This is a genomic window from Candidatus Microbacterium colombiense (assembly GCA_029203165.1).
Lineage (GTDB): Bacteria > Actinomycetota > Actinomycetes > Actinomycetales > Microbacteriaceae > Microbacterium > Microbacterium colombiense.
The window spans coordinates 795,900-911,242 of sequence record CP119308.1 but is presented as its reverse complement, the minus strand read 5'-3'; the positions used below and the strand labels follow the sequence as shown (position 1 = coordinate 911,242).

Sequence of the window (115,343 nt, the reverse complement as noted above, 5' to 3'; positions counted from 1 at the left end):
GCGCAGATCGCGCCTCGCTGACCACTGCAGCGCTCTTGTGCGCCCACGCACAGATTTCTCTGGATTTTCTGCGCCCGACCCGCTACCCTGATGAAATCTGGGGAAAGAGTGTCATAGGGGTATGACACCGTTCGGCGGTTTCCGTACAAGGATTCCGACGGCTTCCCCCATTGGGGAAAACTGGGGAATGGCAATCGTGGGGATTGTTCGAGCGTACGCATGCGTCGCATCATTGGTACTCTGCGCGGCTCTTGTCGCGTGTTCAAGCGTGGGCGAGCCGCAAGGCGATGCCACACCGAGCGCGTCTTCGAGCGCCTCGTCGACTTCGTCGGCTGAACCGTCGGCGACGCCGACGCCCTCATCGACGTCCGCCGGAAGCGATCCTGATCAGCCGGTCGACAAGGTGTCCCGCGACGGGAAGGCGCCGAAGCCGACGCAGAGCGCAGAACCGGCCTCGACGTCGGGCGCTGTGTCGTACAAGGACAGTGTCGAAGTCGAGATCACCTCGATCTCCTTCGATGAAGAGACCTCGAAGGGTCCGGGCAGTTTCCCCGGCCGCGAGTTCGCGCGCCTGACGATCACGATCACGAACGGATCGGACAAGCCCATCGATCTGGGCACCGCTGTTCTGACGCTCCTCGACGCCACCGGCGCTCCGCAGACGAAGGTGTACGCGGCCGACGCCGAGGCCACCGACTTCGCCGGCGTCCTGAAGCCCGGCAAGACCGCGACCGCGGACTATGCGTTCGCCGTCGCCTCCGACGCGCGCTCGAAGATCACTCTGGTGGTCGACTTCGACACCGTGCACACCTCCGCCGTCTTCCGTGGCGATCTGAGCTGATCATGCGCAGACACCGCGACTCCGACTTCACGACATCGACCGAAGGAACCGTCATGACCCGAACGACCGGCGCGCAGCGCCTCCGTCGGACACTGGCCGCCGTCACGACCACAGCGACGATGCTGGCGGCACTGCTGGTGGTCACCGGACCGGCGCCCGCCGCGACCGCGGCCGAGACTCCCGCGCTGCCCGAGACCGTCACCACCGACGTGCTGCCCACGTGGCAGGTCAACGGCGTGGTGTGGAGTCAGGCCGTCGCCGGCAACACGGTCTACGTGACCGGCAGCTTCACGAAGGCCCGCCCGCCGGGGGTCGCCGCGGGTGGAGCCGGGGAGATCGACGCCAACAACATCTTCGCGTTCGACATCCGCACCGGCAACCCGATCCCCAACTTCAGCCACACCATGGATGCGCAGGGCCTCGTCGTGCGCGCCACTCCCGACGGCAAGACCGTCTACTTCGGCGGCGACTTCACGACCGTCGACGGCCAGGCACGGGCGCACGTCGCCGCGTTCGACGTCGCGAGCGGCGCTCTCATCGACTGGGCGCCGCGGGCTGACGGTCAGGTGCGCGGCTTCGCCTTCGCGAACGACATCGTCTATGTGGGTGGGAACTTCCGCTCGAGCGGCGGCAAGCCTCGCAGCGAGCTCGCCGCATGGAACATGACCACGAAGGCGATCACCGACTGGGCGCCGTCCGCGGCCGGCGACGGCTTCGTCTGGGACATGCTGATGAGCCCCGACAACTCGCGCGTGATCATCGGCGGATCCTTCACGCAGCTGAACGGTGCCACCGCCTACGGCATGGCCTCCCTCGACACCACGGCGGGCGCAGCCCTGCCCTGGGCCGCGACAGACCGCATCAAGACCGCGGGCCTCAACGGCGCGATCTCGAGCCTCAGCACCGACGGCGTGCAGGTCTACGGAACCGGCTACGCGTTCGGCGCGGGCGCATCCTTCGAGGGCACCTTCGCCGCCGATCCGTACACGGGTCAGATCAACTGGGTCAACGACTGCCTCGGCGACTCGTACGCGAGCTTCCCGCAGGGACAGGTGCTGTACTCCGTGAGCCATCGTCACGACTGCTCGGTGGTCGGCGGGTTCCCCGACACGAACCCCCGCGCGCGCTGGCAGAAGGCGACGGCCGAGCCCACTTTCCCGACCGGGATCACCTCCAAGAAGGACGCCTACGGCTGGGACTTCACAGGTATCCCCTACACGGGACTGCTGCACTGGTACCCCGACTTGGAGTTCGGTACGTACACCTCGGCACGCCAGGCGGCGTGGACGGTGACCGGCAACTCCGACTACATCGTGCTCGGCGGCGAGTTCCCGAAGGTGAACAACGTGGCCCAGCAGGGCCTGGTGCGCTTCGCCAAGCGCACCACCTCTCCTCACGCGGTCGGACCGATCAACGCAGCGGCATTCACACCTGCGCCGTACTCGGATGAGGCGGGCATCGTCCGCATCCCGTTCAGCAGCGTCTGGGATCGCGACAGCACCGCCATCACCTACGACGTGTTCCGCAGCCCGGCGACCAAGATCGCCACCTTCACCCGCACGGACAGCGAGTTCTGGAAGCTGCCGAGCCTGAGCGCCACCGACACCGGTCAGACCCCGGGGAGCCAGGTGCGCTACCAGGTGCGCGCCAAGGACTCCGACGGCAACGTACAGTGGAGCGCCTGGTCGCCCTACATCACGGTGTCGTCGACACCGGCCTCGGCCTACCGCACCGCGGTGCGGGCCAGCGGTGCGACCCACTACTGGCGCCTCGGAGAGGCGACCGGACCGCGCTTCGCGGATGATGTCGGCGACGTTCCCGGCAGCTCGACGACGCTCACCCTCGGTGCGAACGGCGCGCTGACGAACGACGGCGACAAGGCCGTGACATCGGCCGGCGGAAGCACGCCGAAGATGACGACGCAGGATCCCGCCGCGGCAGACGCATCCGTGTCGGTCGAGGCATGGGTGAAGACCACCAGCACGCGCGGAGGCCGCATCGTCGGCTTCGGCGACTCGGCGGCAGGCACCTCGACCTCGGGCAACACGGATCGGGTGCTCTACCTCGACACCTCGGGACGCGCCAACTTCGCGATCAACGACGGCTCGTACCGCACCGTGTTCAGCCGCGCGAGCATCAATGACGGCCAGTGGCACCACGTGGTGGGAACCGTCGGCAGCACGGGCATGCAGCTCTTCGTCGACGGCGACCGAGTGGGACGCGATCAGTCGTTCACCACACCCAAGTCGTATGTCGGTTACTGGCGCATCGGCGCGGATCAGACCACCGGATTCGCCAACAAGCCGACCGATGCCGCCCTGTCGGGCACGATCGACGACGTCGCCGTGTACGACAAGGCGCTGGCCAAGAGCGACGTGCAGGCGCATTACCTCGCCAGCGGTCGCACGGCCAACTGGACGGCGGCTCCTGCCGACGCCTACGGCACCTCCGTGTCGACGGACAACCCCGATCTCTACTGGCGACTCAACGAGACCGCGGCAGGTACGATCCGCGACTCCGCGGTCGGCGGCACCACCGGCAACCTCGCCGGTACCGTGACCCGCAACGTATCGGGGGCGATCACCGGAGACTCGGCGACCACCTTCAACGGCACCAACGCGCAGATCGTCGCCCAGGACGCCTGGAACGCGCCGAGCGCCTACAGCGCGGAGCTGTGGTTCAAGTCGACGTCGACGAAGGGCGGCACCCTCATCGGGTTCGGCAACACGACGAGCGGCCTGAGCAGCAACACCGGCAGCATCGACCGCCAGGTCGTCATGCAGTCGAACGGCAAGCTGGTCTTCGGCGCCAACAACGGCACGCAGACGACCATCACCTCGACGGCAGCGTTCAACGATGGCCAGTGGCACCATGTCGTCGCGACGCAGGGAACCGCCGGCATGAAGCTCTGGGTCGACACGCAGCTGATCGGGAGTAACGGCATGAGCGCCGCCCTCAACCAGCGTGGCTACTGGCGCGTCGGCGGCGACCGCACGTGGGGCGGCACGACGAGCAATTATCTCGCCGGAACGCTCGACGAGGTCGCCGTGTACCCGGTCGCGTTGAGCGGCGAGCGCATCCGTGCGCACTACACCGCGGCAGGCCGCACACCCGCGAACCAGACGCCCACTCCGGTGTTCACGCCGACGATCACCAACCTCGGACTGTCGGTCGACGCGTCGGCATCGACCGACTCCGACGGCACGATCACCTCGTACGCGTGGAAGTTCGGAGACGGTGAGACGGCGACGGGTGTGACGGCGACGCACACCTACGCCTCCGCGGGCACCTACTCGGTGACCCTCACGGTGACCGATGACAGCGGGGCCTCGATCAGCACGACACGCAGCGTCACCGCGACGGAGCCGGCCAACCAGCTCCCCGTGGCCTCGTTCACCGCGTCGAGCGATCAGCGCGACCTGAGCGTCGACGCCTCGACCTCGTCCGACCCCGATGGAACCATCGCGTCGTACGCCTGGGACTTCGGCGACAGCACCACCGGGACCGGGGCGACGGCGAGCCACACGTACGCGCAGATCGGCACGTACACCGTCCGGCTCACCGTGACCGACAACCGCGGAGGAACGCACACGGTCACCAAGGACGTGGTCATCACGCAGAACGTCGCACCCACGGCCGCCTTCACGGCCACCGCGACCGACCTCAACGCCGCATTCAACGGCGCGGGATCGTCCGACCCCGATGGAACCATCGCGTCGTACGCCTGGGACTTCGGAGACAGCACCACAGGAACCGGGGCGACCGCGACCCACGTCTACACATCGGCCGGCACCTACACGGTGACGCTCGAGGTGAAGGACAACAAGGGAGCGTCGGGCACGTCATCGCAGCAGGTGACCGTGACGGCGCCCGCCGTCTGGGCGACCGATGCCTTCGACCGCAGCGTCACCGGCGGCTGGGGCAACTCCGGCACCAGCGGCGCGTGGACGATGTTCCCCGGCACCGCCACCGCGCTGAGCAAGTTCTCGGTGGCTGACGGCGTCGGAAAGGTCGCACTCTCCGCCGGTAACAACTACACCGCGGTGCTCGCCGGCTCGACGCCGTCGACCAACACGGAGCAGCGCTTCACCGTCGCACTCAACCAGCCCTCGACCGGCGGAGGCTACTACTTCTCCGCGATCGGACGTCAGATCGACAGCGCGAACGACTACCGGGCGAAGTTCCGCGTGGCCTCCAACGGCGCCGTCGCGGTGTGGCTGACGAAGACGATCGCCGGCGCGGAGACCGTGATCGCCTCGACGACGATCTCGGGTCTGACCGTCACGGGCGCCGACTCCCTGAACGTCAGGTTCCAGGTGACCGGCACGAATGCGACGACGTTGAAGGCCAAGATCTGGCGCACCGGAACGACGGAGCCCGCAGCCTGGGCATCGACGGGAACCGATGGCACCGCGGTGCTGCAGGCCCCCGGGTACGTCGGGGTGAACAGCTACCTGTCGGCCAGCGCGACCACGGTTCCCCTGGTGTACAGCTACGACAACCTGTGGGCGGGACCGGCCCAGTAGGACATGTCGGGATCCGTCGATAGACCGACGGATCCCGACGAGGGACCGCGGACCGAGCTGGAGCGTCACCCGAAGACGTCTCCGCTCCCTCCCCCCGCAGACAGGACCGCGCGACACCCCTCCGGATGCCGCGCGGTTCTCTTTGTCGTCCACACAGGTTGCCTCCGCCGCGGACCCCGTCGCGAGACACCGTGCCGTCGGCGAGAAACCACGCCGTCAGCGAGACACCACGCCACACGTGATGTCTCGCTGACGGCGTGCTGTCTCACCGCAGACGTAGTGTCTCGCCGCGCACGTGACGCCTCACCGTGCGGGGAGGCGAGCGTCGATCAGGGGAAGATCGCTCCGAGTCGTGCCTGCGTGGTACCGAGCAGCCCCGTGACACTGGTCGGAGGCGCCACGGCAACGGCCTTCCATGCCGTCGCATCCGCCGGGAGGAGTGAACCGTTGGCGGCAGTGATCGGCCGCGCATCGACGCTCACGGACTTCTTGTCCTGTGCCGTCGCGGTCACGTAGGCGCTCAGGCTCGAGTAGATCGCAGGGTTGGGGTTCGCAGCCCCGCGAGACCAGACCACCAGCCAGGAAGGATTGGTGGCTGTCACGCGTTGGAACACGTTCCCGTTCGACACGATCTTCAGCTGTGCGGCCGAGTACTTCGCCGTGTAGTCCTCGACGCACAGGGTGCAGTTGCCCGAACTCTGAGCGATCACGTTGTTGCCGATCGTGATGTCCTTGATGAGCCACGGCATGCCCGGGTCGCCGAGCGGGCGGCGAGGGTCGTGACCGGGAACGGAGGGATCCAGCGCCGAGCGCGAGTCCTGCACGATGTTCACGGTGCGATTGCCGCCGACGATCGTGTTGTTCCAGAGCTGAACGCTGCCGGTGTTGTTGATCTTGACGCCATTGCCCTTGTTGTTGAGCACGAGGTTGTCGACGAAGTCCACACGATGCGAGAGCTCGAGGAACACGCCCGCCCCTGCGTTGTAGGAGAAGTCGTTGCCGATGATGTCGATGTCGGAGACGGACTGATCCGTCCACAGCCCCGGGCCGTTGTTGCGGAGGAACGCCGAGTCGGTGACGCTGAACGTCTGCGTCTTGGCGATCTTCAGCCCGCCGGACACCGGGGACTGGTTGAATCCCTCGGCGTTGTTCTCGACCGCGAGAAGCCCGGTGACCTTGAGGCGGTCCGCATAGTTCGCGCCGATTCCCATGAGCCCGTTGCGGGCGACGGTGACGTTCTTGAGCACCACGTCGGCGGAACCGATGAAGAGCCCGGTGCTGGCGTTGTCGTAGAGCGCGACGTTCTCGATCGTCGTCTTGGGCGCCTCGACCGTCACGGCGCCCATCATCCAGACGGATGTCGCGTACCCGCGCACACCGATCCCGCGGACGACCGTGCCTTCGGCGCGCAGTGACAGCGCCTTGGTCAGCGTCGATGCGCGCACCTCACCGCTGCCCGGATTGGTTCCGATGTACAGGCGATCAGCGGCCGTGTCTGCGAAGAACGTCCCTGCCTTCAGCTGGGCGAGCGAGCTGACCTCACGCAGTGCGGCACCGGCGACCCAGACCTGCTCCGGGTGCGCGGCCATCGGCTTGTCGGCACTGAGCCAACGCCACCCGGCAGCGGTTCCGTCGGCCTGCCCCTTGGTGAAGCTCGGCGTGGAGTCGAAGTCGTGCGTCCAACCCGTCACATACCAGGAGGAACCGCTGGCCTTCCATCCGCTGAGCTTCTCTGAGCCGTCGAGCCAGACGGCCTCTCCCGGGTAGGACTGGATCGTGACCCGCTTGCCGGCCGGCACGACCACGTTCTCGTGATACGTGCCGCCACGCACGACGATGGTGGACCCGGCAGGACTCGCCGAGACCGCGCGCTGCACGGTCGAGTACGGCGACGACGCCGCTCCTGTGCCGTTCACACCCGCTGCGGCGTTGACGAACACAGCGTTCGCCGGAACAGCATACGCAGTCGCTCCCGGAACAGCTGAGCCGGTCTTGATCCTCGAGCCGGTCGTGTCCCACGTGGGCATCGCTGACGACGATGTCGGCGTCGTCGGAGTCGTCGGCGTGGTCGGAGTCGTCGGAACGGTCGGAGTGGTCGGAACGGTCGGAACGGTCGGAGTCGTCGGAGTCGTCGGAGTCGTCGGAGTGGTCGGCGTCGTGGGGGTGGTCGGAGTAGTGGGCGTGCTGGGGACACCGATGTCTTCGGTGATGCGCAGATCATCGAACAGCACCGCCTGAGCGGGAGTCGAACGCGACACGTAGACCCGGGCTCCGGTGCGTCCCGGCGCGGTGATGCGGTTCGACGCCTTGTCAGCGACGGAGAGCTTCCACGCAGCATCCGCCGGCGCCGCCTTCGCGGTGACGCGCGCATCGATGCTGACGGCCGTCGACCCGAGAACACGTGTCTCCAGCGTGAACGGCACGCCGGCCTTCACCTTCAGCTCCGGCACGTACACGTGCCCGAGCGAGGTCTGCGTGCTTCCGTTCACCCGCAGCGCCTCGAGCAGCACGACGCCCCGCGGGTCGACGCGTACCTGCACCTGGTAGAAACCCGAGGAGGTGAGACGCGACTGCAGGCTCAGGTAGACGCCGGAACCCGACTTGGGAAGCGCGGGCAGCGTGAAGACGACCGACTGCGCGGAATCGGTCAGCGAGAGACCCGACGGTCGAAGGGTCGCAGTGACGCCGGGGGCGATGGCGGCGAGCTTGGCGACACCGCCTGCGACGGAGAAGGATGAGGCCGGCGCGACGTCGTAGGTGACGCCGTCTTCCGACGTTCCCAGACCACGACTGACCGTACGGTCCATGTCGTCGGTGATGGTGAGCGGATCGTCAGCCGCAGCGAGTGCGGGGGTTCCGATTATGAGGGGGACCAACAGGGCGCCGAGCACGACGGCAGTAGACATGGAACGAGTACGCATGGAGGGGGAGGCTTTCTCGGGTTCGCAGTTGTTCGCGCCATCCCGCACCCGAGGGCGGAGGGTGTAGGAAGCGCGCGAGTACCCGGCAACGTCGTCGGGATGCGTTGGACGGTATAAGGGCTTGCTGAGTAAGTGCTGGAGAGTCCATCGACTTGATTGACGAAGGCCGGCCCTCATGCTACTCAGCCAAGCGCCTTCATCTTGCGGTACCAGATGACCACAGCGGCCCCGAGGTACAGCAGTGCGGCGAGCGCGAGAAGCGTGTAGACGACCATGAATCCGGCGGTCCAGCCCCAGAGCGCGAACGCGAGGCACCATGTGCCGTAGTCGGTCGGGATGCCGAGGATCGCGCGCAGCGGAGAGGATCCTCCCGCCTGCGCCGCCTGCGGAACTCCCTGTCGAGCGCGCAGCAGATCGTTCAGGATCATGCCGAAGAAGGTGGTCGTCGCGACGATGCTGAAGACGAGCGGAACCAGGATCCAGAGATCGGAATCCAGGTCGAAGAAGCGGTACGCACCGATCGCGACGGCGATGTGGAGCGAGACGAGCTTCGCCGCATCGAAGATGTGGTCGAGCCACTCCCCTACTAGAGAACCGCCGCCGCGAAGACGGGCGACCTGCCCGTCGGCGCTGTCCCACGCGTAGCCGATCGCGAGAAGCAGCCAGACGGCGATGCCCAGACCGATCGACGGAGGAACGGTGGCCAGCAGCACGATGCCCGTGAACGTGAAGACGGCGCTCACGACGCTGACCTGGTTCGGGGTCATGCCCATCGTGTGCGCCAAGGCCGCGAGCACGCGGCCCGCCGGCCTGTTCACATAGAGAGAGTAGGCCGGCGCACCCTTCGCACGACCCTTCTGGGCCGTGCGAAGGCTGCGATACGACTCTGCGAAACTCAGGGGAGAACCTTCACTGCCTTGTAGTTGTCCACGTAGACACTGTAAGGCAGGGGGCCGTATCCGCTACTGGAATATGTCGATACTCCGGTGTACCCCGCCGCTTGGAGGGCTGCGGTGGAATCCGTCGTCGACAGCTGCCAGTTCTGCGGCTCGGTCTGACCGTCGGCCCAGATCTTGCTCCGAAGAGTGGTGGTACCCGTTCCGTACACCTGAAGACGCACGTTGTACGCGGTGCCGGGCGTGATCGTGATGCCCGTCATGTCGACCCAGCTCAGCACCGTGCCACCGCGCGACAGCTGAGCCTGCACCGAACCGTTCGGCGCGATCAGCCAGCGGGCCCGGTAGTCGTCCGCTCCGATGACCCGGCCGAGCGCCGAGACGTACATGCGTCCGCCGGTGACCGCGGCCGACGTCGTGAACGAGAACGTCAGGTCGGTGCTGTCCGAGGTGGTCGCGTTGAGCGACGCCGTGCGCGTCTGGCTCGACGCGGCCGTCGTCAGACGAGCACGGTTGTTGTCGATGCCGACGTTCGCCACACCGGCGGTCTGCGTCCACGCGCCGCCCAGCGGGGCGGCGCCGAGCAGTCCGTCGGCCCGGTTGAAGTCGTCCTGCACCAGCCCGGCGGCGGCCGGGGCCGTCACCGTGACCGTGTGCGTGACGGCGTTCGTCGCACCACCGTTGTCGGTCACGGTCAACTTCACCGTGTAGGTGCCCGCTGAGGCATACGCGTGACTGGCCGTGGCACCGGTGGCGGTGGCCCCGTCACCGAACTCCCAGGCGTACGACGCGATGGTGCCGTCGGCGTCGGTCGAGGTCGAGCCGTCGACGTTCGCGGTCAGGCCGGAGACGCTCGAGGTGAACGCCGCCGTCGGAGCCGTGTTTCCGGGAGCCGGAGCAGTCACCTGCACCGATCGGGTGACGGTACCGGTGGCGCCGTCGTCATCCGTGACGGTGAGCTTCACCGTGTACGTACCCGCTGCGGCATACGTGTGGTTCGCCGTCACGCCGGTGCCGGTGGTGTTGTCACCGAAGTCCCAGGCGTACGAGGCGATCGTTCCGTCGGAATCCGACGACGTCGATCCGTTGACCGCGATGCTCAGGCCGGTCGGAGTCGCCACGAACGCGGCCGTCGGGGCCTCGTTCGCCGGCGGCACCAGGGCGCCGTCGCTGGATCCTGCCCAGAAGTTGTCGAAGCTCGTCTGGAACGGCACGTTGGTGACGCCACCGCCGAGGTAGACGCCGAGGCCGACGTCGCCCGCGGTCTGCAGGCCGGCGGTCGAGTCCGTCGTGGTCGCCGTCCAGCCGGAAGGCTCGGCGGTGCCCACCTTCCACACCTTCGCGCGAAGGGTGGTCGGAGAGGTGCCTGTCGCCTCGGTGCGGATGTGCAGCTTGTCGCCCGCCGCGACCGTGATGGACGTGGGTACGTTCACCAGGATCGTCGTGGTGCGCTGCAGCTGCAACGTCACACCGCCGGTGGTCGCCACGACGACGCGTGCCCGGTAGTCATCGGCACCCACGCGACGCACGTGCGTCGTGTAATAGGCGCTACCACCGACGGGTCGCTGCGACAGCGCCACGTCGACGTCGATGGCCGTGTCGGTCGACGAGACCGAAGGCAGGTATGCGTATCGCTGCGCGCCTGCGGCCGACTGCACGAACACCGCAGACGAGCCGTCGACGCGGTAGTTGGAGGCCGTGTTGGTGAGCGACCAGGCGCCGCCCACGTTCGCCGTCCCCAGACCGGTCGCGAGCGTCCGGTTGAAGTCGTCCCTCGCGTAGGTCACCGCTCCGACGGGAGCCGCGACGATCACGGAGGCCGTCTTCGTCTCGGTCGCGCCGTCGTTGTCGGTCACGGTCAGCGTGATCGTGTACTGGCCGTCCGCCGCGTAGGCGTGGGTCGTCGTGCGGCCCGTGGTGGCCGGGGTGTTGTCGCCCCAGTTCCACGAGTAGCCGGCGATGGTGCCGTCGGTGTCGTTACTCGCCGAGGCGTCGACGGTCACGGAGAGATCGGTCACCGAGGTGGTGAAGGACGGAACAGGCAGCTGGTTGGGAACCGCCGTCACGAGCGCGGTCGTCGTCGCGACGCCGCCATCGTTGTCGGTGACCGTCAGCGTGACCGTGTACTGACCACCGGCCGCGTAGGTGTGCGTGCTCGTCGCACCTGTGGTGGCCGGCGTGTTGTCGCCCCAGTTCCACGAGTAGCCGGCGATCGTGCCGTCGGAGTCGGCGGATGCCGAACCGTCGACGCTGACCTTGAGCTTGTCGACCGTGTTGGTGAAGCTCGCGGTGGGCAGCACGTTCGCGGGAGCCCCGGTGGAGCCCAGCGAGTAGTGCATCGCCACGTCGGATGCCGAGAGCGGCGCCAGGTAGACGGCGACCTCGTCGAGCGAGCCGTCGAACTCCCAGTCGCCCGGGCCCCACGTCACGTCTCCACCCACGTGCCAGTAACCGGTGTAGTCCTGGGCGTCGGTGTTCGGGTTGGTGCCCTGCAGCTGACCGTCGACGTAGAGCTTCATGCCCTGCGCGCCCTGGGTCGCCACGACGTGGTGCCACGTGTTGTCGTTGAACGACGCATCCGTGCGGATCGTCTGCTCCTGACCGGTCCACACGCCGAACACCAGCTTGCCGGCATCCGTCATGTAGACGTGACGGTCGTAGTTGTTCGAGTTGCCGTCGGGGCTGTTGCCGAAGCCGATCAGTTTTCCACCGGTCGTGGTGTTCGTCTTGAACCAGGTCTCGAGCGAGTACGAACGCGGGTTAGAGAAGGAGTTCTGGCTGATCACCTGACCGCCGCTGAACGTCGCGGCCGTGTTCGACACGCCCTGCAGCGCACCGTTCGCGCCCTTGGTCACGGAGCCGAAGTACGTGCCCCGCTGCGAGTAGCCGGAGGAGTCGGCGGCCGTGCTGCCGGTGGACTCGCCCAGGCGCCAGTACAGCGCCGGCTCGAGCCCGTAGACCGCCGCGCCGTACGCGTCGGTCGGAGCCGTCGCGCCCTCGAGCGTGCGACCGGAAGCGGTGTAGTGCGACGCGACCTGCGTCTTGCTCAGCGGAGCCGCGTAGATCGCGACCTCGTCGATCTGACCGGCGAAGCGGTCGGATCCCGCCCACGGCGAGTCACCACCGATGCGCCAGAAGCCGTTGTAGCCCTGGGCGCCGGTGACGTCGCTGCGCTGAGCGACGCGGATGCCGTCGATGTAGAGCACCATGCCCTCGGAGCTCAGGCCGGCCGACACGTGGTGCCACTGACCGTCGTTGAGCGCCGCCGACGACTCGATCGTCTGCGAGGAGCCCGGGTACACACCGAACGTGATGCGCCCGTTCGGGAGCATGTAGACGTGCCGGTCGTAGCTGCCGGAGTTGCCGGTCGAGCTGTTGCCGAAGCCGACGATCTTGCCGCCGTTGGTCGTGGTGGTCTTGAACCAGGCCTCGATGCCGAACGTCTGCGGTCCGGCGATCGCGGTGGTGGTGGAGGCGAAGCCGTTGCTGCCGCCGTCGAAGTTCGCCGCGGTGCGGCTGTCGCCGAGAATGGCGCCGGAGACGCCGCGCGTCACGCCGCTGTTGACGTTCAGGTCGGAAGGACCTGCCCAGTCGTATGACACGGAGCCTGCCGTGTCATCCAGGGGCCAGAAGTCGAGCGGGCTGTCAGCGAGCACCGCGCTGCGGTACGTGCTGCTCGTCGCGGTCCCGGATGCGGTCGCCGTGACGGTGCCGCCGAGGATCGAGTGCCCCTCGTTGTCCGTCGCGCGGACGCGGTAGGTGTACGACGTTCCGCTCACGACCGCCGAGTCGACGTAGGTCATCGGAGGCAGACCCCAGTCCTTGGACTTGGATCGCACGTTCTCGAAGGTCTTGATCACGACGTTGTTGCGCAGCACCTCGTACTTGAGGAACTCGCTGTCGCGGTCGTAGTTGAGGGGCCACGTCACACGGATCGATCCGTCGAGCGGCAGAGCGCTGGCCGGCCAGTCGGTGTTCCACAGGATCGGGCCCTGCGCGTTCGTCGACTTCGACGGCACCGCGAAGCGCACGAGACCCTGCTGACCGACGTTGTTCACGCGGGTGAACTCGCCGCCGTAGACGAGGTACTCGGAGTTTCCGTTGACCGTCCACGGGCCCTGGTAGGCGCCGCTCACCGTGCCGGTGTTGAGGCTCGGGAACCAGTGCAGCATCTTCGGTGCGGGGTTGCCGCCGAAGTCGTAGTAGCCGAGGTTCAGGCCGTAGGGCGTGGTGCGCGCGGGCTCCTTGGTGACCGCGATCGCGCGGTAGAAGCTCCACGGGTCGCTCTGCGGGAAGCCGCCTTCGAGGCTGCCGCAGTAGTGCGAGTGACCGGCCGCGTAGACCGTGTCGCCCATCGGCTGCACGTCGTACTGGTCGCCGTGGCAGTCGTTCACCCAGTTGAGCGCGCCGGTGTTCCAGGAGGCGCGGAAGCTGCCTTCGAGGTTGCCGCCGGCGCCGAAGACGTATCCGGTTCCGTAGAAGGAGTCGGCATCGGACTTGAGCGACAGGATCGCGGCGTCGTTGCCGGCGTTGCGGATGATGTTGTTGGTCTGGAAGGGCACGATCAGCGAACCGTCGGTCGCCGACACCATGCCGAGCCCGTAGCCGGGGTTGGAGCTGCCGTTCAGCGTCGGGAAGTCGCCGCCGAGCACGACCTTGGTACCGTCGGGCGAGACCACGACGACGCGTCCGCGACGCTCACCGAGCACCGGAGCCCACGGGAGCAGCGTGCCGTCGCGGTTGACGGCGGCGGCACCGAAGCGGTCCTGGCCTGCCACGCGACCGAACGTGCCGGTGAAGTACACGGCGGAGTTCGTGGCGTCGACGCCGATCGTGGTGCCGTTGGAGTTCGGGTTGAACGACGACAGCGTGCCGCTGGGCAGGTCGAACGCCGCGATGCGGTTGCGCGTCTGTCCGTTCACCGTGGTGAAGTCACCGACGATGTAGAGGCGCGTGCCGTCGGGCGAGGCCTCGACCGAGCGCACCTGCGCGTTGATGGTCGGCGCGAACGACGTGATGAGCGCACCGGTCTGGATGTTGTACGCCAGCAGGTTCGAGCGGGCGGTCTCGTTGGTGCCCGCCGCGGCGCCCGCAGGACGAGCGCTCGAGAAGGAGCCGGCGGCGTAGACGACGTTGCCCACGACCTCCTGGTCCCACACGATGCCGTTGATCTGCACCGTCGGCAGCGCGTCGGCCGTCACCGTGGATGGATCACCCGCCGGCGGACTCACGTCGGCGGCAGCCGGCGTCATGGCCACGAACGACCCCGCGATGATCGCGAGCATCGTCACAAGAACAGTTGCAAGACGGCGTCCATAGCCGCGCTTGAATTCCCCAGAATTCATCAGACTCCCCAGTCCACATGATCGACCGAACCCGACGGCGTTCCCCTCAACGCCCGGGCCGGCGATATCCCCTCAACCGGCTGCTACGGTCGCGCTCCCACGAACACGACGTCTGATTCAGCAGCCAGTATATCGACCATGATACGGATATCGCCGTCCGACGCAACAGGTACAGCGAAATAAAACACGCCGTCGGCGCTGGCGCCCGGTGCGATCGACGCCGGCAGAACCGTCGCGTCATCGGCGCTGACGGCCGCCGCAGGGGTGCGATCGTCGCCGTCGTACGTGAGGTTCACGCTCGCTCCGGCCGTGTCGATCGCGGCATCCCCGTTGTTCGTGACACGGATCACGACCTTGACCGCAGGCCCGCTGCTCTCGCCGGGGATGTCGCGTCCGGCGGTCACGCCCTCGACCGAGACCAGCGAGATCGACGAGCCCTGCTCGAGCTCGGCGGACTCGCCGAACGGCACGTCAGCGCCGTCTTCGGGCTTCTCCACGGGGGCGGTCGCACCGGGCGTCGGCGTCTCGACCTCGGTGGGCTGGGGAGTCGGTGTGTCGGTCGCACCGCTGGTCGGCGCAGACGCCTGTTGCGACGCGGTGTACGCCCAGACGCCGACGGCGACACCCACGGCGACGACGGCGACCGCGACCCAGATCCAGATCCAGGTGCGACGTGTGCGCGGCGCGCTCTCCGACTCCGACATGACCGTGTCCCCTCGTTCTTCAGTTCCCTCGCGCACTGCCTGCGCGGGATGCCTTCTCATCGGTGATCGCGCTCCACTGCCAGTTCGACGATTCCGTGTCCCGATGCGCGCTCACGCTACCACCGTGCCGCGAGCGCCGAGTGAGCACCGAGGCGAGCACCATCAACGTGAGGAACGGCATCGCGCTGTCGACGAGACCGCTCTCGGTGGTCGAGCGGAAGATCACCAGGACCAGCAGCGGCAGCACCAGCCAGCGCCGGCTGCCTGAGATGCAGGCGGCGATCACACACCACAGCAGGAGCGAGGCCACGAGTGTGACGCCGATGAGCCCCGACTGGGCGAGGATCGACACCCAGCTGCTGTCGAGCACCTGCTCGTCGCGCCACTTGATGTCGACGGGCACGGTCTTGGCCGACAAGCCCAGACCGATCCACTTCTGCCACTCGTCCCACCCCCAGCCGAGCACGACCTTCCACGCGTCGAATCGCGAGTCGAGGGCCGACGTCGTGTCGGTCGAGCCGGCACGCGTCGCGAGACTACCGAAGACGTTCGTGAACGAGGCGATGCCGTAGCCGAGCGGCAGGCAGAACAGCAGGGCGTAGACGACGCTCCGGTCGCGGATGCCGTTCACCAGCACCGCGACGAGGATGCCGAAGACGATGGCCGCGAGGCCGGTGCGTGAGCCGGTGGCCACCGCGATCGCCAGCAGCACGATGGCCGCCGAGAGCGTCTGCAGCCGCACTCCGGTGCGGAGCATGATGATGACCAGACCGATCAGCGGCGCTCCGGCGAGACCGGCCAGCTCGTTGGGATGGATCTCCGGGATGCCGCCTCCCAGCCGCCCCGACGACAGCATCCCGGGAAGCCCGGTGACTGCCGCCAGCAGCCCGACGAGGGCCATGCCCTGCAGCAGGCTGCGGATGCTCACGATCCACGGCACCGTGGTGAGGAGGATCAGGATCGTCGCCATGACCAGGAACACCCGGAGCACGAGCACGATCGTGGCCGCACCGTTGCCCGCGACCACCGCGCCGATGGCGCTCACGAGCATGACGACCGTCATCACTGCGGCGGGGCCGACGCCGATCGAGATGCGATCCCGCGTGCGGAGGGAGAGCAGCGTCGCCGAGCCGAAGGCGATGACCGCGATCAGGGCCTTCGCGATGACGACGATGTCGATGCCGCCCGAGTAGATCGTCTGGCTGCGCCACGGGATCACACTCGCGATGAGCAGGATGTACAGCGTGCCGACCGCGACGAGCCGCGCACGGCTCGGCGAGTGCGCCGACCCGTGCAGGTGTGGTGTCAGGAAATCAGTCGTGGTGTGCACGAGTGGCTCCGCCGCCGTGCCCCTGATCGGCTGTTCCTCGGTCGGACACCCGCCAGGACTCGGCGATCGAGCCGAGCGCTCCGTGGCCGGTGTGGATCATGAGCACGCCGACCGGTCGGATGCCCATCACACGAAGACGGGTGGCCACCGCGACGAGATCCGGCGCGGAGGTGCTGTTGTGCTTGACGGTGACGATGATCCCGGCGCCGCTGTCGACGAGGGTCTCGAGCAGGGCGGAATCGGTGGGCTCGCTGATGAGGATGACGACGTCGAAGCTCTCATGCAGGCGCGCGATCGCGTCGGGAAGCTCACGCAGCAGCGTCTCCATGGCGATGGGCTCGTCGGCCACGATGACCGCACGGTCATCGGCGTCGTGCTCGTCAGCGGGAGTCGGGTCCTCCTCGTTGTCGAGCAGAGCATCGAGGCTGAACGACCCGCCGGCGACATGGTCCTTGCGTGTGTCGATCACGCACGCGGATCGACCGACCGCTTCCTGAGCCGCCAGCAGACCCAAGACCGTGCCGTCGTCGATCGCTCCGGCGGAGGCAGGAACCAGGAGCTGTGTGCGCAGACCGTCTCCGGCCAGCGCGGCCAGGTTACCCACGGTCTCCTCGTACGCCATGAGCGTCACGGATTCGGGTTCGGGGCGCACACGGCGTTTGCGCGGGATCTGGCCGACGACGGGGAGGCCCGTGGCTCGGCGCACATCGGAGATCGTCCGAAGACGACGGTTCGTCGTGGTGCGGTAGACCGCCACGATCGCGCCGATCGCGAGCCCGGCCACGCCGCCCAGGCCCGTGATCGCGGTCACCTGGGGCGAGATGGGCGACTGCGGCTCGACGGCCGGGAGCACCTGGTCGAGGTTGACGGTGTAGCGAGTGTCACCCGTCACGTTCTCGGTGGTCTTGATGAGGTCAGAGAGGTGCGATGCGGCGGAGTTCGCCACGTCGGCGGCGAGCGCGGCGGTCGGCGCATCGGCCTGCACCACGAGCAGCACCGTGTCGGCGGTGTTCTCGGCCGACAGCATCCGCCGGATGTCGCGGTCCGAGTAGTCGTCCTCGTCGAGCGAGAGATCGGAGCGCACGGCGTCGATCACCTCGGGGCTGTCGATCAGCGCCGGGTACGACTTGATGCGCGCGAGGCTGAACTGGTTGCGCTCGAACAGCGATGCCTCGGTCGAATCGACGCGCAGCAGCATCGTCGACGTCGCCGCATACGTCTCCGGCAGCGCCTTGGCGACCACCCATGCGGCGCTCGCTCCGAACACCGCGAGCACGACGATGACCAACCATCCCTCGCGCAGAATCCGTCCGTAAGGAACGTCCTCCATCGTCAACCCCTCCGCTGAACTGCGACCAAACCTATCATTGGGAACTCGGCGGTTCCTCAGGACTCCGGGGCACTCGGCCGCTCGGTCGAGACGACCAGCCATCGCAGCCCCAGCCCGCCCAGCATCGACGCCGCGGCGAGCCCGAAGGGCAGCGCCGACACCGACGCGCCGAGCGTCAACATCACGACGGCCACGAGAACCGCGAGCACGGTGTCGGAGAGCCGGATCAGGAACACGGCGATCTGCTTGCCCCCGACCGCGCCGAGCGCACCGTAGGGCGTGACGATCGCGACCGAGAGGCCATAGGCGAGCCACGCGATCACCGCGAGCGGATCGACCTGCACGCCGAAGGCGAGCGGGCTCGCCCACGGGATCAGCACGACGGCGATGACGCTCATGACGACCGTGCCGGCCAAGAGGAAGAGCACGGCTCTGTCGGCCTCGCGCACGGAGCTCGCGGCTCCCGCCTTGCGCTGATTCGCGAAACGCACGAACAGGAACGACGAGAGTCCGCCGATCACCAGGATCAGCGGAGACGTGTAGGTGCGAGCGGCTTCGAGCAGACCGACCGCGGTGATGCCGGCGGCGGCGAGGGAGAGCAGGCGCACCGAGGTGAAGAGGCTAGGGCGGAGCACCTGCTGGAGTCCCCGCCACACGCCGTAGCGCCAGACCGTTCTCACATCGGCGCCGCGCAGCGACACGAGGATCCGATCGGCCTTCGGCACGAGGAACCAGCCGACGCCGGAGGCGACGACCTGTCCGGCGGCGATGGCCCCGAGGAAGAAGCTGAGCGTGAGGGCACCCGAGAGGGCCGGGACGATGATGACGACCAGGGCGACCAGGAAGCCGCAGATGTCCGTGATCGCGACGCGCAGGAATGACATGTGAGCGATCAGCAGGCGCCGTACGATCTCCTCGATCGAGAAGGCGGCGAGCGCAATGGCGAACAGCAGCGCCTCGAGCGCGCTGCTGAAGCCCGTCGCCCACGCGATCAGGAATGCCGCGAGTCCGAGCACGGCGGATGCCGCGATCAGCATCAGCTCGAGCCCTGCCCGCACCGCCCGCTGCGAGCGGTCGAGCACGACGAGCGTGTCGCCGACCAATCCGGTCACCACCGCCGTCGCGAGGATCACCACGCCGTAGAGGATCGCGAAGCGTCCGTAGTCGTCGATGCCGAGCAGGCGCGCGACGAGGATCTGGATCAGCAGCCCGATCAGCGCCTGCACGGCCTGCGCGATGATGGCCCCCACAGCCTGGCGTTTCATGTCGCCCTCCCGCAGGACATCCTCGCACGGCCGGCGACGGTGCCCGGTCCCCGCGCGGCGCACAGGAGCTCCGCGCTAGGCTGTCCTCCAACGACTGTGGGGGTCGTGGACGGTTGGGGAACCGTCCACCACGTGACGCCACCATGGACATCGAAGTTTCACAAGGGGGATCATGAAGGGCATCATTCTCGCGGGCGGATCCGGCACGCGTCTGCATCCGATCACGCTCGGAGTCTCGAAGCAGCTGATCCCGGTGTACGACAAGCCGATGGTCTACTACCCGCTGTCGACGCTCATGCTCGCCGGCATCCGCGACATCCTGGTGATCACGACTCCGCATGACGCCGCGCACTTCGAGCGTCTGCTCGGTGACGGCTCGCAGTTCGGCATCTCGCTGACCTTCGCGCAGCAGCCCTCCCCTGACGGACTCGCGCAGGCGTTCACGATCGGCGCCGACTTCATCGGCGACGACAGTGTGGCCCTCGTGCTCGGCGACAACCTGCTGTACGGCCCCGGGCTCGGCACGCAGCTCAAGCGCTTCGCCGACATCGACGGCGGTGCCGTGTTCGCCTACTGGGTGGCCGAACCCGAGGCCTACGGTGTCGTATCGTTCGACGACGAGGGTCAGGCGGTCTCCCTGGAGGAGAAGCCGAAGAACCCGCAGAGCAACTACGCGGTGCCCGGGCTCTACTTCTACGACAACGACGTGGTCGCCATCGCCCGCGATCTCGAGCCCAGCCCGCGCGGAGAGTATGAGATCACCGACGTGAACCGCGAGTACCTGGAGCGCAAGAAGCTGCAGGTCGAGGTGCTCCCCCGCGGAACGGCCTGGCTCGACACCGGGACGTTCGATCAGATGACGGATGCCGCCGACTACGTGCGCACCATGGAACGCCGCACGGGCATGAAGATCGGCGTACCGGAAGAGGTCGCCTGGCGACAGGGATTCCTGAGTGACGACGAGCTCCGGGAGCGCGCCGAAGCGCTCGTGAAGTCGGGGTACGGCTCCTATCTGCTCGACCTGCTGGAACGAGGACACCGATGACCCGTCTGCTCGTGACCGGCGGCGCCGGCTTCATCGGCTCGAACTTCGTGCACCATGTGGTGGCGAACACCGACGCGCACGTGACGGTGCTCGACAAGCTCACCTACGCCGGCAACCGCGCCTCCTTGGAGGGGCTCCCCGCCGACCGGGTCGAGCTCGTGGAAGGCGACATCGCCGACGCCGAACTCGTCGACGGACTGTTCGCGAAGGCCGACGCGGTGGTGCACTACGCCGCCGAGTCGCACAACGACAACTCGCTGCACGACCCGCGGCCGTTCCTGGACACGAACATCATCGGCACCTACACGCTGCTCGAGGCCGCGCGTCGTCACGAGCGCCGGTTCCATCACATCTCGACGGACGAGGTCTACGGCGACCTCGAACTCGACGACCCGCAGCGCTTCACCGAGCAGACGCCGTACAACCCCTCATCGCCCTACTCCTCCACCAAGGCGGGCAGCGACCTGCTCGTCCGCGCGTGGGTGCGATCGTTCGGGGTGCAGGCCACGATCTCGAACTGCTCGAACAACTACGGCCCGTACCAGCACGTCGAGAAGTTCATCCCTCGTCAGATCACCAACGTCATCCGCGGAATCCGTCCCAAGCTCTACGGCGCGGGGCAGAACGTGCGTGACTGGATCCACGCCGATGACCACTCCTCGGCCGTGCTGACGATCCTCGACAAGGGCGCGATCGGCGAGACCTACCTGATCGGCGCGGACGGCGAGAAGGACAACCGCTCCGTGATCGAGCTGATCCTCACGCAGATGGGCCAGCCCGCCGACGCCTACGACCACGTGACCGATCGCGCGGGGCACGATCTGCGCTATGCGATCGACTCGACGAAGCTGCGCACCGAGCTCGGGTGGCAGCCCCAGTTCTCGGACTTCGAGTCCGGCCTCGCGTCGACCATCGAGTGGTACCGCGCGAACGAGGCCTGGTGGGCGCCGTCGAAGGACGCCACCGAGTCGTTCTACGCCTCCAAGGGACAGTGATGATCGAATTCGGCAAGACGCTCACGGTCACCGAGACCGGGATCCCCGGACTGCTCGTGGTCGATCTGCCGGTCCACGGGGATTCCCGGGGATGGTTCAAGGAGAACTGGCAGCGCGAGAAGATGGTCGCCGCCGGTCTGCCGGACTTCGGACCGGTGCAGAACAACATCTCGTTCAACGATGCGGTCGGCACGACGCGCGGCATCCATGCGGAGCCCTGGGACAAGTGGGTCTCGGTCGCGACCGGCAAGATCTTCGGCGCCTGGGTGGACCTGCGAGAGGGCGAGAGCTTCGGCAGGGTGTTCACGACCGAGATCGATCCGTCGCGGGCGATCCTCGTGCCGCGCGGCGTCGGCAACTCGTACCAGACGCTGGTTCCCGACACCGCGTATGCCTATCTCGTCAACGACCACTGGTCACCCGATGCGGAGTACTCCTTCCTCAATCTGGCGGATGAGACCGCCGCGATCGCCTGGCCCATCCCGCTCGCCGACGTCGAGATCTCGGCGAAGGACCTGGCACACCCCCGCCTGGCCGACGTGACCCCCATCGGGCCGCGGAAGACGCTCGTGCTCGGGGCATCAGGACAGCTCGGCCAGGCGCTTCGTGCAGAGCTCGGCGATGCCGCGCATGTCGAGTACGCGACACGTGCCGATCTCGACCTGGCGGATCCTGCACTCGCGACCGCCCGCCATTGGCGCGACTACGACACCATCATCAACGCAGCGGCGTACACCGCGGTCGATCTCGCCGAGACCCCGGAAGGGCGCGCCGACGCCTGGGCGGCGAACGTCAGCGGAGTCGCCGCGCTCACGCGCATCGCGACCGAGAACGGCATCACGCTCGTGCACGTCTCCAGCGACTACGTCTTCGACGGCGCGCAGCCCGAGCCCTACACGGAGACGGATGCCGTGCGGCCGCTGGGCGTCTACGGGCAGACGAAGGCCGCCGGCGACGCGCTCGTCGGCACGGTGCCGCGCCACTACATCGTGCGCACCTCCTGGGTCATCGGCGACGGGCGCAACTTCGTTCGCACCATGGCGTCGCTGGCTGCGCGCGGCATCTCGCCGCGTGTGGTGGGCGACCAGGTCGGACGACTGACGTTCACCGACGACCTCGCGTCGGCGATCGCCCACCTGCTCGCGCATCGCCCGGCGTTCGGGATCTACAACGTGACCGGGGCCGGCGAGGCGCGTTCCTGGGCCGACATCGCCCGCGGGGTCTACCGCCTCACCGGCCACGATCCGGCATCCGTGAGCGACGTGACCACCGCCGAGTACTTCGCGGATCAGGCCGGACCCATCGCGCCGCGCCCTCTCAACAGCGTGCTCGACCTGAGCCGTATCACCGACACCGGCTGGACGCCACGGGATTCCGCCGCGAGCCTCGAGCACTACCTCGAGTCGCGCTGACGCGAGGGCCTCTCAGCATCCTGCTCGCAGGTCGCAGGTCGCAAATGGTCACATCCACACGCCGATGGCGACCATTCGTGACTGCTCTCGACCGCGAGAGGGCGCATCTGGTCGTATCGTCGCCCGGGAAGCGACCAGATGCGACCTCTGCGGGCAGCAGGCCCGTCCGCACCCGGACTTCTACAGCTCGCCGGGCTTCATCGCTTCGGCGTCGATCGCCTGGATGATGCGCACGGCGGCGGTGTCGGGCTTCAGCTCTCCGGCCTTGCGCCGCTGCGGGGCGTAGACCACGAGCGAGTGGAAGAGGAATCGCGCGAAGAAGGCCACGATCAGCGAGAGGCCGGTGGCCAGCACGCTCGAGATGTGCCAGGTCTCGACCATCAGCGCCATGACGGGGATACGCACGGCCGCCTCGACGTTGTTGAACGTGAAAGAGGTCGCGAAGCGGATGCCGAGCCCCCGCGCGTCGGTGCGCATGTCGGCGAAGACGAAACGCTCCTGAAGGATGAAGTTCCCGATGATCGTCACCTCGGCGCCGATGATGGCGGCCCAGATATAAGGAACGCCGAGCGCCACCAGCGCCCACATGATGCCGAGGTTGGCGACGGCACCGATCACGCCGATGATCGCGAACAGCGACATCTTGCCGAAACGGAGGCGGGCGAGATGCGCGATGAAGGTGATGCCCTGGCGCATGCTCGCCTTCGAAGTGCCATGCCGCCGCTCGCCGAACTCCATCGGGATCTCGGCGATGCGCAGGTCTGTGCGGGCGAGGATCTCGAGCAGGATCTTGAACCCCTGCGGCTTTAGCGCCGCGAGGTCGAGCCGCGACCGGTCCACCAGGAAGAATCCGGTCATCGGGTCGGTGCTGCGTGCGAGCCGGATCGGGAACATCGCGCGCGTCAACCAGGTGGCCGCGCGGGAGACGCCGAAGCGCACCGCTGTGCCCAGGCCGCTGGTGTCGCCGCCTCCGACGTACCGCGAGGCGGCCACGACATCGGCGTCGCCCTCCGCGTGGCGGTCGAGGAGGGCGGGAAGCAGTTCGGGCGGATGCTGCAGGTCGCCGTCCATCACGATGCAGATGTCGGATGCCGCGGCCGCGAGGCCGACCACCACGGCGCCACCGAGACCACCGGCGTTGTCATCGCGATGGATCACGCGCACGGGCAGCGACGCATCCGCAGCGACACGAGCGACCTCGTCGGCCGTGTCGTCGGTACTGTCGTCGACGAACAGGATCTCGGCGTCGCGCCCCTGCAGCGCAGCAGCGGTGCGCGCGACGAGTTCAGCGACGTTGTCACGCTCGTTGAACGTCGGCACGATGACCGTCACCGCTGTCCCCACGCGCCTTCCCCCTGTTGCTCAGCCTGCCTTGTTGCTCAGCCTGCCCTGTCGCTCAGCCTGCGGCCCCCATCGTCGCACGGGTTCCTGTGGGTCCGGAAACCGTGAGGCCGCGTCGAGATCGGGGTCGCATCCGGCACCTTCCGTCCGCTAGACTGACCCGATGCGGCTGTGGGAGTCGCTGGCGGATGGGGATCCGCTCTGGGGAATATTGATCTGGGGAGATCATGGGGACGCGTATCGGCTATGCCGCGGGAGCTTTCGACCTTTTTCACGTCGGGCATCTGAACCTTCTACGTCACGCGAAGCAGCAGTGCGACATTCTGATCGCCGGCGTCGTGAGCGACGAGATGCTGCGCCAGGTGAAGGGCATCGAGCCCGTCATCCCGACGGCGGAGCGTGCAGAGATCGTGAGTCACATCTCGTTCGTCGACGACGTGTACGTCGAGACGAGTCCGTCGAAGATGGACGCCTGGAAAGACGTGCAGTTCACGCACTTCTTCAAGGGTGACGATTGGCGCGGTACTGAGAAGGGCCTGCGCCTGGAGCGCGATTTCGCCGAGGTCGGGGTCGAGGTCGTGTACTTCCCGTACACCGCGCACACCTCGAGCTCATCGCTGCGTCGTGCGCTCGATGCGATCACGGCCGGGGCGAACAAGCCGGCCGTCGCCGCGGGGCGCTGATCCGGCTCTGACCCGCGCCGGCAAGCGCGAGCGGTCAGTTCGCGACGCCCAGCAGACTTCGGGCCATGCGCGCCACGTGGGGTGGCGTGTGTGGCCCGAGCCATACGGTCCAGTGAGCCGGGGGCTCGGTGCACGTCCACTCGACGCACCACGCGTGCACCGCGTTGGCGAGGCGCTCCCCCTTGGTGTGCACGCGGATGCCGTCTCCACGCAGCAGCCAACGCACCGACACACCGTCGGGCACGTCGATGTGTCGGAACTGGATCCGCGCCGCCGCTTCGAGCACGATGGCTCCCTGCGCATCCCACGGCAGGCGGGCGGCGATCGCCGCGATCGCTCCCGCGTCGGCCGCATCCCCTGCGATGAGGATCGGACCTTCGATGTCGTCCCAGTCCGGGTCGCTCAGATGCTCGCACGCGCCATTCATGGTCCCAAGTATAGGTAAGGCTACCCTTAGTCACAATCTCTGAGACGGATGATCTCGACGCCGCCCCTCTCCTCCGGGCATACCCTGGAGACATGACTTCTCTCGATTCCTCCACCATCACGATGTTCGGCGCCGACTGGTGCCGCGACTGCATCCGCACCAAGAAGCAGCTCGACGAGCTCGGCATCGAGTACACCTACATCGACCTGGTCGCCCAGCCCGACGCCGCCGATGTCGCCAAGGAGATCACCGGCCGCACGAACATCCCCGTCGTGGTGTACCCGGACTCCTCGCACCACGTCGAGCCCTCGAACGCCGACGTCGAGTCGAAGCTGCGCGAACTGTCTCTGATCTGACGCACCGCGCCCTCCGGGGCGGGTGACGCGCCGATACACTGGCGCGATGAGCACTGAGGCTCCCTCGGAAACAGCATCCGTCCGCCTGTCCCCGCGCACGATCGTGCTGTACGCGATCGGTTCCCTTGGCACGGGCGGCTATGCCACGCTGCCCGGGCTGGTGCTGACCTACTTCCTCACCGACAACCTCGGCGTCGCCGCGCTCGCGGCCGGCTTGATCGTGACGGCCGCGAAGATCTGGGATGTCGTGATCGATCCGCTGATCGGCGCAGCCTCCGACCGTCAGCTCGCGCGCACCGGCTCACGGCGCGGCTTCATGATCACCGGCGCTCTCGCGCTGCCCGTGTTCTTCGCCCTCACCTTCGCGGTGCCGCCATCGTGGGGTCCGGCTGCCGGCGCCACGTGCGTGCTGCTCGCGTTCCTGGCGACCGCGACAGCGTTCAGCCTGTTCCAGGTGCCGTACGTCGCCCTCCCCGCCGAACTCACCGACAGCTACGACGAGCGCACGCGCCTGCTCGGCTGGCGCGTGGTCGTACTCACGGCATCCATCCTGCTGTTCGGCGCAGGAGGGCCCGCACTGCGCAAGGCAGGGTCCGACCCGGTGCTCGGGTACCTGTTGATGGGCGTCGTCGCCGGGATCGTGATCGGCATCGGCATGTTCATCGCCGCCCGTACCGCGGACGCAGCGGCCTCGCGCACGTCGCCCGTCGCCACGTCGGCGGAGGCCCCGAGCGGGATCCGCGAACAGTATCTCTCGGGCTTCCGCGCTCTGCGCCGGAGCCAGCCCTTCCGGGCACTGCTCGCGACCTTCCTGCTGCAGGCGCTGTCGACCGGAACGATGCTCGCCGGCGCGCAGTACGTGGCGACGTGGGTGTTGCGCTCCGAGGATGCGGTGACGTTCGTGTTCGTCGCACTCGTCGGCCCCGCGCTGCTGGCCACCCCCGGATGGACCGTGATCGCACGTCGGATCGGCAAGGAGCGCGCGTTCGCGATCGCGAGCGTGCTGTTCGCCGTCGCCGCGGCATCGATCACTGTCGCCGCATGGGCTCCCGGGGCGTGGATCTACGCTTCCGTCGCGGTCGCCGGAATCGCGTACGCCGGGCTCCAGTCACTTCCGATGGCGATGCTCCCCGATGTCATCTCGCACGACGAGCGTTCGAGCGGGCGCGGTCAGGCCGGCACCTTCACCGGCATCTGGACCGCGGGCGAGACGGTCGGCTTCGCCCTCGGAGCGACGACGGTGTCGCTCGTGCTCGCAGCGACCGGATACATCTCCACCGTGGCCGGCGCCGCGGTGGAACAGCCGGATGCCGCGATCACGGGCATCGTGCTGAGCTTCAGCATCCTGCCCGCCGTCCTGATGCTCGCCAGCCTGCTCCCGTTGGCCCGCTACCGCCTCCGCCGCGCGGACATCGACACCTGAGTCCCGCATATGCTGGGATCCCGTCCGAAGGAGACTGCGATGACTTCTGCGACCACCACGGCCACCACCCCGGCCACGTCGAGCGCGTCGGAGAGTGAGGTCGGCACGGCCGAACGCGAACGACTCGACGGAGCGATCGCCGAGCTGCACGCCGGCTCCCGCACCTGGACGGCACTCGCCCTCGCCCAGCGCGTGACGCTGTTGCGTGCCGTGCGCACGAGCGTCGCCGCAGCGTCCGAGGACTGGGCGAACACCGCGGCCGCGTCGAAGGGGCTCGACGGGCGGCATCCCCTCCGCGGCGAGGAATGGCTGAGCGGCCCCTACAGCGTGCTGGGCGCCCTCGACGCCTACATCGAGACCCTGTCTCGGCTGGCCACCGGCACGAACCCGCTCGAGGGACTCTCGATCACGCGGGCTCCGGGCGGGCGCACCCGCGTGCAGGCCTTCCCTCTCACCGGCATCGACCGATTCCTGCTGTCGGGGTACACGGGCGAGGTCTGGCTGAACCCGGGCGTCACCCCGAACGCCGCGCGAGCCGCGGCCGGTCTCGCCCAGCGCACGCCGACCACCTCCGGGGGCGTCGGCCTGGTGCTCGGGGCAGGCAATGTGACCTCGATCCCCGTGCTCGACGTGCTGTACGAGCTGCTCGCCCACAATCGCACGGCACTGCTCAAGGTCAACCCGACGCAGGATGCTCTGGTCCCGGTCTACAAGCGCGCATTCGCTCCACTGATCGAACCGGGCTTCGTGCGCATCGTGCGCGGCGGACCCGACGTCGGTGCCTACCTCACCGGCCACCCCGACCTCGCCCACGTGCACATCACGGGGTCGGCGGCGACCTTCGACGCCATCGTCTGGGGCACCGGCCCCGCAGCCAAGCGCCGACGCCGCGAGAACCGCCCGCAGCTCAAGAAGCCGATCACCGCGGAGCTGGGCGGGGTGTCGCCGATCATCGTCGTGCCGGGCGATTGGAGCGACGCGGACCTCACCTACCATGCCGAGCACATCGCGACGATGCGACTGCAGAACAGCGGGCACAACTGCATCGCAGGGCAGGTCGTGATCCTCTCCGATGACTGGGCACAGGCCGACGCCTTCCGCGCAGCTCTGCGACGAGCCTACGCGAATGCCCCCGAGCGTCCCATCTGGTACCCGGGCTCCCCGACGCGCATGCACCGCGCCGCGGACGACTATCCCGATGCCCTCGTGCTCGGCGACCGCGTGCTCGTGGAGATCGACGGCGACGACGACCCCACCGCGCTGCAGAACACGGAGTACTTCGCCCCGGTGCTGGGCGTCGTCGCCGTCGCGGGTGCGGGGCAGGAGTTCCTCGACGCCGCCGTCACCTATGCGAACGACCGACTGCAGGGCACGCTCGGCGCGAACCTCATCATCGCCCCCGCTACGGAGCGTTCCTTGGGCGCGGGCTTCGAGCGCGCGATCGCGAACCTCCGCTACGGCTCGATCGCGATCAACGGCTGGACCGCGTTCGGCTTCATCACGCCGACCATGACCTGGGGCGCGTTCCCCGGCAACACGATCGACGATGTGGGAAGCGGCATCGGCGTCGTCCACAACGCGCTGCTGCTCGACGACGTGGAGCGCTCGATCATCCGCGGACCGTTCCGTCCGCTCCCCCGGTCGCTGCCGGTGGTGAACGGCGGCGGACGGCTGACCATCCTGCCCAAGCCGCCGTGGTTCGTCTCGGCGCGCACCGGCGCGGAGGTCAGCGAGGGTCTCACCCGCTTCCGCGCGAACGGCGGCGTGCTCGGGCTTGTGAAGACGCTGACGAAGGCGTTGCGGGCCTGACTCCGCGCCCGCGCGACCGCGGGCTCACCGTCAGAACGAGAAGAGGTCGGTCGCGTCGCGCAGCGCCTGCTGGATGCCGGGTTCCGTGGCCGAATGACCGGCGTCGTCGACCACCACGAACTCCGCCTCGGGCCAGGCCCGGTGCAGATCCCACGCGGTCATCATCGGCGTGCACACGTCGTACCTGCCCTGCACGATGACGGCCGGGATGTGGCGGATCGCATCGATGCCGTCGAGAAGCTGCCCCTCGGTCCACCAGCCGCGGTTCACGAAGAAGTGGTTCTCGATGCGCGCGAACGCGGTCGCCGTCTGCGGATCGGCCATCTTCGCGATCTGATCGGCGTCCGGCCGCAGCGTCACGGTCGAGGCCTCCCAGGTCGACCAGGCGATGGCCGCCGGCACGTGCACCGCAGGGTCGGGGTCGAAAAGCTGTCGGTGATAGGCGTCGATCAGGTGCGAGCGCTCGAGCAGCGGGATCGGGGCGATGAAGCTCTCCCACAGGTCGGGGAAGAGCGCGGCGGCCCCACCCTCGTAGAACCACTCCAGTTCCATGCGCCGCAGCGTGAAGATGCCACGCAGCACGAGCGCCGACACGGCATCCGGGTGCGCCTGCGCGTAGGCGAGCGCGAGAGCGCTGCCCCAGGATCCGCCGAAGACCTGCCACTGCTCGACGCCGAGGTTCCTGCGCAGCAGTTCGATGTCGGCGATGAGATGCGGGGTGGTGATGTGCCGCAGGTCGGCGCCCGGCTCCCCCGCGTGCGGGGTGCTGCGACCGCATCCACGCTGGTCGAACAGCACGATGCGGTACTTCTCGGGATCGAAGAACCGCCGCTGCCACGGCGAGGTGCCGCTGCCCGGCCCGCCGTGCAGGAAGACGACCGGTCTGCCGTCGGGGTTGCCGCTGGTCTCCCAGTAGAGACGGTGGCCGTCACCGACGAGTAGCTCACCGGAGTCATACGGCTCGATCGGCGGATACAGCGCATCCAGATTCATCGTCGGCCCCCGTCCACGAACAACACCACGGAGGCAACGCTACCCGAGCAGACCCAGGTCAGCCGGTATTACAGGTCGCCTGCGGCGGCAGTGAGGGCCTGCTCGCACACGCCGAGCCCGTTCGCATATCCGCTGGCGAACCACCCCTGGCGTTGGTCGCTCGTCCCGTGGGTGAAGCTCTCCGGGTTCACCGAACCGGACTGCCCCTGGATGTGGTCGTCGCCGACCGTGAACGCGGCGTTGAGCGCATCGACGCGCTGCGCCTCGGTCGACGGCTGCAGATAGGAGACACCGTCGGCATCCTTCGACTCCGACATGCGAGCGATCCAGGCCCCCGCGTAGCAGTCCGCCTGGAGCTCGGTGCGCACGCCGTTGCTCGCAGCTCCCGTGCCGTTGTTCGGGTACCTGTCCATGACCCCGGTGATGTACTGGATGTGGTGGCCCCACTCGTGCCCGACGATGTAGAGCTGCGCGAGGTTGCCGGCGGAGGCGCCGAACTGCTGCCGCATGAGCTGGAAGAACGTCGGGTCGATGTAGACCGTCTCGTCACCCGGGCAGTAGAACGGCCCGACCGCGTTGGATGCCGTGCCGCACGCCGTGTTCGTGGCGCCGTCGACCACGACCATCTGCGGAGCGCGGTAGTTCTCCACACTCTTCTCCCAGAAGGTGTCGAGCGCCAGCTGTGCGCCCGCCATCCGGCAGTCGACGTCTTCGTTCGCGTCCTGTCCGGTCGCGCAGCCTTCGATGACCGTGCCCTCGCTCGATCCGGATCCGCCGGACTGCACCCCGCCGAGCAGCCCCGTCAGATCGATGCCCAGCAGCGGACCGGCGATGAGGGCAATGAGGCCGAGCACGCCGACACCGGCACCGCCCGCGATGGCCGCGTTGCGTCCACGGCGACGCGTGGTGTTGCCGGAGAGATCGGCATCGGGATTGAAGGTCATGCGTCGAGGGTACTCCGACCGCCGTGCCGCGAACGGTCGTAGGCTCGGGTCATGACGACCACGATCACCATCACCGGTGCCGGCGGACAGATCGGCTACGCACTCCTCTTCCGGATCGCCGCGGGAGACCTGCTCGGCCCCGACGAGAGGGTGCGCCTGCGACTGCTGGAGATCCCCCAGGGGCTGGGAGCCGCGGAGGGTGCCGCGCTGGAGCTCCAGGACGGCGCCTTCGACCTGCTGGAGCACGTGGAGGTGACCGACGACCCCGCCGTCGGCTTCGACGGCACCGACCTCGCACTGCTCGTCGGAGCGCGCCCCCGGGGACCCGGGATGGAGCGGGGCGACCTGCTCGCCGCCAACGCCGGCATCTTCGGACCGCAGGGCGCCGCCATCGCCGCGCACGCAGCCCCCGGTGTGCGCGTGACGGTGGTCGGCAACCCCGCGAACACCAACGCGCTGATCGCCGCGGCATCCGCCGACGGTGTGCCGGGCGAACGGTTCACTGCTCTCACTCGGCTCGACGAGAACCGCGCACGTGCGCAGCTCGCCGGCATCCTGGGCGTGCCGGTCTCGACGATCCGCCGCGTACCGATCTGGGGCAACCACTCCGCCACGCAGTTCCCCGACGTCTCGCATGCGACCGTGGGCGGCGAGCCGGTGATGGAGGCGCTAAAGGCGTTCGTCGACGACGTGCCGGACTGGCTCGACGCGATCTTCATCCCCCGCGTCGCGAAGCGCGGCGCCGAGATCATCCAGGTGCGGGGCTCCTCGTCGGTCGCCTCGGCGGCGAACGCCACCATCGAACACGTGCGCGACTGGGTGCAGGGCACCGACGACTGGACGTCGGCCGGCGTCGTGTCGCACGGCGAGTACGGCGTGCCCGAGGGTCTCGTGTCGTCGTTCCCGGTGCGCGCGGTCGACGGTGAATGGCAGATCGTGGAGGGTCTCGAGGTCAGCGACTGGGCACGGGCGCGCATCGACGCCTCCGTCGCTGAACTGATCGAGGAGCGCGACGCGGTGCGCGACCTCGGGATGCTCTGAGGCTGGTCGCACTTCGACCGCGGAACAGGGCAGAATGGGTGCGGAGGTGCGCGATGAGCGAGACGATCGATCCCACGAAGGCGACGGCATCCATCGAGGATGCTCTCACCAGCCCGCTGCACCTGCCGCATGATGCGGCACAGTGCCCGAAGTGCTTCACCGAGCTGCAGCAGAACCGGAACTTCTGGATCGCGCGGCCCGACGGCTCACGCCTGGTGGGCCTCGTCGTCGCCCGCGAAGGGATGCCGTCGGTCGTCGAACAGCGCGACATCCTGACCCGTTTCGGGGTGCCGATCGAGGGGTTCCGTCATCCGGCTCCCGACATCATGGAGAGCTGGAACGAGCGTCTCGCCCGACTGATCTCGACGTTGCGCACCGGCGATGTCGTGGTGGTCGTGAACATCACGGCGCTCGGCCTCGACGCCGACGAGGGTGCCAAGACGGTCGCAGAGCTGCGCCGTCACGGCATCATCGTGAAGGTGCTGAATCACGATGCCCGGCATCTGGCCGACGCCGCCGCCGCACGCTGACGAGCTTCTCTGGCGCCGGTCGACGCGTCAGCCGTCGTAGGGCGCCACAGGGAACTCGGTGGTCGTCGGTTGCGGCTCGACAGGAGTACCGTCCTCGTTGACGTAGATGGGACTCCCGTCTTCCGGGAAGTAGAACCGCGGCTGCCAATCCGGGCCCTCGAACGCAGGGAAACGCAGCGACGCGCCGTCGTAGACGAGTTGCCCTCCGAAGACCATGTCGGAGAGGTCGGCCGCATCGCCGGGGATGCACCCGGGCGTCGCCGACGCCGAGATCTGGTTCCGACCCGGACGGATCGTCACGACACCACGGCCGACATCGCCCCCGGTTCCGATGACGTTCACCTCCTGCCGATCGCCCTCGCCGAATCGCGCGGTACTGGCCTCCACCCCGGCATCCTCGAACGCCTTCGTCGCCGCAGCGACCACCGCATCCACATCGATCTCCTCGGTAGGCTCGAGCACCCGCATCCAGGAGAAGGTGTAGCCCGTCACCTCGCCGTTGATGCGACAGGGGATCGGTGACGCGCCGAACGAGCCCTGGTCCACGATCCAGTCCCCCTCATGAACGGCCATGATCACGGAGTGCATGACCGTGGCATAGGCGATGTAGTTCTTCTCGCCGTCGCGATACAACGCATCGCCCTCAGGCGCCGGAGCACAACTCGTCATCGTCATCACCAATCCGACGGCCGCTGCCGCCATCACTCCGCGCTGCCATCTTCCGCGCATCCGCAGTCCCATCCGCTCAGAAGTCGATGAGCGCGTACTCATCGCTGATCCACCAATTGCTCGCATCCCAGAATCCCTGCGTACTGCCCTCGCCACCACGTTCGGTGCCCGGCTGGCCGGTCTGGATGATCTCCGTGATGTTGTAGAACGATTCCGAACCCGGCTCGAGGTAGGCACCGGGGCCGAGAGCATCGTGGCCTGTTGCGGCGGGGAGGCTCTCGCCCGCCGCATCGACGCCACCATCACTGTCGAACACGGTAGTACCCGGCAGCCGCTCGGGGCTGACAGGATGCCCGGGAGCGGTGGCACGACCGAACCGGGCGACGCCATCGTCTTCGGAGATGGTGGCGTAGATCTGCGGCGGCCTGCCGTTGGTCAGGTTCTCGACCACGGTGGGATCGTTCGGGAACCCGGCCGAACCGACCGCGATGAACGAGGTGACTCCGAGGCCGTCCGGTTGCGAGCCGATCGCGAGGGCGGCCGTCGTGCTGCCGTAGGAATGCGCGATCACGTTGATGTCAGCGTCGGGAGACAACGCACGCACCGCGAGCAGATACGAACGCAGCGACGCTGCGCCGTCCTGCGCCCGATCCATCGCCGGCTCCTCGAGCAGCCCCGGTGTGTCGTAGCCGAACCACACGACGGTCGCGGACCCGGGACCGACGGACCGGTTCAGCTCCTTCGCCGACTCGCCCCACGAGAACAGGTCGTCGACGTTGCCGTTCATCCCCGGCACGAGGGTGTTGATCTCGGTGGCCGTCGACAGATCGCCATAGGCGAGCGCCGCGGTCACCTGCTCGGAGCCGTCAGGGTCGAAGCTGATGAGATTCGGCTTCGGGGTTCCCGCGGCTCTCAGCGCCGTCAGGATCGCTTCGAGTTCATCCCGATGGGGCCCCTCGGGCTCCGTCTCGAGCAGCTCCTCCAGCCGCGCCTTGTTGACCGTCGCGCGCACATCCCACGGGATGCCGTCGAGGTTGCCGATGATGTCGGGATGACTCTTGATGATCTCGTCCTGCAGCTCGGGATGATCGAGCCACAGCCGGTAGATGTCCTCCGGACTCGTGGCCGCGAGAAGATCGTCCAGGAAGTCGCGGGCCTCGTTGGTCAACACAGGTCCGCCACCGCCGGCGAGTTCCGACAGGGCGGCGGCATAGGCGGTGTCCCAGTCGCCGTAGAAGCCCTCGTACTGCAACCACAGTTCCTCGAGCGCGTCCTTCGCGGTGTCGCGGTCGGCGATCGCCTCGTGCGCGGCGTCGTTCGTGTCGTCGATCTTGTCCTGATCATCGCCGTAGGCCGCAGCCATCGCCGCGCGACCGGCGTGATCGGCAGCCAGGTTCAGGCGTGAGAACGTCGCGTGCGCCGTCTCGATATCGTCGATCAGGTCGTTGGCCGGCTTGGCGTGCGCATCGAAGGCGTCGGCGTAGCGCTGCAGCACTCCGGCGAGCAGCTGAGCCTCGGCGATGTCGCCCGGCAGCGCAGCGGAGAGATCATTCGCGTCATCCCGCGCGGCCGTGATGGAGCGTCCGACGCCGGGCAGGTCATGGGCGGTCTGGGTCGCCGTACGCACGTCGCCCAACTTGTTCGCGACCCGGGTGAACAGGCTGCTCCAGTAGGCCATCGAGCCGCTGTTGCCCTCGAGGCGCTCGAGCGGATAGCCCCGGTGGGGAGAGGTCAGGCTCACGGATGATCACCGCCCGTCAGCTCGACGTCGAGCTCGGAGTACTTCGTCGCGATCGCGGTGATGGCGGCGGCGAGGGAATCACCCGACTCGATCCGGTCGTAGGCGACGTCGTGCAGTGCGGTCAGACGCCGGTGCAGTTCGAGGCGGAGCCCCGCGCGCTGAGCCGGATTCTCGACTCCGGTGTCTTCGCCCTGCACGTTCGCTGCTTCCATCAGGAGCGCGGAGGTCGCCGTCGTGAGCGAGCTCGAGGCGGCATTCAACTCGGCATAGAAGATCTCGACGTCGCTCATGATTCGCCCCCCTGACGGATCCTAGACCTCGGTGGGAAAAGGGGCCGACGGTCGTCCGCCGGCCCCTCCCCGAAAACGTGCCGCCGTGTCAGCTGCCGGCGAGCTGCTGGTCCAGGTCCTGGATCGCACGCATCATGCCCAACAACGACTCGGACATGTCATTGATGCCATCGACCGCAGTCTTCAGACCCGTCGTCAGCTCCGTGTACCCCTCACCGAACTTCCCCGACGCATGCTGCGTCTTGAAGTCCTCACCCAGAAGAGTGTCGACCTGACCCTTCAGCGTGTCCAACTGGCCCTGAATGTCATCACGAGCCTGCGACAGCGACGACGCCACCTGCTCCATCTCTGCATAAGACGCACCGAAATCGGCCATCGTCCACACCTCCGGAAATCGATTGAACCGGACCACTCCGGCCCGAATATCTCCACCCTACGGACAAACGACCGCGACCGTCGATGGGGACAAGTCCCCATCTGTCGCCGCATCCGCGTGCTCTCAGCGGTTCAACGGCCATTCGTCGCCCGGCCGCACGACGGCGGCGACGAGCTCGTCGAGACGCGCGGGATCAGCCCGGGGCACGAACCCGCTGAGCGTTGCCGATGCGAGCGCTGCGTCGGCGAACGGCTCCACGAAAGCCATGCCGTACGGCACCACCGGGCCGAGCATCGCGCACACGGTCGCGCCCTCTCCGAAGAAGATCCAGCGTCGGGTCGCGTAGTCCAGGTCGTTCTCGCGCTGGGCCAGCGTGGTCGAGAAGCCGGTGCCGAGCGATTCGGTCTCGGTCAACCGCGGGGTCACGGGAAGGATGGCCGTGTTCGACCACAGGAACTCCGCCTGTTCCTGGCGGGACAGCTCGTGCGTGATCACGGAGACCATCAGCGGTGCGACGACTGCGCCCTCGGCCCCGACGACGAGCAGCAGTCGGCGATCTCCATCCGCCTGCTCGGCGACCGCGAGCAGGGCAGCCTCGACCTGCGCGGCGACCTGGGAGTGCACGCCGGAATCACGGGTGAAGTCCTCGGCCGCCTGGCGGGCCCAGGCCTCCCGCTCGTGCGGGGCGAGACGTTCGGCGGGCACCGGGATGACCCGATCGGGCGCGTAGGCGATGGCCAGTTCCATCAGCGCACCGTCCACGTGAACGTGCTGACGTGCGTGTCGAACAGGGCGATCCAGAGAATGAGGTTCGGGTGATCCGCCGGAAGGTCGGCCTCGTGGGTGATCGTCGCCGTCCACTGCACCGCCTCGGTGAGCCTCGTGCCCGGCACCGGGATCAGATAGTTGATCAGCAACGACACGACATCCTCGCCGTCGACCGAGACCTCACGGCGCTCGGTCCAGCGCACGATGCGCTGCCCTTCTCCGATCGGCACGCCGTCATGATGCCGGACCGCACTCTCGACGATCTGGTCGAGGGTCGCCTCGGGTGATGACGTGCGCTTGAGTCCCACCACGGTCGCCGCACCGATCGCCCAGGTGGGTGCCGCCTCACCGGCGAAGGCGTACGCGAAGCCGTCGCGCGCGCGCAGCCCCTCGAGCACTTCATGCACCTTGCCGGCGAGCACCGGCCCGAACGTCGTGTTCTGCGCCCCCTGGAGACGCGCCTCGGCACGACGGATCAGGTCGCGCTCGGTCGTCTCGCTGAGGTCGAACGCCTCCCACCCCGGGGGAAGGAGCATCCGGTAGGGCGGGATGATCGTTCCGGTCGTCCCCATCAGTTCCGCGCGCAGGCTGCTCATCGTCTCAGTCTTCCATGGGGGCGGCACACGCCGCGGTCGGTCAGGAGAACGGGTTCTGGCCCGGGTCGAATGTTCCCGACCACGCGCCGCCGGCGCTGTCCTTGATGCCCCCGGCGATCGCGAAGTGCGAGGCGAAGATGTTGCCGACCATGTCGAGAGTCTCCACGCCCGTCATCTGCACCCCGAAGGACGCAGCGCCCTGACCGGTGAACAGCCGAGCGGAGAAGTCGCCGAAGGCTGCCGTGAAGCCACCCCGGATCTGGCTGAGCGAACTGAGCGGAGTCCGTCCGGCGAAGGCGTTCACGAAGCGCATGCCGTCGGCGCCGAAGTCGGCTCCCTGGATCATCGCCATCGGGCCGCGGGCGAACTTGATCGCCGGGCCGATCAGCGGGATCACACCGATGACGCCGAACACCACGTCCAGGACCGAGCCGTTGCCCCTCGCCAGTCTCGCGACGGCGACGATCAGGGTCGCGATCGCGACGATGGCGGCCAGCGCCGCGATGATCGGGCCACCCACGATGATCGCGAGCACCGCGAGCACGATGCCGGCCACCGCGAGGAAGTCCGACATGAACTGCAGGAAACCGTCGAGGTTGTCCCAGGTGCTGTCCTCGATCTTGTCGGAGGTGTCTTCCCGGATGTTGCTCGCCGCGTTCGAGAAGGCGGTGTGCCACGTGTTCCACTCGCGGTCGTAGTCCCCGGCCCGCGCATCCCAGTCGCCGCGTGCACCGCTCGCCACACCGGCGGCTGCGCCGGCGGCGTCGTCGCGGGCGTCGATCGCGTCCTGCCGCGCTTGCGCGTCATCGGCATCGTCGCCCGTCGGATAGTCCGGCATCTGCGAGGCCGCTGTCGCCGCCTCATCCTTCTTCTGCTGATACGTGGCCCACAGCGTGATCAGGTCGTCGAGGATGGGGTTGATCGCGGTCTTCGAGGTCTCCAGGTCGGTGGCGTACTGCACGATGTGCGGGGCCACCGCGTCGTACAGATCGGCCGCGCGGCTGAGCTCGGCATACATCTCACCGGACACCTCGGCGAGCTTGTCGACGGCCTTGCCCTCCATGTCGGCGCCGTTGTCGACCAGTCGCTGCAGCAGCGTCGCGGAGTTGCTCATCGCGTCCGCCAGGGTCTGCAGCGAGTTGCCCCGGTCGCGGATCGACCCGACATCACCGGTGAGTTCACCGATCGGATGCCCGGCGGGCGAGGTCATCGGCATGTATTCGTACACGGTCACTGCCCGCCGTTCTCAGACTTGGATGCGGCGTCGCGGTCGAAGTCCTGGAACCCCTGGATCACCGCGGCGACGTGCTCTTCGACCTTCTTGCAATCCTCCATGAGCTGCTTGCGACGGTCGTCCCACCGACCCTCGAAGTCCGACGCCGCGTCGCGCAGGGCACGCTCGCCGTACGGCGAACCCACCGCGCCCTCGAGATCGTTGCTGCGCGAACCGGCATTGTCGAACTCGTCGATGATGCTCTGCAGTTCGGTCTGCAACGGCTCGAGATCGCCGTATCTCAGCTTGACGCCGTCACCCATGTCAGCCCCCTCGTGGAAATCTCAGATAACGGGGACCGGCTGCGGAGCCGGTCCCCTGAAAAGCGTGTGCCGCCGAATCAGCTGCCGGCGAGCTGCTGGTCCAGGTCCTGGATCGCACGCATCATGCCCAACAACGACTCGGACATGTCATTGATGCCATCGACCGCAGTCTTCAGACCCGTCGTCAGCTCCGTGTACCCCTCACCGAACTTCCCCGACGCATGCTGCGTCTTGAAGTCCTCACCCAGAAGAGTGTCGACCTGACCCTTCAGCGTGTCCAACTGGCCCTGAATGTCATCACGAGCCTGCGACAGCGACGACGCCACCTGCTCCATCTCTGCATAAGACGCACCGAAATCGGCCATCGTCCACACCTCCGGAAATCGATTGAACCGGACCACTCCGGCCCGTCTGAGAAAACTCTACGAAAACGACGTCTCCCGGTCGATGGGGACAACTCCCCATCCGCCGTCGGCGTCTGCCGTCAGCCCGTGGCGATCTTCGTGATCACGGCCGCTGCCACCAGCCCCACGAGCAACGGGACGAGGCAACCGACGGCCGCAGCGCGCCCGCCCTTCGGCGCGGCGAACAGCGCCTCGCGACGCGATCGGCGGGAAGGATCGGTATCCGCCACCGCGGACGTCTCCTCGGCCCGCGCGCGCGTCTCCAGCAGCGTCACCAATGCCGTGAGGTCGGCGATCCACTCCCAGTAGGCGGGTTCGGCCATCGGCAGATGCCGACGGGCGATCACGAAGACCCGGTCGCCGGTGACCTCGATGTCGCATTTGTCGGCGATGGCGATGATGGCGGCCTGCACGTCGGGTGAGAGCAGATGGCGCACCGGCTGCTCCGTCTCGCGAGCAGTGAAGACGTCGAAACGTGATCCGAGGTCGCCCTCGATCTGCACGCGCTCCAGGGGCGCCTTCGGCTCCCAGCCGGATGCGGCCACAGGCGCCTTCGTGATCAGCGTCATCGAGGGCAGAGGGCTGCGCAGGTCGAACGCGGCATAGCTGGCCACCCGCGGCATGCGCGCTCGCGCCACCCACGTGTCGAACGAGTAGTTGGCTACTTCGAAGGGCCGTGGCGCGGGGCCCGCGACGATATCGCTCGCCACCCGCGACGTGCCCACGCCGAAGAGCGCCGCCGACCGCTCCGGGTCGAGCTCGCCCGTGCGGTAGGCGAGCCCGTTCGCCTCGGCGAACCTCGACAGCCGGTACTCCTCGGCCTCGCGGTCGGCAGGACCGCGGAGGTGAGAGCGGATGCGCGCCACGGCGAGAGGCACCACCATGAGCCCGGCCAGGATGAACGTCGTCGCATCGGCACCGTCGGCACCGAACAGGAACTGGACGGCGACGACCGCCAGAGCCGCGAGAACACCGGCGCCGACCACCAGCACGAGCGATTGGAAGACGATCCATCCGGATCCGAGGACCACGCCGAACTGACGCCCCTCGCGGGCGACGCGCTCACGGCTCTCCTGCCGGGCGAGAGCGGGCTCCACGGGCGCATGCAGCGCGGAATCGTCGAAGGTGACCGTCATTCGTCAGCTCATTCCTCGGTGTCGGGGCAGAGGCGCACTCGCGCTCAGCGGACGGGTGTCCATGTGTCTCCTTCGATGAGTGGCAGCTGCACCGTGACCTGGCGGCCCGCCTGCACGAAGATCCCTCGGCCGTCGGGGAAGTCGGTGCGCTTGACCTTCGGGAACGGGACCTTGAAGATGGCGTCGCCGTCGAAGGCGTCCGGCTTGAGGATGATGCCCTTGCGTCCGGCCTTGAAGTCGCCGATGAAGCCGAAGCCGCTCGTCACCTGGGTGACGTCGGCATCGCCCACCAACAGGTGGTCGCTGCGGTTGATCGCCTGGAAGAGAGCCTTCATCTCACGCTCGGCGGGGCCGTCGGCGAACTGCGGCACATCCTCCACGACGATGAGCATGCGCACCGGCACCGCCTCGTCGACGGCGATCTCGGCGATCTCCTTCGCGAGCTCCTTGGCCTCCTCGGGCGTGACGGCGCTCCGCGTCCAGTCGACATAGCCCTTGAGCTGCGCGCGGCGCCCACCGAAGTGGAACAGCTTGACCTCGGGGTCGAGCCGGCGCACCGAGGTGATGATGCCCTTGAGCGCGGTCGTCTTGCCCGACTGCGGCGGACCCGCCACCACGAACGTGCCGACGGGGTCGAACTCGCGCGGAGCCAGGGTGTCTTCCGCGACGCCGAGCACCGGGTACTCGCCGATCCGGTCGGGCAGGTCGCGCGACGAGAGGCGCGTGGGCAGGGCGCCGATCTCGGCCACCTCCCGTGCGCCGCCGGCACGGAGCTCCGCCGCGAGTTGATCGAGCAGCTTGGTCTGCTCGGCGACGTTGGGCGTGCCGCCGAGCGTCGCGATCTGCGTCTCGAGACCGTCGACGATCGCCCTGCCCGGGGCGGAGCGCTCGTCGAGCACATCCTTCGGCGCGTTCAACATCGCGTAGCCCGACTCGTCGGCCAGTCGCAGCACGACGCGGCGCGACACGTTCGCGCTCACCGCGGTGGGCACGGAACCGGAGCGGTCGGCACTCGCGATGACGTGCACCCCGAGCGGGCGTCCCTCGCCGAGGATGCGCATGAAGGTCTGGTAGAACGGCATCCGCGCCGTCGTCGACTCCCACTCACCACGGAACTGCGGGAAGCCGTCGATGAGCAGCAGGATGCGCGACTCGGCCCTGCCGGTGATCTCGCGGTACTCGGTGAGACTCGACGCGTTCGCCGCACTGAACCGCTTGCCGCGGTCGTCGAGCACACGGGCGAGTGAACGCAGGATGCGCTGCACACGCTCCGCATCATCGCCGGAGATGACCGAGCCGACGTGCGGCAGCACCTCGAGGCTCTTGAGCGAACCGGAACCGAAGTCGAGGCCGTAGACCTCGGCGTTCGAGCGGACCCCGTCGAAGCCTGCGGCGATCGCGAGGGTGCGCAGCACCGTCGACTTGCCCGAGCCGCTGGTGCCATAGACGAGGATCGAACCGTCCTTGTCGGGGTGGAAGTACGCCGGCTCCTGCAACTGGCGCTCGGGCACGTCCATCTTGCCGAGCAGGATGCGCCCATCACCGTGCACCGGCAGATCACGGATGTCGACCGCGCGTTCCAGATCGTCGAGCCACGGTCGCCGCGGCGCCGGGATGGCCGCCTGGGCTGCGGCGTCGACGAGGGTCGCGACGATCCGCTTCTGGTCGTTGGGACCGAGATCCTCGTCGTGCGAGTCGGATTCGGGCGCCTGCTCGGCCTCCCAGGTCTGGATCGATCCGAACCGCAGCTCCGCCACCCGCACCTCGGCGACCTGCGCTTCGTCGCTCGTCCATCCGCCGGCATAGGCCGATTGGAACGGCACGAGGCGACCCGGCCCGGTCTTGGCGATGCCACGTCCGGGGAGCGAGGGCGGGAAGGATGCCGCCACGGGGTCGTCCACGACGTCCTTCGAGTCCGATTCGTCGGCCATACGCAGCGCGACGCGCAGGTTCGTGTTGGCGCGGAGGTTGTCCTTGATGACGCCCGCCGGACGCTGCGTCGCCATGATCAGGTGGATGCCGAGGGAGCGACCACGCTGGGCGATGTCGACCACACCGTCGACGAACTCCGGTACCTCGCCGGCGAGAGCGGCGAACTCGTCGATCACCAGCACCAGGGCAGGCGGCGTCTCGGGGTCGCGGCGCTTCTCGAGCTCGAGGAGATCCTTGGCCTTCTTGCGGTTGAACAGGTGCTCGCGGTGATGCAGTTCAGCGCGCAGGCTGGTGAGCGCTCGCCGCACCAGGTGCGGGCTCAGATCGGTCACCAGCCCGACCGTGTGGGGCAGGTCGACGCAGTCCGCGAACGCGGAGCCGCCCTTGTAGTCGACGAAGAGGAACGTCACGCGGTCGGGGCTGTGGGCCGCGGCCATGCCGAGCACCCACGCCTGCAGGAACTCGCTCTTTCCCGCGCCCGTCGTGCCGCCGACCAGGGCGTGCGGCCCCTGCGTGCGCAGGTCGAGCGTCATCGCATCCGTCTGCGACTGCCCGATGATCGCCCGCAGGTTGCCGGCCTTCTTGAGACGCGACTGCGGTGCGCCCGAACGGTCGATGATCGTGTTGTTCTGACGCCAGCGATCGATCACCGAGTTCGCGTCCTCGGCCACCTCGGTGCCGATGAGCGACAGGAAACTGACCGAGTTCGGGATGTCGGAGGAGTCCTCGATGACCGTGCTGGAGTCGACGACCGGCGCGAGACGCTTGGCGAGCATCGTCATGTAGGCGTGCGACACGCCCTCGACCTGGACGTCGCTGTAGCCCACGCCGCTGCGGACCGTGCCCACCGTGGCGTGGTCGAGGCCGGCGCTCACGTCGACGAAGGTGCGGCAGGCCGCGGGGAGGGCGGCCACGACCGGAGCGACGAACAGTCCGTACACACCGACGTCAGCGCCGCGCTCCAGGATCTGGGTCAGCCGGGCACGGTCCACCGGCGCGTCATTCGTGACGATCACGACGATCGCGGTCTGCCCGGGGAAGGTCGCATCCTCGGCGGCCCGCTTCACGTCGGTGCCGAAGAGCATCGGGTCCCAGTCCTCGCCGTAGGGCGGACGCTGCGACTTCGCCTCGCGCGACCGGCGCAGCACGATCTCCTCGAGACCGCTCAACAGCGCAGCCCCGGTGGAGGCGGAGTCGGCGAGCGAGACATCCTTGAACGGACTGCGTTCGCTGGAGGTGTGCGGGAGCCATTTGAGCCAGTCGAGCTCGTTCGCCCAGCCCGGTTCGGTGAGCGCGACCGTGACGAGCTCGTTGGGCGAGTGCATGCCGAAGAGCTGCACCGCGATCCCGCGCAGGGCATCGCTCGCGAGCGAGGTGGGCCCGGCGACGCCGATCGATCCGACGCTCTGCAGCGATTCGAGGATCGGGACATCGGGGATCATCTTGTAACGCTCTTCGAGCCGGTCGACGCGTTCGACGTACTCGACGAGAGCCTCCGGGGTCTCGGACCGCTTGATCCGGGTGCGCGACTCGTCTTCGCACACCCCGAGGCGCAGCGAGAGGAAGTTCCAGTGCTCGGGGCGGCGCGTCCACAACAGCGGTCCGAGCCGCATCGCCTCATCGAACACGACCGCCACGGCGGGCACCTCGTTGTGACGCACCTCGCGCTCCTGCGGATGCGCGTGATAGAGCTTCTCCTCCAGCCGCTCGAACTGCTCCTCGAACGACTCCTCCTCCTTGCGCAGACGTTGGCCGAGATTGGTCTTCTGCGAGATGAAGTTCCCGAACATCATCAGCGGCGACATGAAGACGATGAGCAGCGATCGCGGGTTCTCGCTCATCGCGAAGATCGCGAGCCCGAGCAGGATCGGGGCCACCAGCATCGGCCACGGGAAGAGCCGCTGCACCTGATCGCGGGGGTAGCGCGGCTCGTCGAGCTCCTCCCCCGTGAACCGCTCCTCGACGCGAGGACTGCGGTTGAACATGAGGGCACCGCCGCGCTCGAGCACCGGGTCGCCCGCGGCCGAGCCGTCGAAGTCGCTCACCAGATGCACCACGAACTCGCAGTCTCCGAGCGTGAACCGCTGACCGGGGATCACGCGCAGGCGCTGCACGAGTCCTCCGTCGACGAGGATGCCGTTGGCGGAGTTCAGGTCGACCAACTCGACGAAGGTCGATGCGACCTCGATGCGGGCGTGACGCTTCGACACGAGCGGATCGGAGATGGCGATGTCGTTGGACGCATCCCGACCGATCAGGAAATGGCCGATCGGCAGCGGGAACTCCTGACCGGATGCCGGGCCGGAGACCACGCTGAGCAGGGCGGCGGGGCGGGCGCCGATGTTCGCCACCGATGCCCGGTTGGGCCCGACGTTCACGACCTCCGCGAGGAAGCCGGACCCCAGCGGCGCGTCTCCCACCAGCAGGTCGGGGCTGAGCATCGTCGCCTGATCGCTCGTGGGCGGTGCGACGGAGAGCGTGAGAACGTCAGCAGGCCCCGCCACGATGCTGCGCAGCGGATCGGTCGAGGCGATCTGACGCGCCACGTCGGCGATCGTCGCCGTCGAGTCCGCCGTCACGACCACATCGGTCAGGGGCGCCGCGGGTCGACGCAGCGTCAGCTTGACTCTCATCGTGCATCCTCACCGCGCCGGTGGCGCGTCTCATGGTGTGCGGTCATACCCATTCCACCGTCAACGTCCGGTCGCCGAAGCGCACGGTGTCGCCGATCTGCAGCTCGACGGGATGACCCGCCACGAGCGCCGTCTCAGCACCGTCGCGGATGATCGCGCTGCCGTTGGTCGAGGCACGATCGACGGCGAACACGCCGCGTCGAGCCGGCATGACCGCGAGGTGGGTCTTGGAGACCGACCTCGTGTCATCGCTGACGCGCACCAGCTGCGCCTCACCCTCTCCGGCCGCAGCGCCGGGCGCGCGTCCGAACAGGGTCGTTCCGCGCACCTCGATGCGCTCGCCGGAATCGAGGACGAGGAGCGCGCGCGTGCCGGGCGATGCCGCAGGAGCCGCGGGCGGTGCCGGCTGTGGGGCGGCGGGTGCGGCAGCGGCAGGCGCGGGAACGGGTGCCGGGGCGAGCGGCTCCTGCACGATCGGCGGTGCGAACGAGGCGGCGGGAGCAGGGGCACCCCCGGGAGCAGACGGCGGGACGGGAGCCGGTGCGGCCGGAGGGGCGAAGCTCGACACGGCCGGTACCGCCGCCCCGGTCGCGAGCGACGGCGGCACGGATGAGACCACGGGCCTCGCTGCCGGTGCCTCGGTCGCCGCGGGGGCGGGCGTCGCGCCGGCGCGGTGCGCTCCGATCACGCCGCCGGAAAGACGTGCGCTCGGCACGTACTCCGCCGGTGCATCGCGATCGATCGGCGTGGCGAGCGACGGCAGCGATGCCTTCTCCGCGTGCTCCGGCGTCTTGACGCGCTTGCGGGCGATCCGCATCCGCTTCTGGTCGTAGGGGTTGAGACCGCCGCGCACGTCGACGAACCACGTGCCTGCGGTCAGGTCGAGCCAGCCGCGTCCGCGCTTCTCGATGTCGAACAACGGAGAAAGGGCGATCACCAGAAGCGGTCCGATGAGCGGGATCAGCAACGACGCGAGGGCGACCAGATAGCGCACTACCGCTCCGCGCCAGAATCCGGGCCGCTCGAGGGTGCGCACGTTGACGGAGCGGATGCCGCACACGGCCTTGCCGAGCGTGACGCCCTTGCGCCCGTGGAGCACGAGCTGCACGATCACGTACGCGGTCATCAATCCCTGGGAGACGGCGGCCGCGACGATGAGCCACACCAGATCCGCGCGATCGAAGAACGCCTCGATGTCGAGACCCTCGGAGACCATCCCGACCAGCACCGGGGTCACCGCGATCAGCGCCGGCAGCGCGATCAGCACGGCGAGGAGCCACTCCAGCAGAGCGGCTCCGACCCGGGCCCCTCGACCCGCGGGCTTCAGTCCGAGCGATTCCGCGTACGCCGGATCCGGCCGGCCGTTCGCGTCGAGTCCCTCGATCTCAGGAGCGTGATCGTCGATCTCCCAGATCACTCCTGCTCTCCTTCGACCTCATCGGCGTGCGCCTGGTCGAGGAGCGGAAGATCATCCCGCGTGACCAGCCGCGAGGCGATCACGTGTTCGACGAGACGAGCGCGTCGGTTGGTGGCGAAGCTGCGCTGTCCCCCGCGCATCCCGGGGACGCCGATGCGATCGAACTTGTCGCAGACGTTGTCGAGCTTGCGGTTGAAGCGGGTGACCGTCCAGCCCAGACGTTCGGCCGCCTTCGCCGATGTCGGGATCTCGCTCATGCCGGTCCCGTCTCGGCGCAGCTGCGGCTCGGCCAGCGCCAGGATCAGCAGACGCTGGCTGAGGGTGAGCGGCATGTCGCCGATCGTCGATGCTCCGCCGTCGTCATGCTCGCGCTTGGTCGCACGGAACGTCGGTTCGGCCGCATGCAGGGTCAGCTCGTAGGTCGTCGGTCCCGCACTGAAGACGACGGTCGTGGTCTCGAACACGAGCGGGAGACGTGCCCCCGGCGCGAGCCATGCCTGCACGCCCCCGGCGGAATCCGTGACGGTGGCGGTGAGCCGGGTTCCCACGTTCGACAGCCACCACAGGCCGTCGGCATCGGTGATCTCCAAGAAATGCCGGTGCAGGAACAGGTTGTCGTCGAGTTCGAGGTCGCCCTCGCGTCCGACGATGAAGCGTCCTCCCGCGGTGATCGGGAAGTACTCGCCCGCGAACTCGACCGTGACTCCGGCAGCATCGCTCATTCGGCGCACCCCTTGACGATGTCGGAGGCGCGCCCGTCGTCGCGGCGCAGCATGACCTCGATGCACACCTGTCCGGCTGCCGTCAGCGTCGCCTTCTCGTCGGGCACCTGTGTCACGGCACCGTCTCCGGACGGGTCGAGATTCGTCCACAGATAGGTGTCGCCCTCGAGCGGACTCGGGTTCGTCCAGGTGAACGTGACCTGATCGCCACTGCGGGTCGCGGCGAGCTCGGTGACCTTCGGCACGGCTTCCGACAGCGGATCCTGCGGATCGATCGTCTGCTCGGTGGCCTCCGGATTCGGGGCGGGCTCGAGTCCGGCGACCAGCGCGTTGAGACCGAAGATCCCGCCGACGATCAGCACCACGGCGGCCGCGATCAGGGTGATCCACAGACCCTTGCGGCTGCGGGGCCCCGACGCCGAGACATCGGGGGTCGACGGCGGGGGCGGCGTGACGACGCCCGGAGCGGGCGGGGCAGTCGGGCCGGTCGCCGAGGTCGGCACCGCCGCATCCGGAGCGACCACCATCGGGGCGCGCAGGATGGTCCGCTCGTCCGCATCGGGAGTCGGCGCGGGGCGGGGCGGACGGATCTGCGTCGCCTCGACGGCTGATCCGACGGTCGACGCGGCAGCGACCGGCGCATCGAAGCGCGGCATCTCGCTGGGTTCCCACTGCGGTCCCCGCGGCTGCGTCGCAGCGGACGGGCGGGTGAAGGAGGCGGCATCCGGATCGATGCTGACGATCTCGCGCACCCGGGTCAGACCGTCGCCGTCGTCCTCGAGTTCCTCCGGTGCGGGGTGCTCGTCGACGATGTCGATCGGCGTCACGGAATGCGACAGCTCGATCTGCACCTTCTGCAGCGCGCGGGCGAAGGCGACGGCACTCGGGAACCTGTCGTTCGGATTCTTCGCCATGGCACGGTCGAGCACGCGTTGCAGGCTGGCGGGCGAGTCCGGGCGGTTGATGGGCTGGAGCGCGGCCCGCTCGATGCGCTCGATCAGGTCGGCGCTGGAGTTGCGCTCTCCCGGCCGCTCGAACGGCGAGCGCCCGGCCAGCAGTGTGTAGAGCGTGGCGCCGAGCGCCCAGACGTCGGTGCGCGGGCCGCTCTGCGGCGGTTCGGCGAAAGACTCCGGCGGCGACCACGGGATCGACATGCCGGATGCCTCACCCGTGGCACCGGTCGTCGATGCGATGCCGAAGTCGGTGAGCGCCGGACGGTTGTATTCGGTGACCAGGATGTTGGCCGGCTTGATGTCGCGGTGCAGCACGCCGGCCCGGTGAGCGGTCTCGACCGCGCCCGCGACCTGCACGCCGACACGCAGCGCCTCGGCCACGGAGAAGGGCTCCTTGCGCGCGCGCAGCTGAAGATTCGGCCGCGGGCAGTACTCCATCACCAGATACGGGCGTCCGTCACCGGCCACGCCCGCCTGATAGATCGTGACGATCGCGGGATGCGTCGAGAGCATCGCCATCACGTTCGCCTCGTCGGTGAACTCCTGTGCGGCGCCGCTCGAGATGCGATCGGCGAGCAGCACCTTCACCGCGACGCGCCGCCGCGGCATCTCCTGCTCGTAGAGGAAGACATCGGCGAATCCACCGGTACCGAGCGGCTCCACATACGTGAAGCCGGGCAATTCAGGAGGAGGAGAGGGACGACGACTCACGGCAGATCCTCGAAGGCGACGGTGACGCCGTCGCCGAGGTCGACCACGTCGCCCGAGAGCACGAGGGTCTGCTCCCCCGGATGCAGCCGCATGGGGTCGGCGCCCGGGCGCAGCAGGGTCGATCCGTTCGTGGTGTGCAGGTCGATCACGACGACCGTGTCACCCTCGGGACGCACCTCGAGGTGACTGCGCGAGATGTCCTGCTGCGGGCTCTCGACGGCCACGAGGTGGGGAAGGTTCGCCCCGCTCGCCCGCGTGGAGCGAGGACGACGTCCGATGATCACCGTGCGATCCAGCGCGACGACCTGGCCGGTCGAGACGCGGATGCGACCGGCGAGCGGCGCGTCGGTCACGGGCAGCACGGCCGTCGGGACATCGTTCGCGATCGGAGGCTGCTGACGCATCGCGCGCAGTTCGGCCGCCGAGATGGTCGCTCCGTCATGGTCACCAGCGAAGGCCGCCGGAGGCGCGGGTGGCGCCGTGGGAGCGGCCGGCACCGAATGCACCGTGGCACCCCAGAGCTGGTCGAAGTCGTCGTCGACCGGAGGCGCGAGTGTGAGCTCGGCGGCGCTCAGCGTGGAGTCGATCACCGGGAGCGGTTCCGGCTCCGGCTCGATCTCTGGTTCTGCCTCTGGCTCTTCTTCTGGTTCTGCTTCTGCCGGCACCTCGGCGATGGCATCGGTGACGACCTCGGACGGCGCGTCGGCGACGGCATCCGCCACCGGCACGGCATCTGGCACCGGCACCGGCACCTCATCCAGCACAGGGACGGCGGAGATCGGCACGGGGGCAACTCCGGAGAACGCATGACCGGACGCACCGGCCGCTGTCGGAGCACCGAAGTCGACGAGCGCCGGCACGACGCTGCTCAGAACCGCGGCTGAGACTCCGACGGCAGCGGTGTCGACGCGCGGCACCGGACCAAGGCTCTGCGTCAGCGGAGCCGCATCGCCGGGCTCGAGCTCGGCACTCACCGCAGCCGCGCACACGATCCCGCTCTGCGCCGGCAGGGCTGCGCCGGATGTGGTCTCCTCGACGGTGATCTCGATACGTCGGGCACCGCCGACGAAGCGTTCGCTCCAGGTCGTCACGTCCGCGCCGGAGACCTCCTGGGACTCCCCCGACTCCGTGGTGACGCGCGCGACGACTCCCCCGCGCAGGGCGATGCGCACATCGCTGCCCTCCGCCACCGCGGCGACGAACGGCGGCAGCGCCGTGAAGGAGCCCCCGGCCTGGGTCGTGAGCACGTCGACGACGGTCGCGAGGGTCTTCTGCGCGGGCAGACGGTCCCAGAGCTGTCCGACGACCTCGCCCGGGACATCGGGCGGCAGGGCGACGAGCGCCCCCGGAATCATGATCAGATACCAGGTCCCCGGTCGATAGATCGTCTGCATCAGCGAACCCCTCCTGCTGCTTCTCGCGGACGCGTGTCCATGTCGATGTCCGCATCGTCGTCCGTCTCGAGCAGCGTTCCCGGCCGCGAGGCGACCGAGACGGCATCGATGACGACGACGGTGATGTTGTCGCGCCCGCCCGCGGCGACGGCCTCGGCGACGAGCGTGTCGGCGGCGGCCTGCGGGTCGGGCGTCGTGTGCAGCACCTCGCGGATGCGGTCGTCGGGCACTTCGGAAGTGAGTCCGTCGGAGCACACCAGGATGCGGTCGCCCAGCTCAGCCGGGAACATCCAGTAGTCGGCGTCACCGGTGCTGCTCGCCCCGATCGCACGGGTGATGATGTTGCGGCGACGATCCGCGACGGCCTCCTCCGGGGTGAGCTCGCCGGATTCGATCAGCTCCTGCACCACCGAATGGTCGACGCTGATCTGCTCGAGCTCCCCATCGGCCAGTCGGTACGTGCGCGAATCGCCGATGTTGAGCGCGAGCCAATAGCCCATGCCGTCGACCGAGGCGATCACGACCCCGCTGAGCGTGGTGCCGGCGCGGCCGTTCCCCGACGTGGAGAGCTCCTCGACGGCCTCACGCGCCCGCGACAGGGCGAATCGCACGTCGTCGAGTTCGAGCGCGGAACGCCCGATGTATCGCGCGAACTCGGCGATCACCGCGGCGCTCGCCCGCTCCCCCGCTTCGTGCCCGCCCATGCCGTCCGCGACGATGAACACGGGGGCACCGGCCAGATGCGCGTCTTCGTTCAATGCACGCCGGAGCCCCGGATGCGTCGCCGATCCGGGCGAGACGACGAGCCCCGGCCTCATGCGTATCCACCGATCGTGACGATCCGATCGCCGATCTCGATCGCGTCGCCCAGTCGCACCGGCACGCGCTGTCCGGCGGGGCACGCGATGCGCTGTCCCTCGCGCACGATCGTCATGCCGTTCGTCGAGTGCCGGTCGAGCACCCAGCCGCCCGAGATCTCGGCCGCGGCCTCGAAATGCGTCTTCGAGAGCGACAGCGTCTCATCGCGGACGGGAATGATCACGGCACCGTCTTCCGGACCGGGGTTGCGACCGAAGATGGTGCGCCGCGAGACCGAGACGCGCGTGCCGTCATCCCACGTGAACACCAGGCGGTGGCCGGGGATGCTGATGCGGGTGTCTTCGATGTCGAGGTCATCGTCCGACGCCGCGGCGGATGCCGGCGCCGGCGCCGCGGGCGCATCGGCCTGCACGGGCGGTACGGGCGCGGCCGGCGCGCTCGGCGCGGGCGCACTCGGATCGGGGGCAGGTGTCGCTCGCCCGGGGGCGGAATCCTGTGTGATCCCCGGCACGTATGCGATCAGGTCATCAGCATCGGCGGCAGGCAACGCTGCGGGTACTGCGGCGGCAGCGACCGGCGTGACCGGCGCGGCCGTCGGAGCGGGCGGCGCTGGCTGCGCCGGCTGCGCGAACGACGGCGCCGGCTGCGCGAACGGCGGTGCCGGCGGTGCGAACGACGGAGCCGGCGGTGCCGCGGTGGTCGGTAGAGGCGGCGCCGGGTGGGCAGGGGCGACAACCGGTGCGGGGAACGGCGACGGCGCGGGCGGGGCGAATGGGCCGCCTGCGGGTGCGCTCGGTCGAGCCAGACCGGGGATGGCGGGCCCGGCCGAGGTCGCGAGACCGGAGGGAAGCTTCGCCGGAGTGACGGGCGCCACCGGCGTCGCGTTCGCTGTGGTGGCCGCGCGCGCATCGAGCACGAGGGCGCCACCGACCTTGTCGTGCCAGCCCTGGAAGCGCCCCGAGCCGTCGAAGAGCGGACTGAAGTAGCCGACCACGATCGACCCGGCGAGTCCGAAGATGATGTTGCGCAGCAGCGCGCGTCCGAAGCCGAGCGGTGCGCCGTCCGCCGCCGAGGCGAGCCGCAGGCCCTGGGCGCGCATGCCGATCGAGCCGTTGCCGGCCTGCATCAGCGTGTACACGATGAACCATCCGAGCAGCACCAGGCTCACGATCGGTCCGCCAACGAGGAGGGTGCTCAGCATCCCGTCCAGGCCACCGGTCAGGGTGGCCGCCACGACCAGACCGCCGACCAGGACGATCCCGAGGCCGCCCGCGATCAGCGCATCGATGAGGTAGGCCACCGCACGACGGGAGATCGGCGCGACCCGGCCGAACGCTAGCTGTGTCATGGGGTCTCGCTCTCGGATGCGGGGGGAGTCGTATCGGTGTTGTTCTTGATCGTGCCAGGTTCGCGGCGGACGCGCGCGGTCGCGGCATCCTTCAGGTTCTGCAGACCGTTCGAGACAGCAGTACCGCCGAGCAGCGAACGCAGGCTCAGCCGAGCCTTCGTGCGCTTCCAGAAGCCGGCCTCCTTGCCCAGGCCGCCGACGATCTCGTCGACCTCCCGCCAGAACGCGTCCACATCGTCGGGCGTGGGATCCGTGGGGCCGAACACCTCGGAATCCGCGCGGGTCGCGAGCGCGGTGACCTGGGGCACCGTGAGGCTGCTGGCGACCGCCACCGCCTCCTCGCTCCGCGTCGCGCCGGGGGTGATCTGCGCGCCGTAGTCGACCGCACGGTCGGTGAGCTCGTCCCACCCGCCGCTGATGCGATCCGACGTGCGCGCAGCGGATCGACGCGCCCGTCGCTTGGCGGCCTTCCACGCCCCGATCACGATGAACGGCGAGGCGAGGATCGCGAGCACGGCGAACGAGATCCCGCCGATCAGCAGGATCGCGCCGATGATCCCGGCGAGGTTGAGGTTCTCGTCCTCCGACTCCCGGTCATCGGGCAGCGTCGGGGGCAGATCGACCGGTTCCTGCGGCGGAGGCGGCGGCTGCAGCACCTGCGGCTTGGGGTCGACGCGCGGCTTCGTGTTCTGGTTGTTCGGAACCTGATCCTCGGGCGGCGTCGGGCTGAACGGGATCCATCCGATGCCGTCGAAGTTGACCTCGACCCAGGCGTGCACGTTGTCACCGGTCGCCTCGAACACGGGCTCCTCGGCCCGCTCCTCGTCGGGGTAGTAGCCGAGCACGACCCGCACGGGGATGCCGACCTCGCCGGCGAGCAGCGCCATGGCCACGGCGTACTGTTCGTCGTCGCCGACCATCTGGTCGCCGCCGATGAGGGTGGAGATGCGCTCCGAGGTGTGGCCGGCGCGTGAGAGCACCTCACCCTCGAGGCCGTGGCTGAAGAATCCGCCCTCGGAGAGGAAGGACTCCAGAGCCCGGACGCTCTCGATGGGCGTCTCGGCGTCGGAGATCGTCTCGGCGGCGAGAGAGGTGAGCTCCTCGGGCACGTTGCTCTGCTTCGGCATCGACACCGTGCCGAACTCGACCTCGGCGAGCTGCTCGTCGGAGTACTCGTCGGGCATGACGGCATCGACCGTGTACTCGTCGCCCTTCGTCAGGCTCGGGGTCGCGACAGCGGTGCCCGTCTCGGTGTTCACGTAGGTGCTGCGGCGCAGCTCGTCCGCACGTGCCCCGTCGAACTCGATATCGGTCAGCGCCCCGGCCGTCGGCATCCAGACGCCCCGGTAAGCGTCGATCGCTATCTTGAGCGTGACGGGGAGGCCCTTCGCGGTCGGCGACATGTCGGAGCGGAGGGGCGTGAAGGCGCTCGACGATGCCGGACCACCGTCGGTGACGTTGTAGACCATGCCGTCGTACTGATCCATCACCGCGGTGCGCACACGAGCACCCTTGGGCAGCCCCTGCACGGTGAAGAGCGTCTTGTCGGCCTCATCGCGCACGTTCTTGCGGAACGCCTGCAGCGGGCTCGCGTAGTCGCGGATGTTGAACGGGGGGATGATCACGTCACGGAACACGTGGCGCGACTCCGAGGGAGCGGCGATCGCACTCGTCGCCACGCCCGCACCTCCGGCGATGGCGAGCACAGCGACGCCCGCCAGCAGACGCCGGGTGCGCATGTGCGATGCCCGAGAGGGATCGACATCGCTGACCGACACCGCCGCGTTCTGCGGAGCCCACAGCTGGCGCAGCGCCAACCACGCCACACCGACGACGGCGAACACCAGCCCCTGCGCGATCGGGAACGCGGGTTCGGGCGTGCCGAGGGCGATCACCAGCATGAGCAGCACGCCCGCGGGGATCAGCGCCCACGCGACCTGCGTGAGCCTCAGGGCGAGCGACGCGGTCAGCGCGCTGACGACGAGTGCGAGCAGGAACGGCACGAGCAGATGCCCGTCACCGGCCGCGACCGGAGCCACGGTGGTGAGCAGCTGCTTCCACGCGGTGACGGGACCGACGGCGAGGCGCTCCAGCGTGTCGAGAGAGGGGATGACGCCGACGATCGCCGTGTGCGGCAACGCGAGTGCACCGCCGAAGACGAAGTAGGCCGCGATCACGAGACCGGTGGTGATCAGGATGCCCCAGCGGCGCCAGGCGCAGACGGCGGCGATCGCGAGACCGATCAGTAGCCCGCCGACCGCGGCGGGCAGGAACGAGGGACCGGCGAACGTCGGCCAGAAGCCGACGAGCGCGACGCCGACGAGCACAGCGGTCGCGCTGAGATCGAGGATCCAGCGACGCAACGGGAGCGCGGTGGACGCGGTGGCCGGAGCGGTCATGCGAGAACCTTCTGCAGAGCGAGGGGGACCTGCGCGAGCGCCCCGATGGTCACCACGTCGGCATCGCCGATGCGTCGGAGCGCCGGGGCTGTGACCGTGCTGTCGGTGACGACGGCGAGCACCCGGGCGCCGTACGGCAGGCGGGAGCAGGCGAGACGCAGATCATCGGTGCGCACCTTCGATCCGCACACGAGCACGACGACGCTCGCCAGGGGCATCGTGCGTGAGACGACGCCCGCGAGCTCGGCGATCCCCCCGTCGCGCGGCTTGCTGTTCTCGACCGCGGCGAGCGAATCGAGCAGCTGCTTGCCGGTGCCGGCGGGCAGCTCGCGGCCCTGTACGCGCATGTCGACGCGCTGCGAGTCGCGGATCGCGCGGAGCCCGATCGAACCGGCAGCCGAGATCGCGAGCTCGAAATCCTCGTCGGAGGCGTAGTCGCCGGCCGAGCGCGAAAGGCCGATCACGAAGTGCGAGCGGCGGGTCTCCTCGTACTGGCGCACCATCATCGTGCCGGTGCGTGCGGTCGAGCGCCAGTGCACATGCCGCAGGTCGTCGCCGGGCTGATACTCCAACAGTGCGTGGAAGGAGACGTCATCGCGAGAGAGGTCGGCGGCCGGGAGTCCCTCGAGGTCGCGCAGGTATCCGAGCGATTGGCCGTCGAACAGCACCGTGCGCGGGTGCACGTACAGATCCACGGGATCATCGCGACGGTGGGCGCGTTCGAAGAGTCCGAGCGGATCGCCGCGCACCACGCTGACCGGTCCGACCTTCACGACGCCGCGCTTCTGCGTGGGGATCGCGAACAGCTCTTCGGCCTCTTCACCGGCGGCGAGCCGCTGGATGCCGAACTCTCCTCGACCGGCGCCGACCGGCAGCACGACGCGGGAGGGCAGGATCGCCCGCGAGCCGCGATTCGCGAGGGTGAGCGCACCGACCGCACGCTCCCCCACCACGACCCGGGTTCGGGCGAGGTCGAGCGAGACGTCGTAGGCGGTGCGGCCGATCAGGAACAGTGCGCACAGCGCCACGGTGATCGCGATCACGACGGCGGCGACGGTGAACTCCGACCATCCGCCGATCTGACCGAGGATCCAGAAGCCGATCGCCAGTCCGATCAGCACCCACGCGAGGGGGCGGATCGCGGCCGTGACGAGTCGGAGGCGCGTCAGGACGCGCGCGCCGATGACGGCCGCGACATCACGCCATCCGGCGTCGCGTTCCGTCTGCGCCGGCGACGCCTGAAGAGCCTCCGCGGTCATCAGGCCGCCGTTCGCGCCTGGGGTGCAGCGACCGCGTCGAGCACGCGCGTGATCACGACGTCACTGCTGGTACCGGCGAACTCCGCCTCCGCGTCGAGCAGCAGACGGTGCTGCCACACGGGGCGGGCGAGCGTCTTGATGTCGTCGGGCAGAACGAAGTGGCGTCCGTGCGCTGCGGCCCACACCTTGGCGATGCGGATCATCGCGATCGCACCACGCACCGAGACGCCCAGGCGGATCGCGGAGTCGCCACGGGTCGCTTCGGCGAGTTCGGCGACATAGCGCAGCACCGCGGGCTCGACGTGCACGGAGGCGGCGAGGTCGGCCATGTCGGCGACCGCGCTGGTCGTGATGATCGCCGGCAGTCCGGCCGAGGGGTTGCGGTCCGAGGCACCGGCGAGGATGCTCTCGGTGATCGCGAGGTCGGGGTAGCCGATCGAGGTCTTGATCAAGAAGCGGTCGAGCTGAGCCTCGGGGAGCTTGTAGGTTCCCGCCTGCTCGATCGGGTTCTGGGTCGCGATCACGAGGAACGGACGGCCGGTCTCGTGCGTGACGCCGTCGACCGTGACGCGGGACTCCTCCATGACCTCGAGCAGTGCCGACTGCGTCTTCGGCGAGGCACGGTTGATCTCGTCGGCGAGCACGATCGACGCGAAGATCGGTCCCTTGTGGAACTCGAACTTGTGCGACTGCTGGTCGTAGATCGTGACACCCGTCACGTCGGAGGGGAGCAGGTCGGGCGTGAACTGGATGCGCGTGCTGGTGCCCTGCACCGTCGCCGCCAGCGCCTTCGCGAGGCTCGTCTTGCCCGTGCCAGGAGCATCCTCCAGCAGCACGTGCCCCTCGGCGAGCATCGACGAGAGCACCAGTCCGACGATCTCCTTCTTGCCCTGCACCGCCTTGTCGATGTTGTCGACGAGGCGCTGGAAGGTGCCCTGGAACCAGGCAGCCTGTTCGGGGGTCATGCTCATGTCGTGGTGTTCGCTTCCTCTGAGGTGAGTGCTGATGGCCGAGCCGCTACCAGTTGGAGCGCTCGTAGTCGGTGCCGGCGATGGTGACCCAGACCTGGTAGCCGCGCCCGCCGTTGCCGTGGAAGCAGCCGATCTCGATCGAGCCGTTCGCCGGGATGTTCCAGCTCGAGCCGCCGGCGAAGCGCGGACCGGCCGTCGGCGCGTTGCTGTTGCAGTAGACCTGGTAGCGGCCCGCCGGGAAGTTCGCGGTGTTGATCACGAACTTCGCGCACGTGCCGTCGGTGCACTGCCCCGGCCAGTTGCCGGCCGTTCCGCGCGACACCCAGGCCCGTGGCTGTGGCCTCGGACTCGACTGCGCGCTGTAGGTCTGGCTCACGTCGGACCACGCGCCGGTCGTGTCCTGCGCCCGGACTCGGATGTTGTGCGCCTGGTCGTAGTCGTTGCCGACGTCGGTGGAGCCGCTGATGCCGACGCCCTGCCAGCCCCCGCCGTCGATGCTGATCTGCACGGTCGAGATGTCTCGTCCGTTCGGCGAACCGGTCGCGTTCCAGCTGAGGCGCACCTGCGTCGTCAACTGCTGCGCGCCGCCCGTCGGGGTGTTCGGCTTGCCGTGGGGGTTGCCCGCGGCGGTGTTCGACACGGCGCCGGCGTAGGTCGTGCCGTCGACGGTGGCGACGCCTCGCACCTGCACGTTGTAGTTCGTGCCGTTGCTCAGCCCGCCGATGACGTTGTTGCCGGGGATCGTGCCCCAGCCGCCGTTGTTCAGGCGGTACTGATACGTGACCTCACCGGCTCTCGCGCCGTTGCGCGACCCCTGGTTGTACGAGATCGTGATCTGGCGGTCGCCCTCGTTCGTCACGCGGAGACTGGTCGGCGCACCGGGTGCGGTGACGCCACGACGCGGAGCGGACTGCGCACTCCACTCGCCCCACCCGGCCTTGTTCTCGGCACGGATGCGATACGTGTACGCCGTCTCGGACGTGGGAACGACCACAGCCTGGCTGGTCGCCTGCGCACCGGGGGTGATGGTGCGCACGACGGAACCGCCTTCGAGCACCTCCAGCTGGTAGCTGCGGATGGCATCGCCGTTCTTGTCGGGCGCTCCCCAGTTCACCTGCATCTGGGCCTGGTTGCCGACCGGTTCGAGCTCCTGCGTGGTCGGGGCGGCGGCCGCGAGCGGCGGGCCGGCCGGGATCTCCGACGCCGACCATCCGCTCCAGCTGGAGGGGTCGGGCGCGCGGTTGTGCGCCTGCACGCGAACCTGGTAGTTGGAGCCGTTCTCCAGCCCCTCCCAGACGAGCGAGTTGCCGGTCACTTCCTTCTGCGTGATGCCCGACGGTGGTGCCGGCGAGATCTCGAGCGTGTACCGGTCGACCGGAGAGCCGGGCGTGGTCGGGGTCGTCCATACGACCTTCAGCGACTTGTCGCCGAAGACCAGGGTGGGCGGGTTCGGGGTGTCGGGGCGTGCATCCGGGCGCGCGATCTCCGAGGTGCCGGAGGGCAGGGACTCCCCGACCCGGTTCGTCGCGGTCACCTGGAACGCGTACTCGACGTTGTTCGTCAGCCCGTCGAGCGTGCACGTGGTCGACGAGCACGCCTTCGAGTATCCGCCGCCGGTGACCGCCTTCACGGTGTACCCGGTGATCTCCGCGCCGTTGTTCGACGGCGCGGAGTAGGAGACGACGACCGTGCGATCCTGCACGCTGGTCACCACGGGGATGCCCGGGGCCGCCGGCACGTCCTGCACCGTGACGATGATCTGGCCGTTCACCTCGCGGTCGACATCCTGCGTCGCGTCCTGGATGCGGTAGCGCACGACGAGCGTTCCGACAAAGCTCTTCGCCGGTGTGATGGTGACGTCGGAGCTCGTGAACGACACCTTGGCCGAGCCCGACTCGGACACCGCGGACACGATCTTCAGCGGCGTCTCCGGGAACGGGTTGACGTCGTTCTCCAGCGCAGGAACCGTGATCGTCTTGCCCGCATCCGCTTCGGAGACCGTGTCGGTGTTCGCGGCGGGCAGGGAGCGCGTCGAGGCGGTGACGGTGGCGACGATCGTTCCCTCGATCGGTTCGGTGACGCCGTCGCTCACGCGGATCTTCAGGGTGGCGGTGGCGCCCTTCTTCGCGCTCGACGAGGCCTCGACGAACAGACGGTCGCCGTCGGTGCGGGCGGAGATGCCGTTGGCGTCACCGCCGATGAAGGTGAACTCGTGGTTCCCCTCGTCTTCGGGGTCGGGATCGTCGGTGAGTGCCGCGAGATCGAGCGGCGCGGCCGGCTCGCCGGGCGCGACGTTGATCTGCCCCTGCAGGAACGTGGGCTGCTGGTTCTCCGGCGGCAGCACGTTGATCGGGATGCTGAGGGTCGCCTTGCGCCCCTCGGGGTCATCCGGGCCGGTGCCGTCGGTGACCTCGAAGGTCAACGCGTCGGGACCGAAGAACCCGGTCTCCGAGGTGTAGACGAGGGTCTGCGGGTCGAGCAGCAGGTCGGCGCCGTCGGCGTGGTTGGCGCTGATCTTCGCCTTCTCGGTGATCGTCACCTCGCCGCCGCCGGCGACCGTGACGTATTCCGAGAGGGGCAGCTTCTTGGTCTCGCCGCTGATGACCTCGACCGGCTTGGTCGAATCGAGCGTCGGTCGCAGATCCGCGCGCGAGGGCACGAAGATGAAGGCCGAAGCCTGGAGCCCATCAGGGTCGGTGAGGGTGTACCGGATCAACTGGAGCTCGTCGGTGACGGTGACGCGCACCTTGCCGTTCTCGAGCGGGGTGCCTCCATCGCCGACCTCGACGTCGAGACGGTCCTTGGTGCCGTCCGGATCCTCATCGTTCTTCAGGATGTCGAGATCCGCCGACAGGCTGCCGTCCTTCAGGTCCGACGGCTGCAGCCGGTCGTCACGGGCGACGGGCGCCTTCAACGGCACGTCCTGATCGACCGTGATCTGCAGCGTCGCCGTGGCCGTGGCACCGCGGGTGTCGACCACGGTGTACTGCAGCGAGGTCTCCATCTCCCGATCCGGCGCCTGCACGAGCACGCGGTCTCCCGAGACGCGCGCGGTCAGTGCGTCCGGAACCTCGAGTCCGTCCTTGACGAGCACGAGCTTGTCGCCTTCGGGGTCGGAGTCGTTGTCCAGCACGGGCACGGCGATCTCGCGCCCCGGTCGCACGACCACGGCATCCTTGACCGCATAGGGGGCCTGGTTGATCTGCTCGGCGGGCGCGACGCCGACGCGGATGGTCGCGGTGCCTTCCTTGCCGAGCCGGTCGCGCACGCGGTAGGTGAAGGCGTCGACCCCCGATGCACCATCGGCGGCCTCATACGTGAAGTAGTTCGGACCGACGGTGGTGATGCGGCCCTTCGTGGGGCTCGAATCGATGCCGACGAGCTCGACCGAGTCGCCGTCGGTGTCGATGCCGTCCAACGGCACGGCGATGTTCACCTCGCTGCCGGCGAGCGCGCGAGCGGTCAGGTCCTGCGGACGCGGGGCCGCGTTCGTCTCCTCGTCGATCGGCAGCACCTGGATCGTGACGTAGCCCGCCGCCTTCTGCTGGTGCGAGTCGACGGCCTCGTAGGTCACGTAGACGGTGCCGGGCTTGTCGGTCGCCTTGAACCGCACGGCGTCCTGCGAGACGAACGCCTCGCCGTCTTCCGGATCGACCAGCGGCTCGACGAGCTCGGGCGAGAGATGCAGCACGTCGTCGCTCGGGTGGGTGTCGTTGTCGAGCACCGGGATGGTCACGACGTCGCCGACGCGGACCTTGGCCGAATCGGGGTTCGTGACCGGTGGCAGGATCTCGTCAGCGGCCGGGATCGGGATGACGACGACCTCACCGTCGGCCGACTTCGACCCGTTCGAGATCCGATACGCGATGCGCACCTGGTCTTCCAGGGCACCCTGATCGGTGATGCGCAGCGTCTCGTGGTTCAGCACCGACACCGAGATGCCACTTCCGGGATCGACGGTGACCGACTGCACGACGAGGATGCCGCCGGCGGGATCGGTGTCGTTGTTGAGAACACCGAGCAGCACGTCTCCGCCGGTAGGCAGCAGCGCGACGTCGCGCACGGCGACCGGAGGAAGGTCGGACTCGGTTTCGGGCAGCACGTCGACGCGGACGAGGCCCTCACCGTTCTTCGGACCTGTCGTCACCTGGTACTGCACGTAGTAGACGCCGGTCTTGGGCGCGATGAACGAGAAGGTCTTGTTGTCGTAGTCGGGCTCGATCGTCGCCCCCGGCGTCTCGAGCACCCGTGTCAGTCGCAGCGGCTCGCGGCCGACGCTCGTGTCGTTGGTGAGAGGGGCGACCGTGACCTGCTCGCCCGCCCGGGTCACGACGTGGTCGGCGTTCGTCTTGGGGCCGGTCGAGCCCTGCGGACGCACGTCGAGCGTGATGCTCGAGGTGCTCTGCAGGCCCGAGGCATCGGCGACGACGACCTCGATCTCCTTGCGCCCCTGCAGGCTGGCCGTGGCCTTGTAGGTCATCTGGCCGTCTTTGCTGAAGTCGACCTCATCGCCGGGCGCCGCGGTGACGCTCTGCAGGTAGATGTCGTCGCCGTCCGGATCGATCCAGTCGGGGAGGATGTTGTACGAGATCGTGCCGCCGGTCTCGACGGCCAGCGCCGTCTTGCGCTTGGGCTTCGGGGCCTCGTTCTGATCCCAGCCCCGCACGGTCAGGGTGACGGTGGCGGTGTCCTTGCCCTTGCGCCCGTCGTCGACCTCGTAGATGAACGACGCCGTGCCCGTGGCCTTCTCGTCGACCGCGATCTGCAGCGAGCCTCCGTTGTTCACGGCCTGCACGGTGCCGATGGACGGCTGCTTCTCGGCCAGAGCGGCGACGAGCACATCACCGTCGGCATCGTTGTCGTTGTCGAGCACCGGCAGCATCGTGGTGCCGCCGGGGCGCACGCCGAACGAGTCGTCCTCCGCGACGGGAGGCGTGTTGATCTCGCTGCGCTCCGGCAGCGTGGTCTCGACCGTCTCCTCGGTGGTGTCGTCCTCGTTCTCGGTCTCGCCCTCCGGCGGGGTCAGGTCGTTCCAGTTGTCGACGCGCTGCAGGCTGTCGTCCGCCATCCATGCGGCACCGCCCACGGCGTCGTTCAGGATGATCACGTCGCGGTTCACGCGGAAGGTGAGGCTCGTGGAGTCTTCGGCGCCGTCCACGACCGCGTTGACGTCGTTGGCATCGCCCGGGCACTCGCGCAGGAACTTCGCCGAACCGGCCCAGGCACCGTAGGTGCAGCCGCGCAGCCAGACGGGCGCCGCGGCCGTGCCGTCGGCGCCGACGGAGGTCTCGGTCACGTCGCTGCCGTCGAGCGGCACCTCCAGCAACGCCGACGAGGTGGCGACGGCCACGGCATCGGTGTCGGCGGATGCCTGCTGCAGCACGGCGTCGGCCGCGCCGGTGATCTCGGTGCGGAATCCACCAGGGGTCGTCACGACACCGGCCGCCGCATCGAGCACGACGGGCGTGCGCCCGACAGCGGTGATGGTGGGGCGTGCGGACGCATCGATCTCGCCGACCGAGGCCGTCGACGGCTCGAGCGCCTGGCCTTCATTGTCGACCGGGACGGTCACGACCTCGCCACGTTCGGAGGAGAGCGCGAACACCGTGCCGTCGTTCGCGACCGTCACGTCGGCGTTCTCGCCGAGCTCGGCGATGGGCTCCGCGGCCTCGATCTCGAAGGCGGCGATGCCCTGGAACGGCACCACCCAGAGGTCGCCGGACTTCTCGTCGAGGATCGCGGCGGTGCGGTGACCGAGCGCGACCTTCGCCGTCGACGGGATCGCCGCCGAGTCGCCGAGAGACACGCGGGCGGGGTCGACCGCGGTCACGGTGGAGGCGTCGTCGTCGACGACCAGCACGCTCGCTGCGGCCTGCAGGATGTCGTAGTTCTCGCCGGTGGTGCGCAGTCCACCGTCGAGGATCGTCGACTCGTGGTTGAAGTGACCGACGAGCAGGCTCGAGGTCTTGGTGATCCAGACCCCGCCGTCGTTCAGGTCGACCTTGGTGGTCGGGAAGCCCTCATACGTGAACGCCATGGTGGTGATGGCGATCACACCGACAGTGACGCCGGCAGCCGAGGCCAGGGTCTTCGGTCGCGCACGCATCCACGACAACGCCTTCATACCCGGTTCCCCCCAGGGTCGCTTTCTCGACACCCACCACCGGATGAAATCCCGCGGCGTACCCGTTCATCCTAACCGCGCTGTGGTAGTGCTCTCGATGGGGAGAAGTGCCCATGAAATGAGCGCGACCCCGCGAGGCCGATCAGGCGCGCCAGCACCCTGCCATGTGATCGTCGACCATTCCCGCCGACTGCATGAGCGCGTACATCGTCGTCGCGCCCACGAAGCGGAAACCACGGCGACGCAGTTCCTTGCTCATGGCGGTCGATTCGGGCGTGACCGCAGGCACCTCGGCCATCGACGCGGGACGGACGTCACGCGGAGAAGGGGCGAACGACCACATCAGCGCGTCGAGCTCACCCTCGGCCATGCCGCGCACGATCGCGGCGTTGCCGATCGTCGCCTCGATCTTGGCGCGATTGCGGATGATGCCGGCATCCTGCATCAGGCGCTCGACGTCGGTCTCGTCGTACTCCGACACCCGCTCCGGGTCGAATCCCTCGAACACCTCGCGGAAACGGGGGCGCTTGCGCAGGATCGTGATCCACGACAGTCCCGCCTGGAATCCCTCCAGCGCCATCTTCTCGAAGAGCGCACGGTCGCCGTGCAGCGGCGATCCCCATTCCTCGTCGTGATAGCGGCGGTACTCGACGTCGTCGCCCACCCAGGCGCAGCGGGCGCGCTCGTCGGGGCCGGTGATCAGGGAGGTCATGGGTTCAGGCTATCCACGACGACCGACATCACGGGTTCAGTGCGCGGCGTAGGCGTCGTACGACGACAGCAGCGGCTGCGAGCGCGGATCGGCGACCGCGGCGGCGCCGACCGCGCAGGCGGCGGCGAGCGCGCGCTCGGGCGAGATGCCCGACGCCAGACCGATCGTGAGCGCAGCGCAGAACGCGTCCCCCGCACCCACCGTGTTCTCGACCTCGGTCTTGACGGCGGGGGCCGAGGCCACCTCGACGCCGGATTCGAAGAGCGCGGCTCCGTCGGCTCCATAGGTGACGGCGACGCGTCGGGCGTTCTTCAGCGCAGGGATCAGCGCGTACTCGGTCTCGTTCACGATGATCAGGTCGGCGCGATCGAGCACGTCGACCGGAAGCTCGCGCGCCGGGGCGGCGTTGATCGCGAGATATCCCTGCACCCGGGCGGCGAGAGCCACCACCAGGTCCATCGATATCTCGAGCTGGGCGAGCACGGCCTCATCGGCGGCGAAGGAGATCCCGTCGAGATCGATGTCGCCGTTGGCACCCTCGCACACCGCGATCTGGTTCTCGCCCTCGCGATCGACCACGATCAGCGCGACTCCGGTGGGCTGGTCGCTGATCTGCACGTTCGCGGTGTCGACGCCCGCTGTCTCCAGCTCCGACCGCATCCATCCGCCGTCGGCATCCGTTCCGACCGCGCCGACCATACGCACCGTGGCGCCCAGTCGGGCTGCCGCGGCGGCCTGGTTGGCGCCCTTCCCGCCCGCCTCGCGCACGAGCGTGCCGCCTCCGACGGTCTCGCCGGCCTGCGGAAGTCGATCGGCGCGCGCGGTGAGATCGACGTTGATGCTGCCGACGATGGTGAGGGAGAGGGGATTCTGCACGGATGCTCGCAATCAGGAGGTGGTCTGGACGACGGAGAGGTGCCCGACTCGCGACGAGACGATGCACTTGGCGAGGTAGACGGGGGTGCCGGCGGTGGTGACCGTCTGGGTCAGGATCAGCACCGGATCGGCGGCGCCGAGTCCGAGCAGAGCGCCGCGCGAGGCGCCGACCACGTTCACCGTGATCTCGCACACCGCGGAGTCGAAGATGACTCCGGCCTGCTCGCGCAGCGCGGCCAGCACGCTCGACGACGAGGCGGCGGCGGCATCCAGCCCCTCGGCGATCTGCGGGCTGATGTCGCTGAGGTACCGACCGGCGGGAAGATGCTCCTGCAGGATCGCGACGGGTTCGCCGTGCCGCTCGACGACGGCCTCGCGGAACCAGGTGTTGGCGGCGGGGTCGAGGGCGAGCTTGCTCGAGGTGAAGTCGGTGGTGGACTGCAGGTCGAAGCTGATCGTGCGCACCACCACATCGTCATCGCCGTCCGACAGTGCCTGCTCCAGCGGGCGCAGCTCCTCGAGGCCCACGCGCGGAAGATCGTCGGCCACGAAGCGCCCGACGCCACGGCGCGTGATGATCAGGCCGTCCTCTTCGAGCAGCATCAGCGCTTCCCGCACCACCGTGCGGCTCACCCCGAGCGCAACACCGAGCTCGGTCTCGCGCGGCAGAGCCGAACCCAGTTCGAACACCCCGGAGCGGATGCCGTCGGCGATTCGCGAGTAGACGGCGACGCGCAGGGGTTGCCCGACGGTGCTCGTGAGGCTGCGACCGAGGAATCGATCGATCTCGTTCGTCATCCCGGCGCTCCTTCCCTGGTCGCCCGAAGGTGGGCGTCTCTCGTATTCAAGCATGACGACGCCCCTGTTGACGATGTTAGACCGGAGAGGTATAACATCATACAAGCCTCACCCGAGGGCATCCCTGACGAAGGAGTCTCCGTGCACAGCCACACCGCCACCGCTTCCCCGGGCCTCACCGCCCGCGAACCCGTGCGGGGCCCCCGCGCCGTCGCGCTGGTCGCGACCCTCATCCTCGGCGTGCTGTCGTATCAGCTGAACGCGAGCATGATCACCCCGGCCCTGCCCGACATCGCGACGCAGCTCGGCGAGGACATCGGGCAGGTGTCGCAGGTCTCGTCGCTCTTCTTCGTCGCCGGCGCCGTGGGCGGCGTCGTCCTCGGCCGCTGGAGCGACTTCATCGGACGCAAGCGCGCCCTGTTCATCGTGCTCGGCCTGCTGTCGGTCGGCACCCTGCTGTGCATGTTCGCGCCGAACCTCACCGTGCTGCTCATCGGCCGCGTGCTGCAGGGCGCATCCAGCGCCGCATTCCAGCTCGCCTACGTCATCCTCAGCGAATCACTCAGCGCCAAGGTCTTCGGAACGACCCTCGGCATCATCACCGCGGTCAACGGCGGCGTCGGCGGTGTCGACGGCTACATCGGCGGACTGCTCAGCGACGCCTTCGGTTTCCGCTCGATCTTCGTCGTGATCTTCCTGGTCGGCATCCTCGCGATCGTCTGCGTGGCACTGGTCATCCCGGCATCCGACGGCGGCGTCTCGACGGGGAAGATGGACTGGTGGGGAGCCGCTGTGCTCTCGATCGCACTGATCAGCGTGACCTACTTCGTCTCGTCCGGGCCGAGCGCGGGATGGCTGGCCCCGATCACGCTCCTCTACCTCGCGGGCACTATCGTTGCGCTGGTGGTGTTCTGGTTCGTCGAGAAGAACCGGGCGACCCCGCTGATCGCCGTGCAGCACCTGCGCTCCCGTCAGGTGTGGCCCGTTCTCGCCACCACCGTGCTCACCCTGTCGAGCGTCTTCGCCGTGATCAACTTCACCGTCGTGCTGCTCAGTCAGGACGCCACGCACGGCTTCGGGCTCGACGCCGCCACCGCCGCACTCCTCTTCCTCGCCCCGCCCGCGCTGATCGGCGTGTTCGCCGCACCGATGTCGGGCTGGCTCGCCGGACGCAAGGGCTGGATCCCGATCCTGCGCATCGGCATGATCGCCTGCCTCGCCCTGCTCATCGTGATCGCGATGATGCCGCAGAGCTTCTGGGTCGTCTTCGCGATGATCGCACTGCTGGGCATCACCTACAACGGCATCGTGCTCACCACCATCAACGGGCTGGGCGTCGTGCAGTCTCCCGCCGACGCCCCCGCCGCGCTCCCCGGCCTGAACGGCAGCGCCTTCGGCATCGGCGCCGGACTCGGCATCGGCATCGTCGCCCCGTTCGCCGCACAGGGCACCCCGGGCGGTTACGTCACGGCGCTGTGGATCTCCGTCGGCATCACCGCCCTCGCCCTGATCGCCAGCTTCCTGATCATCCCGCGCACCGCCGCCACCGACTGACACCTCCGGGCGGCCGCACCCGCGGCCGCCCTCCGACCACTGGAGCACGCCATGAACCACACCCCCATCCGCCCTGTCTACTTCGACTGCGACACGGGCATCGACGACTCCCTCGCGCTGGCGTACCTGCTCGCCTCGCCCGAGATCGACCTCGTCGGCATCGGAACGGTCAGCGGTAACACCAGCGCCGCCCAGGCCGCCGTGAACACGCTCGGCCTGCTCGCGCTCGCCGGACGCACCGAGGTGCCGGTCGCGATCGGTGCGCACGACTTCCTCTCGCACCCGTTCGACGGTGGGGCGCCCCACGTGCACGGCGACAACGGCATCGGCGACATCGCCGTGCCCGCGGCTGATCGGCAGCCGGAAGACGAGGATGCCGCGCACATGCTCATCCGCCTCTCGCATGAGTTCGCCGGGACTCTCGAGGTGATCACGGTCGGGCCGTTGACCAACATCGCGACGGCTCTCGCGCTCGACCCGACACTGCCCTCGCGCATCGCGCAGGTGACCGCGATGGGTGGCGCGGCGCTCGTGCCGGGCAACATCACGCCCGTGGCCGAGGCGAACATCGGCAACGATCCGGAAGCGGCATCCGCCACGCTGTCGGCGTCGTGGCCCGTGGTGCTCGTGCCCCTCGACGTCACGATGGAGAACGTCTTCGATGAAGACGACCGGGCAGCCCTCCTCGCCTCCGACGAGCCGCTCGCGCGGGCGGTCGGGGAGATGCTGGACTTCTACTTCGACTTCTACGTGTCGACCTACGGCGAGCGCAGCAGTGCACTGCACGACCCGTTGGCCGCCGCGATCGCGGTCGGCGGCATCACCGCGACCAACGCACCCGCCGTGGCGGTCGTCGTCGACACCTCGCAGGGTCCCGCCCGCGGCCAGGTGATCTGCGACCTGCGCGGTCAGCGTCGCGGACCCGTCGACCAGCCCGGCGCCACCGTGCGCGTCGTGCTCGCCACCGACGCACCCCTCGCACCGCACCTGCTCGCGCGCATGACCGGTGCCGAGGTGCTCGTCGGCTGACGCTCCCGCGACACGAGACGGGCGGGGTGAGCCATCACGGCTCGCCCCGCCCTTCGCCGTGTTCAGAGGTGGATCTCAGTCGCGGAAGGTCGCGGCGTCGATCACGAAGCGGTAGCGCACGTCGGACGCCAGCACCCGCTCGTAGGCGGCGTTGATCTCCGACGCGGGGATCACCTCGATCTCGGGCGCCGATGCCGTGCTCGGCGCAGAAGTCGAGCATCTCCTGGGTCTCGGCGATGCCGCCGATGTTCGACCCGGCGAGCGAGCGGCGGTCCGCCGATGAGCGACGAGACCCGCGACGGCGAGCGGCTCGGCGGGCGCCCCGACGCAGACCATCGTGCCGTCGATGTCGAGCAGGCTCAGGTACGAGCGCATGTCGAGCACGGCGCTGACCGTGTTGAGGATCAGATCGAACGACGACCGCGAGATCGCGGAACGTCTGACGGTCGCTCGTGGCGAAGTAGCGGTCGGCGCCGAGACGCAGACCGTCGCCCTGCTTGCTCAGCGTCTGCGACAGCACCGTGACCTCGGCTCCGAGGGCGTGCGCGATCTGCACGCCCATGTGCCCGAGCCCGCCGAGACCGACGACGGCGACACGGGTGCCGAGTCCGACGTTCCAGTGCCGCAGCGGCGAGTACGTGGTGATGCCCGCGCACAGCAGCGGTGCGGCGACGTCGAGCGCGAGGCCGTCGGGGATCCGCAGCACGAAGGCCTCGGTCACGACGACCTGCTCGGAGTAGCCGCCCTGGGTGATGGTGCCGTCGCGGTCGGTGCCGCCGTAGGTGAACACGGCGCCCTCGACGCAGAACTGCTCGAGTCCGCGGGTGCAGTTGCGGCACTCGCCGCAGGAGTTGACCATGCAGCCGACGCCGACCCGGTCGCCGAGCGCGAACGACGACACCTCGGAGCCGACCGCTGCGACCGTGCCCGTGATCTCGTGTCCGGGCGCGAGCGGGTAGCTCTGCGGACCCCAGTCGCCGCGCACGGTGTGGATGTCGGAGTGGCAGATGCCGGCGTAGGCGATGTCGATCAGGACGTCGTGCGGGCCGAGTTCGCGGCGCTCGATCACGGTCTTCTCGAGGGGTGCTGCTTCGCTGGGTGCGGCGTAGGCGTGGACGGTGCTCATCCGATGCTCCTTCTTCGGGGGACGGGTCGACACTACCGAGCGCCGGCGCAGTGTTCGCTGGGTGCGCCCGGATTCGGTTCACAACTCCTCAGAATCCGGCCGCAGACGACAGATCCGGGGCGGAATCGAGTGATTCCGCCCCGGATCTGAGGAGTTGTGAACGGCCGAGGTCAGCGCTTCTGCTTCTTCAGCGCCTTCTCCTGGATCGGCGCCTCGCCGGATGCCGCGAGATCGGCGTAGTACGCACGGGCCTCGTCCTGACGCTCGCGCTCCACACCCGTGGCGATCGGGGCGCGCACGTGCTCGGGCTCGTAACCGAACGACTTCACGAGGTCGAGGGCGTGCGGCCGCAGCCGCGCACACAGCCGGTCGATGTAGCTCGACACCGCGGCGGCGCGCTGGGTCGACAGGCGCCCGTGGATCAGATGCCAGGCGAGGTGCTTCTCGATCAGCTGCAGACCGAAGAGGTCGCGCAGCCAGGTGAGCACCTTCTTGGTGTCGTTCTCGTCCATGCCACGGACGGCGTCGGTGAACGCCTCCCACTGCAGCAGTTCACCGTGCGCGCGGGCGGCCTCGATGAGCTCGGCCTGGTTCTCGTTGAACAGGCGGGCGCCCAGAGCCTTGTCCTTGGCGCCGGGACGCAGTCGGCCGGCGATGTCGGCCACCATCTGCTGCACCCGACCGGCCAGCAGCTCGTGCTGCTGCTCCTCGCGCAGACCGTTCTCGACCGAGCGCGACACCTGACCGAGGTCGGCGAAGGCCTGCCCCAGCTGCCGAAGGCCCGCGCCGTGGAACACCTTGCCCGCGGTCATGCCGACCGCGAACTTCGCCAGCGACGCGGCATCCTTCCCGGTGAACTGCCTCGCGTAGTCAGTGAGCAGACGCTTGCCGACGAGCTGCAGCAGCACGTTGTTGTCGCCCTCGAACGTGACGTAGATGTCGAGGTCGGCACGGAGCCCGACGAGTCGGTTCTCGAACATGAAGCCGGCGCCGCCGCAGGCCTCGCGCGCCTCCTGCAGCGTGTCGAGCGCGTGCCAGGTCGACAGCGGCTTGAGTGCTGCGGCCAAGGTCTCGAGGTCTTCCCGGTCGGCCGGAGTGTCGATGCGCCCGGAGAAGACGCCGTCGAACTTCTGCAGGAACTCGTCGTGCGCGAAGATCTGCGCATACGTGGTCGCGAGTCGCGGGAACAGTCGGCGCTGGTGCTTGCCGTAGTCGAGCAGCACGACCTCTTCACCATCGACCCCGTCGAACTGGCGGCGCTGGGTGGCGTAGGTGATCGCGATGTCGAGTCCGAGGGCGGATGCCCAGGATGCCGCACCGTCGAGCGACACACGCCCCTGCACCAGCGTGCCGAGCATCGTGAAGAAGCGACGGCCGGGGCTGTCGATCGCGCTGGAGTAGGTGCCGTCGGCGGCCACGTCGCCGTAGCGGTTGAGCAGGTTGGTGCGCGGGATGCGCACGTGATCGAACGAGAGCCGCCCGTTGTCGATGCCGTTCAGCCCACCCTTGAGTCCGTCGTCCTCGCGGCCGATGCCGGGCAGGTCCACGCCGTCGTCACCGCGCAGCGGCACGTAGAAGCAGTGCACGCCGTGGCTCACGCCGTTCGTGATCAGCTGCGCGAACACGGTCGCCGCGATGCCGTGCAGGGCGGCGTTGCCGAGGTACTCCTTCGTCGCCCCGCGGAACGGGGTGTGGATGACGAACTCCTCGGTCGCAGGATCGTAGGTCGCGGTGGTGCCCGCGGATGCCACGTCGGAGCCGTGCCCGATCTCGGTCATCGCGAACGCGCCGGGGATCGAGAGGTCCATCACCCCGGGAAGCCACTTCTCGTGGTGTTCCCGCGTGCCCAGCTGCAGGATCGCCGATCCGAACAGCCCCCACTGCACGCCCGACTTGATCTGCAGGCTCGGGTCGGCGACGACCAGCTCCTCGAAGCCGGCGATGTTGGCGCCGTTGTTCTCCTCGCCCCCGAGCCACTTCGGGAACGCGCGGTGCACGGCCTTGTTCTCGACCAGCAGATGCAACTGGCTCAGCACGCGCTCGCGGTGCTCGTCCTTGCCGAGCTCGTCCTTGCGCCAGAACGCGGAGTCCTTGATCATCTCGCGGGCCTGGCGGCGGGTCTCGCCCCAGGTGCCCATCAGCAGCTCGTTGACCTGGGCCACATCGAGGTGCGGGGTGGGGGTGGCGTCGTTCGACTCGGTGGGTGTCGTCGAAGAACGGACGGCGGCGTCGACCATGGGCATTCCTCTCGAGGAGAAGTAGGGATGCTCTCATGGTAGGTCTGCGACAAACGAGGGCGAACTCGCCTGTCGGCATCCTCCAACGCAGTCCCGGCCGTGCCCCGTCCCGCATTGTCGTCAGGCGACAGGATGGGGCTGGGGCTGGTGCGGGACAGGTCGCATATGGTCGCCTCAACACGCGCGAAGCGACCATATGCGACCGCTCTGGGGCAGGGGTGGTCGCACACTGTCGCATCAGCCCGCGCGAAGCGACCATATGCGACCGCTCCCGACAGGATGCCCCGTCGCCAGGCGACAGGATGCCCCGTCGCCAGGCCACAGGACGCCCGTCGCCTGGCGAACAGCTGTGCTCTAGAGGGACAGCCCGTGGCCGAAGCGGAACAGCGGGTCGGCGGTGTCGAACGGCACATCGGGGGCGGATGCCTCGACCGCCGCCATGGATCGCGGCAGGTCGAACGGCAGCTTCCCGTGCGCAGCGAAGGCTCCGCTGAGCACGTCGAGCAGCGCCGCGCCGGACGCGCCCCAGTTGACCGTCACGGCCGCCGCGGCATCCACGAGCGGGGTCAGGATCGGCGGCCGGTCGGCGAGCACGTCCACGACGGTCGGCACGACGGCAGCGACGGCCTGCACGTGATCGACGACCTCGGTGTCGAAGTCGAGCGACCCCGCGTGGAAGAAGTTCTCGAACATCGTCTCGCGCTCCTCGAACGGCGCCTGCAGTCGGATGATCGCGAGGTCGGCCTCCGCCGGTGTGGCGACGACCTGACCGTAGTCCGCCGCCACCTCTGCGGAGAGCCCTTCGACGTACAGCTTCAGACCGCGGGCGAACGGCAGGGCTCCGGCGTTCGTGAGCACGGTGATCGACGCACGCTGAGCCGATTCCCCGGCGTCACGGAACTCCGCGTTGCCGACGACCTCGTCGGCGGCATCCTCGTCGACGAAAGGATCGTCGAACAGGCCGAGCTCGAACTTCTCGCGCAGGAGCCGTCGGGCCGACACGTCGATGCGCTCCTCGGTGACCTCGCCGTCGGCGACGAGCTCCAGCAGCAGCTCGGGGCAGTCCTCGCCGCCGAACTGGTCGGCACCGGCATCCAGCACCTTCTTCATGCGCTCCCGGGGCGAGAGGTCTTCCACACCCCACGCTCGCGCTGGGAAGGGCTGCCCGAAGATCTCGGAGTCGTTGATCAGCCCCCAGTCGGTGCACACGAGTCCGTCGAAGCCGTAGCGCTCGCGCAGCAGACCCGTGATCACGGACTTGTTGAAGCCGAATCCGACCTCTTCGTACTCGGTCCCGACCGGCATGCCGTAGTACGGCATCATCTGACGGGTGCCGGCGGCGAGCGCATCCTCGAAGGGCTTGAGGTGCAGTTCGAACTGCCCGCCGGGGTACACCTGCTCGCGACCGTACGGAAAGTGCGGATCTTCACCGTCCTTCTGCGGACCGCCACCGGGAAAGTGCTTCGTCATGGTCGACACCGAGCCCGGGCCGAACGACGCACCCTGGAACCCGCGGATGTAGGCGGCTCCGAGCACGCCGGACAGCTCGGCATCCTCTCCGAACGTCGCGGTCTGCCGCGCCCAGCGGGGCTCGGTCGCCAAGTCGACCTGCGGATGCAGGGCGACGCGCAGACCGACGGCCGTGTACTCCTGGCGTGCGATGTCGGCGAAGCGCTCCACGAGTTCCGGGTCGCGCGTCGCTGCGAGGCCCAGCGTCTCGGGCCACTGCGAGAAGGGTCCCGCGAGGATCGAGGCACCGGGGTTCTCACTGAACGAGTGCCGCGGGTCGGTCGACAGGGTCACAGGGATGCCGAGACGGGTGGATGCCGCGAGCCGCTGCACGGCGTTCTGCCAGGCGGCGATCTCGCGCCCGGTCGGCGCAGCGCCGAGCAGGTTGAAGTGCGTCATCTGCTTCTTCTCGAGGAAGTCGCGCGCGCTCGGGGTACTGAAGATCGGGTTCGGCTCATCGAGGTCGCCGATCGCGATCATGGTGTGGAAGAAGAGACCTGCCTTCTCCTCGATCGTCATCTCGTCGAGCAGCAGCTGCACGCGCTCGTCGACCGGCAGGTCGGCGTCGAGCCAGGGACGGGTCGCCGTGGTGGTCGTGGTGGCGTCGGTCATGGTCATTTGACTCCCTTGATGCGGTAGACGAGCACGGCGCCGGCCAACGCGACCAGCGCGCCGAACAGATACCACGTGGTGTAGCCGCCGAGCGGGGTGGCCGCGCCGAGGGCGATGATGCCGGGGGCGATCACGGGGGCGATCGACTGCGGCAGCGCATTGGCGATGTTGAGCACGCCGAGATCCTTCGCCGTGTCCTCCGGGTTGGGGAGTACCTCGGTGGCGAGCGCGAGATCGACGGAGAGGAACGAACCGGCTCCGAGCCCGATGATCGTCTGCGCGATGATCACGGTCGTGATGTCGGGGGCGAGGGCGAGGATGACCAGGCCGACGACCATGATCACACCGGCGATCGCGACGAACGGACGGCGCTTGCCGATCCGGTCGGAGAGGATGCCGCCGAGGGGTGCGGAGATCGCCATCGCGGCCATCGACGCCAGGTTCGCGAGGAGGATCGTGCTGATCGCGCCCTGCTCGTCGAGGGAGAACTTGGTCACGAGGTACAGCGGCAGGAAGGTCGCGATACCCGCGTAGCCGAACATCACGAAGAACTTCGTGAGCCAGGTCCAGCCGAAGTCGGGGTGCTTGCGGGGGTTGAACACGAACGACCCGAAGAAGGTCTTGGCCGTGAACCGCTCGGCGGGCTTCTCCGTGAGGCGGCGATCCTTCAGGGTGAGCACGAAGACCACGACCAGGATCAGCGCGATCACACCGGGAACGACGAAGCGCTCGAAGTCGCCCGGCAGGAAGTTCACGATGAAGCTGCCGGCCAGGATGCCGATCGGCGTGGTGATGCCGACGATGCCCGACACCTTGCCGCGACTGTTCACGGGGACCTGATCGGGCAGAGTCGCGTTGGCTGCGGCGAGCACCGCGTTCATCGACGCCTGCACGAGGCACCAGGCGAGCAGCACCATCCACACCGAGCTCGCGACGCCGATGATGGCGAAGCCTCCGAGCCCCACGAGCGCGCCGCCGAGGATCCACGGGCGGCGCATGCCCCAGCGGGAGGTCGTGCGGTCGGAGAGACGGCCGACCAGCGGGTTCGCGATCAGGGCGAATGCCGCACCGACACCCATCACGAGGCCGAGACTTCCCGTCGTGTTGTCGGGATCGATGTGCTGGATCTTGAACGCCATCGACACCATCACCGGGGTGAGGAGGGCGAGGTAGACACCGAAGTTCACGGCGGCGAGGCCGGGGGTGTAGCCGCGGGGCGTGCGAGGCGGCGTCGTTCCCGGCGCCTTGAAGCCGGTCGTGCCGACCGCGGCCGCATTGGCGGCCGATGACAACTCTGTCATGGGGGGTCCTTTCGGGAGGGGCGCCGAGCTCCGATGGTGGCGCTGAGATGAAGATACACGAATCTCGACCGATTGGTAAGTGAATGTCGACCGATTGGTAATGAGCGAGGATAGGATGCAGGAGGAGGACGCGATGACGACCATCACGCCGACGGGCTCACGCACCAAGCGAGCCGCCGCCACGCGGCAGCGCATCCTCACCGCCGCGCACGAGTTGTTCGTCGCGAACGGCTACCGCTCCACCTCGCTGCGCGACATCGCGGCCGCGGCATCCGTCAGCCATCCCGGCCTGCTGGGCCACTTCGCGTCGAAGGACGAACTGCTCGCCGAGGTCGTCGCCGAGCTCGAGGCCGACAACGAGTCGGTCTTCGCCGGGATCGCGGCGGCTGCCGAGCCGGGCGAGCTCGTGTTCGCGCAGCTCGCCGCACGCAACGACCGCACCGAGGGCTACCTCGAGCTGTTCGCCGCGCTCACCGGCGAGGCATCCGCACCCGCGCACCCCGCCCACGCGCGCATGCGGGCCCGCTACGCCCGGCTGCGCGCGCTCAGCGCCGAGGTGCTCGAAGACGCCAAGTACCACGGGGTGATCTCCGGCGACCGCGACGTCGACGGAGAGACCGTGCGGCACACGGCCGGATGGGACGGACTGCAGTTGATCTCGCAGTACCTGCCCGCCCAGGTCGATGTCGTCGAGATGCTCGAAGAGCGCGAGAGTCTCTGGGCATCGCCGGTCGGATGGCGGGATCCCGATGAGGCCGTCTCCCGCGACGAACCCGCGGGGCCCATTCCCGAGATGTTCGAGGTCGCCGTCGCCGGGCCGGACCCGGGCTATGCGGTCGGCCGACGCCGACGCGCGCAGATCGTCGCCGATGCGACGCGACTGTTCTCGCGCGGAGGGTACGGCGACACGAGCCTGCGTGACATCGCCGAGGCCGTCGGGGTGTCGAAGTCGACACTGCTGCACCACTACCCGTCGAAGGAAGCGCTGCTGAGCGCGGTGCTCGCGGCGCGCGACGGGGCCATCCGCACGAACCAACCGATCGCCGAGCGCACCTCGGCAGGCGATCTGCTGCGCGGGATCCCGGAGGGCGCCCGGTTCAGCGCCCGCGAAGAACCCGGACTCGTCGAGGTGTACGCCGTGCTCTCGTGCGAGGCCGTGCCCGCAGGGCATCCGGCGCACGCCTACTTCACGGCACGCTTCGAGAGTGGGATCGAGTACTTCACCGAACTCTTCCGGCTCGCCCAGCTCGACGGCGATCTGCCCGAGCATCGCGACCCCGCCCACGAGGCACTCTGGCTGATGGCGCTGTGGGACGGGCTCCAGTACCAGTGGCTGTACGACCGGGATGCCGTCGACGTGTCAGCCCAGCTGCACGCACACCTCGACGACGTGCTGCCCTCGCGTCCCTGATCCCCTGGCCCCTTGGCCCCCTGGTCCCCTGGTCCCCTGGCCCCCTGACCCCTGGCCCCTACACGAACTTGGCACCTGACGCCGGAATACGCGCGCTATAGCGACAACACGTGCCAACTCCACGCGCAGCCCCTGAACGAACTTGGCACCTCACGCCGGAATACGCGCGCGATAGCGACAACACGTGCCAACTCCACGCGCAGGCTCACCCCCCACTGCACGAAGTTGACACCTCACGTCGGAATACGCGCGCGATAGCGACAACAGGTGCCAACTCCAGGGTCCGACAGGTGCCAACTCCACACCATGCACCTGACGCGGGGAGGGTCAGTTCGCGGCGACGATCGCGATCACGGCCTCACCGTAGGCCTCGCGCTTCTTCTCGCCGATGCCGGTGATGCCGTCGAGGTCGGCGAGGGATGCCGGACGATGCTCGGCGAGTGCGCGCAGCGTGGCATCTCCGAACACCACGTACGCCGGCTTGCCCTGCTCGCGGGCGGTCTCGGCCCGCCACACCCGCAGCGCCTCGAAGAGGGAACGATCTCCCTCGCCGAGAGTGTCGGCGGCCGACGCCTTGCGAGCCCGCGTCGGCGAGGACGCGCGGCCGATCGTGTCCTTCCGCAACGGCACGGCGGTCTCGCCCTTCAGCACTCCGGCGGATTGCTCCCCCGGCGCGAGGGTGCCGTAATCACCCTGCGCGACCAGGATGCCGCGAGCCAGCAGCTGACGCACGACGCTGCGCCAGTCCTGATCCGAGAGGTCGGATCCGATGCCGTAGGTGGCGAGCTTGTCATGGCCCTGCTGACGCATGCGCTCGGTCGAGGCCCCGCGCAGGATGTCGATCAGATGCCCCGCGCCGAACGACTGATTGCGCTCACGCTTGAGGCGGACGATCGTCGAGAGCAGCTTCTGCGCCGGCACGAGGCCGTCGAACGTCGCGGTGTCTTCGAGGCACGTGTCGCAGTTGCCGCACGGCTGCGAGTCCTGCCCGAAGTACCCGAGCAGGTTCTGACGACGGCACTCCACGGTCTCGCACAGGGCGAGCATCGCGTCGAGATGCTGCCCCATGCGCATCTTGAAGGTGCGATCGCCCGGGCTCTGATCGATCAGTCGGCGCTGCTGCACGACATCGCCGAGCCCGTACGCCATCCATCCCACCGCGGGCTGACCGTCGCGGCCCGCTCGACCGGTCTCCTGGTAGTACCCCTCGACCGACTTCGGCAGGTCGATGTGCGCCACGAAGCGCACGTCCGGCTTGTCGATGCCCATGCCGAACGCGATCGTCGCGACCATCACGACGCCGTCCTCGCGCAGGAAACGCGACTGGTTCGACGCGCGCACCTCGGCCGGCAGACCCGCGTGATACGGCAGGGCGTCGAGCCCCTGCGCGGCGAGATAGGTCGCGGTCTGCTCGACCGACTTGCGGCTGAGCGCGTAGACGATGCCCGCCGCACCCCGGTCCTGCGAGCGGATGAACGCCACGAGCTGCTTGCGCGGATCGACCTTGGGCACGATCCGGTACTGGATGTTCGGCCGGTCGAAGCTCGCCACGAAGTGCTTCGCGCCGTCGAGGTGCAGCCGCTCGGTGAGCTCCTGATGCGTGGCGCGGGTCGCGGTGGCCGTCAGCGCCATGCGCGGCACTCCGGGGAAGCGGTCGCCGAGGTCGCCCAGCGCGAGGTAGTCGGGGCGGAAGTCATGACCCCACTGCGACACACAATGGGCTTCGTCGATCGCGATCACGCTGAGCGTGCCGCGCTGCAGAAGGGCCGTCGTCTGCGGGTTCGACAGGCGCTCGGGCGCGACGTAGATCAGATCGAGCTCGCCGTCGACGTACGCCCGCTCGACCTCGCGCCGCTCGTCGATGGCCTGCGTGGAATTGAGGTACGCCGCCTTCACTCCGTTGGCACGCAGCGCATCGACCTGGTCGTGCATGAGGGCGATCAGCGGACTCACCACGAGACCGGTGCCCTCCCGCACGAGCGCGGGCACCTGGTACGTGATGCTCTTGCCGCCACCGGTCGGCATCAGCACGACGGCGTCGCCGCCCGCGATCACCTGGTCGACGATCGCTGCCTGATCGCCGCGGAACTCGTCGTAGCCGAAGACCGTGCGCAGCGCCTCGCCCGCGGTGGCGTAACGGCTCGGAGTGGAGCGGCGGACGGCGGGGGCGGATGCTGCCACCACGGGCGTCGTCGGGCCGGGACCCCAGTCGAGCGGCGGTTCGAAGCCGGCGCCCTGCGGCTCCCAGTCCATCGGCTCGGGCGGCTCGGACGGCTCCCAGCCGCCCTCGTCCCACGGCTCGTCGGCGTACGGCAGATCCGCGTACGGGTCACGGGGAGTCTGCGGCATCCCTCCAGCGTAACGACCTCCACCGACCTCGGCCCGCGGGGACGGGCGTAGGTTGGACGAAGACGCCAGAAGGAGCACCGATGACCGATATCACCGTCACCCGAGAGGACGAGGCTTCGCGCTACGAGATCCGCTCCGACGACGCACTCGCGGGGTACGCCGAGTTCGAGCGGCGCCACGGTTCGATCCGTTTCACGCACACCGAGGTCGACCCCGTGTTCCAGGGTCAGGGTCTCGCCGGCAAGCTCGCCGCCGCCGCCCTCGCGGATGCCGCGGCATCCGGCGACGCGATCGTGCCGCTGTGCCCGTACATCGCGCGCTATCTCGAGACGCACGAGATTCCCGGGGCCGAGATCCGCTGGCCGCGGATCCCCGCGCCCACCACGGCACCGGATGCGACACCGGATGCCGGCAGCGCCGACACCGCCGGCACCGAGGCCGCTGGCGCCTGATGATCGGCTCGCGGAGGATCGTGCTCGAACCGCGCGAGGTTCCGCTCGGCGGGGTGCGCGGCATGAAGGTGCTGCGTGCGCTCCCGCACCGCAACCTCCCGACGATCGGCGCCTGGTGCTTCCTCGACCGGTTCGGCCCCGCCGAGACGCGGATGCGCGTCGAGCCGCATCCGCACATCGGGCTGCAGACCGTGACCTGGCCGCTGACCGGAGAGATCCGGCATCGTGATTCGCTCGGCAGCGACGTCGACCTGCGCCGCGGACAGTTGAACCTGATGACCGCCGGCGACGGCATCTCGCACTCCGAGTACTCGCTCGGCGAGGGGCCTGTGCCACTCGACGCGCTGCAGTTCTGGGTCGTGCTCCCGGAGTCGGCGCGTCACGGCGCCGCCGGTTTCGAGCGGCACACCGACCTGCCCGCCGCGTCTCTCGCCGCCGACGACGGAGCGGATGCCGCGGCCACCGTCGTGCTGGGAGAGTTCGCCGGCGTGCGCTCTCCCGCATCCGTGCACACCCCGATCGTCGGCGCCGAGATCGTCATCCCTGCGGGCAGCCGTGTGCGCCTGCCGTTGCGCTCCGACTGGGAGCACGCGCTCATGCTGGTCGAGGGCGATGCGGTGGTGTCGGAGCATCCACTCGATCGCAACGATCTGCTCTACCTCGGCGACTCGCGCGACGAGGTCGAGGTGTCGTCGACCGGCGGCGGGCTGCTGTTCCTGCTCGGCGGCGAGCCCTTCGAGGACGACATCGTGATGTGGTGGAACTTCGCCGGCCGCTCACACGATGAGATCGCCGAGGCGCGCGAGGAGTGGGAGGCCGCGTCGGCCCGATTCGGGGTCGTCGAGGGGCACGACGTGCGCATCCCCGCGCCTCCCCTGCCGCCCGTGCGACTGATGCCGCGCAGCCGACAGATCTAGCGCGGCCGGTGCGGGGCGAAACCCGGACCATGTGGCATCCGCCCGGCGCGGCGCGCTGCGACCCGCCGCATCCGCCACAGTTCGTCCGGGTTTTGCACGCTCCCCCGCGGCGCGCAACCCCGTCAGCCGCGCTCCGGCGTATGCACGCGGGCGAGGAAGCGGTCGGTGCGGGGCGAAGGTCCGCGCGGGTCGAGCAGCGAGACGCCGATCGTGACCGCGGTGGCGAGCGGGATCGTCCAGGCCGCCGGCTGCGCGAGGTAGGGGGCGGCGACGCCCACCCCGTCGATCGCCGCGTGCACGAGCAGTGCCAGGCCCGCCGCGACCCCGCCGCAGACCATGCCGGCCACCGCTCCGCGCGCGGTGAGCCCGCGCCACCAGACGCCCAGCAGCACGACGGGCGAGAGGGTCGACGCGGCGATCACGAACACCACTCCCACGCTGGCGACCAGTCCGGCCGGAGCAGTGAGCAGGGCCACGGCGAGCGGCACGAGCGCGCAGAGCACAGCCGACAGGCGGAACGAGCGCACGGAACCCGAGAACACGTCCTGGCTGATCACCCCGGCGAGCGAGACGACGAGCCCCGCCGACGTGGCGAGGAAGGCGGCGAAGGCGCCGGCGACGATCAGCGCCGTGAGCAGCTCGCCGAAGACTCCGGGGAAGATTCGTGAGGGGAGCAGCAACACGACCGTATCGGCGACCCCCGGCACGGCGAGGTCGGGGGCCGCGATCCGGGCGAGCAGCCCCATAGCGCTCGAGACCGCGTAGAACGCGCTCACCATCACGATCACGATCACGGTCGTGCGGCGCGCCGACACCCCGGTCGGACTCGTGTAGAAGCGCACCAGCACGTGCGGCAGCCCCATCGTGCCCAACAGCAGCGCGAGGAGCAGGGATGCCGACTCGTACGCGTCGAACCCCGACGGCCCGGCCTCGGAGGGGAACACGAGTGCCGGGTCGAAGTCGTGCGGACCGTTGCTGAGCGCGAAGGCGATGCACACGACCGGCACCAGAAGGGCCGTGAGTTTGAGCCAGTACTGGAACGCCTGCACGTAGGTGATCGCGCGCATGCCTCCGGCGGCGACCGACGCGGCTACGAGCACCGCTACCGTCACGGCGCCCACCCACTCGGGCAACCCCGCGACGACCACGAGCGTGATGCCCGCGCCATGCAGCTGCGGCACGATGTACAGCCACCCGATGATCAGCACCGCGAGGCTGGTGACGCGGCGGGCCGAGGTCGATTCCAGTCGCGCCTCGATGAAGTCGGGGATCGTGTACGCGCCGCTGCGCCGCAGGGGAGCCGCGACGAAGACGAGCACCAGCAGGTACCCCGCCGCGTACCCGATCGGGAACCAGAAGCCGCGAGCGCCGTCGAGCAGAACAAGCCCCGAGAGCCCGAGGAACGTGCCGGCGGAAAGGTACTCGCCGCTGATCGCCGAGGCGTTCCACACCGGACGCACAGTACGCGAGGCCACGAAGAAGTCGCTCGTGGTGCGCGAGACACGCAGCCCGTAGACACCGATGAGCAGAGTCGCGATGATGACGAGCGCGACCCCGATCAGATCCATCGCGGCGTTCATTCGCGGTCTCGCAGGGCACGGTAGCGGCGTTCATTGCGCGCGGCGGTGCGCGCGTACAGCAGGGCGAACACCAGGATGATCGGGTAGAAGGCGAAGGCCTGCAGCAGCCACGACAGCGGCATCCCCCACAGCACGATCTCGTCCATCGCGGGGATCAGCGCGATCGTCAGGGCCAACGCCACGACCACGAGCACGAACCCCGCGATCGTGCCGAGCGCGAGCCGGAGCTGGCTGCGCAGGAGCGCGCGGGCGTAGACGGCATCCGCTTCATCGACCGGCGCACCCGGCAGCGCGATCCCGCGCGTGAGGGTCGATGCCCGCCGCGGCGGCACGTCGGCCGTCACGCGCACCCGCTTCGGCGCCTCGGTCACCCGGCGCCCTCACCCCGCACGAGGGCGTCGCGCACCGCCGACACCAGACGCCGACTCACCGGCAGCGCGACGGCGCCGATCGACACCGAGGGCTCGGCCCCCGACAGGCGCACCTCGGTCACCGCCGCCGCGCGCACCATCCACGACCGATGGATGCGCACGAATCCGGCATCTGCCCACCTGCCCTCCAGCTCCGAGATCGGGATGCGCACGAGGTGGCCCGCCCCGTCGTCGGTGTGCAGGCGGGAGTAGTCGCCCTGCGCCTGCACCCAGCGCACATCGCGTCGATTGACGAACCGCACGGACGCGCCGACGGTCACCGGAAGCACCTCGTCGTCGCCCGTCGTCGCCGAGTCGCCCAGCTCGACGACCCGATCGACCGCACGGCGCAGCCGCTCGGCGCGCACCGGCTTGAGCACGTAGTCGGCCGCGCGCAGCTCGAACGCCTCGACCGCCCGCGCCTCATCGGCCGTCACGAAGACCACGGCGGGCGGATCGGCGAGCGAGAGGAACGCCCGCGCGAGCTCGGTGCCCAGCAGACCCGGCATGTGGATGTCGAGGAAGGCGATCCGCACCGCACGCTCCGACAACTGGCGCAGCGCATCCGCTCCCGTGCTCGCGGTGAGGATCTCGCCGATGCGGTCGTCCAGGCGCAGCAGATGCACCAGCTCATCCAGCGCGGGCTTCTCGTCGTCGGCGACGAGGACGTCGATCATGAGCGCACCCCACTCGTTGTCCGCGACATCCCACTCGTCGTCCGCGACATCCCACTCGTCGTCCAGGACATCCCACTCGTCGTCCAGGACATCTCAGTCGTTGTCCGGATCGTTCAGCGGCTGCGACTTGGGCACCCGCATGCGCACCAGGGTACCCGCGCCCGTGTTCGTCTCCACGACCAGTCCCCCGTCGGTGCCGTACAGCTGGCGCAGGCGCGTGTCGACGTTGCGCAGCCCCACGTGCAGGCCGTCGTCGCCGGCGGTGAGCACGGCGCGCAGCCCCTCCGGATCCATGCCGATACCGTCGTCCTCGACGGTGATCTCGGTGTGCGTGCCGTCGTCGCGTGACGCGATGAGGATCTCGCCTCCGCCCTCGCCCGGTTCGAGGCCGTGACGCACGGCGTTCTCGACCAGCGGCTGCACCGAGAGGAAGGGGATGACCGTCGCGAGGGTCTCGGGGGCGATGCGCAGCGTGACCTGCAGGCGCTCGCCGAAGCGCGCGCGCTCCAGCTCCAGATAGGAGTGGATGCTGCCCAACTCGTCGGCGAGCGTCGTGAACTCGCCCTGCCGCCGGAAGGAGTAGCGCGTGAAGTCGGCGAACTCCAGCACGAGCTCGCGGGCCCGCGCCGGGTCGGTGTGGATGAACGAGGCGATCGCGGTCAGAGCGTTGTAGATGAAGTGCGGCGAGATCTGCGCCCGCAACGAGCGCAGTTCGGCCTCGGCCAGCTGGGCGCGTGAGGCGTCGAGGCCGCCCAGTTCGACCTGCGCGGCGCACCAGTCCGCGACCTCCTCCGCCGCGCGGATGAGCGTCGCGCGCACCGGAGCGGCGAAGGCGACGACCACTCCGACCACACGACCGTCGACGAGGATCGGTGCGCCGACGCCCTCGAGGTGATCGGCGTCACCGGATGCCGGGAACACCTGACGCCGTCCCGATGCCCGCACGCGCTCGGCGATGCGCAGTGCGCTGGGCTCCAGCCCGTCGGATGCTCCGTCGAACGAGACCGTGTCGTCGGCGCCGACGATCGCGACCGCGACGCTGCCGAGCAGCACACGCAGGTGGCGTGCGGCCGTGGTGACCTCGGGCGTCGACAGCCCTCCGCGCAGATGGGGTGCGGCGAGGCTCGCGTGGTGAAGCGCGCGCAGGGCTGCCTGCTCGGCGTCGCTCCCGAGATCGGTCGCACCCCGCGCGAGCCGTCGGGCGAGCAGCAGCAGCACCGTGAGCACGATGCCCCCGACCGCGCCGAGGACCGCGGCGAGAACGACGTCGGTCATGGGTTCAGCCTAGGCACGCGGCGGCCTCAGCAGCAGCGCGCACCGGGGTTGCGATCCTGATCGTCCATCCGCTGCCGCCAGAACTCACGCTCGGTCATCGGCTCCTCGCCCGGATGCTCGCGGCGATGATGGGCGACATAGGTCGCGTAGGCGGTGTCGCCCATCAGCGTCGTGATGTACCAGCGGATGCCGCGGCCCACCCGCCCCGCGGCGCTGAGGAGCGCTCGCAGAGGGGTGGTCGCGGCATCCGCCCGAGGACTGGCCATGTCAGTGACCCGAGGTGCGGCGCTCATCGGCGAGGAGCGGCTCCCACTGCTTCTCGAGCTCGCGTTCGTCGGCGTTCGGCAGGAACCCGGCGGGGGCGAATCGACGCGAGGCGACCGGCTCGTCCTCCGTGTTCTCGCCTCCGCCGTTGCGGATCGCCTTGATCGTCACGACGACTGCGGCGACCATCACGACGATCGCGAGGGTGACGAAGATGATCGACAGGGTGCCCTGCACCGCGGTGTTGCGGATGACGGCTTCGAGCACTTCCGGCGCTCCGAGCGAGGTGTCGCCGGAGTCGCGAGCGGCCACGTACTTGAAGTGGTTTGCCCAGTAGCCGATCGCCGGCACAGGGGAGGCGATCTTGTACAGCGACGCCGTGATCGTGACGACCGCGGTGAACGCGAGCGGCAGCCCGATGATCCACAGCCACTTGATGTAACTCTTGCCGCGCTTGGCGACGATGGCCATCACCACGGCGAGCGCGATCGCGGCGAGCAGCTGGTTCGCGATGCCGAACAGTGGGAAGAAGGTGTTGATGCCGCCGAGCGGGTCGGTGACGCCGAGGATGAGGATTGCTCCCCAGCCGGCCACCATGATCGCGGTGCAGATCCAGACTCCGGGACGCCAGGACACGTCGCGGAACTTGGGGAACCAGGCGCCGATCGAGTCCTGCAGCATGAAGCGGGCGACGCGGGTTCCGGCATCCACCGCGGTGAGGATGAACAGCGCCTCGAACATGATCGCGAAGTGGTACCAGAACGCCATGAGCGCCTGCCCGCCGAGCGCCTGCTGCATGATGTGCGCGAGTCCGAGCGCGAGCGTCGGGGCTCCACCGGTGCGCGACACGATCGACTCCTCGCCGACCAGTTCGGCCGTGCCCGTCAGCATCTCGGGCGTGAGCGTCACCCCCGTCAGCCCCAGCGAGTTCACGAAGGCGACGGCCCCTTCGACCGTGCCCCCTGTCGCCGCTGTCGGCGCGTTCATGGCGAAGTAGATGCCCTGGTCGATCGAGATCGCGGCGACGAGCGCCATGATCGCGACGAACGATTCCATGAGCATGCCGCCGTAGCCGATGAAGCGCGACTGACGCTCCTTCTCGATGAGCTTGGGCGTCGTGCCCGAGGCGATCAGCGCATGGAACCCGGACAGGGCACCGCACGCGATCGTCACGAACAGGAACGGGAAGAGCGGACCTGCGAACACCGGGCCCATGCCGTTCTCGCCGAAGATGCTCACGGCGGGGACGGTGATCTCGGGACGCACGAGGATGATCGCACCGGCGAGCATCACGATCACACCGATCTTCATGAAGGTGGAGAGGTAGTCGCGGGGAGCGAGCAGCAGCCAGACCGGGAGCACCGCGGCGATGAAGCCGTAGATGATGATGCCCCATGCGATCGTGGTGCGGTCGAGGTGGAAGATCGCCTGACCCCAGTCGGTGCCGGCGACCCAGCCGCCGCCGATGATCGCGGCCATGAGCAGCACGAAGCCGATGATCGAGACCTCGGTGACCTTGCCGGGGCGGAGGAACCGCAGGTAGATGCCCATGAAGATCGCGATCGGGATGGTCATCGCCACCGAGAAGACACCCCAGGGGCTCTCGCCGAGGGCGTTGACGACGACGAGCGCGAGGATCGCGACGATGATCAGCATGATCAGCAACGAGGCGACGATCGCCGCAGTGCCGCCGATGCGACCGAGCTCCTGCCGTGCCATCTGTCCGATCGTGCGACCGCCGCGGCGCATCGAGAAGAAGAGCACCGTGTAGTCCTGCACGGCACCGGCGAGCACGACACCGACGATGATCCAGATCGTTCCGGGCAGGTAGCCCATCTGCGCCGCGAGCACGGGGCCCACGAGCGGGCCGGCGCCGGCGATGGCGGCGAAGTGGTGGCCGTAGAGCACGCGGCGGTCGGTGGGGACGTAGTCCTTGCCGTCCTGCTTGACCTCGGCGGGGGTGGCGCGTCGGTCGTCCGGGCGGGTGATGTACTTCTCGATCACCTTGGAGTAGAAGCGGTACCCGATCAGGTACGTGCAGACCGCGGCGAACACGAACCAGATCGCGTTGACGGTCTCTCCGCGGACGATCGCGAGCATGGTCCAGGCGACGGCCCCCAGCAGCGCGATGGCCGACCAGAGGAGGATCTTCGGGAGGGTCCAGCGACTGGACTTCTCGTGGTGTTCGTCGGTGAGGGCGACGGGAGGGAGTTTCGGATCGGTGACGATGTCGCCGCGGTGCGGTGCGGTCATGGGGTTCTCCTCGGTGTGCGCATCATTGCGTTGTCCCACGCTAGGAAGCATCCGCGCGCGGACACGGACGGGACGGCGGATGCTGCGACGAGCGGCGTGGTCGGCGCGACGAGCGGCTTTTTGCACGGTCCACCGACGCCCGGGTGTGCCCGCGCGCAAGTAGGCTGAGGGGGTGGCCCGCACCCCTGTCCTGTCGACCAGAGTTCTGCTGGTGTGCGCGGCCATCGGCGTCGCGACGGGCATCATCGGCGGCATCGCCGGACTGCTGACCCCGGTCGTGCTGCTCACCGCTCCCTTCGCCTACGGTCTGCTGCTCGGATCGCACGTGCTGCCGGGCATCATCGCGCAGGAGGTACTGCGCAGACCGCTCGTCGCGCTGGTCACCCACCTGATCGCCGCGCTCGTGGCGAGCGCGTTCAATCCCGCCTGGGCGCTGCGCTTCATCGGCACGGCTCTGCTGTTCGGCGCGATCCAGGAGGGCGTCGCCGCACTCACCCGGTACCGCGCCTGGGGACCGTGGCGCTTCTTCATCTCGGCGACCGTCATCGGTCTGATCGTCGCCGTGGTGGTCTTCTTCGCGGCACACCTGAGCACTCTCGCTCCGTGGGCCCAGGTGCTCTACCTGGTGATCTCGGTGCTCGGCCCGATCGCGTGGACCGCCGTCGGCCTCGGAGTCGGCGCTGCCCTGTCGCGCGCGGGCGTCGCGCGACGCTGACCGCCCCTCCCGTCGATGGCGATGAAGGTAAGGCTGGGCTAAGTTAGAACGGTACGATCCACCGACCCGGGGTTCCGCCGTGCGCCCATCCGCGCCTCTCCTCCGCGTGCGTGACCTCTCGCTCACCCACGCCGATGCCGCGCACCCTTCGCCGCGCGACGTGAGCTTCGACATCGATCCCGGTGAGGTGGTGCTGCTGCTCGGTCCATCCGGCTCGGGCAAATCGACGCTCACGCTGGCCCTGAACGGCCTCATCCCCCACGCGCTTCCCGCGACCATGACCGGCACGGTCCAGGCCGGGGGCATCGACACCGCGGATGCCGAGACCGCCGCGCTGAGCACGCATGTGGCGATGGTGTTCCAGGACCCGGATGCGCAGATCGTCACCGGCACCGTCTACGACGAGGTGGCCTTCGGACCCGAGAATCTGCGGCTGGAGCTCGACGAGGTCCGCACCCGCACCGAGGACTCCCTGCGCCGCGTGGGGCTGTGGCAGCGGCGCGATGAGAACCCCGACCGACTCTCCGGCGGAGGACGCCAGCGCCTCGCGATCGCGTGCGCCCTCGCGATGGGCTCGCCCCTGATCGTGCTCGACGAGCCGACGGCGAACCTCGATCCGCAGGGCATCGACGACGTGTACGCCGCGCTCGCCGATGTCGTCGCCGCGGGCGATCGCGCCATCCTGCTCGTCGAACACAACCTCGATGCCGCGATGGGCTTCGTGACCCGCACCATCGTGCTCGACCGAGCGGGATCCGTCGTCTTCGACGGGCCGGCGGCCGAGATCATCCGCACCCACGCCGACGAGCTCATCGAGATGGGCGTGTGGCTCCCCGCAGCCACGCTCGCGGCGCTGCGGATGCGGGCCGACGGCATCCGGCTCGATCCGCTCCCCCTCACCGCCGAGCAGCTCGCCGCCTCCCTCGACGACCGTGCCGCACCCCCACTGTTCGACACCGCCACCCCCGTAGCCGACGGCCCCACACTGCTCCGCGCCCGCGGCTTGACCGTCACCCGTCACCGCACCGAGATCCTGCACGGCGTCGATCTCGAGATCGGCAGCGGAAGCCTCACCGCCATCGTGGGCGCGAACGGTGCGGGCAAGACGACGCTCATCCAGGCCCTCGCCGGCGTCGTACCGCCGCCCAAGCGTCAGGTCGAGGTCGACGGGCTGGACCCTGCGACCGCATCGCCCCGCGACCTGGCCGCCCGCATCGGATTCGTGTTCCAGAACCCCGAGCACCAGTTCATCGCGCACACCGTGTTCGACGAACTCGCGCACGGTCTTCGCCTACGCCGCACCCCGGATGCCGAGATCACCACGCGCGTCGACGAGATGCTGGCGCGCTTCGGTCTCGAGCACAAGGCCGACGTGCATCCGTTCCTGCTATCGGGCGGCGAGAAGCGGCGCCTCTCGGTCGGCACCGCTTTGATCACCCGGCCCCGCGTGCTCGCCCTCGACGAGCCGACCTTCGGCCAGGATCGTGCCAGGGCGGCGGAACTGCTGGCCCTGCTGCGCGACCTGCGCGACGACGGCACGACGATCGTGATCGTGACGCACGACCTGCAGCTGGTCGCCGAGCACACCACCCACACGATCGTGCTCGCCGAGGGGCGGGTGCACGCGGCCGGACGCACGGCCGACCTGTTCCGCGACGAGAAGGTCTTCACCGATGCCGGCCTGAGACTGCCCACGCTCCAGCGTGTGCTCGCCGCCCATGCGCGGACGGTGGAATCATGAGCGTCGCCGTCTTCGACCCCTATGCCGCGATGGTCGCGACGTCGCGGCACCAGTTCCTGTACGGACTGAACCCGCTCGCCAAGGTCGCCGCCGTCGCCCCGGCGATGATCCTGCTCGTGTTCGTGCGCGACCTCGCCACGCCCGCGACCTTCCTCGCTCTGGCCTACCTCGTGATCCTCGCCGGCGCACGCATGACGCCGCGGATCCTGCTCATCCTGCTGCTCGGCGTGCCCGTCGGCATCGCGGCGATCGGCGTCGGCTTCTCGCTCTGGGTCGATGCGGGCCCCGTGAGCACGACCGCGCCGGCGCTGAGCATCGGTGAGTGGACGCTCTACACCGGGGCGCTCGAGATCGGTTTCGCCACGGCGGTGCGGCTCGGGGCGATCATCTCGCTCGCCCTTCTCGGCGGCCTCACGACCAGCGGGCCCGACCTGGTGCGGGCGAGTGTGCAGCAGTTGCGGGTGCCCTACCGCGTGGGCTACACCGCACTCGCAGCCTTCCGCTTCGTGCCGCGCTTCGGTCACGAACTGGCGGTGATCCGGGCCGCCCACCGTGTGCGCGGCCACCACGGCGGACGCGGCCCCTTCGCCCGCATCGCCCGCGGCTGGGGGTACATCGTGCCGCTGCTGGCCGGCGCCATCCGGCATGCGGAGCGCGTCGCCCTCGCGATGGACTCCCGTGCGTTCGGGGCCCACGCCACTCGCACCGAGCGGCACCTCGTACCGTTCCGCACGCGCGACACCGTGTTCATCGCGCTGTGGTTCGCGGCATCCGCTGTGATCTTCGTCGTGTTCTTCCCCTGGCAGCTTCCCTGAAAGGCGTCACCGTGGCATTCAGCAAGATGGTCAAGCCCGCGTCGACCGAGCTCATCCACCTCGAGGTGCTGCGCACGGAACGGTTGTCGGCGCACTGGATCCGCGTGACGCTGGGCGGTGGCGAGATCGAGCAGTTCCGCCCGATGGGGTTCGACCAGTGGTTCCGCCTGTTCCTGCCGATCGGCGGCGACGCGGGGCTCGAGCGCGTGCCCGCCAAGGCGAACAAGATGTTCGGCTACCTGAAGTTCCTGCGCATCCCCGACGGCGAACGCCCGGTGATGCGCAACTACAGCGTGCGGGCCTACCGCTCCGCCACGGCTGATGCCGGCGCCGAGATCGACGTCGACTTCGTGCTGCACGGCTCGGCGGCCGACGGCACCGCGGGACCGGCGTCGCGCTGGGCCGAGACCTGCGCACCCGGCGAACATGTGCTGATCATCGACGAGGGGCTCACGTTCAACCCAGAGCGCGGCACCGACCGCGTCGTGCTCGTGGGCGACGAGACCGCACTGCCCGCGATCTCATCGATCTGCGCCTCCCTCCCGGCGGATGCCGTGGGCACGGCGATCATCGAGGTTCCCGCCGAGGAGGATGCGCTGGAGTTCCCGCATCCGTCCGGCATCGAGGTCGCGTGGATCGTGCGACCGCACGACGAGCAGCCCGGTGCCCTCGCCCTCGCCGCGCTCCACACGACCGCGCTTCCCGAGGAACCGTTCCACGCCTACGCGGCCGGCGAGCAGGCCCTCGCCTCGGGAGTGCGCAAGCACCTCGTCGGCGAGCGCGGGGTCGACAAGAACAGCGTCAGCTTCTGTGGCTACTGGAAGATCGGCGCGGCATCCCCCGCCTCGAAGGCTGCCCGTGAAGCCGCAGCGGAGCCCCTCGTATGAGCGGCACGCCGGGCACTCCCGACGTCGCGGGGTCGGAACGGCATCCCGAATCACCCGCCGAGACGCGGAATCACACTGCGGGCTCGCGCCGCGCCCGCATCCCGACCGCGATCCTGCTGACATGCGCGGCGCTCGGCGTCGCCGGAGCCGTTCTGCTCGCCCCGATGAACTGGGCCTCGACGATCCTGACCGGGCCGCTGCCGTTCCTGGGCATGGCGCTCGCCGGGCTCTGGCTGCTGCCGTCGGTGATCGCGCTGCGGTTGCTGCGGCGTCCGCTCGTGGGGCTGCTGGTCGCCCTGATCGCCGGTCTCGTGCTCGTGCCGTTCTCGGGCTACGGGTTCACGAGCGTCGCGACGAATCTGTGGTGGGCGGCGTTCACCGAGCTGCCGTTCCTGTTCGTGCTGTGGCGGTACTGGGGCACGGGGATGCACTACCTCGGCGCGCTCGCGGTCGGCATCGTGTATCCGATCTCGGCATGGGCATGGTTCAACCTCGGTGCGATGTCGCTGGCGTTGCAGATCGCCTTCTTCGCCGTGACGATCGCCAGCTGCCTGGCCGCCACCGCCCTCGGCATCCTGATCGCCGATCGCCTGCGTCGTGCGGGCGTGGGAGGCAAGCGCCGAGCCGACGCGAATCGACCGTGACCTACAATCGCGATGAACGCGAAGCGCTGTGCCGAGGTGTCGGCACAGGCGCGAGGGAGGGGTCCGGATGTTCGGTTCGAAGAAGAAGAAGCTCGGTCTCGACGACCTGATGTCGCAGCTGAGGCCTGACCTGAGCCGGGAGTCGCTCGGCGTCGGGCCCGACTTCCCCGGCGTCACGCCGAACCCGCTGTTGAGCGGTGTGGCGCGCAGACGCAACGCCGAACTGCGCGCCGGGACGCTCGCGCTCGGCGTTCTCGTCGACTGGCGTGAGGTCAGCAGCGACGGCAGTCCGCGCGTGGTGCTGATGCTCGATGTGAAGACGGCGGACGGCGCCTCGTTCCGCGGCATCGCAGACGAAGATCTGACGATCACCGCACTCACCCGACTCGCCCCCGGACAGACCATGCCCGTGCGCTATCGACCGGCCGTCATGGATCACTACGTCGCCCTCGCGCGCGATGCGGATGCCACCGAGGTGCAGCAGCTCGCCGACGAGATCGCGAGGCGCGAACAGGCCTGACCGCCGCTCCCGGGCGCGGGTGCCTACCCTAGAGTGCGAGGTGCAGCCGAAGGGCCTCGTCGATCGCTGCCATCAGTTCGGCCGGCACCCAGCCGACCGGGCGCACGATCCTCGCGATGGCGATCGTGCGCACCTGCTCCGCCTGCGCCTTGGAGTCGCGATCGAGGCCGGTCTCCGCGGCCGGAAGCGCGACCCGGAACGGCAGCACGTTCGTGGTGTTCGACGTCAGCGGCACGACGGTCACCGTCGCTCGCGCGCTTCGTGATGCCGCCGCATTCGCGGTGTTGTTGCTCACGATCACCGCGGGCCTGGTCTTGCGGGCCTCGGACCCCACCGCGGGATCGAACGACGCCAGCACCACCTGTCCGCGCCGGAGCAGGGGGATCGCCTCCGCGCTCATGCCGACGCGAGCCCGTCGCCCACCGCGGCATCCCACTCGTCGTCGTAACCCTCCGCGTACGCCTCGGCATATGCATCAGCGAGGCGGCTCTCGCGCAGCAGCCTCACCGCATCCTGCACGGCGGCCGACCTCGAGGCGTACCGACCACTCACTGCCTCGGTGTCGAGGAAGGCCACATCGCTCTCACTCAGACTGAGACTGATCTTGGTGTGGGACATGGCCCGATGCTACCCCGGTGGCACCGACACTGCTACCGGTCACTCCGGCCTGGCCCGCATGCGCCCGACCACAACTGCGGACGCAAACGGCGACACGCCGCGGCTCCCCGACGGGGCGCGGCGTGTCGCCGTTCATCTCCGAAGCTGTGCGCGCCCGGCTGAGATACGAGCCCGCGCGCCGAGCCCCTACCGCTTGCCGGCGATCTGCCGTCCGACGATCTCGCGCATGATCTCGTTCGTGCCGCCGTAGATGCGGTGCACGCGGGCGTCGAGGAAGGCGCGGGCGATCGGATACTCCGTGATGTACCCGTAGCCGCCGTGCAGCTGCACGCCGGTGTCGAGCACCTCCCACTCGCGCTCCGTCGCCCAGAACTTGACCTTCGCGGCCTCTTCGGCCGACAGCTTGCCCTGCGAATAGGCGAGCAGTGCGCGGTCGATGTATGCCCAGAGCGCGTCGACCGTGGTGGCCATGTCGGCGATCTTGAAACGGGTGTTCTGGAAGTCGATGATCCGCTCACCGAAGGCCTCACGGTCCTTCGTGTAAGCGACGGTCCACGTGAGAGCGGCCTGCGCGGCGGCGGCACCGGCGACACCGATCGACAGCCGCTCGAGCGGCAGGTTCATCATGAGCTGCACGAAGCCCTTGCCCTCGGAACCGCCGATGAGGTTCTCGTCGGGCACGAACACGTCGCTGAACGAGAGCTCGGCGGTGTCGTGACCCTGGAAGCCCATCTTGTGCAGCTTCTTGCCGTGGTCGAAGCCCTCCATCCCGTTCTCGATCAGCACCAGGCTGAACGCGTCGGGGCGGTTGCCCTCGCCGGTCTTGACGAAGGTGACCACGAGGTCGGCGGTCGCGCCCGACGAGATGAAGGTCTTGGCGCCGTTGACGATGTAGCCGCCGTCGGTCTTCTTCGCGGTGGTCTTGATGCCGCGGAGGTCGGACCCGGCTCCGGGCTCGGTCATGGCGAGCGCGCCGATGACCTCGCCGGTGGCCATGCGGGGCAGCCACTTCTCCTTCTGCTCCTGCGTGCCCATGTGCACGAGGTACGGAACGGCGAGGTCGTCCTGGATGCCGAACGCGCCTGCGAGCGAACCGGCACCGGCCGCGATGATCTCCTCGTTCACGACCGCACGGAAGCGGTAGTCCTGCAGCATCCCGGCGCCACCGAACTCCTCGGGGACCGACAGGCCGATGATCCCGGCCTCGCCTGCGGCGCGCATCGTGTCGCGGTCGACCTCGCCGGCGGCGTCCCAGCGCTCGATCGCCTCGTTCGTCACGTAGCGCTTGACGAAATCCTTGACGAGGTCGCGGAAAGCCTCGTGATCCTCTTCGTAGATGTCGCGTTCCATCGCGTCCTCCTGAACGTCTCGTGCGTCTTTGCTCCCGGAAGTCTATGTCGCCGGCGGTCGCGAAGACAGGCCATTGTGAGAATGCATCCCACAGACAGTGAGACTGGGTACCGCGATTGTCGGATGCCGCAAACGAGGCCGAGCGGCCGGGATCAGTGCGTGTAGTCGGGTGCCGCGGGGAGCCCGAAGAACTCCTCGAGCGTGTGGAATCCGCCGTCGTGATACGCCGCGGCGAGGTCGACGCCGATGTACCGCAGGTGCCACGGCTCGGGCGCGTAACCGGTCACCGCCGTGCCGGAGTCCTCGTAGCGCACCACGAATCCGTACTCCCACGCATGCTCCGCCACCCACGCACTCTGAGCGGTCGCGCCGAACCCGTCGAGGCCGCCGCACTGCGCATCGCACGCCACGACGTCGAGGGCGAGCCCGGTCTGGTGCTCGCTGTGCCCCGGACGCGCCGACCCCGCGTCGGCATCCTCCTGGCCCTGCGAACGCACGTGCGCGTCGTAGGTCGTGACCTGCAGGCCGTAGGAGCGGTAACCGTTGTTCGCGCCGACCCGACCGACACCCGCATCGGATGCGCCGCCGGCCATCTCGCCGACGGCCGCCGCGACATCCGCCCGCACCTCACCGGAGAGGGTCGTCATCTGCAGCGGCACGTCACCGAGGGTCGCCGGGGCGTAGTCCGCGGGCTCCAGCGGACGGGCCTTGTTCACGACGACCCAGATCCGCGCAGGATCACTGAGCGAGATACAGGGCGCGTTGCCGGCGACGACCGCATCGCGGAAACTCACTCCCCCACCGAAGCCCGCGATCACCGCGGCGTCGTCTCCCGCGCCCAGCGCCTTCTGCACCGACGCGTCCGTGCACGGGTCGACGGCGGTGGCCGATCCGACCTGCACCGACGGCACCTGCATCGCGGCCGCCGGCTCAGGGATCGTCACCGTCGACGGCGGCTCGATCTGCGCCGACCCCAAGGAGAACATCATGCCGAGCGCCGTCACCGCGAGACCGACCGGCAGCGCAGGCCCCCGGATCGGGGAGCGCGGGGCCGCATGCTGAGCGTGCGGCGAGAAGGGCATTGCTCCATTGTCTCCCGTCCGCGCGGATGACACCACCGTGGCGACCGCACCGGTAGCCTCGATTCATGCCGTCCGCCCCCGAAGCCCCTGCGCCGTCGAGCAGCATGGGCCGTGGTCTCGACGTGCTCACCACGCTCGCCGCGCTGATCAGGGACGGCCACCGGACCACCGTCGGTGAGATCGCTCGCGCACTCGGCCGCGAGCGCTCGCAGGTGTCGCGCACCCTGGCGACCCTCGACCGTTCCGGACTCGTCGAGCGACACCCCGACCGCTCGTTCACCCTCGCCTGGGGCTGGTATGCCGCCGCCCAGGAGTTGACAGCGCAACGCCTGCGCACACAAGGGCTCGCCGTGCTGGAGCAACTCTCCGCGCACCTCGGCGAGGCCACGTTCCTGAGCGTGCTGCAGGGCGACACGACGCTGACGACGCTCGAGAGCCTGCCGACGGATTCTCGCATGATCGGATCCTGGATCGGCCGCGCGTACCCCGCTTACTGCAGCGATGCCGGACGCGCCGCCCTGTGGGATGCCTCGGCGGCGGAGGTGCGTGCGATCTTCGCCGCAACCGAATTCTCCCCCCAGGGGCCGAACACACCGGTGTCGGTCGACGACTTCCTGGCACGGCTCGACGAGGACCGGCGGCGCGGTTACACGATCGTCGATCAGGAGGCGGAACCGGGGCTGTACTCGGTGGCCGCGCCCGTGTGGGATTTCCGCGGCGAGGTCGTCGGGGCGGTACAGGTGGTGGGAACCCGTGCGGAGATCCAGGCGCGCACCGCGGAGTGCGGGGAGGCTTGCGCGCGCGCAGCCGGCGCCCTGTCGCGGCAGCTCGGCGCTCCCGCCTCCGCCACTGACTGAACACCGCCCGCCGAACGGCCAACCGGCCGATCGTCAGGCGCCGTCGGCTGCGGCCGTCAGCTCACGAGCGAACTGGGCGAGCAGAGCACGCGTCTCTTTCGTCGCCCCTTTCGACCTGTGCCGCCCTCGTACCGCGAGCGACGCGATGACCGCACCACCGCGGCGGATCGGAAGAGCGAACTCGTCGATGCCCTCGTCGTACTCCTCGGACGCCGAGATCAGGCCGTCGGCGATGTCGCGCACCTGCATCGCGCGCACATCGTCGGTCGAACGCGCGGCGGTCGGTCCACCGACGCCGATGAACTGCACGTCGTCGAGCAGTGCTTCCAGCTGCTCGGGCGTGTGATCCCACAGCAGCGCACGACCAGCGCCCGTGCACCAGATCGGTGTCACCAGCCCCTCACGGATGGAGCGATCGGACCCGTCCCTCGATCTCTCGTACCGCAGCAGCACGCCCCGCGCACCGTCGGCGACCGTGATCAGCGCGTTCACTCCGAGCTGCGCGGCGAGCGCGCGCAGGGCGACCCGGGCGGCCCGTAGCCACTCCGCGTTGAGCACGGCGGCCGTGCCGAAGAACGCAGGTCCTGCCGAGAACAGCGCGTCGTCGTCTCTGGTGAGGAACTGTCGCGCCCGCAGCTCCTGCGTGAGACGCGAGACGCGGCTGCGTTCGATCTCGGTGTGCTCGGAGAGGCGGGAGGCGTTGAGCCCCGGTCGCGCGCGACGTTCCTGCGCGACAGCCGCGTCGAGAAGACTCAGGCCCTGCACGAGTGAGGAGGAAGCCACCGCGACACCCCCTCTTCTGCGACTCGAGACCACGGTCATCCTATCCGGAGGCGCCGGCGGCACTCACGGTGCGGCGAGGGAGCAGCCGTCCCCACGCGACGTAGAGATCTGCGGCGATGCTGCCGTGCGCGCGATCGACATCCACGGAGGTGATCACCTGGTCACCCTGAGCCCCGAAGAGCACGACCTCGTCAGCGGGTGCCGCGCCGGAGATGTGCGAGACGTCGACCAGGAAGCTGTTCATCGCGATGCGGTCCACGATGCGTGCCCGCTGCCCACGGATGAGCACCTCTCCGGTGCCGCTGAGGCTTCGGTGGAAGCCGTCGGCGTACCCGAGTGGGATGAGCGCCAGGCGCGCATCCGCGTCGAGCCGGTGCCAGCGGTCGTATCCCACTGTGCTGCCGCCCGCGTAGGAGTTGATCGCGGCGATGCGCGACACCACGCGCATCGCCGGGCGCAGAACACCGCCCAGCGCATCGGTGTCTCCATAGAGCGCCGCTCCGATACGCGCCAGGTCGAACCGGGACTCCGGCACGTGCAATGCCGCGTAGGTCGTCGCGCAGTGCCGCGCGATCATCGTCTCGCCCGAGCGACTGTCGATCACGGCGGCGGCTGCGACATCGCCGCCGAGCACAGCGCGGGATTGCGCGTCGAACGTGCGGCTCCCCGCGATGACATCCGCCTCGTCTTCGCAGGGGAAGTGAGAGCAGACCCCCACGACCTCGAGGTGCGGATCCGTGCGCACGGCGCGCGCCGCGCGCACGCCCCCGACGTCACCCACCTCGATCCCGTCCCGGCCGAGTCCGGTCGAGTTGAGCGAGAGGTGCACCGGGATGCGGATGCCACGCGCCGCGGCGACGGCGCTGATGATGCCCGCATGCTCGACGCCGCCGATCCACTCCTCGATGCCGAAGCGGATGGCGTCGTCGATCTCGTCCCGGCCCGCGGGGCGCACCCGCATCAGCCGGCCGGTGAAGCCACCTCCGCGCACGGCCGCGGCATCATCGTTCGAGGCGATCCCGATGATGCCGACCTGCTGCGCCGCGAGCAGCGGCGTCACGATGTCGATCCCGTGCCCGTAGGCGTCGGCCTTCACGACCGCGCAGAACTCGACCTGGTCGCCGAGTTCTGCGCGGATCGTGCGGATGTTGTGGGCGATCGCACTCCGGTCGATCTCCACCCATCCGCCCGCGGACACGGGATTCGTCACGCGTCGACGGGTGCGGCTTCGTGGTTCTGCACGAGGTCGTTGCGCGTGCCCTTGCGCCCGTGCCGCCACCAGAAGTAGAGGTAGCAGAGGCCGACGAACGGCACCCCGAAGTAGAGGGCAGCGACCTGGTTCGGGTCGAACGCGATCGCGATGATCGAGATCAGCAGCAGCGAGAAGGCGACGATCGGCAGCGCGGGGTAGAGCGGGGTCCGGTACGCGAGGTCCTGCACCCGCCCCCCTTCACGCACGAACTTGCGCCGGTGGAAGAACTGCGAGGCGACGATCGACATCCATACGGCGACGACCGCGAATCCGGCGATGGAGACCAGCACGAGGTACACGGTGCCGGCCGCGACCACGCTGGTGACCAGCGAGACCAGACCGATCAGGATGCTGACGCTGAGGGCGATGAGCGGCACTCCCCGCTTCGTGAGGCGCGTGAACGCCTTCGGCGCGTGGCCCTCCTCCGCGAGCGAGAACAGCATGCGTGCGCACGAGAAGAGTCCGCTGTTGCCGGCGGAGAGCAGCGCGGTGATGATCACGAAGTTCATGATGTCGGGCGCGTAGGGCACTCCCACGTACTGGAAGACGTCGACGAAGGGGCTGCTGGTGACGCTGGCCTGGTCGTAGGGCAGGATCGCGGCGATCACGGCGATGGCACCGACGAAGAGCACGACGAGTCGCAGCACGGTCGAGCGCAGCGCCTTGGGGATGTTCTTGGCCGGGTCCTTGGTCTCGCCAGCGGCGACCCCGATGAGCTCCGAGCCGCTGAAGGCGTAGAAGACCGCGAGCGCGGTGACGATCACGCCGCTGAAGCCGTTCGGGAACAGGCCGCCCGGCGTCTCGAAGTTGCTGAAGAGGATGGCGGGTGAGGACTCGGTCGACAACGGCGTGAAGCCGAAGATGGCCGCACCACCGAGCACGATCAGGGCGACGATCGCGACGACCTTGACGAGTGAGAACCAGAACTCCGCCTCGCCGAACACGCGGGCCGAGATCGCGTTCAGCAGGAACAGCACCGACGCGAAGATCAGGCACCACAGCCATACGGGGACTCCGGGGAACCAGCGCTGCATCAGGATGCCCGCGGCCGTGAACTCCGATCCCAGGGCGACGACCCAGCAGAGCCAGTACAGCCAGGCGGTCGTGAATCCGGTCGCCGGCCCGATCGAGCGCGCGGCGTAGATGTGGAAGGCGCCGGATACCGGGTAGGCGATGGCGAGCTCGCCGAGGCAGGCCATGACGAGGTAGACGACGAAGGCGCCGATCAGGTACGCGACGATCGCGCCGAGGGGACCTGCCTGCGAGATCGTGTAGCCGGAGCTGAGGAACAGGCCGGAGCCGATCACCCCGCCGAGCGCGATCATGATCAGGTGTCTGGCATCCATCGTGCGCTGGAGGCGGCGGAGCGGCACTTGCGTGGCCGTCGTGTTCGGCAAGACGTTGGGGAGGGATTTCTCCCCGGGAAGAGGCGTCATCGGAGCTCTCAATCGGGTTGATATGTGCATCATATTCACATCTGTGTGCCAATGACGCATTACTTGGTCGGATGCCGGGACACTACCCCGCTGGCGATCCCCTCCACAAGGGGTCGGCGGCGGATTCGTGACCGCCGCAGACACGGCAGACGATCCGGCTGCGGCGCTGCCATTCCGGCACGATCCACTGCCGTTCTGCCAGGCGCGCACGGACATCACCGCCGCTGAGGATGGATCCGTGTCCGCTCGGCGATGCCGCCGGCGACATCCCACCCACAGAAGGAGAACCCCGGTGACTCACCACGACCTCGCCCTCATCGGCTTCGGAGGCGTCAATCGCGCCCTCGCCGAGATCATCCGCGACCGCGGTGCCGCGCTCGCCGACGACCTCGGCTTCGTCCTGCGGGTCGTCGCGATCACCGACCTCCGCCTCGGCTCCCTCATGCAGAGCGACGGCATCGACCTCGACGCCGCCCTCGCGATGACCGGTACAGAGACATTCGCCGGGATGCCGGGCGGCGACGCAGAGCCCCGCAACGACTACGTGATCCGCCACACCACCGCCGACGTCATCTCAGAGGCGACGTTCACGAACCCTATCGACGGCGAGCCCGCGATCTCGCATGTGCGTGCGGCCCTCGAAAGCGGCAAGAGCGTCACCACCACCAACAAGGGGCCGGTCGCGCTCGCCGGCGCCGCGCTCAACCGCCTGGCCGAGGAGAACGGCGCGCGCTTCGAGTACGAAGGCTCCGTCATGAGCGGAACGCCCGTGCTCCGTCTGGCGGGCGAGACACTCAAGGGCCTGCGCATCTCGCGCATCCAGGGCATCCTGAACGGCACCAGCAACTTCGTGCTCGGCCAGATGGAGGGCGGCAAGTCGCTCGAGGATGCCGTCGCCGAGGCGCAGGCGCTCGGATACGCCGAGGCCGACCCCACCGCCGACATCGAAGGCTCCGACGTGCAGCTGAAGGTCGTCATCCTGGCGAACGAACTCCTCGGCGCAGACCTCACGACGGCTGATGTGCCCCGCACCGGCATCAGCGGCATCACCGCGAGCGACGTGATCGCGGCCGCTGCAGCCGGTGAGCATTGGAAACTGATCGGCACGGTCTCGCGCGACGAGTCCGGCACCGTCACGGCATCCGTGGAGCCGCTCTCGCTGGACGCAGACCACCCGCTCGCCGGCATCTCCGGCGCCACGAACGCCGTCGCGTTCACGACCGACCTGCTCGGCACCGTCACGATGTCCGGCCCCGGTGCCGGTCGCATCGAGACCGCATACGCACTGCTCTCTGACATCATCGCGATCGACGCCCACCAGAAGTCGTACGCCGGAGCCGTGCGGTGAGCGTCGCGACGATGGAGGCGCCCACCTCCGCATCCGCGCAGCTCGAGGTGCGCGACCCGTACACCGGAGAGGTCATCGCCCGCCTGGCGCAGAACACGGTCGACGACGTCGACGAGATCATGGCGCGCGCCCGACTCGGCGCGTCGCTCTCCCGCCAGCTCTCGCGGTTCGAGCGCCATCGCATCCTGGACCGCGCCGCCCGAATCCTCGAAGGTCGCGCGGAAGAAGCCGCGACGCTCATCGTGCGCGAAGCCGGCAAGACCATCACTCAGGCACGCAAGGAGGTGCGGCGTGCACTGACCACGATCTCACTGTCGGCCGAGACGGCCCGTGCGTTCGACGGCGAAGTCATCCCGTTCGACGCCTACGAGGGATCGGCGAATCGACGTGGGTGGTACACCAGGGAGCCGCTGGGAGTGATCCTCGCGATCACGCCCTACAACGACGCGCTCAACCTGGTGGCCCACAAGCTCGGACCGGCGATCGCCGGCGGGAATGCGGTGATCCTCAAGCCCTCGCAGTTCACTCCGCTGACCGCCCGGTTCCTGGTCGAGGTGCTGCTCGAGGCCGGACTGCCGGACGAGATCATCACGATGGTGCACGGCGACCGCCACGTGGCGCAGGCGCTCGTGGCCGTGCGCGACATCCGCATGGTGTCGTTCACCGGCGGATTCGCGACCGGTGAGGCGATCGCCCGCACCGCCGGGCTCAAGAAGCTCGCGATGGAGCTCGGCGGCAACGCCCCCGTGCTGGTGTTCGCGGACGCCGACATCCCGGCCGCCGTCGAGGCCTGCGCGTCCGGGGCGTTCTGGGCCGCGGGGCAGAACTGCGTCGGCGCGCAGCGCATTCTGATCGAGCGCTCGGTGTACGACGAGTTCCGCGATCGCTTCGCCGCACGCACCTCGACGTTGCGCGCCGGCGACCCCACGGATGCTGCCACCGATGTCGGACCGATGATCTCGGAGGCCGCAGCCGAGCGCGCAGAGCGGGTGGTCGACGATGCCGTGCGCTCCGGAGCACGCGTGCTCGCCGGACACCGCCGAGAGGGCTCCGTGTACTGGCCGACCGCTGTTGAGAACGTGTCGCTCGCGTGCGAACTCTGGAGCGAAGAAGCGTTCGCGCCCGTCGTCGTGCTCACCCCGTTCGACACCGAGCAGGAGGCGGTGGCCGAGGCGAACAGCATCGACTACGCGCTGCATGCGGGGGCCTTCACTGCCGATCTCGCCCGCGCACTGCGCGTCTCCGAGGCGCTGGATGCCGGCGGCGTGATGATCAACGACTCGTCCGACTACCGCATCGACAGCATGCCGTTCGGCGGGTCGAAGTACGGGAGCATGGGCCGTGAAGGCGTGCGCTTCGCGTACGAGGAGATGACGCAGCCGAAGGTCACCTGCATCACCACCTGAAGACTCCTCGGGGAGGGGCGGGGATCCTTGGGGGATGCCCCGCCCCTCCCCGAGGCTCTCGTGCCGAGATCTCAGGCGCGATCGATCACGCGCGTGAGCGACACGGCCGTCACCGTGTTCGCGACGCCGGGCACCGCGGCGAGCATCTCCCAGATCTCGCCGATGCGGTCCATCGATTCCGCCTCGAGCGTCACCAGCAGGTCGAAGTCGCCCGACATCACGTCACAGCGGCGCACCTCGGGGATCTGCGAGATCTCGGCGATCACGCCGCCCCCGCGCATCCGGTCGCTGCGGTAGACCATCACGATCGCCGACACCGGGGACGCGCCGGCACGACCGGGCATGACCGTGTAGCCGGCGATCACGCCCTGACGCTCCATCCGGTCCATCCTTTGCTTCACGGCGTTCCGTGACAGATGCACCTGGGCGGCAAGGGTGACCAGCGGCACCCTGGCGTCTTCCGTGAGCGCTGCGAGGATGCTCCGATCGATCTGATCGAGGTGAAGCCGCTCCATCGAGACCTCCGATGCCCGTTCTCATGTGGTGCAACATTGACAATTGCGTGTGTCTATTATGCACTCTAGAGTGGAGATTGGCACCCGGTCAGAATGAACTCGGTGCAGAACGAAGGAGTCACCATGCGCGCTCGCCCCGATCGCAAGGACCTGCACACGCTGTCCGACCTCAGCCTGGCCGTGCACGCAGGCAACCAGCTCGACTCGACCATGGCACTGCGCACCCCGCTCGTGATGGCGAACTCGTACCAGCTGCCGGACGATCCCAGCGAGATCAGTTGGTCTGCGACCGCGCCGGGGCTCTACACCCGCAACACCGGGGTGAACCAGGCCGCACTGGAGCAGAAGCTCGCCGCTCTCGACGGCGCCGAGGATGCCGTTGCCCTCGCCTCCGGAGTGGCCGCCCTGCACGCGGTCTTCTTCACGCACGTGCGCTTCGGCGACCACGTCGTCGTGAGCGATGTGGTCTACGAGGCGACCTGGCGACTGTGGACAGAGCTGCTCCCCCAGCGATACGGACTCGAAGCGACCTTCGTCGACATCAGCGACCTCGATGCGGTGCGCGCTGCCATGCGCCCCGAGACGCGACTGGTCTGCATCGAGGCGATCGCGAACCCCACGACCAAGGTGGCCGACGTCGCGACGATCGCCGAGATCGCCCACACGGTCGGCGCCATCCTGATGGTCGACTCCACCTTCTCGCCCCCGCCGTTCTACCGCCCCATCGCGCACGGCGCCGACCTGGTGGTGCACTCCCTCACCAAGTACCTGAACGGACACGGTGACGCGATGGGAGGATCGGTCGCCGGGCGTCGCGACCTGATCGAACCCATCAAGGCGGATGCGATGGTCGACGTCGGCGGCATCATCTCGCCGTTCAACGCCTGGCAGATCCAGCGCGGCACCGTGACGCTCCCCCTGCGCCTGCGGCAGCACTTCTCCTCGGCGATCCACATCGCCGAGATGCTCGACGCCGACCCCCGTGTGGAGTACATCTCATTCCCTGGGCTCGAATCCCACGCCGACCACGAACTCGCAGTGCGCCAGTTCGGCGGACGCGGTTTCGGCGGCATGATGGCGTTCGCGGTGAAGGGGTCGCCGGATGTGCAGAACCGGTTCGTGGCGAACTTGCGGCTGATCACATCGGGCTTCTCCCTCGGACACGACGACTCACTCATCGTGCACACCGGCACCGAGGGCGGGCGTGTGGCGACCTATCCGGAGCCCTTCCAGAAGTTCGGGCACCTACGCCTGTCGGTGGGCCTCGAGGATGTCGATGACCTGCTCGTAGACCTGGATGCCGCGCTGGATGCGACGTTCTCCTGACTTCCTTCTCTCGTATTTAGTTTCTATTCCAGGTTGACAAGCATTCGTCTTTTTGTTCGAATTGCTGCATGCGGTGGCAAGGACAGAAGGTCGGAGATGTGGATGCCGCGGCGCTGCCCGGACTCGAAGAGCGCAGCAGCGTTCTCCGCACGGTGACCACCCCCGAGTTCGCCGGCATGACCTTCCACGAGGTGCTGTCGAAGTCGGCGCTGAACCACGTGCCCGGCGCCTCACGCATGCCCTTCGCCTGGACGATCAACCCCTACCGTGGATGTTCGCATGCCTGCACCTACTGCTTCGCCCGCGGGACACACGAGTATCTCGACCTCGACGGCGGTGCGGACTTCGACTCGCAGATCGTGGTGAAGGTCAACGTGGTCGAGGTGCTCGAGAAGGAGCTGCGCCGCGGCAGCTGGCAGCACGAGACCGTGGCGCTGGGCACCAACACCGACCCGTATCAGCGGGCCGAGGGCCGGTACAAGCTGATGCCGGGCATCATCGAGACGCTCGCGGCATCCGGCACTCCGATCTCGATCCTCACGAAGGGCACGCTGATCCGGCGCGACATCCCGCTGCTCGTGAAGGCATCCCAGCGCGTGCCCATCGATGTGCAGATGTCGATCGCGATGTACGACGACGAGCTGCAGAAGTCCATCGAACCGGGAACCCCGACCACGCAGGCACGACTCGACACCGTGCGGGCGCTGGCGGATGCCGGATTCCGCGTGACCGTGTTCCTGATGCCGATCATGCCGCACATGACCGACTCCCTCGCCGCGATCGACGCCGCCCTGACGCGGATCAAGGCGGCCGGCGCGCGCACCGTGATCTACGGCGCCCTGCACCTGCGAGCCGGGGTCAAGCCCTGGTTCTTCCAGTGGCTGGGAGAGGCTCGGCCCGACCTCGTCTCGTCCTACCGCGGCCTGTATCCCGGCGCGGCCGCCGAAGCCCCCAAGCCTTATCGGCAATGGCTCGCCAAACGCGCCCGTCCGCTGATCCGGGCACACGGGCTCGACGGACGCCACGAAGACGACTACCCGCAGCGTGTGCGCCCGGTGCAGTTCACGTCGGCGGCGGCATCCACTCCGGCCCCGCAACCGATGCTCTTCTGAACCGGCCCGCGCCGTCAGCCGCGTACTAGGTTGAAAGCATGTTCCGCGGATACGTCGCCCTGTTGTTCCTCGGTGGTCTCGCCGCCACAGTATTCGGCACCGCCCTCCCCCAGGGGGGTGGCACGACGATCGCCGTCGTCGGCGCAGCGGCGCTCGGGGCATCGCTCGTGCTGATCGGCATGGCGCTATTGGGGGGCCAGGCGCAGGCGCCGCGCCGCTCCACCGCGAAGCGCTTCTGAACCGGCGCATGCCGTCAGCCGCGTAGGCTTCTCGGTTATGGCTATCGGCTCCACCATCCACACGTTCGACGTCCAACTCGCCGACATGGATCGTGGTGTCTACGAAGACTTCTCGCTGCGCGCTGCGCGGCATCCGTCCGAGACCGACGCGTACATGGTCACGCGCCTGTTGGCCTATGGCCTGGAGTACACCGAGGGCATCGCGTTCAGCGAGGGCATCTCCAAGACCGACGAACCGGCGGTGCTCGTGCGCGATCTCACCGGCCAGATCACGGCCTGGATCGAGATCGGTGCCCCCGACGCCGAGCGCCTGCACTACGGCAGCCGTCTCGCCGAGCGCACCGTCGTGTACACCCACCGCGACCCGGCGAAGGTGATGGCGCCGTGGCAGGGCAAGCGCATCCACCGGTCCGAGGCCATCCGCGTCTTCAGCTTCGACCCCGGCTTCATCGAGTCGGCCGTGCCGCTGCTGGAGCGCCGCAACACCGTGACGCTCACCCTCACCGAGCAGACGCTGTACCTCGACCTGAACGGCACGATGCTGACGTCAGCCGTGCACACGCACGAACTCCCCTGACCGCGCCGGGCCGCCCGCCCGCCCGCCGTCTCTCCGGCTCTGCCCGGATCTGCCCGTTCATAACTCCTCAAAACCTGGCCGAAAACCCCTGCGAAAGCGGTTACCGGGGTAGTTCGGCCACGTTTCTCCGGAGTTATGAACGCCGCAGAGCTATGAACGCCGCCGAGCCATGAACAACGCAGAGTCATGAACACAGAAGAAGAGTGCCGGGCCGGAAGTATCCGACCCGGCACTCTCCGGGGTCACATCGTGCGCTCGATCAGCTCGATCAGTTGGTGAGCTGCGCGGCGGTCGGCATGCGACCGGTGATCTCCTCGATGATGTCGTCGTTCACGCGGGCGTGCTCGAACGGGGCGTCGATCTCGGCGCGATCGAGCATCTCGGTCATCCGACGCTGGCGCTGACGCGTGATCAGCGTGACGACACGACCCGAACGACCGGCACGGCCGGTGCGGCCGGAGCGGTGCAGGTACGTCTTGTACTCGTCCGGCGCATCAGCCTGCACGACCAGGTCGATGTCGTCGACGTGGATGCCACGGGCGGCGACGTCGGTGGCGACCAGCACGTTCACGCGGCCCGAGGTGAGACGCTCCAGGTTGCGCGTGCGCTTGGCCTGGTTCAGGTCACCGTGCAGCGAGACGGCCGGGATGCCGGCGTCGTCGAACTGCTCGGCCAACATGTCGGCGTAGGCGCGGGTGCGGGCGAAGACGAGCGTCTTGCCCTCGCGATCGACCAGCGACGTGAGGATGTCGGCCTTGTCGCGGTGCTCGATCACGAGCACACGGTGCTCGATGGTGCTCGAGCCCTGGTCCTCCCCGGCGACCTCGAAGACCGCGGGGTCCACGAGGAATTCATCGACGAGTGCTGCGACCTCGCGGTCGAGCGTCGCCGAGAAGAGCAGCTTCTGGCTGCCGTCGGCCGTGTGACGCAGGATGCGCTGCACGGGCTCGACGAACCCGAGCTCGCACATGTGGTCGGCCTCGTCGAGCACCGCGATGCGGCAGTCCGAGAGGTCGAGCTTGCCCTGGTTGATCAGGTCCTCGACGCGACCGGGGGTACCGATCACGATGTCGACGCCCTTCTTGAGCGCTCCGACCTGACGGCCCTGGGGCACGCCGCCGTAGATCTGCGTGGTGAACAGACCCACGCTGCGGGCGATCGGCTGGATCGTCCGGTCGATCTGCAGTGCGAGCTCACGGGTCGGCGCGAGGATGATCGCCCGCGGGGAGCGACCGAACTCGCGGCGCTTGCCGGCCTGCGACTGCAGCACACGCTCGACGAGCGGTGCACCGAATGCGATGGTCTTGCCCGAGCCGGTGCGTCCACGCGCGAGCACGTCGCGCCCTTCGAGCACGGCGGGGATGCTGGCGGCCTGAATGGCGAACGGCGATGCCGCGCCCATGCCGGCGAGTGTCTCGACGATGTTCGAGCCCAACCCGAGGTCGGCGAAGGTCACACCGTCGACCTCGACAGCGGCGACGGACTTCGCCTCGAGGCGATCGTGCACGACGTCTTCGCCCGGCTCGAACTTCTTCGCGGACGACGAGTACGACTCCGGCTTGGCGTTCCAGTTGTCACGGCTCGGACGGTCGTTGCGCGCCGGGCGACCACGGGTGTCCGAGGTCAGCGGACGCACGCGGTCCGAGCGGTATGCGCCTCCGGTCGACGGACGGCTGCGGTCATCACGTGAACGCGCTCCGGCACCCGTCGGGCGCGCATCGCGGTCGTACCGCGGACGCTCGGTGCGGTCACCCGTGCGAGGACGCTCGTCGCGCCCGCCGTCGAAGGAGCGCTGCGTGCGGTCGCGGTCGAACGCGCGGCGTGCGCGGTCGGCGTCGTACGAACGCTCGGGGCGGTCGCTGCGGTCGAAGCGCTGACCGCCACGGTCGTCACGACGGGCGCTGTCGCCCGAGCGGTGATCGCCGTCGAGGAAGCCCCGACGCTGGTCGCCGCCCGAGTTGCGCTCGTCGCGGCCGAAGCGCTGTCCGCCACGGTCGTCGCGGTACGTGCCCGGACCGGTGGGGCGCTGGGCGCCGCGGTCGTCACGACGGGGACGCTCGTCGCCGCGGTGGTGCGGCGCCTCGCGACGACCCGACTCGGCGCGGTTGCGGATGCTGCGCGCCTCGTCACGGCCCGCGCGCTCCTGCGCGTTCCAGCGCTGCTTGGGTGCGCCGGACTCGGCCTCGGCCGGGCGGTATCCGCGGTGGCCGGCGCTGCGGCTGCCGGGACGACGGTCGTAGCCACCCGCTGCGGGAGCGCTGCGTCGTTCGCCGGAGTCGGCGCGTCCGCCGCGGTCGGAGCGTTCGGCGTCACGCGCGGGCGCACCGTGGTGACGATCGTGGAAGGAGGTCTTGTTCGCACCGTAACGTGGTTCGAAGTTGCGGGCGGCTCGTCCGCCCTGGGGCTTCTTGCTCTTAGGCATGAGGAAGTATCTTTCGTTCTCGCACGAGAACAGCGCTGCGCGCACGCGCACACCCTGAGTCAGTTTCTCAGGGGACCGGTTGGGAGGAGCCGGGGCCATTCATGTGATGGTTCATGTGCGTCGATGGACGCTCACCATCGGCCCCTGGACTCACACTTCACACACATAAAACGTCCACGCACTGCGCGGGTGTCCGAAGCCGACCCCACAAGTTTAGCCGACTCGCCTGAGAGAGTGCCCGGCGCCTACGATGACGGAGTGAGTACCGCATCCCCCACCGGCACCCAGATCGCCCTCCAGCTCGGCGAGGCCAGCGCCCAGATCGCCCAGGTCGGCGCATCTCTGCGGTCGTTGCGCATCGGTGGTGTCGACCTCGTGCCCCCGTATCCGCTCGACCTGCCGACGCCCTCCTGCTCCGGGGTCGTGCTCGCGCCCTGGCCGAATCGTGTGCGCGACGGGCAGTGGAGCGATGACGGCACACCGCGACGGCTCGCGATCACCGAACCGAAGCTCTCGAATGCCAGCCACGGCCTGCTCCGCTTCACGGCCTACGAGATCGCGCAGACGGAGTCGGCCGCCACGCTCAGCGCGACCATCGTGCCGCAGACCGGCTACCCCTACCTGATCGAGACGGCCGTGACGTATGTGCTCACGGTCGACGGCATCGAGGTGACACACACGCTCACCAACCGATCGGATGCCGCGGCGCCGGTCGCGCTCGGCACCCACCCCTTCGTCACGATCGGTGACGTCGACCCCGAGGATCTGGTGCTGCGTGTGCCGGCCGCGACGCAGTTCGAGACCGACGATCGGATGCTCCCGACCGGCACCGCGCCGGCACCGCAGGCTCTCCGCGACGGCATCCGACTCGGCGACGCGACCCTCGACACCGGCTTCACCGACCTCGTCCGCGATGCCGACGGTCTGGTGCGGCATTCGCTCACGGCGCCGGACGGTCGCCGCGTCAGCCTGTGGCAGGCCGAGGGCTTCGACTTCGTGCAGGTCTACACGACTCCGCGCTATCCCGGCCAGTCGCTCGCGGTCGCGATCGAACCCATGACGGCCCCCGCCGATGCGTTCAACAGCGGGCTGGGCGTGCGCCGCCTCGAACCGGGCGAGACGTGGACCCTGCGCTGGGGCATCACGCTCGACTGATTCCCGTCGCGCGGATTCCACAACTCCGGAGATCTGCGGCCCGAGCCTGGTGCACACAGCGAGATCCGTGCGGACCGGGGTTCGGTCCGCACGGATCTCCGGAGTTGTGGAGCGGCTGACTACTCGCCGCGCTCGCGCAGCTCGCGACGCGTCAGCTGATGCGCCTCTGCCGACGCGTCCGACTGCGCGCCCGGCACGGCCGCGACGGCCGCATCCGCACCGGCACCCGCACCCGCACCGACGAGCACAGGCGCATCGGAGCCACCGGCCTTGCGAGCCCGGCGCCTCTCCTTCGCGCCCTCGACCAGGTTGTACAGCGTCGGCAGCACGATCAGCGTCAGCACGGTCGACGAGATCAGTCCACCGATCACGACGATGGCGAGCGGCTGCGAGATGAAGCCGCCGTGACCGGTGATGCCCAGCGCCATCGGCGTCAGCGCGAAGATCGTCGCCAGCGCGGTCATGAGGATCGGCCGCAGACGCTTCTCGCCACCGGCCATCACCGCATCCGCGGTCGACAGCCCCTTCTCTCGATACTGGTTGACGAGGTCGACGAGCACGATGGCGTTGGTCACCACGATGCCGATGAGCATCAGCACACCGATCAGCGAGGCGACACCGAGCGGCACGCCCGTGACGATCTGCAGCAGGATCGCGCCGGTCGCCGCGAACGGCACCGAGACGAGCAGCAGCAGCGGCTGACGCAGCGACTTGAACACCGCGACCATGACCACGTAGACGATCAGGATCGCCGCGAGCATCGCGAGGCCCAGCTGCGAGAACGAGTCGGCCTGCTGCGAGGCGACACCGCCGACCTCGGCCGATGCGCCGTCGGGCAGATCCGCCGCGGCGAGCGCCTCGTTCACCGACTGGGTCGCCGTGGCGAGGTTGTCGGATGCCGGGGGCACCGTGATCGTCGCGGTACGGCGGCCCTGCTCGGTCGTGATCGAGGTCGGTCCGTTGCGCTGTTCGACGGTCGCGATGTCCTGCAGCTGCACGACGCCGAGCGGGGTCGGGATCGACAGCGTCTTGAGCGCGTCGACCGTGGTGGGCGGCTCGGGCGTCACGAGGTAGACGGTCAGGGCGGTGTCGTCGATCTCGACGGATCCGAGCTGCTGCGGTCGCATCGTGTTCGACACGATCGATCCGACAGCGACCTCCGACAGCCCGCGCTGGGCGGCGGCCTCACGGTCGACGACCACGGCGATGTACGGCAGTGCCGCGGCGAGGTTGTCGGTGACCTGACCCACCCCGGCGCGTCCGTCGAGTTCATCGACGACGGCCGATGTGGCCGTGGTCAGGTCGTCGGCGTTCGGTGCAGACACCGAGATCTCGATGTCGCTCGATCCGAACCCGGCGGATGCCGCGACAGACACCTCGCCGACATCGTCGCCGAGCCCGTCGATCGCGTCCTGCACCTCGGCGCGCAGTTTCTCCTGATCGGCGTCGCCGTCGGTCAGCACCGAGTAGGTGATGCCGGCCCCACCGGAGAACGCGTCGCGCAGCGCGGAGCCGCTCGATCCGATCGACGCCTGCACGTGGTCGATGCCGTCGATGTCGAGCAGCGCGTCCTCCACCGCCACGGCGGCATCCGACTTCGCCTGCAGGCTCGCGGACGGGCCGAGGTCCTGCGTCACGGTCATGGTGTTCTGGCCGGTGTCGCTGAGGAAGTTGAGCTTCATCAGCGGTGCCGCGGCGAGCGTGGCACCGAGCACGACCACCGCGAGGATGACGGTGATGCCGGAGTGCTTGAGCGTCCACCCGAGGATCGGACGGTACGCGCTCTGCAGACGTGTGGGCGGGGCGTCCTGGTGCTCGGGATCGATCGCGTTCCCGTCCTCGTCGAGCAGCTCCTTGCCCGGGCGCAGGAACCAGTACGCCAGCACCGGCACGATCGTCAGCGCGACCAGCAGCGAGGCGACCATGGCGATCGTCACGGTCATCGCGAACGGTCGGAACAGCTCGCCGACCATGTCGCCGACGAAGACGATCGGCAGGAAGACCGCGACCGTCGTGATGGTCGATGCGGTGATCGCCATGGCGACCTCGCGCACGGCGAGGCGGATCGCATCGCCCTTGTCGGCATCCCCGACGTAGTGCCTCTTGATGTTCTCGATCACGACGATCGAGTCATCGACCACGCGTCCGATCGCGATCGTGAGCGCACCGAGGGTCAGCACGTTCAGCGAGTAGCCGAAGGCCTGGAGTCCGATGAACGTGATCAGCACCGAGGTGGGGATGGAGATCGCCGTCACCAGGGTCGAGCGGATCGAGAGCAGGAACACCAGGATGACGACCACCGCGAACACCAGGCCGAGAAGACCCTCGGTCGCGAGCGTCTCGATCGACTGCTGGATGAAGGGCGCCTGGTCGAAGATGATCGTGAACTCGGCATCCGGGAACGCCTTGCCGATCTCGTCGAGCGCGGCGATCACGCCCTGCGACACCTCGACCGTGTTCGCGGCGGGGAGCTTGGTGATCGAGATCGACAGCGCGTCCTTGCCGTCGACACGCGAGATCGACGAGATGGGATCCGACTGCTGCACGACCGTGGCGACGTCGCCGATGGTGAGCGTGGTGCCGACGATCGGGAGTGCGGCGATCTCGTCGACCGAGGTGATCTTCGCGCCGGTCTGCACGGTGAGGGTCTCGCCGTCCTGCGTGATGTCACCACCGGGGAAGAGCGTGCCGTTCTGCTGCAGCGCCGAGCTGATCGCCTGGGTGCTCTGCCCCTCGGCGGCGAGCTTCGCGACGTCGGGGGTGATGCTGATGCGCTGGCCGATGCCACCGACGATCTGGGCGGCGTTGACACCGTCGACGTCTTCCAGGTCGGGGATCGCGACGGTCTCGAGCTCGGCCTGGGCGTTCTCGGCGTCGTCGAAGCCGGTCACCGCCACCTGGATCACCGGGAAGTCGTCGATCGAGACGGTCAGCACCTGCGGCGTGACGTCGTCGGGCAGCTGCGAGGAGATGCGGTTGATCGACTGCTGGATCTTCTGCTCGGCTGTGGCGAGATTGGTGCCGTACGCGAAGGTGGCCTGCACGATCGAGGCGTTGGTCGTGCTCGTCGCCGTGGTGCCCTCGAGCCCGGGGACGCCCTGGATGGCGGCCTCGATCGGGGTCGACACGTCGTTCTCGACGACCTCGGGCGAGGCGCCCGGGTACGTCGTCATGACGACGAGGTTGGGAAGCTCCAGCGAAGGGATGAGCTCCTGCTTGAGGTTCGTCAGCGCGAGTCCACCGAAGATCGCGGCGACGATCGTGATGAGGGCGATGAGCGCGCGGTTCTTCAGGCTCAGGACGGCGAGATTCGACAAGGCGTGTTCCTCGGTTCAGGGTGCGGACGGCGCTGCGGATGGGGCGGAGGGTGAGTCTCCGAGGATCCGCGCCAGTGCGGTCTCGATGAAGGGCTGGTCGAGGCGGTTGTCGCGGATCTGCGTGCTCCACATGACACCGTCGATGAAGATCATCGTCGCTCGGGCACGGTCGGCGCCATAGGTCGGCTCGAGGAAATCCACCAACTGGTCGGAGAGGTGGCGGGCGAGTTCACGCAGGCGGGGATCGTGCACGGCCGCGGTCACGACGGCACGGTCGGCCTGCACGGCGTGGTGGTCGTCGAGGCCCTCGGAGACGAGGGCGGCGATGACGGCCGGTGTCACGCCGCGCTGTTCGAGGGTCTGACGCACACCGTCGAGCCGGGCGTCGACCTCGGCTGCGAGCACACCGAAGGCGGCGGAGCGCAGATCGTCGAGCGTGTCGAAGTACTGCGTGGTCGCGCCGAGAGGCACGCCGGCGCGGGCGGCCACGAGACGGTGCGTGAGAGCGTCGGCGCCGACCTCGACGATCAGCTCGGCGGCCGCGGTGAGGATCTCGCGACGGCGCGCCTCAGGGTCACGTCGACGACGCGTCGCTTCCCCCATGAGCCCTCCCGAACGGCTGTACATGTACGTTTGTACATTTTGCACGCCGAAGCTGAAAGACAGCCCTGCGCGGCGCCCCTCAGAAATACGGTGCGCTCAGAGACGCGGTGGGCTCAGAACGCAGCGCCCACAGCGAGGCCGAGCCCGGCGGCGAGCAGCCCGAGCAGCAGCATCCCGATGGCATTGAAGACGGATGCTCCGCGCTCACCGTCGCGCCACAGTGCGACGGTGTCGAGCATCGCGGTGCTGAACGTCGTGTAGCCGCCGAGCAGACCGGCGCCTACGACGAAGGCGGCATCCGGCAACGCCGTCGTGACCACACCGAGGGCGAACGACCCGGAGATGTTCACGAGCAGGATGCCCCAGGGGAAGCGCCGTCCGGCGAGACGCGCGACACCGACGTCTGCCAGGTAGCGGAGAAGCGCCCCGACTCCCCCGGCGAGCGCGGCGGCGGCGAACAGCAGCGGGCTCACGAGACCGTCCCGGAACGTGCTCGTGGCCGGCCCCACCGCAGGCCGAGCGCGGCGGCGGCGAGGCCGAGCGCGAGGCTCGCACCCGCATAGGCGCACGCGAGGACCGGCGCATCCGTCCATAGTGCGATCGTGCCGGTCATGAACGAGCTGTAGGTGGTGAAACCGCCGAGCACCCCGGTGCCCAGCAGCAGGCGCAGGTCGGCGGAGGCGGGAAGACGGGCGGCGAGAACACCGATCAGCAGCGCACCGAGGATGTTCGCGAGGAAGACCGCAAGCGGGAAGCCGCCGGCATCCGGAACGACGAGTCCCAGCGCGAGCCGGGCCGCCGTGCCGATCGTTCCGCCCGCGACGACGAGCAGCAGGCGGCGGGGATTCACGTTCGCCACTGTAGTCCTCGCCCCGGGCTCGAAGGCTCGTCTGCCAGTGCGCCGGGCCGATGTCAAGGCCGTGGGATCGGCGGCGCCGGCGGCGTTGACTGTCGGTATGAAGTCCCTCTGGAAGACCGATGCTCCCCTTCCCCTCGGCTCGCCCTTCGAACCGGGCGCGCACCACGAGGTCGTCGTCGTCGGGGCAGGCATCACCGGACTCACGACGGCCGTCATGCTCACCCGCGCCGGGGTCGATGTGGCCGTGATCGAATCCGGCGAGGTCGCCCAGCTCGCGACCGGAGCCAACACCGGCAAGGTCTCCCTGCTGCAGGGCAAGCGCCTCGCCGAGATCAGCGAGCATCATCCCGCCTCCCTCGTGCGCGCCTACGTCGAGGCGAACCGCGCGGGGCTGGAATGGCTGACCGCCTTCGCCGACACCGCGGGCGTTTCCTACACGCGCCGCGCCGACCACTCGTACGCGCAGGGGCGAGCGGGCCTCGAGACACTGCGGGCTCAACATGACGCCGCGCAGGACGCCGGCCTCCCGGTGCGGATGCTGGTCCCCGGCGATCTCGAACCGATGCCGTTCCCGGTCGCCGGGGCGGTGGCTCTCGACGATCAGGTCGCGATCGACCCCGTGCGCGTGGCGCGGGCGCTGGCCGAGGAGCTGGTGTCGGCGGGCGGGACGCTGCACACGGGCGTGCGCGTCACCGGCGCTCATGCGCTGCCAGACACCCGCGTCGAGACGAACGACGGCCCGCTGTTCGCGCGGCACATCGTCATCGCCACGGGTAGTCCGATCCTCGACCGGGGCCTCTACTTCGCCAAGATCCGCGGACTGCGCTCGTACTGCGTCTCGTTCCGAGTACCCGGCGAGGTGCCGCAGGAGACGTTCCTCTCGGTCGACGGTCCGACGCGCTCGATCCGCTCGATCACCGATGCCGATGGCCCGGCCGGCGCGCGGCTCATCGTCGGCGGCAACGGACACCCGGTCGGCCGATCGGAGAGCGAGAAGGCTGCGGTCGACGACCTCGTCTCGTGGACCCACGCGCACTTCCCCGGGGCGGAGGAGACGCATCGATGGGCGGCGCAGGACTACGAGCCGCACAACCTCATCCCGTTCGTGGGCGCGATGCCGCGCGGCCTCGGTCGCATCCGCTTCGCCACGGGCTATGCGAAGTGGGGGCTGTCGAATGCGCCGGCCGCCGCCATGCGCCTCACGGCCGAGATCCTCGGCACGAGGTGGAACGACCGCCCCGGGTGGATGAACGCCTTCGCCACGCGCCTCACGGTTCCCGCCGACCTCGTGCGCGGAGCGACCGAGGGTGGCAAGGTCGCGGCGGCACTGACCTCGGGATGGGCCGACGCCGAGTCCCGTTCGGTGCCGGTTCCTCAACCCGAAGAGGGCGAGGGAATCGTGGCCAACCGTGCGGGGCTCCCGGTCGCGATCTCGACGGTCGACGGGGTCACGCGTGCGGTCGACGCGGTCTGCCCGCACCTGGGCGGGGTGCTGGAGTGGAACGACGCCGACTGCTCGTGGGACTGCCCCCTGCACGCCTCGCGCTTCAGCCCCGACGGCACCCGCATCGAAGGGCCCGCCCTGCGCGATCTGAAGGAGCTCCCCCGCGCCGGTCGACGCTGACAACGTTCGACAGTGACGGCGCTCACCCGAGCGGAGCATCCCATCCCTGCTGCGGCGTCTCGCAGCTCTCACGGAACACGTACTGCGAGGCGAGCCGACGCTGGCTGCTCGACCAGTCGATCGCGGGCCGGCGCTGCTCGGGCGGCAGATAGCCGAGTCGGTAGACGGCCATCAGCTCGAGCTCGTCGGGCACGTGCAGAAGCCGCACGATCTCGTCCCACCGCCCCGGCACCTCCATCGGGAACGAGATGAACTGGATGCCCATGCCGAGCTCGACCGTGCTGAGCCAGATGTTCTCCATCGCCGCGCCCATGCTGAACACCGAGTAGAACGACGACAGCTGCCCCGGCCGATACTCGCTGCGGTCGAGCATCACGCCCAGCAGCAGTGGCGAACCGGCAACCAGTTTGCGATTCTCGGCGCCGAGCGTCTTCGGCACCCCG

The 115,343-nt window shown here is 68.9% G+C and carries 91 protein-coding genes and 1 pseudogene (2 of these 92 cut by a window edge); 32 read left to right on the top strand and 60 right to left on the bottom strand.

Annotation, left to right across the window (positions count from 1 at the left end; translation table 11 throughout):
- From P0Y60_04355 to P0Y60_04345, 3 genes are all read left to right on the top strand, one after another.
- Window positions 1-21 carry the final stretch of a glycosyltransferase family 4 protein gene (locus P0Y60_04355; GenBank protein WEK61999.1) on the top strand. It extends 1,140 nt beyond the left edge of the window, so the window shows 21 of its 1,161 coding nt (coding positions 1,141-1,161); its start codon lies off the left edge, out of view; the stop codon is at window positions 19-21.
- Between the two features lie 100 nt (window positions 22-121).
- Entirely contained in the window at window positions 122-841 is a 720-nt protein-coding gene (locus P0Y60_04350; GenBank protein ID WEK61998.1) for a DUF4352 domain-containing protein, read from the top strand.
- A 53-nt stretch (window positions 842-894) separates the two neighbouring features.
- Window positions 895-5,367 carry a PKD domain-containing protein gene (locus P0Y60_04345; protein ID WEK61997.1) on the top strand — a complete coding sequence of 1,491 codons (4,473 nt, stop codon included), beginning with the start codon at window positions 895-897 and terminating at the stop codon, window positions 5,365-5,367.
- Between the two features lie 329 nt (window positions 5,368-5,696).
- Here P0Y60_04345 and P0Y60_04340 read toward each other — a convergent pair whose 3' ends face one another.
- The 7 genes from P0Y60_04340 to P0Y60_04310 form a co-directional block, all read right to left on the bottom strand.
- Window positions 5,697-8,273 (bottom strand): right-handed parallel beta-helix repeat-containing protein, encoded by a 2,577-nt coding sequence (locus tag P0Y60_04340; GenBank protein ID WEK61996.1) that lies wholly within the window; start codon window positions 8,271-8,273, stop codon window positions 5,697-5,699.
- Window positions 8,274-8,470: 197 nt separating this feature from the next.
- The gene (locus tag P0Y60_04335) at window positions 8,471-9,106 is read right to left on the bottom strand and encodes a CDP-alcohol phosphatidyltransferase family protein (protein ID WEK61995.1); all 636 of its coding nucleotides are present in this window, start codon (window positions 9,104-9,106) and stop codon (window positions 8,471-8,473) included.
- Between the two features lie 77 nt (window positions 9,107-9,183).
- Complete coding sequence (locus P0Y60_04330; protein ID WEK61994.1) at window positions 9,184-14,529, bottom strand: PKD domain-containing protein; 5,346 nt, start codon at window positions 14,527-14,529, stop codon at window positions 9,184-9,186.
- A gap of 83 nt (window positions 14,530-14,612) precedes the next feature.
- Complete coding sequence (locus P0Y60_04325; protein ID WEK61993.1) at window positions 14,613-15,233, bottom strand: hypothetical protein; 621 nt, start codon at window positions 15,231-15,233, stop codon at window positions 14,613-14,615.
- Between the two features lie 19 nt (window positions 15,234-15,252).
- Window positions 15,253-16,563, bottom strand: coding sequence for a hypothetical protein (locus P0Y60_04320; GenBank protein WEK61992.1), 1,311 nt, complete (start codon window positions 16,561-16,563; stop codon window positions 15,253-15,255).
- Window positions 16,547-17,893: a hypothetical protein gene (locus tag P0Y60_04315; protein WEK61991.1), complete on the bottom strand. Its 1,347-nt coding sequence runs from the start codon at window positions 17,891-17,893 to the stop codon at window positions 16,547-16,549. Before P0Y60_04315 ends, P0Y60_04320 begins: the two co-directional genes overlap by 17 nt.
- A gap of 56 nt (window positions 17,894-17,949) precedes the next feature.
- Window positions 17,950-19,158, bottom strand: coding sequence for a hypothetical protein (locus tag P0Y60_04310; protein ID WEK61990.1), 1,209 nt, complete (start codon window positions 19,156-19,158; stop codon window positions 17,950-17,952).
- 172 nt (window positions 19,159-19,330) lie between these two features.
- On the opposite strand from P0Y60_04310, the gene rfbA reads away from it, so the two are divergent.
- The 3 genes from rfbA to P0Y60_04295 are packed head-to-tail and all read left to right on the top strand — an operon-like array spanning window position 19,331 to window position 22,610.
- A complete protein-coding gene (rfbA, locus tag P0Y60_04305) occupies window positions 19,331-20,203 on the top strand; it encodes a glucose-1-phosphate thymidylyltransferase RfbA (protein ID WEK61989.1) in 873 nt (290 codons plus the stop codon).
- On the top strand, window positions 20,200-21,198 hold the full coding sequence (gene rfbB, locus P0Y60_04300; protein WEK61988.1) for a dTDP-glucose 4,6-dehydratase: 999 nt from the start codon (window positions 20,200-20,202) through the stop codon (window positions 21,196-21,198). Before rfbA ends, rfbB begins: the two co-directional genes overlap by 4 nt.
- Window positions 21,198-22,610 carry a bifunctional dTDP-4-dehydrorhamnose 3,5-epimerase family protein/NAD(P)-dependent oxidoreductase gene (locus P0Y60_04295; protein WEK61987.1) on the top strand — a complete coding sequence of 471 codons (1,413 nt, stop codon included), beginning with the start codon at window positions 21,198-21,200 and terminating at the stop codon, window positions 22,608-22,610. The genes rfbB and P0Y60_04295 overlap by 1 nt, the downstream gene beginning before the upstream one ends.
- A gap of 180 nt (window positions 22,611-22,790) precedes the next feature.
- On the opposite strand, the gene P0Y60_04290 is transcribed toward P0Y60_04295, so the two are convergent.
- Entirely contained in the window at window positions 22,791-23,942 is a 1,152-nt protein-coding gene (locus P0Y60_04290) for a glycosyltransferase (GenBank protein ID WEK61986.1), read from the bottom strand.
- Between the two features lie 236 nt (window positions 23,943-24,178).
- Between P0Y60_04290 and P0Y60_04285 the strand changes: the two genes are divergently transcribed.
- Window positions 24,179-24,634: an adenylyltransferase/cytidyltransferase family protein gene (locus P0Y60_04285; protein ID WEK61985.1), complete on the top strand. Its 456-nt coding sequence runs from the start codon at window positions 24,179-24,181 to the stop codon at window positions 24,632-24,634.
- 34 nt (window positions 24,635-24,668) lie between these two features.
- On the opposite strand, the gene P0Y60_04280 is transcribed toward P0Y60_04285, so the two are convergent.
- Window positions 24,669-25,061, bottom strand: a complete 393-nt coding sequence (locus P0Y60_04280; protein WEK61984.1) for an SIP domain-containing protein — start codon at window positions 25,059-25,061, stop codon at window positions 24,669-24,671.
- 92 nt (window positions 25,062-25,153) lie between these two features.
- Here P0Y60_04280 and P0Y60_04275 point away from each other — a divergent pair, with 92 nt between their 5' ends.
- Genes P0Y60_04275 through P0Y60_04265 form a run of 3 tightly spaced genes read left to right on the top strand, consistent with a single transcriptional unit; the run spans window position 25,154 to window position 28,649 of the window.
- Window positions 25,154-25,417, top strand: coding sequence for a glutaredoxin domain-containing protein (locus P0Y60_04275; GenBank protein WEK61983.1), 264 nt, complete (start codon window positions 25,154-25,156; stop codon window positions 25,415-25,417).
- A 46-nt stretch (window positions 25,418-25,463) separates the two neighbouring features.
- On the top strand, window positions 25,464-26,840 hold the full coding sequence (locus P0Y60_04270) for an MFS transporter (protein WEK61982.1): 1,377 nt from the start codon (window positions 25,464-25,466) through the stop codon (window positions 26,838-26,840).
- 39 nt (window positions 26,841-26,879) lie between these two features.
- Window positions 26,880-28,649 carry an aldehyde dehydrogenase family protein gene (locus P0Y60_04265; GenBank protein ID WEK61981.1) on the top strand — a complete coding sequence of 590 codons (1,770 nt, stop codon included), beginning with the start codon at window positions 26,880-26,882 and terminating at the stop codon, window positions 28,647-28,649.
- Between the two features lie 30 nt (window positions 28,650-28,679).
- Here P0Y60_04265 and pip read toward each other — a convergent pair whose 3' ends face one another.
- Both pip and P0Y60_04255 read right to left on the bottom strand, forming a co-directional pair.
- Window positions 28,680-29,642, bottom strand: coding sequence for a prolyl aminopeptidase (gene pip, locus P0Y60_04260; GenBank protein WEK61980.1), 963 nt, complete (start codon window positions 29,640-29,642; stop codon window positions 28,680-28,682).
- 68 nt (window positions 29,643-29,710) lie between these two features.
- A complete protein-coding gene (locus P0Y60_04255) occupies window positions 29,711-30,586 on the bottom strand; it encodes a neutral zinc metallopeptidase (protein WEK61979.1) in 876 nt (291 codons plus the stop codon).
- Window positions 30,587-30,637: 51 nt separating this feature from the next.
- Between P0Y60_04255 and P0Y60_04250 the strand changes: the two genes are divergently transcribed.
- Entirely contained in the window at window positions 30,638-31,627 is a 990-nt protein-coding gene (locus P0Y60_04250) for a malate dehydrogenase (GenBank protein WEK61978.1), read from the top strand.
- Between the two features lie 53 nt (window positions 31,628-31,680).
- Window positions 31,681-32,157: a dehydrogenase gene (locus tag P0Y60_04245; protein ID WEK61977.1), complete on the top strand. Its 477-nt coding sequence runs from the start codon at window positions 31,681-31,683 to the stop codon at window positions 32,155-32,157.
- Between the two features lie 27 nt (window positions 32,158-32,184).
- Here P0Y60_04245 and P0Y60_04240 read toward each other — a convergent pair whose 3' ends face one another.
- The 24 genes from P0Y60_04240 to P0Y60_04125 form a co-directional block, all read right to left on the bottom strand.
- A complete protein-coding gene (locus tag P0Y60_04240; protein WEK61976.1) occupies window positions 32,185-32,928 on the bottom strand; it encodes a hypothetical protein in 744 nt (247 codons plus the stop codon).
- Window positions 32,903-34,567 (bottom strand): alpha/beta hydrolase, encoded by a 1,665-nt coding sequence (locus tag P0Y60_04235; protein ID WEK61975.1) that lies wholly within the window; start codon window positions 34,565-34,567, stop codon window positions 32,903-32,905. The genes P0Y60_04240 and P0Y60_04235 overlap by 26 nt, the downstream gene beginning before the upstream one ends.
- Window positions 34,564-34,857 (bottom strand): hypothetical protein, encoded by a 294-nt coding sequence (locus P0Y60_04230; protein ID WEK61974.1) that lies wholly within the window; start codon window positions 34,855-34,857, stop codon window positions 34,564-34,566. Before P0Y60_04230 ends, P0Y60_04235 begins: the two co-directional genes overlap by 4 nt.
- Before the next feature lie 88 nt (window positions 34,858-34,945).
- Window positions 34,946-35,233: a WXG100 family type VII secretion target gene (locus P0Y60_04225; GenBank protein WEK61973.1), complete on the bottom strand. Its 288-nt coding sequence runs from the start codon at window positions 35,231-35,233 to the stop codon at window positions 34,946-34,948.
- Window positions 35,234-35,356: 123 nt separating this feature from the next.
- Window positions 35,357-35,980, bottom strand: a complete 624-nt coding sequence (locus P0Y60_04220; GenBank protein WEK61972.1) for a hypothetical protein — start codon at window positions 35,978-35,980, stop codon at window positions 35,357-35,359.
- On the bottom strand, window positions 35,980-36,597 hold the full coding sequence (locus P0Y60_04215; protein WEK61971.1) for a hypothetical protein: 618 nt from the start codon (window positions 36,595-36,597) through the stop codon (window positions 35,980-35,982). The genes P0Y60_04220 and P0Y60_04215 overlap by 1 nt, the downstream gene beginning before the upstream one ends.
- A gap of 40 nt (window positions 36,598-36,637) precedes the next feature.
- Window positions 36,638-37,831: a hypothetical protein gene (locus P0Y60_04210; GenBank protein ID WEK61970.1), complete on the bottom strand. Its 1,194-nt coding sequence runs from the start codon at window positions 37,829-37,831 to the stop codon at window positions 36,638-36,640.
- The gene (locus tag P0Y60_04205; protein WEK61969.1) at window positions 37,828-38,133 is read right to left on the bottom strand and encodes a hypothetical protein; all 306 of its coding nucleotides are present in this window, start codon (window positions 38,131-38,133) and stop codon (window positions 37,828-37,830) included. The genes P0Y60_04210 and P0Y60_04205 overlap by 4 nt, the downstream gene beginning before the upstream one ends.
- A 77-nt stretch (window positions 38,134-38,210) precedes the next feature.
- Entirely contained in the window at window positions 38,211-38,498 is a 288-nt protein-coding gene (locus P0Y60_04200) for a WXG100 family type VII secretion target (protein WEK61968.1), read from the bottom strand.
- A 119-nt stretch (window positions 38,499-38,617) separates the two neighbouring features.
- Entirely contained in the window at window positions 38,618-39,673 is a 1,056-nt protein-coding gene (locus tag P0Y60_04195; protein WEK61967.1) for a hypothetical protein, read from the bottom strand.
- A 44-nt stretch (window positions 39,674-39,717) separates the two neighbouring features.
- Window positions 39,718-44,238 carry an FtsK/SpoIIIE domain-containing protein gene (locus P0Y60_04190; GenBank protein ID WEK61966.1) on the bottom strand — a complete coding sequence of 1,507 codons (4,521 nt, stop codon included), beginning with the start codon at window positions 44,236-44,238 and terminating at the stop codon, window positions 39,718-39,720.
- 43 nt (window positions 44,239-44,281) lie between these two features.
- Window positions 44,282-45,655, bottom strand: coding sequence for an RDD family protein (locus P0Y60_04185; protein ID WEK61965.1), 1,374 nt, complete (start codon window positions 45,653-45,655; stop codon window positions 44,282-44,284).
- Entirely contained in the window at window positions 45,652-46,377 is a 726-nt protein-coding gene (locus tag P0Y60_04180) for a hypothetical protein (GenBank protein ID WEK61964.1), read from the bottom strand. Before P0Y60_04180 ends, P0Y60_04185 begins: the two co-directional genes overlap by 4 nt.
- Entirely contained in the window at window positions 46,374-48,041 is a 1,668-nt protein-coding gene (locus P0Y60_04175) for a protein kinase (GenBank protein WEK61963.1), read from the bottom strand. Before P0Y60_04175 ends, P0Y60_04180 begins: the two co-directional genes overlap by 4 nt.
- Window positions 48,038-49,435, bottom strand: coding sequence for an FHA domain-containing protein (locus P0Y60_04170; GenBank protein ID WEK61962.1), 1,398 nt, complete (start codon window positions 49,433-49,435; stop codon window positions 48,038-48,040). Before P0Y60_04170 ends, P0Y60_04175 begins: the two co-directional genes overlap by 4 nt.
- Complete coding sequence (locus P0Y60_04165; protein WEK61961.1) at window positions 49,435-50,253, bottom strand: protein phosphatase 2C domain-containing protein; 819 nt, start codon at window positions 50,251-50,253, stop codon at window positions 49,435-49,437. Before P0Y60_04165 ends, P0Y60_04170 begins: the two co-directional genes overlap by 1 nt.
- Window positions 50,250-51,602: an RDD family protein gene (locus P0Y60_04160; protein WEK61960.1), complete on the bottom strand. Its 1,353-nt coding sequence runs from the start codon at window positions 51,600-51,602 to the stop codon at window positions 50,250-50,252. Before P0Y60_04160 ends, P0Y60_04165 begins: the two co-directional genes overlap by 4 nt.
- A complete protein-coding gene (locus P0Y60_04155; GenBank protein ID WEK61959.1) occupies window positions 51,599-54,001 on the bottom strand; it encodes a transglutaminaseTgpA domain-containing protein in 2,403 nt (800 codons plus the stop codon). The genes P0Y60_04160 and P0Y60_04155 overlap by 4 nt, the downstream gene beginning before the upstream one ends.
- On the bottom strand, window positions 53,998-55,260 hold the full coding sequence (locus tag P0Y60_04150; protein WEK61958.1) for a DUF58 domain-containing protein: 1,263 nt from the start codon (window positions 55,258-55,260) through the stop codon (window positions 53,998-54,000). The genes P0Y60_04155 and P0Y60_04150 overlap by 4 nt, the downstream gene beginning before the upstream one ends.
- Entirely contained in the window at window positions 55,260-56,231 is a 972-nt protein-coding gene (locus P0Y60_04145) for a MoxR family ATPase (protein WEK61957.1), read from the bottom strand. Before P0Y60_04145 ends, P0Y60_04150 begins: the two co-directional genes overlap by 1 nt.
- Window positions 56,232-56,277: 46 nt before the next feature.
- Window positions 56,278-62,355 carry an Ig-like domain-containing protein gene (locus P0Y60_04140; protein ID WEK61956.1) on the bottom strand — a complete coding sequence of 2,026 codons (6,078 nt, stop codon included), beginning with the start codon at window positions 62,353-62,355 and terminating at the stop codon, window positions 56,278-56,280.
- 142 nt (window positions 62,356-62,497) lie between these two features.
- On the bottom strand, window positions 62,498-63,067 hold the full coding sequence (locus P0Y60_04135; GenBank protein ID WEK61955.1) for a DNA-3-methyladenine glycosylase I: 570 nt from the start codon (window positions 63,065-63,067) through the stop codon (window positions 62,498-62,500).
- A 36-nt stretch (window positions 63,068-63,103) separates the two neighbouring features.
- Window positions 63,104-63,943 (bottom strand): PfkB family carbohydrate kinase, encoded by an 840-nt coding sequence (locus P0Y60_04130; GenBank protein ID WEK61954.1) that lies wholly within the window; start codon window positions 63,941-63,943, stop codon window positions 63,104-63,106.
- A 12-nt stretch (window positions 63,944-63,955) separates the two neighbouring features.
- A complete protein-coding gene (locus P0Y60_04125) occupies window positions 63,956-64,741 on the bottom strand; it encodes a GntR family transcriptional regulator (protein WEK61953.1) in 786 nt (261 codons plus the stop codon).
- A gap of 141 nt (window positions 64,742-64,882) precedes the next feature.
- Between P0Y60_04125 and P0Y60_04120 the strand changes: the two genes are divergently transcribed.
- Together P0Y60_04120 and P0Y60_04115 are read left to right on the top strand one after the other, a co-directional pair.
- Window positions 64,883-66,295 (top strand): MFS transporter, encoded by a 1,413-nt coding sequence (locus tag P0Y60_04120; GenBank protein WEK61952.1) that lies wholly within the window; start codon window positions 64,883-64,885, stop codon window positions 66,293-66,295.
- Window positions 66,296-66,346: 51 nt separating this feature from the next.
- Window positions 66,347-67,324 carry a nucleoside hydrolase gene (locus tag P0Y60_04115; protein WEK61951.1) on the top strand — a complete coding sequence of 326 codons (978 nt, stop codon included), beginning with the start codon at window positions 66,347-66,349 and terminating at the stop codon, window positions 67,322-67,324.
- Between the two features lie 75 nt (window positions 67,325-67,399).
- Here P0Y60_04115 and P0Y60_04110 read toward each other — a convergent pair.
- The 4 genes and pseudogenes from P0Y60_04110 to P0Y60_04095 form a co-directional block, all read right to left on the bottom strand.
- Window positions 67,400-68,450, bottom strand: a pseudogene (locus tag P0Y60_04110) (NAD(P)-dependent alcohol dehydrogenase).
- Between the two features lie 170 nt (window positions 68,451-68,620).
- A complete protein-coding gene (locus P0Y60_04105) occupies window positions 68,621-70,687 on the bottom strand; it encodes an acyl-CoA dehydrogenase (protein WEK61950.1) in 2,067 nt (688 codons plus the stop codon).
- Window positions 70,688-71,041: 354 nt separating this feature from the next.
- On the bottom strand, window positions 71,042-72,814 hold the full coding sequence (locus P0Y60_04100; protein ID WEK61949.1) for a glycoside hydrolase family 3 N-terminal domain-containing protein: 1,773 nt from the start codon (window positions 72,812-72,814) through the stop codon (window positions 71,042-71,044).
- Window positions 72,811-74,109, bottom strand: coding sequence for an MFS transporter (locus P0Y60_04095; GenBank protein WEK61948.1), 1,299 nt, complete (start codon window positions 74,107-74,109; stop codon window positions 72,811-72,813). Before P0Y60_04095 ends, P0Y60_04100 begins: the two co-directional genes overlap by 4 nt.
- Before the next feature lie 133 nt (window positions 74,110-74,242).
- On the opposite strand from P0Y60_04095, the gene P0Y60_04090 reads away from it, so the two are divergent.
- Entirely contained in the window at window positions 74,243-75,520 is a 1,278-nt protein-coding gene (locus P0Y60_04090; protein WEK61947.1) for a TetR/AcrR family transcriptional regulator, read from the top strand.
- Between the two features lie 327 nt (window positions 75,521-75,847).
- On the opposite strand, the gene recQ is transcribed toward P0Y60_04090, so the two are convergent.
- The gene (gene recQ / locus P0Y60_04085; protein ID WEK61946.1) at window positions 75,848-77,869 is read right to left on the bottom strand and encodes a DNA helicase RecQ; all 2,022 of its coding nucleotides are present in this window, start codon (window positions 77,867-77,869) and stop codon (window positions 75,848-75,850) included.
- 80 nt (window positions 77,870-77,949) lie between these two features.
- Between recQ and P0Y60_04080 the strand changes: the two genes are divergently transcribed.
- Together P0Y60_04080 and P0Y60_04075 are read left to right on the top strand one after the other, a co-directional pair.
- On the top strand, window positions 77,950-78,321 hold the full coding sequence (locus P0Y60_04080) for an N-acetyltransferase (GenBank protein ID WEK61945.1): 372 nt from the start codon (window positions 77,950-77,952) through the stop codon (window positions 78,319-78,321).
- Window positions 78,321-79,238 carry a pirin family protein gene (locus P0Y60_04075; GenBank protein WEK61944.1) on the top strand — a complete coding sequence of 306 codons (918 nt, stop codon included), beginning with the start codon at window positions 78,321-78,323 and terminating at the stop codon, window positions 79,236-79,238. Before P0Y60_04080 ends, P0Y60_04075 begins: the two co-directional genes overlap by 1 nt.
- A 122-nt stretch (window positions 79,239-79,360) precedes the next feature.
- Here the strand turns inward: P0Y60_04075 and P0Y60_04070 are convergent, their stop codons facing one another.
- The 6 genes from P0Y60_04070 to P0Y60_04045 form a co-directional block, all read right to left on the bottom strand.
- Window positions 79,361-80,818 (bottom strand): cation acetate symporter, encoded by a 1,458-nt coding sequence (locus P0Y60_04070; GenBank protein WEK61943.1) that lies wholly within the window; start codon window positions 80,816-80,818, stop codon window positions 79,361-79,363.
- Entirely contained in the window at window positions 80,815-81,189 is a 375-nt protein-coding gene (locus tag P0Y60_04065) for a heavy metal transporter (GenBank protein WEK61942.1), read from the bottom strand. The genes P0Y60_04070 and P0Y60_04065 overlap by 4 nt, the downstream gene beginning before the upstream one ends.
- Window positions 81,186-81,905 carry a LytTR family DNA-binding domain-containing protein gene (locus P0Y60_04060; protein WEK61941.1) on the bottom strand — a complete coding sequence of 240 codons (720 nt, stop codon included), beginning with the start codon at window positions 81,903-81,905 and terminating at the stop codon, window positions 81,186-81,188. Before P0Y60_04060 ends, P0Y60_04065 begins: the two co-directional genes overlap by 4 nt.
- Window positions 81,906-81,998: 93 nt before the next feature.
- The gene (locus P0Y60_04055; GenBank protein ID WEK61940.1) at window positions 81,999-83,180 is read right to left on the bottom strand and encodes a histidine kinase; all 1,182 of its coding nucleotides are present in this window, start codon (window positions 83,178-83,180) and stop codon (window positions 81,999-82,001) included.
- Window positions 83,181-83,206: 26 nt separating this feature from the next.
- Window positions 83,207-83,446, bottom strand: a complete 240-nt coding sequence (locus tag P0Y60_04050) for a YbdD/YjiX family protein (GenBank protein WEK61939.1) — start codon at window positions 83,444-83,446, stop codon at window positions 83,207-83,209.
- 1 nt (window position 83,447) lies between these two features.
- The gene (locus P0Y60_04045) at window positions 83,448-85,697 is read right to left on the bottom strand and encodes a carbon starvation CstA family protein (protein WEK61938.1); all 2,250 of its coding nucleotides are present in this window, start codon (window positions 85,695-85,697) and stop codon (window positions 83,448-83,450) included.
- A gap of 172 nt (window positions 85,698-85,869) precedes the next feature.
- On the opposite strand from P0Y60_04045, the gene P0Y60_04040 reads away from it, so the two are divergent.
- From P0Y60_04040 to P0Y60_04015, 6 genes are all read left to right on the top strand, one after another.
- Window positions 85,870-86,412, top strand: a complete 543-nt coding sequence (locus P0Y60_04040) for an ECF transporter S component (protein WEK61937.1) — start codon at window positions 85,870-85,872, stop codon at window positions 86,410-86,412.
- 79 nt (window positions 86,413-86,491) lie between these two features.
- Complete coding sequence (locus tag P0Y60_04035; protein ID WEK61936.1) at window positions 86,492-88,153, top strand: energy-coupling factor transporter ATPase; 1,662 nt, start codon at window positions 86,492-86,494, stop codon at window positions 88,151-88,153.
- Window positions 88,150-88,968 (top strand): energy-coupling factor transporter transmembrane component T, encoded by an 819-nt coding sequence (locus tag P0Y60_04030; GenBank protein ID WEK61935.1) that lies wholly within the window; start codon window positions 88,150-88,152, stop codon window positions 88,966-88,968. Before P0Y60_04035 ends, P0Y60_04030 begins: the two co-directional genes overlap by 4 nt.
- A gap of 11 nt (window positions 88,969-88,979) precedes the next feature.
- Complete coding sequence (locus P0Y60_04025) at window positions 88,980-89,855, top strand: siderophore-interacting protein (protein WEK61934.1); 876 nt, start codon at window positions 88,980-88,982, stop codon at window positions 89,853-89,855.
- On the top strand, window positions 89,852-90,499 hold the full coding sequence (locus P0Y60_04020) for an ECF transporter S component (protein WEK61933.1): 648 nt from the start codon (window positions 89,852-89,854) through the stop codon (window positions 90,497-90,499). Before P0Y60_04025 ends, P0Y60_04020 begins: the two co-directional genes overlap by 4 nt.
- Window positions 90,500-90,566: 67 nt before the next feature.
- Entirely contained in the window at window positions 90,567-91,019 is a 453-nt protein-coding gene (locus tag P0Y60_04015) for a hypothetical protein (protein WEK61932.1), read from the top strand.
- 28 nt (window positions 91,020-91,047) lie between these two features.
- Here the strand turns inward: P0Y60_04015 and P0Y60_04010 are convergent, their stop codons facing one another.
- From P0Y60_04010 to P0Y60_03995, 4 genes are all read right to left on the bottom strand, one after another.
- Complete coding sequence (locus P0Y60_04010; protein ID WEK61931.1) at window positions 91,048-91,419, bottom strand: type II toxin-antitoxin system PemK/MazF family toxin; 372 nt, start codon at window positions 91,417-91,419, stop codon at window positions 91,048-91,050.
- Window positions 91,416-91,637, bottom strand: a complete 222-nt coding sequence (locus P0Y60_04005; protein WEK61930.1) for a type II toxin-antitoxin system ParD family antitoxin — start codon at window positions 91,635-91,637, stop codon at window positions 91,416-91,418. Before P0Y60_04005 ends, P0Y60_04010 begins: the two co-directional genes overlap by 4 nt.
- A 186-nt stretch (window positions 91,638-91,823) precedes the next feature.
- On the bottom strand, window positions 91,824-92,987 hold the full coding sequence (locus P0Y60_04000) for an acyl-CoA dehydrogenase family protein (protein WEK61929.1): 1,164 nt from the start codon (window positions 92,985-92,987) through the stop codon (window positions 91,824-91,826).
- Window positions 92,988-93,139: 152 nt separating this feature from the next.
- Window positions 93,140-94,069 (bottom strand): M15 family metallopeptidase, encoded by a 930-nt coding sequence (locus P0Y60_03995; protein WEK61928.1) that lies wholly within the window; start codon window positions 94,067-94,069, stop codon window positions 93,140-93,142.
- Between the two features lie 65 nt (window positions 94,070-94,134).
- On the opposite strand from P0Y60_03995, the gene P0Y60_03990 reads away from it, so the two are divergent.
- The gene (locus P0Y60_03990) at window positions 94,135-94,926 is read left to right on the top strand and encodes an IclR family transcriptional regulator (protein ID WEK61927.1); all 792 of its coding nucleotides are present in this window, start codon (window positions 94,135-94,137) and stop codon (window positions 94,924-94,926) included.
- A 33-nt stretch (window positions 94,927-94,959) separates the two neighbouring features.
- On the opposite strand, the gene P0Y60_03985 is transcribed toward P0Y60_03990, so the two are convergent.
- Genes P0Y60_03985 through P0Y60_03975 form a run of 3 tightly spaced genes read right to left on the bottom strand, consistent with a single transcriptional unit; the run spans window position 94,960 to window position 98,397 of the window.
- Window positions 94,960-95,709: an IclR family transcriptional regulator C-terminal domain-containing protein gene (locus tag P0Y60_03985; protein WEK61926.1), complete on the bottom strand. Its 750-nt coding sequence runs from the start codon at window positions 95,707-95,709 to the stop codon at window positions 94,960-94,962.
- Window positions 95,710-95,749: 40 nt separating this feature from the next.
- Window positions 95,750-96,919: an alanine racemase gene (gene alr, locus P0Y60_03980; protein ID WEK61925.1), complete on the bottom strand. Its 1,170-nt coding sequence runs from the start codon at window positions 96,917-96,919 to the stop codon at window positions 95,750-95,752.
- Entirely contained in the window at window positions 96,916-98,397 is a 1,482-nt protein-coding gene (locus P0Y60_03975; protein ID WEK61924.1) for an amino acid permease, read from the bottom strand. Before P0Y60_03975 ends, alr begins: the two co-directional genes overlap by 4 nt.
- 292 nt (window positions 98,398-98,689) lie before the next feature.
- Between P0Y60_03975 and P0Y60_03970 the strand changes: the two genes are divergently transcribed.
- Together P0Y60_03970 and P0Y60_03965 are read left to right on the top strand one after the other, a co-directional pair.
- A complete protein-coding gene (locus P0Y60_03970) occupies window positions 98,690-99,745 on the top strand; it encodes a homoserine dehydrogenase (protein WEK61923.1) in 1,056 nt (351 codons plus the stop codon).
- A gap of 11 nt (window positions 99,746-99,756) precedes the next feature.
- Window positions 99,757-101,151, top strand: coding sequence for an aldehyde dehydrogenase family protein (locus P0Y60_03965; protein WEK61922.1), 1,395 nt, complete (start codon window positions 99,757-99,759; stop codon window positions 101,149-101,151).
- 71 nt (window positions 101,152-101,222) lie between these two features.
- Here P0Y60_03965 and P0Y60_03960 read toward each other — a convergent pair whose 3' ends face one another.
- Entirely contained in the window at window positions 101,223-101,666 is a 444-nt protein-coding gene (locus tag P0Y60_03960) for an Lrp/AsnC family transcriptional regulator (protein WEK61921.1), read from the bottom strand.
- 123 nt (window positions 101,667-101,789) lie between these two features.
- Here P0Y60_03960 and P0Y60_03955 point away from each other — a divergent pair, with 123 nt between their 5' ends.
- From P0Y60_03955 to P0Y60_03940, 4 genes are all read left to right on the top strand, one after another.
- Window positions 101,790-102,992, top strand: a complete 1,203-nt coding sequence (locus P0Y60_03955) for an aminotransferase class V-fold PLP-dependent enzyme (GenBank protein WEK61920.1) — start codon at window positions 101,790-101,792, stop codon at window positions 102,990-102,992.
- 68 nt (window positions 102,993-103,060) lie between these two features.
- Window positions 103,061-104,104, top strand: coding sequence for an Rv2578c family radical SAM protein (locus tag P0Y60_03950; protein WEK61919.1), 1,044 nt, complete (start codon window positions 103,061-103,063; stop codon window positions 104,102-104,104).
- Between the two features lie 38 nt (window positions 104,105-104,142).
- Complete coding sequence (locus P0Y60_03945; protein WEK61918.1) at window positions 104,143-104,343, top strand: hypothetical protein; 201 nt, start codon at window positions 104,143-104,145, stop codon at window positions 104,341-104,343.
- 37 nt (window positions 104,344-104,380) lie between these two features.
- Window positions 104,381-104,920: a YaeQ family protein gene (locus P0Y60_03940; GenBank protein WEK61917.1), complete on the top strand. Its 540-nt coding sequence runs from the start codon at window positions 104,381-104,383 to the stop codon at window positions 104,918-104,920.
- Window positions 104,921-105,188: 268 nt separating this feature from the next.
- Here P0Y60_03940 and P0Y60_03935 read toward each other — a convergent pair whose 3' ends face one another.
- Window positions 105,189-107,342, bottom strand: a complete 2,154-nt coding sequence (locus P0Y60_03935) for a DEAD/DEAH box helicase (protein WEK61916.1) — start codon at window positions 107,340-107,342, stop codon at window positions 105,189-105,191.
- Between the two features lie 258 nt (window positions 107,343-107,600).
- Here P0Y60_03935 and P0Y60_03930 point away from each other — a divergent pair, with 258 nt between their 5' ends.
- The gene (locus tag P0Y60_03930) at window positions 107,601-108,497 is read left to right on the top strand and encodes an aldose 1-epimerase family protein (GenBank protein WEK61915.1); all 897 of its coding nucleotides are present in this window, start codon (window positions 107,601-107,603) and stop codon (window positions 108,495-108,497) included.
- A 119-nt stretch (window positions 108,498-108,616) separates the two neighbouring features.
- Here P0Y60_03930 and P0Y60_03925 read toward each other — a convergent pair whose 3' ends face one another.
- The 4 genes from P0Y60_03925 to P0Y60_03910 all read right to left on the bottom strand — a co-directional run bounded on the left by P0Y60_03925 (window position 108,617) and on the right by P0Y60_03910 (window position 113,267).
- Window positions 108,617-111,814, bottom strand: a complete 3,198-nt coding sequence (locus P0Y60_03925) for an efflux RND transporter permease subunit (protein WEK61914.1) — start codon at window positions 111,812-111,814, stop codon at window positions 108,617-108,619.
- 15 nt (window positions 111,815-111,829) lie between these two features.
- Window positions 111,830-112,441, bottom strand: a complete 612-nt coding sequence (locus P0Y60_03920) for a TetR family transcriptional regulator (GenBank protein ID WEK61913.1) — start codon at window positions 112,439-112,441, stop codon at window positions 111,830-111,832.
- Between the two features lie 89 nt (window positions 112,442-112,530).
- Window positions 112,531-112,890 carry a CrcB family protein gene (locus tag P0Y60_03915; protein WEK61912.1) on the bottom strand — a complete coding sequence of 120 codons (360 nt, stop codon included), beginning with the start codon at window positions 112,888-112,890 and terminating at the stop codon, window positions 112,531-112,533.
- Entirely contained in the window at window positions 112,887-113,267 is a 381-nt protein-coding gene (locus P0Y60_03910) for a CrcB family protein (protein ID WEK61911.1), read from the bottom strand. The genes P0Y60_03915 and P0Y60_03910 overlap by 4 nt, the downstream gene beginning before the upstream one ends.
- Here P0Y60_03910 and P0Y60_03905 point away from each other — a divergent pair.
- Window positions 113,218-114,900 (top strand): FAD-dependent oxidoreductase, encoded by a 1,683-nt coding sequence (locus P0Y60_03905; GenBank protein ID WEK61910.1) that lies wholly within the window; start codon window positions 113,218-113,220, stop codon window positions 114,898-114,900. The genes P0Y60_03910 and P0Y60_03905 overlap by 50 nt on opposite strands.
- Before the next feature lie 22 nt (window positions 114,901-114,922).
- Here the strand turns inward: P0Y60_03905 and P0Y60_03900 are convergent, their stop codons facing one another.
- Window positions 114,923-115,343: the 3' portion of a nitroreductase family protein gene (locus tag P0Y60_03900; GenBank protein ID WEK61909.1), read on the bottom strand. 380 nt of this gene lie beyond the right edge of the window; the window shows 421 of its 801 coding nt (coding positions 381-801); its start codon lies beyond the right edge, outside the window; the stop codon is at window positions 114,923-114,925.

What these genes read in the sequence shown, in the direction of transcription:
- P0Y60_04350 (WEK61998.1), top strand. Translation starts at nt 122, where the DNA reads ATGACACCGTTCGGCGGTTTCCGTACAAGGATTCCGACGGCTTCCCCC.
- P0Y60_04345 (WEK61997.1), top strand. Translation starts at nt 895, where the DNA reads ATGACCCGAACGACCGGCGCGCAGCGCCTCCGTCGGACACTGGCCGCC.
- P0Y60_04340 (WEK61996.1), bottom strand. Translation starts at nt 8,273, where the DNA reads ATGTCTACTGCCGTCGTGCTCGGCGCCCTGTTGGTCCCCCTCATAATC.
- P0Y60_04330 (WEK61994.1), bottom strand. Translation starts at nt 14,529, where the DNA reads ATGAATTCTGGGGAATTCAAGCGCGGCTATGGACGCCGTCTTGCAACT.
- P0Y60_04325 (WEK61993.1), bottom strand. Translation starts at nt 15,233, where the DNA reads ATGTCGGAGTCGGAGAGCGCGCCGCGCACACGTCGCACCTGGATCTGG.
- P0Y60_04315 (WEK61991.1), bottom strand. Translation starts at nt 17,893, where the DNA reads ATGGAGGACGTTCCTTACGGACGGATTCTGCGCGAGGGATGGTTGGTC.
- P0Y60_04310 (WEK61990.1), bottom strand. Translation starts at nt 19,158, where the DNA reads ATGAAACGCCAGGCTGTGGGGGCCATCATCGCGCAGGCCGTGCAGGCG.
- rfbA (WEK61989.1), top strand. Translation starts at nt 19,331, where the DNA reads ATGAAGGGCATCATTCTCGCGGGCGGATCCGGCACGCGTCTGCATCCG.
- rfbB (WEK61988.1), top strand. Translation starts at nt 20,200, where the DNA reads ATGACCCGTCTGCTCGTGACCGGCGGCGCCGGCTTCATCGGCTCGAAC.
- P0Y60_04295 (WEK61987.1), top strand. Translation starts at nt 21,198, where the DNA reads ATGATCGAATTCGGCAAGACGCTCACGGTCACCGAGACCGGGATCCCC.
- P0Y60_04285 (WEK61985.1), top strand. Translation starts at nt 24,179, where the DNA reads ATGGGGACGCGTATCGGCTATGCCGCGGGAGCTTTCGACCTTTTTCAC.
- P0Y60_04280 (WEK61984.1), bottom strand. Translation starts at nt 25,061, where the DNA reads ATGAATGGCGCGTGCGAGCATCTGAGCGACCCGGACTGGGACGACATC.
- P0Y60_04275 (WEK61983.1), top strand. Translation starts at nt 25,154, where the DNA reads ATGACTTCTCTCGATTCCTCCACCATCACGATGTTCGGCGCCGACTGG.
- P0Y60_04270 (WEK61982.1), top strand. Translation starts at nt 25,464, where the DNA reads ATGAGCACTGAGGCTCCCTCGGAAACAGCATCCGTCCGCCTGTCCCCG.
- P0Y60_04265 (WEK61981.1), top strand. Translation starts at nt 26,880, where the DNA reads ATGACTTCTGCGACCACCACGGCCACCACCCCGGCCACGTCGAGCGCG.
- pip (WEK61980.1), bottom strand. Translation starts at nt 29,642, where the DNA reads ATGAATCTGGATGCGCTGTATCCGCCGATCGAGCCGTATGACTCCGGT.
- P0Y60_04255 (WEK61979.1), bottom strand. Translation starts at nt 30,586, where the DNA reads ATGACCTTCAATCCCGATGCCGATCTCTCCGGCAACACCACGCGTCGC.
- P0Y60_04250 (WEK61978.1), top strand. Translation starts at nt 30,638, where the DNA reads ATGACGACCACGATCACCATCACCGGTGCCGGCGGACAGATCGGCTAC.
- P0Y60_04245 (WEK61977.1), top strand. Translation starts at nt 31,681, where the DNA reads ATGAGCGAGACGATCGATCCCACGAAGGCGACGGCATCCATCGAGGAT.
- P0Y60_04240 (WEK61976.1), bottom strand. Translation starts at nt 32,928, where the DNA reads ATGAGTACGCGCTCATCGACTTCTGAGCGGATGGGACTGCGGATGCGC.
- P0Y60_04230 (WEK61974.1), bottom strand. Translation starts at nt 34,857, where the DNA reads ATGAGCGACGTCGAGATCTTCTATGCCGAGTTGAATGCCGCCTCGAGC.
- P0Y60_04225 (WEK61973.1), bottom strand. Translation starts at nt 35,233, where the DNA reads ATGGCCGATTTCGGTGCGTCTTATGCAGAGATGGAGCAGGTGGCGTCG.
- P0Y60_04220 (WEK61972.1), bottom strand. Translation starts at nt 35,980, where the DNA reads ATGGAACTGGCCATCGCCTACGCGCCCGATCGGGTCATCCCGGTGCCC.
- P0Y60_04215 (WEK61971.1), bottom strand. Translation starts at nt 36,597, where the DNA reads ATGAGCAGCCTGCGCGCGGAACTGATGGGGACGACCGGAACGATCATC.
- P0Y60_04205 (WEK61969.1), bottom strand. Translation starts at nt 38,133, where the DNA reads ATGGGTGACGGCGTCAAGCTGAGATACGGCGATCTCGAGCCGTTGCAG.
- P0Y60_04200 (WEK61968.1), bottom strand. Translation starts at nt 38,498, where the DNA reads ATGGCCGATTTCGGTGCGTCTTATGCAGAGATGGAGCAGGTGGCGTCG.
- P0Y60_04195 (WEK61967.1), bottom strand. Translation starts at nt 39,673, where the DNA reads ATGACGGTCACCTTCGACGATTCCGCGCTGCATGCGCCCGTGGAGCCC.
- P0Y60_04190 (WEK61966.1), bottom strand. Translation starts at nt 44,238, where the DNA reads ATGAGAGTCAAGCTGACGCTGCGTCGACCCGCGGCGCCCCTGACCGAT.
- P0Y60_04180 (WEK61964.1), bottom strand. Translation starts at nt 46,377, where the DNA reads ATGAGCGATGCTGCCGGAGTCACGGTCGAGTTCGCGGGCGAGTACTTC.
- P0Y60_04170 (WEK61962.1), bottom strand. Translation starts at nt 49,435, where the DNA reads ATGCAGACGATCTATCGACCGGGGACCTGGTATCTGATCATGATTCCG.
- P0Y60_04165 (WEK61961.1), bottom strand. Translation starts at nt 50,253, where the DNA reads ATGAGGCCGGGGCTCGTCGTCTCGCCCGGATCGGCGACGCATCCGGGG.
- P0Y60_04160 (WEK61960.1), bottom strand. Translation starts at nt 51,602, where the DNA reads ATGACACAGCTAGCGTTCGGCCGGGTCGCGCCGATCTCCCGTCGTGCG.
- P0Y60_04155 (WEK61959.1), bottom strand. Translation starts at nt 54,001, where the DNA reads ATGACCGCTCCGGCCACCGCGTCCACCGCGCTCCCGTTGCGTCGCTGG.
- P0Y60_04150 (WEK61958.1), bottom strand. Translation starts at nt 55,260, where the DNA reads ATGACCGCGGAGGCTCTTCAGGCGTCGCCGGCGCAGACGGAACGCGAC.
- P0Y60_04145 (WEK61957.1), bottom strand. Translation starts at nt 56,231, where the DNA reads ATGAGCATGACCCCCGAACAGGCTGCCTGGTTCCAGGGCACCTTCCAG.
- P0Y60_04140 (WEK61956.1), bottom strand. Translation starts at nt 62,355, where the DNA reads ATGAAGGCGTTGTCGTGGATGCGTGCGCGACCGAAGACCCTGGCCTCG.
- P0Y60_04135 (WEK61955.1), bottom strand. Translation starts at nt 63,067, where the DNA reads ATGACCTCCCTGATCACCGGCCCCGACGAGCGCGCCCGCTGCGCCTGG.
- P0Y60_04125 (WEK61953.1), bottom strand. Translation starts at nt 64,741, where the DNA reads ATGACGAACGAGATCGATCGATTCCTCGGTCGCAGCCTCACGAGCACC.
- P0Y60_04115 (WEK61951.1), top strand. Translation starts at nt 66,347, where the DNA reads ATGAACCACACCCCCATCCGCCCTGTCTACTTCGACTGCGACACGGGC.
- P0Y60_04105 (WEK61950.1), bottom strand. Translation starts at nt 70,687, where the DNA reads ATGGTCGACGCCGCCGTCCGTTCTTCGACGACACCCACCGAGTCGAAC.
- P0Y60_04100 (WEK61949.1), bottom strand. Translation starts at nt 72,814, where the DNA reads ATGACCATGACCGACGCCACCACGACCACCACGGCGACCCGTCCCTGG.
- P0Y60_04095 (WEK61948.1), bottom strand. Translation starts at nt 74,109, where the DNA reads ATGACAGAGTTGTCATCGGCCGCCAATGCGGCCGCGGTCGGCACGACC.
- P0Y60_04090 (WEK61947.1), top strand. Translation starts at nt 74,243, where the DNA reads ATGACGACCATCACGCCGACGGGCTCACGCACCAAGCGAGCCGCCGCC.
- recQ (WEK61946.1), bottom strand. Translation starts at nt 77,869, where the DNA reads ATGCCGCAGACTCCCCGTGACCCGTACGCGGATCTGCCGTACGCCGAC.
- P0Y60_04080 (WEK61945.1), top strand. Translation starts at nt 77,950, where the DNA reads ATGACCGATATCACCGTCACCCGAGAGGACGAGGCTTCGCGCTACGAG.
- P0Y60_04075 (WEK61944.1), top strand. Translation starts at nt 78,321, where the DNA reads ATGATCGGCTCGCGGAGGATCGTGCTCGAACCGCGCGAGGTTCCGCTC.
- P0Y60_04070 (WEK61943.1), bottom strand. Translation starts at nt 80,818, where the DNA reads ATGAACGCCGCGATGGATCTGATCGGGGTCGCGCTCGTCATCATCGCG.
- P0Y60_04060 (WEK61941.1), bottom strand. Translation starts at nt 81,905, where the DNA reads ATGATCGACGTCCTCGTCGCCGACGACGAGAAGCCCGCGCTGGATGAG.
- P0Y60_04055 (WEK61940.1), bottom strand. Translation starts at nt 83,180, where the DNA reads ATGACCGACGTCGTTCTCGCCGCGGTCCTCGGCGCGGTCGGGGGCATC.
- P0Y60_04050 (WEK61939.1), bottom strand. Translation starts at nt 83,446, where the DNA reads ATGGCCAGTCCTCGGGCGGATGCCGCGACCACCCCTCTGCGAGCGCTC.
- P0Y60_04045 (WEK61938.1), bottom strand. Translation starts at nt 85,697, where the DNA reads ATGACCGCACCGCACCGCGGCGACATCGTCACCGATCCGAAACTCCCT.
- P0Y60_04030 (WEK61935.1), top strand. Translation starts at nt 88,150, where the DNA reads ATGAGCGTCGCCGTCTTCGACCCCTATGCCGCGATGGTCGCGACGTCG.
- P0Y60_04020 (WEK61933.1), top strand. Translation starts at nt 89,852, where the DNA reads ATGAGCGGCACGCCGGGCACTCCCGACGTCGCGGGGTCGGAACGGCAT.
- P0Y60_04015 (WEK61932.1), top strand. Translation starts at nt 90,567, where the DNA reads ATGTTCGGTTCGAAGAAGAAGAAGCTCGGTCTCGACGACCTGATGTCG.
- P0Y60_04010 (WEK61931.1), bottom strand. Translation starts at nt 91,419, where the DNA reads ATGAGCGCGGAGGCGATCCCCCTGCTCCGGCGCGGACAGGTGGTGCTG.
- P0Y60_04005 (WEK61930.1), bottom strand. Translation starts at nt 91,637, where the DNA reads ATGTCCCACACCAAGATCAGTCTCAGTCTGAGTGAGAGCGATGTGGCC.
- P0Y60_04000 (WEK61929.1), bottom strand. Translation starts at nt 92,987, where the DNA reads ATGGAACGCGACATCTACGAAGAGGATCACGAGGCTTTCCGCGACCTC.
- P0Y60_03995 (WEK61928.1), bottom strand. Translation starts at nt 94,069, where the DNA reads ATGCCCTTCTCGCCGCACGCTCAGCATGCGGCCCCGCGCTCCCCGATC.
- P0Y60_03990 (WEK61927.1), top strand. Translation starts at nt 94,135, where the DNA reads ATGCCGTCCGCCCCCGAAGCCCCTGCGCCGTCGAGCAGCATGGGCCGT.
- P0Y60_03975 (WEK61924.1), bottom strand. Translation starts at nt 98,397, where the DNA reads ATGACGCCTCTTCCCGGGGAGAAATCCCTCCCCAACGTCTTGCCGAAC.
- P0Y60_03965 (WEK61922.1), top strand. Translation starts at nt 99,757, where the DNA reads ATGGAGGCGCCCACCTCCGCATCCGCGCAGCTCGAGGTGCGCGACCCG.
- P0Y60_03960 (WEK61921.1), bottom strand. Translation starts at nt 101,666, where the DNA reads ATGGAGCGGCTTCACCTCGATCAGATCGATCGGAGCATCCTCGCAGCG.
- P0Y60_03955 (WEK61920.1), top strand. Translation starts at nt 101,790, where the DNA reads ATGCGCGCTCGCCCCGATCGCAAGGACCTGCACACGCTGTCCGACCTC.
- P0Y60_03950 (WEK61919.1), top strand. Translation starts at nt 103,061, where the DNA reads ATGCGGTGGCAAGGACAGAAGGTCGGAGATGTGGATGCCGCGGCGCTG.
- P0Y60_03945 (WEK61918.1), top strand. Translation starts at nt 104,143, where the DNA reads ATGTTCCGCGGATACGTCGCCCTGTTGTTCCTCGGTGGTCTCGCCGCC.
- P0Y60_03940 (WEK61917.1), top strand. Translation starts at nt 104,381, where the DNA reads ATGGCTATCGGCTCCACCATCCACACGTTCGACGTCCAACTCGCCGAC.
- P0Y60_03935 (WEK61916.1), bottom strand. Translation starts at nt 107,342, where the DNA reads ATGCCTAAGAGCAAGAAGCCCCAGGGCGGACGAGCCGCCCGCAACTTC.
- P0Y60_03920 (WEK61913.1), bottom strand. Translation starts at nt 112,441, where the DNA reads ATGTACAGCCGTTCGGGAGGGCTCATGGGGGAAGCGACGCGTCGTCGA.